Genomic DNA, 115,343 nt, shown 5'->3' with positions numbered 1-115,343 from the left:
GTGGGACTCGAAGGAAGATCAGGACACCTGTTTCTTCAAGGCGGTGGCCGTGGCGAAGCAGATCTTGGAAAACCAGATCGCCAGCGCCAACGCCGTGAACCGTGCGGATGAAAAGGTCCAGCAAGCCTACAAAAACTCCCGCGACGGCATCGTGATCCTGCCCTGCTACCTGCCGTGGAAGAACGGCCTGTACCGGACGGATGCCCTCTTCGTGGTCTACCCCAGCCAGCGGGGCGGCTGGAGCGCCCAGTGCGTGACCGACCACAAGACCAAAAAACCTAAGCTCCCCTTCCCCCAGTCGTGGGCGGGCCAGCCGCAGGAGGTCATCGAGCAGAAGAGCGGCATCGAGGGCATCAGCTTTTGCCATGCCAGCCGCTTCCTCATCACGGCCAAGGACAAGGAGACCGCCCTTGCGGCTTGCCGTCAGGTGCTGAAAAACAACGGGAGACTGTAAGATGAGCGGCGGAGCGGAACACGAAGAACGGGCCTACGTCTATATGGTGCGGTGCGCGGGCGGCCAGCTCTACACGGGCTGGACCAACGACCCCGGTGCCCGGCTCCACGCCCACAAGACCGGCAAAGGGGCCAAGGCGACGCGGGCCATGGGGGCCAAGCGGTTCGCCTACTTGGAGCGCTGTGCCGACAAATCCGACGCCCTGCGCCGCGAAGCGGCCCTGAAAAAGCTGCCCAAGGCGAAAAAAGAGGCCCTGTGCGGGGAATGGGAAGGGAAGAACCTGCCCCGGCTGTCGGTGGCGACCCGCGCGGATGCGGCAGACATCCTTGAAATTTACAACTGGTACGTGCTGAACCACACGGCGACCTTTCAGGTCACGCCCTCCACGCTGGAAGAGTACGAGGACTGGGTGGACAACACCCGGAAGGTGGCCCCGCTGCTGCTGGCGCGGGACGCCGAGGGCAAGCTGCTGGGCTACGCCTGTGCCCACCGGTGGCACCCGCGGGAAGCCTACGACTGGTCGGTGGAGAGCACCATCTACTGCGCCCCGGACGCCCGCGGCCTCGGTGTGGGCACCCTGCTCTACCGCGCCCTGCTGGAGGTGCTGGATGCCTGCGGCTACTGGAACGTCTACGCCCTTGTGGCCGACCCCAACCCCGCCAGCGAGCACATCCACCAGCGGCTGGGCTTCTCCTGCGTGGGGCGCACCCCCCACACGGCCTATAAGTGGGGCTGGCTGGGGCTTTCGACGTGGTGGCTGGCGCTGCGCTCCGGCAGCGAAAAGCCCGCCCCCATCCGGCTCGCATCCCCCGAAGAGACCGCCGCCATCCTGAAAAAATACGGCAGCATATAACGCAAGAGCCTCCCGGTTTTCACGCCGGGAGGCTCTTGCTTTTGTAAGGGGGACTCCCTCAGGCGCTCACGCGCCAGCTCCCTCAAGGAGGGAGCCATCGAAGAGGACTGGGGAAGTTATTTCAGCATCTGCTGGACCTTGAACCACGCCCGCGCCACTTCATACTTGGAAACGCTGCGGTCGGGGTCAAAGCGGGAGGCGTCGCTGTCGTCGGCGGGCTTCACAAGGCCGTTGTCGATGGCCCAGCGGGTCGCCTTCTGCAGCTCGGCGTCCTCGGTGGAAACGTCGCCGTACAGCGCCGGGAGCACCACGTCGGGCTTGCCCGCCGTCTCCCACAGCAGCTTCACCAGCTCGATGCGGTTGGCCGGCACCGGCACGCCGCCGGGCAGGGAGAGCTGCAAATAGCTGTCCACACCGAGGCTCACGCCCTGCCACACCAAGATGCCGGCCGCCGCGCCGCCCACGGCCACGGTGGCCATGGTGCCCAGCACCGACGGGCCATCGTCATCGTCCGGCAGCTCCGCCGGGCGGATGTCCAGCCGGATGGTGAAGCGCGTGTCTTCGGTGTACTTGCTCAAGTCGGGCATGGTAAAGGTCAGGGGTTCGACCTTATTGCTGAAGCCGCCGGAACTGCTGTCCGTCAGCGCCTTGATCAGCGCGGTGGGCAGGTCCCAATAGTTGAAGCTCATGCCCTCCTGCATCTCGCCCACGGTCAGGCACACTTCCTTGCCAGCCTCCACCACCGCGCTGGTCTTGCCGTTCACAAGCCCGCCGCCAGTCACGGTGAGGGTGTAGGCGGGGGTATCTTTCTGGAACACCGCCTCAGCGGTGGCGCTGGCGTTTTTCATTGTGATGGTGATCGTTGTGCATTCGGGGTCGTTCAGCGTGCCGCTCGTCAGCAAGCTTTCGTCGCTCAGCCTCCAGCCGAGGAAGGTTTCATCTTCTGCCGGTTCGTCGGCTTCCAGCGTGAATTCCGTACCCGCCGGGGCAGAGACAGAGGTGTTGCCACACATAGTGCCGCGGATGATGTCGAGCGTATACAGCGTGTCGTTCAGCACCACGGGGCCGTCGGGCATTTGGAAGCTGACAGTCTTTTTGTCATCCTCGCCGTTCGGGTAGCTGCTACCGCGGAACCTGCCGATGTTCCAGCCGTTGATGTTGGTAATGTCGGTGTCGGCTGTGACGGTGACAATGGTGCCCTCATAGGAGTAAAGGTTCCATTCGGTGCCGGTGGTCAAATTGTGAGAACTATCCAGCACACGCGGTTCGGTGTCATTCACTTTCCGAATGTGTCCATCGTGTACAGTCACTGGATGAGCTCCATCACTCAGGCCGTCTTTACCGTTGAATGCACCGCCGGTCACGGTGCCCGATGTGGAAAAATCTTCCGAGTCTATGGAGAACAAGCCCACGGCAAAAGTGCCGCCGCTGATGATGCCGCTATGATTTATGACGAGATTTTTGAAAACGCCGTCTTCGATGGTCGCACCGCTGTTTATAATACCGCACGTTACAGCCGCAAGCTCGCTGCTGATCTTGTTGTTGAGCGGGTCGCAATAACGGAAATTGTAAGAACTAGTGTCGTTCAACTCCAAGGAACCGGAGTTGTTGAAAACATATTTCCAGCCATCGCCGGTATAAGTATACATGCCGTCCCAATTATATGGGACGCCTTCGAGATTCGGACAACCATTGTCCAACATGATGAGATTCGTGCGGGTAGACTTGTTCAGCGTCAGCTCAGTTTCGCCAAGTTTTGTATAAGAGTAGATGAAGTCACCATTTATTGTAAAGAGGAGAGTGGTTTTGTCCCTGCTATCAGGATAGTAGTGGGGATCGATCACGCGGCAGTTGATATCCGTAAGGGGAACACTGGCTTTGATCTCCACCTGACTGTCTTTGATGGCATACAGTTTTTTGCTCCACTTTTGGGAAGAAAGGCCGTTCACGGCTTCAATCGAATCGGAACCGTTCAGGATGATGGTTTGGACATTATCGGTGGTTAAGCCGTCGGGAATCTCGTTGAACGCGCCGCCGGTGAGCTTGGCACCGGCGCCAACCACAAGCTTCACATCGGGGGCAAGCTGACCAAGGCCATCCTTGGAAAAGTCGTATTCGCCGCTTTCCAGCGTCAGCGTGCCGTTTTCATACTTCCATCCTTTGCCCTTGCAGCCGATGACATTCTTCGCAGAGTCATAGATCGGCGCGCGCCCGGTCGTATCAGGGAAGCCGTCTTTGGTGATTACAAGGTCAGTAATGTAGTGTTCGAGATTCAGCACAACATCTTCGCCCGCGTTGGGGGTAAACGTGTAGTAACCACTCACACCCGAAGGCTTCAAGTCGCCGTAATCGGTTCTGCCGTTGATGTATCGGATAATAGGGTTGTTATCAACCTTTACGGTGAGCGTCGGAGTTCCGGTAAAATAGTAGGTTTCCCAATCCGAAAAGGTATACGGGGCGTTCGGAAGGGTGGCGTCAAATGTACTATTTTTTACTTCGGTCAATTTGTGGTAGTCAGTAACACCTTCCGGCAAGCTCGTGCGGCGAAACAGACAGTTCGTCATGGTGCCGCCGCGATTTATGATGCCATCGGAAACGAGCAGAGAGTTTTCGACGGTGCCATAATTGAACATCGCATGAAACCGACCACCGGTGATGGTGGCACCGTTTTTCACAACTACCGTGCATTCAACGAGCGCTAAAACTTTACCATTCTTGGTGGTAGGCTTGGTGGTGAAAAAGTCATAGCTCCCGCTTTCCAGCGTCAGCGTGCCGTTTTCATACTCCCAGCCGTTGCCCTGATAAACACCCGGCGAAACCGGTGTTATTCCGGAAAGGTCGGGCCTTCCGTCGTTGTCCATTACAAGGTCGGGCGTTCCACCGATAAGCCCATTACTCGCATAAGCGGCGAAATCGATACCCCCCCCCGTATCTGCGAGGGCAGATACCGGCAAAAGGGAAAGCATCATGCTGAAGGCAAGAAGCAGGGCGAGAATGCGTTTTTTCATAGGGACCTCACTTTCCGTTTTGTAGCTGCATAGAGACGACGGTTTTCTTAAGCTGATTGTACCATAAAATGCGTCAAAAAGAAACAAAACCTGCGTGAATGGGGGTGTTTTGTGCGTGAACGGCGGTTCCGGGGCGCGAAGGGGCCGAAAAGGCCCGGAAAAAGCCTCCGCATATATGCAGTGCGATTGCATAAAAATTGTATAATTTACAAAATATTTGCATAAACATACAAATTGACAGAAACCGCACCGGAAACGGGCAGAAGGTTTGGCGGTTTTCGGCATTGACGGAAAAGCCGCACGGCGTATAATAAAAAGCGTGATAAGCAAGCGATGAATCGAGCGTGCCGGGAGGGATGCCCGGTGCAGAAAAACAAAAGTGTAATCATGAAAATAAAGGAGCGTTCATCATGAAAAAGGAAAACATCAAAAAAGTCGTTCTGGCCTACTCCGGTGGTCTGGATACCTCCATCATCATTCCTTGGCTGAAGGAAAACTACAACAACTGCGAAGTCGTCGCCGTTTCCGGCGATGTGGGTCAGGGCACCGAGCTGGACGGTCTGGAAGAGAAGGCCAAGAAGACCGGCGCTTCCAAGCTGTACATCCTCGACCTGAAGAAGGACTTCGTGGAGAACTACATCTTCCCCACCCTGAAGTTCGGTGCCAAGTATGAGGATTATCTGCTGGGCACCAGCTTCGCCCGCCCCTGCATCGCAAAGGCTCTGGCCGATATCGCCATCAAGGAAGGCGCAGACGCCATCTGCCACGGCTGCACCGGCAAGGGCAACGATCAGGTCCGTTTTGAGCTGACCCTGAAGGCCCTCTGCCCCGATATGGCCATCATCGCTCCGTGGCGTGAGTGGGACATCGAGAGCCGTGACGAGGAGATCGACTACGCCGAGGCCCACAACATCCCCCTGAAGATCAACCGTGAGACCAACTACTCCAAGGACAAGAACCTGTGGCACCTGAGCCACGAGGGTCTGGATCTGGAGAACCCCGCCAACGAGCCGCAGTACAACAAGCCCGGCTTCCTCGAACTGGGCGTGTCCCCGGAGCAGGCTCCCGACACCCCGACCTACCTCACCCTCCACTTTGAGCAGGGCATCCCCACCGCCGTGGACGGCAAGGAGATGGGCGCTGTGGAGCTGGTGGAGTACCTGAACAAGGTGGGCGGCGAGAACGGCATCGGTCTGCTGGACATCGTCGAGAACCGTCTGGTGGGCATGAAGAGCCGCGGCGTCTACGAGACCCCCGGCGGCGCCATCCTGTACAAGGCCATCAACGTGCTGGAGACCATCACCCTCGATAAGGAGAGCGCACACTTCAAGGCACAGCTGGCGCAGAAGTACGCCGATATCGTCTACAACGGCCAGTGGTTCACCCCGCTGCGGGAGGCGCTGGATGCCTTCGCCAACAGCCTTGAGAAGACTGTGACCGGCGATGTCAAGCTGAAGCTCTACAAGGGCAACATGATCAACGCCGGTGTGACCTCTCCGTTCACCCTGTACGATGAGCAGACTGCTTCCTTCGGCGTCGATAAGGACTACGACCAGTCCGATGCCACCGGCTTCATCAACCTGTTCGGCCTGTCCATCAAGGAGCGTGCAAAGCTCTCGAAGAGCTGGCCGAAGATCGAGGGCTAAGCGGTACACAAAGCCAACTTTCCCCGCTGCGTGTTTTCTACACTTTCACACAGCGGTTCTAAAACCGGCATGGTTGCCGGCGGCACCGCCGCAGGAGCGTTTTCCCCTGCGGCGGCTTTGCCGTTTTTAGGAAGAAACCTCTCCGTCAATGCTTCGCATTGCCACCTCCCCTAATAGGGGAGGCCTTGGCAACCGGGTGAAGCTTGATGGATACGCCAGAGGCTCCCCTACTAGGGGAGCTGGCGGGCGCAAGCCCGACTGAGAGGTTGTACGAAGGATAGCTTTATAATAGAGATAAAAAGGACATAACTATGGCAGAACAACTCTGGAAAGGCCGTTTTTCGAAGGCGGTCGATTCGCGCGTCAACGACTTCAACTCTTCCATCCGCTTTGACCAGCGGATGATCGCGCAGGATATGCGCGGCAGCGGCGTCCATGCCGCCATGCTGGCAAAGCAGGGTATCATCTCCGAGAAGGACTGCGAGGACATCCTCAACGGTCTGGCTTCCATCGCGGATGATCTGGCTTCCGGCAAGCTGGAGATCGACCCCAACGCCGAGGACGTCCACACCTTTGTGGAGCAGACCCTGACCGCCCGCATCGGCGACGCGGGCAAGCGGCTGCACACCGGCCGCAGCCGGAACGATCAGGTGGCGCTGGATATCCGCCTGACCCTGCGGGACTACAGCAAGATGCTGCAGGGCCGCATCGTCGAGCTGGTGCAGGTCATCTGCAAGAAGGCGGCGGAGAACACCACCGCCGTCATGCCCGGCTACACCCATTTGCAGCGGGCCCAGCCCATCACCTTCGGCCACGCGCTGATGGCCTACGCATGGATGCTCCTGCGGGACTTGCAGCGCTTTGAGGACGCCACCGCCCGGATGGACGCCCAGTGCCCGCTGGGTTCCGGCGCGCTGGCCGGCACCACCTACCCGCTGGACCGTCAGTTCACCGCCGAGAAGCTGGGCTTCGCGGCTCCCTGCGCCAACAGTCTGGACGGCGTGTCCGACCGCGATTTCTGCATCGAGCTGGCCGCTGCCATCTCCACCTGCATGATGCACCTGTCCCGCCTGTCCGAGGAGATCATCCTCTGGTGCAGCTGGGAGTTCAAGTTCATTGAGCTGGACGATGCCTTCACCACCGGCTCCTCCATCATGCCCCAGAAGAAGAACCCGGATGTCACCGAGCTGATCCGCGGCAAGACCGGCCGCGTCTACGGCGACCTGAACACCCTGCTGGTCATGATGAAGGGCATCCCCCTCGCCTACAACAAGGATATGCAGGAGGACAAGGAAGCCATCTTCGATGCCGTGGATACCCTCGACCTCTGCCTGAAGACGGTGACCCCCATGCTGGACACCATGAAGACCCTGCCCGCCAACATGCGCCGCGCCGCCGCCAAGGGCTTCATCAACGCCACCGACTGCGCCGACTACCTGACCAAGAAGGGAATGCCCTTCCGCGACGCTTACAAGCTGACCGGCTGCATGGTCTCCGACTGCATCGCCAAGGACAAGACCCTCGAAGAGCTGACCCTCGACGAGTTCAAGGGCTACAGCAGCCTGTTCCAGCAGGATATTTACGACGCCATCGACCTGATCAAGTGCTGCGAGGGCCGCACCAGCTACGGCGGCCCCAGCGAAGCCAGCGTGAAACACCAGATCGAACTGGCCGCCGCACAGTTGGACGCATGGGAGGCGAACAACGCATGAGCGTGAAAGTTTTTATTGACGGCTCTTCCGGCACCACCGGTCTGCGCATCGCCGACCGTCTGGCCGCCCGGCCGGAGATGGAGCTGCTGAGCATCTCTGCCGAGGGCCGCAAGGACGTGAACGAGCGGGCGAAGGTCATCAACTCCGCCGATCTCGCCTTCCTCTGTCTGCCCGACGCGGCCTCGAAAGAGGTCATGCCCCTGCTCCGCCCGGATGTCAAGGTGCTGGATACCTCCACGGCCTTCCGCACCGACCCGGCATGGGATTACGGCTTCCCGGAGCTGAAGGGCCAGAAAGAGAAGATCAAAAATTCCTATCGCGTGGCCGTGCCCGGCTGCTACGCCAGCGGCTTCATCAGCATTGCCCGGCCTCTGGTGGAGCTGGGGCTGGCCCCGGCGGACTATCCCTTCAGCTGCACCGGCATCTCCGGCTACTCCGGCGGCGGCAAGAAGATGATCGCCGAATATGAGAGCGCCGACCGCCCGGCCCATAGCAAGATCGACGCCCCCAAGAGCTACGGCCTGACTTTGGCCCACAAGCACCTGCCGGAGATGCAGAAAATCAGCGGCTTGGCCCACACGCCCGCCTTTGTGCCGGTGGTCTGCGATTACTATTCCGGGATGCAGGTGCTGGTGCCGCTGGATCTGAAGCTGGCGGGCACCACCGCCGAGGCTGTGGCCGAGGGCATCGCGGATTATTATAAGGACGGCGCAACGGTCTCCGTCCACGCGCTGAATGAGCCGCTGCCTGAAAACGGCCTGTACTCCAACGCCCTCTCCGGCTCCGACCGGATGGAGCTGTACCTGACCGTAAACGCGGCGGGCGACCAGATGATGCTGATCTCCCTGTTCGACAATTTGGGCAAGGGCTCGTCCGGTGCAGCGGTGCAGTGCATGAATCTGATGCTGGGGCTGCCGGAAACGGAAGGATTGGAGTAAAGGACTCGCCCTCTCAGTCAATGCCTGACGGCATTGCCAGCTCCCCCAAAGTGGGAGCTTTACAAGGAAGAGGATTTTGATGCTAGGGGGTAAACCTATGTCTTACAAGGAAGTAGCGGGCGGCATCTGCGCGCCCAAGGGTTTCGCGGCGGCGGGCGTCCATTGCGGCATCCGCGCCAACCACAATGAAAAATACGATCTGGCGCTGATCAAGGCGGACGTCCGCTGCGCAGCGGCCGGTGTGTATACCACAAATAAAGTCTGCGGCGCACCCATCAAGGTGGACCGCGCCCACCTGACCGACGGCTATGCACAGGCCATCCTCGTGAACAGCGGCAACGCCAACACCTGCGCCGCCAACGGCGTGGCGCTGGCCGAAGAGTGCTGCGAGCTGGTCGGCAAGGCGCTGAACATTCCGGCAGAGGATGTTCTGCCCGCTTCCACCGGCGTCATCGGGCAGCCCATGGTCATTGACCCCTTTGCCCGCGGCATCCCTGCCGCCGCCGAAAAGCTGGCCGCCACCGCGCAGGGCAGCACCGACGCGGCAACAGCCATCATGACCACCGACACCCACAAAAAGGAATACGCCATCCAGTTTGAGCTGGGCGGCAAGACCTGCACCGTGGGTGCCATCGGCAAGGGCAGCGGCATGATCGCCCCCAACATGGCCACCATGCTGGCCTTCTACACCACCGATGCCGCCGTCTCCCCCGCTCTGCTGGAAAAGGCGCTCAAGACAGTGGTCCCCGGCACCTACAACCAGATGAGCGTCGATCTGGATACGTCCACCAACGATACGCTGATCCTCATGGCGTCGGGTCTGGCGGGCAACCCGGAGATCGTGGAAGAAAATGCGGACTATGACGCCTTCGTGGCGGCCCTGACCGCCATTGCGGAGCACATGTGCGCCGAACACGCCGGTGACGGCGAGGGCGCGACCCACCTCATCACCTGCGAAGTGACCCATGCGCCCGACCTGAAGACGGCGCGGGCGGTCTCCCGCAGCGTGGTCTGCTCCAACCTGTTCAAGGCGGCGGTCTTTGGCCGGGACGCCAACTGGGGCCGCATCCTCTGCGCCATCGGCTACACCCCCGGCGATTTCTCCATCGATAAGGTCTGCGTCTGGCTGTCCAGCCCGGCGGGCGAGGTGTATGTCTGCGAGAATGCCGCCTACCACCCCTACAGCGAGGAGGAAGCGGCCAAGGTTCTGGCGGAGCACGATGTCCTCGTCAAGGTGGATATGGGCACCGGCGATGCCAGCGCAAAGGCGTGGGGCTGTGATCTGACCTACGATTACGTCAAGATCAACGGCGACTACCGCACCTGAGAAACGTGTATAGAGCGGGAAGAGGAAACATATGAAAAACGAAGAAATGGCCCTCCTGTTTTCGGAGGCGACCCCTTACATCCAGAAATACCACGGCAAGACCATGGTCATCAAATACGGCGGCAACGCCATGATCAACGAGACGCTGAAGAATGCCGTCATGAACGACCTCGTCACCCTGACGCTGCTGGGCGTGCGGGTGGTGCTGGTCCACGGCGGCGGCCCGGCCATCAACGAAATGCTGAAGAAGGTCGGCGTGGAGAGCCATTTTGCAAACGGTCTGCGGGTGACGGACGACGCCACCATGGAGATCGTCCAGCAGGTGCTGGCCGGTAAGGTGAACAAGGACCTTGTGGCCAAGCTCCGGGGCCGCGGCGTGGGCCTGTGCGGCATGGACGGCCAGATGCTCCGCTGCACCGAGCTGGACCCCCAGCTGGGCCATGTGGGCGAGATCATCCATGTGGACCCCACCCTGATCCAGAACCTGTTGAATGGCGGCTACATCCCGGTCATCGCGACGGTGGGCATGGACGACCTCGGTCAGGCATACAACGTCAACGCCGATACCGCTGCCGCCCAGATCGCCATTGCGCTCAAGGCGGAAAAGCTCGTTTCCATGACCGACATCGCGGGTCTGCTGCGGGATAAGGACGACGAGTCCACCCTCATCCCCGAAGTGGAAGTCTCCGAGATCGAGGGCTACAAGTCCGCGGGCATCATCGCGGGCGGCATGATCCCCAAGATCGGCGGCATGGCCGACGCCATCTATCAAGGCGTCCACGAGGCCGTCATCATCGATGGCCGCGTTCCCCACTCCATCCTGCTGGAGCTGTTCTCCGACCGCGGCTCCGGCACCCGTTTCTACCGGAGAAGTCATCAGGAGTAAGACTTGCTGAAAGTACAGAAGAACTGTATAATAAGAGAAAAAGCTCCCCCTTTGGGTGAGCTGGCGAGCGAAGCGAGACGGAGAGGGCGAGGACGCTCCGAAGGAGGAACAATCTATGGATTCCGAAAAAGTCATCAAGCGGGACAGCGAATACGTCCTGCACACCTATAACCGCAATCCCATCGTGCTGGAAAAGGGCCACGGCCTGTACGCCGAGGGCCCGGAGGGCCAGAAGTATCTGGATCTCACCAGCGGCATCGGCGTCAACAGCCTTGGCTACTGTGATGTGGACTGGGCCGAGGCCGTGGCCGAACAGGCCCACAAGCTCCAGCATACGTCGAACCTCTACTACACCGCCCCCTGCGGCAAGCTGGCCAAAAAGCTGTGCAAGCGCACCGGCATGAGCAAGGTCTTCTTCGGCAACTCCGGCGCCGAGGCCAACGAGGGCGCCATCAAGGCGGCCCGCAAGTACAGCTTCGACCACTACGGCAAGGGCCGCGATACCGTCATCACGCTGGTGAACAGCTTCCACGGCCGCACCATCGCCACCCTGACCGCCACCGGTCAGGAGGTGTTCCACAACTACTTCGGCCCCTTCAACGAGGGCTTCCTCTACGCCCCGGCGGGCGACTTGGAGGCGCTGACCGAGCTGGTGGACCGCCATACCTGCGCGGTGATGCTGGAGCTGGTGCAGGGCGAGGGCGGCGTTGTGGCGCTGGACCCGGAGTATGTTCAGGCGGTCCGGAAGCTCTGCGATGAAAAGGATCTCGTCCTCATCGTGGATGAAGTCCAGACCGGCGTTGGCCGCACCGGCACCTTCCTGTGCTGCGAGCACTACAACCTCAAGCCCGATGTGGTGACGCTGGCCAAGGGCCTTGGCGGCGGTCTGCCCATCGGCGCGGTCCTGATGAACGCGAAAGTGGCCGATGGCATGGGTGCGGGCACCCACGGCTCCACCTTCGGCGGCAACCCGGTGGTCTGCGCCGGTGCCAATGTCGTGGTGGACCGGATGGACCAAAGCTTCCTTGCCAACGTGAACGAGCGCGCAGTCCAGCTGCGTACCGGTCTGGCCAAGCTCCCCATGGTCAAGAGCATCTCCGGCATCGGCCTGATGGTGGGCATCGAGTTCTTCGGCAACGTCAAGGCCGCGGATGTCCTTGCGGCGTGCCGCGAAAAGGGCCTGCTGGTGCTGACGGCCAAGACACGTCTGCGTCTGCTGCCGCCCCTGACCCTGACGGCCCACGACGTGGAAATGGCCCTGACTATCCTGAACGAGGTGCTGTCCGAAATGGCTCAGAAATCGCCGGAGGAACAGGCATGAAACATCTGCTGAAAATGGGCGACCTCACCCCCGAAGAGCTGACCCACATCCTCGATGTGGCGGACAAGCTCAAGGCAGACCAGAAAGCCGGGGGCACCGCTCCCCTGCTGAAGGGCAAGAGCGTGGCGCTGATGTTCTCCAAAAACTCCACCCGCACCCGCACCAGCTTTGAGGTGGGTGTGTATCAGTTGGGCGGCCTTGGAAATTACATGAACGCCGCCACCGAATTGCAGTCCGGCCGGGGCGAGCCCCTCAAGGACACTGCCCGCGTGCTGGGCCGCTATTACGACTGCGTGGTGTGGCGCACCTACCGCCAGAGCGACCTCGAAGAGTTCGCCGAGCTGGCGGGCGTGCCGGTCATCAACGGCCTGACCGATTACGCCCACCCTTGTCAGGTGCTGGCCGACCTGATGACCATCCGGGAGCGCCGCGGTGCGCTGGAAGGCCAGACCCTCTGCTTCATCGGGGATGGCTGCAGCATGGCCAACAGCCTCATCGTGGGCTGTCTGCTGGCGGGCATGAAGGTCCGCTGCGTCTGCCCGCAGGGCTACCGCCCCGCCGCCGATGTGCTGATGTTCGCCCACAAGTACGGCGCAAAGTTCCAGCTCCTGACCGACCCCGCCGAGGGCGTCAAGGACGCCGACGTTGTGGTGACGGCGGCATGGAACACCGCCCCCGGCACCCCGGAGAGCGAGCGCCGTCTGCGGGATTTCGCGGGATTTCAGGTCACGAGTCCGCTCATGAGCAAGGCAAGATCCGACGCCCTGCTGCTCCACTGTCTGCCCGCCCACCGCGGCGAGGAGATCTCCACTGCCGTCTTTGAGGAGCACGCCGACGAGATCTTCACCGAAGCGGAAAACCGCCTCCACGTCCAGAAGGCTGTTCTGGCAGTGCTGCTGGCGAACCAATAACAAAGAAAACTGCCGCATCGGGGAAAATGCTCGGATGCGGCAGTTTTTTGTTGTGTTGGGATCACACGCCCGAATAGGCGGAGAAGCCGCCGTCCACGGGGAGGCAGATGCCGGTGATGAACCCGGCGGCGTCGTTGTTCAGCAGGAAGAGCAGCGCGCCTACGAGGTCACGCTTGCTGTCGCCGAAGCGGCCCATGGGGGTGGCGGCAAGGATCTTGCCGGTGCGGGCGGTGGGGGTGCCGTCCTCGTTGTAGAGGAGCTTTGCATTCTGGTCGCTGGCGAAGAAGCCCGGCGCAATGGCGTTGACCCGAATGCCCACCTTGCTGAAGTGGACGGCCAGCCACTGCGTGAAGTTGGTCACGGCGGCCTTGGAGCCGGAGTAGGCCGGGATCTTGGTCAGGGGCAGGTAGGCGTTCATGCTGGAGATGTTCAGGATGTTGCAGCCCTCGCGGCCGACCATCTGGCGGGCAAAGGCTTGGGTCGGCAGCAGGGTGCCGATGAAGTTCAGGTTGAACACCATCTCCACGCCGCTCTCGTCGAGGTCGAAGAAAGTCACGGTGTCGGTGTCGAGGTCGCCCATCTCGAAATATTCCTTGTCGGTATTGGCGCGGGAATTGTTGCCGCCCGCACCGTTCACGAGGATGTCGCAGGGGCCGAGGTCAGCCAGCACGTCTTCGGCCACCTGTAAGCAGTTGGCCTTGTTCATGACGTTGCAGGTGTAGCCCTTGGCCACGCCGCCCTCGGCTTCGATCTCATCGGCCAGCGCCTTGAGCTTGTCCATATTGCGGCCCAGAAGAGCAACTTTCGCCCCTGCGCGGGCCAAGGCCTTGGCGAAGATGGAGCAGAGGGTGCCGCTGGCACCGGTGACAACGGCGACTTTGCCGGAGAGGTCGGTGTTCAGAACGTTCTTTTCCATGGTGTACCTCCGTTCAATCAGACTTTGCCCGCACCCTTGTCCAAGATCTTATTGAACCGTGTGAAGAAGGTGAAGGCGGTAACGGTTGCAGCAAGGATGTCGCTGACCGGCTCGGCGAGGAAGACGCCGAAAACGGGTTCAGAAACCAGATGCGGCAAAATGAAGATGAGGGGGATCAGCAGGATGATCTTGCGCAGACAGGCCAGCAGCAAGCTGACTTTGGCCTGCCCCAGCGCCATGAAGCTCTGTTGGCACGCGATCTGAATACCCATGGCGAAGATGCCAGCCATATAGATGCGCATGGCCCACGTGGTGTATTCGATGAGGGCGGCGTCCGAAGTGAAGATGCCCGCCACCGCGCCGGGAACCAGCATCATCAGCAGCCAGAACAGGGTCGTGTAGCCGAAGCAGAGGGTCAACTGGAAGCGGAAGGCCTCCTTGACGCGGCTCTTTTTGCCCGCGCCGAAGTTGAAGCTCATCACCGGCTGGCCGCCTTGGCAGATGCCCTGAAGGGGCAGAGTCGCCAGCTGGGAAGCGCTGGTGATGACCGTCATAGCGCCCACGGCCACGTCGCCGCCGTACCGGGCGAGGCTGGAGCTGAAGCTGATGGAGAGCAGACTCTCGGTGGAGAGCATGACGAAAGAGGATATGCCCAGCGCTACGACGGGCAGGATGGTCTTCTTTTCCGGCTTCAGGTACTCTTTTTTCAGCTTGAGAGTGGTCTTGGGGCCGGTGAGGAAGCGCAGGATCCAGATGGCACCCACGGCCTGACTGAGCACGGTGGCGATGGCTGCGCCCTGCACGCCCAGACCGAACGCGAAGATCAGGATGGGGTCCAGAATGATGTTGATGACTGCACCGATGACGGTGGTGAGCATACTGATCTTGGCGAAGCCCTGCGTTGTGATGAAGGGGTTCATGCCCATCACGATGAGGACGCAGACCGAGCCGAGGATGTAGATGCGGCTGTAGGCCAGCGCGTAAGGCAGGGTGGTATCGCTGGCACCGAACAGGCGCAGCAGGGTGGGTGCGCTGGCGTAGAACACGACCGTCAGGAGCACCGCGAAGATCATCAGCATGGTGAAGCTGTTGCTGATGATCTTTTCCGCCTGCTCCTTATCGCCTTGGCCCATGGCAATGGCGGTGCGGGGGGCACCGCCCGCACCGATGAGCATGGCAAAGGCGTTCAGCAGCATCAGGATGGGGGTGAACAGGCCCACGCCCGTCAGCGCCGCCGCACCGATGCCGGAGATGTGGCCGATGTAGATGCGGTCCACGATGTTGTACAGCAGATTGACCACCTGCGCTACGACCGCCGGGATCATCAGCTGGAGCAGCAGCTTCTTGACGTCGCCGGTGCCCATATCTTGCTTTTTCTGTGTCTGAGGCATTTGATTCTCCTTGTGAAAATCGATAATCAACACCCCGGAAGGGGTGCTGATTATCGATAAAAGCTTAGTAATTCAAACCGAAGTTCATCTCATAGTAGTTGCCGGCGGCGTCGCGGTAGGCGTAAGCCTTGCCGTTCTCGTCCTTCATGCTGTCGGGCATGTAGGCATCCTTGGCGTAGCCGGGCACGTCGTTGGGGCTGACGCAGACGCCGTCCGCGTTGACAGCCAGAACCTCATCGCCCTTGGGCAGGGTCAGCGGCAGTTTGCCGACCGGGGCAAAGCGGCCGAAGATGACATCCAGCGTAGCGGAAGGATAGGTGTCGAAGCCGACGGTCAGCGCGTCGGAGACCTTCTCGATGCTGCCGACTTCCCAAGCCAGCGGGCAGTTGATGTTGGAGACGACCTTGCCGCCGTGCGCGTGGACCGCCTCGGCGATGCCGGGGATGCGGTTGGCCCCCACCAGCGTGGTCTCCTTGTGGGTCTCGGCGGTGGGCTTGCCGCTCTCGTCCACGTTGCAGACGGTCTTGTCCTCGCAGATGTCCAGCTCCAGATAGCCGGGGGTAGCGTTGAAGTACGCACCGGACTGGGGGCTGACCATCAGCAGGGCGATCTCGGCTGCGGCGGGGTCATCCACCAGAACCACATCGCCCAGCATCTCCCGCAGGGCCTTGGTGGCAGCCCCGCTGGCTTCGGCGCTCTTGCCGAAGGCCTCGGCGTAGACCTTGCAGCCCTTCTTCAGGGGCAGGGTGCCGTCATTCTTCAACAGGACGACGCTCTCGCGGTGGACGCGGGCAGCCTCTTCCCAGTCGGCCTTGGTGGCTACGACCTCGGCGGCCTTCTTGGGGTCGGCGTAGGGGTCCTCGAACATGCCCTGACGGAACAACTCGGTCAGGGTGCGGCTGACGGCGCGGTTCAGGCTCTCGTCGGTCAGGACGAGGTCCTCCTTCTTGAAGCCGGCGGGCACCTCGTGGGTGTCGTAGTAGCCATTGGTGGCGCGGGCGTAGCTCTCCTCGCCCAGCTCGTTGTCCAGCAGACCGGAGATCAGGTCCACGCCGCTCTGGGTGACGGCGTAGCCGATGCGCTCCGGCTCGTCCAGCATATCGACGCCCCAGCACATGTTGTGGACGATGCCGGTGTCGGAGTTGATGTAGCCCTTGAAGCCCATCTGGCTGCGGAGCATCCCGTCGATGAACACCTTATTGTAAGCAAAGCCGTAGGGGTTCAGCGCAATGGGGTTGCCGTTGAAGTCCTCCTGCGGGGCGCTCTTCTCGGCGCAGGGCTTGGAGTAGTAGGGCATGATGGACTCGGCGTTGTGGCGGATGGCCGCACGGAAAGCCGGGATGTGATACTTCTGCAGGGAGCCGGGGGTGGCGTAGATGTTCCACTGACCAGCGGCATAGTGGGGATCAAAGCCGTTCTCACGGGCACCGCCGCCGGGGAAGTGCTTCACGGTGACGGATACGCCCTCCGGGGTGACACCGTTGCTGCCGCCCTGAATGCCGGGGATCAGGTGGTCGAAGATCTCCTCGATCAGCTCCGGGTCCTCGCCGAAGGTGCCGAAGGTGCGCTGCCAACGGGGGTCGGTGACGCAGTCGGCCATGTACATATAGCCCTTCTTCAGGCCGCATGCGTTCCACTCGCGGCGGATGGTATCGGCGAACTTGTCGATGATGTCGATGCGGGCGGTACCCTTGACGGCGGCTGCGATGCCCAGAGTGCCGGGATAGGTGGCGAACACGCCGGTGGCGTCGTTCATGCCGAAGACGACCTCGCCGTTCTCGTTGCGGCTGTTGGACATGACCTGCATGGGCACGAAGTGCTCACAGGTCTCGGTCAGGTACTGCAGCTGGTTGAGGTAATCGGCCAGATCTTCGGGCGAGGGGCTCTCGCGGAGGATGACGTGGCGGTTGAAGCACTTCTTGACCATGTCGGTGGTGCTGGGCAGAGCCTGATGGCCGAAGATGCTGTCGGAGACATCCACCGGGGCCTCATCCAGCAAGCCGGTCTCGTCGCCCACAGGCTTGTGGCCGTTGGCGGCGAGACGAGGGGAGGGATACTTGGGGCCCATCCGCCAGTCGGAGGTGAAGAGCTGGCCGATCTTCTCGCTGGTGGTCAGGGTCTTGACGTAAGCCTGTGCGCGCTCTTCGGGGGAAAGGCGCCAGTCGTTGACGGCGCTGACGGTGCCGGTGCCGTCGATATCCTTGAAGTACAGGCCGTCCTGCGAAAGGACCTTGCGCTCCACTGTGCCGATGGTGGGGCCGTTTGCATTGACGTAGCGCTGAACGCGCCCGGAAGCTTTTACTGCCATTTGTGTTTCTCCTTTTTCATTTTTACAGGGATGCAGAGATGCGTTTTTATGATACCTATATTATAATGACGCGGCTCCAAACGGAGTAGAAATATTTTTGGATAAATCCGCAATTTCCCCACATTCTTTTCAGGACGTTTCGCGCACATGGGCAATGTGCAATACTAGTATATCACTTGATTGTGCAACCTACCCAATAGCTTTTTTGAAAGTTGTGAAAATCTTCTCAAAATAGTAAAATCGTCCTGATTCACCTCAAAATTTTACTAACAGAATTTTCGAGATGTGTTCATAATAATGACATAAAGTCCCGCAGCCCGCACAGTGGCAGGTGCGGTTTTCTAAACGGGGCAAAACGGAGAACGCCTATTCACGAATTAAGGAGAGAAAACGAAATGGCAAAAACGAGAACTCTGCCGGACAAGTTCTATGACAAGAACTATGAGACCAACGGCATCCACCGCGTTCCGCTGTGGCGTATCGGCTGCTTTGCGCTGAACAACACGGCCACCAACCTGTACCTGTTCCTGATGAACTACGCCACCTACTACCTGATGGGCTGGGTCGGCGTTGGCATGATGGTCGCTTCTTCCCTGACCATGGCCATGCGTATCTGGGATGGCGTTACCGACCCGTTCGTGGGCTTCATGGTCGATAAGACCAACGGCAAGTTCGGCAAGAACCGCCCGTTCATGGTCATCGGCAACATCCTTCTGGCCGTGACCAGCTTCGTCGCCTTCCATGTCACCCACAACCTGCCGCAGGCTGTCCGCTTCCCCTTCTATGTGGTCGTGTTGATGGTTTACTACCTCGGCTACACCTGCCAGTGTGTCGTTACCAAGTCGGCTCAGTCCTGCCTGACCAACGACCCCAAGCAGCGTCCTCTGTTCGCCTCCTTCGACGGTGTGTATAACACCCTCCTGTTTGCCGGTCTGGCTGTTATCACCGCCAACATCGCAAACAGCTTTAAGGATGTCGGCGGCTATGCTTCCACCCAGTTCTTCCACACCTTCTGGATGTTGGTCGCCATCGTTTCCGGCATCTTCACCCTGCTGGCTGTCATCGCCATTACCCCGAAGGACCGTCCTGAGTTCTTCGGCACCGGCAAGCCCATCAAGGTCGGCCTGAAGGATTACTGGGATACCCTGAAGAACAACCGCGCCATTCAGATGCTGGTCCTGTCCGCTTCTACCGATAAGCTGGGCTCTACCGCAAGAACCAGCGCCGTTCAGGTCGCTCTGTTCGCCTGCATCGCCGGTTCTACCCTGCTGCAGGGCAACGTCACCGCTCTGACCACCATCCCCACCTGCGTCCTGACCTTCCTGTGCATCTCCGCTCTGGCTACCAAGTTTGGCCAGCGCAAGGGCATGATCATCGGCTCTGTCGGCGCTCTGATCGGCAACGGCGCTCTGATCGCTCTGTGGCTGCTGGGCGACCCCACCACCATGACCTCCAACCCGGAGACCGGTGCTCTGAACTGGGGCTACTTCCTGATCCTCTATCTGGTGCTGACCGTTCTCACCGGCGGCTTCCAGAACCTCGCTGGCAACATCGTTATCCCCATGACCGCTGACTGCGCTGACTACGAAGTTTATCGTTCCGGCAAGTACGTCCCCGGCCTGATGGGCACCCTGTTCAGCTTCGTGGACAAGCTGGTCTCTTCCTTCGCTCCCATGATCGCCGGTGCCATGTTCACCGCTTGCGGCTTCGCTGACCACAACCCCGTCATGGGCGACCCCGTCACCATGAAGCTCCGCATCGGCACTGCACTGTGCGCTTACGGCGTCATCATGATCGGTCTGGTCTGCAACCTGATCGCGATGCACTTCTACCCCCTGACCAAGGAAAAGATGGCCGAGATTCAGGACGAAGTCGTGAAGATCAAGATGAAGGCTATGGCTGAGAACGCCTGATCCCAAGCTGCATTCTAACCCTTAACACTGCGGAAAACATTCTCATCAGAAACCAATAAGGAGGACCGCTCACCGGGCTGACTGCGCGGTGGGCGGCTTTCCTGATTTTATGAAAGAGACAGAGGTACAAAACAATGGCAAAGACCCAATGGCAGAAAGACCCCAACCACGGCTTCATCTGGAACTGCATCGATCATCTGGCCACATGGTATGATGGCCGCGAAAAGCACGCCGTCAACCGCAAGACCTACCTCCGCCTCTGCATTCTGGGAATTTTTGGCGCACACCAGTTCTACGCGAAGCGGCCCATTCTGGGGGTGCTCTATCTGGCGACCTGCTGGAGCGGTTTTTCCATCGCAATGACCCTCGTGGATGCGATCATCGCCGTCCCCATGAAGCCGGACGAGAACGGCCTCATCCTGCTGTGAGCCACCCCCATTGAGCGGTTTCGCAAAACCGGAAAGGTACATCTTATGAGCAACTTCCTGCAAACGCTGTTCAATACGAACCACGACCAGCCCAGCTTTCTGGTGTTCGTCGTTCTGGCGTTCATCGCCATCGTGGTGCCCAATCTCTCAAAGTATCTGTATGAGTCCCGCCGGGCCCGCAATGCGCCCCATACGACCAGCAGTGCGGCTTCCTCCGGCCCGAAAAAGAAAAAGAAGAAAAAGCGCTGAGAATCTGGTTTCAGAACAATGCCCCGGCGGGCACTGCATTTGCAGCATCCGCCGGGGCATTGTTCTGCTTTTGAGGGGGAATTACTTCTTGACCTTGATGAGCTGTGCGTTCAGGCTCTCGATGAAGCCCTCCGGCATACCGGAGATCATGTTGCTCATGGCTTCGGGGGTCATCTTCTTCATCATGTCCCACATGCCGACGCCGGGCTTGATGTCGAAGTTGGTGGCCAGCTTGACGGCCTTTGCAGCCAGAGCCAGAGCCTCTTCGTTCTTAGCAAGGTCTTCCATGGTGTCCTTCACGCTGTAATAGCCTTCCGGGAACTCCATGGGCGCGGTCAGATCCATGCTGCCGATCTGCTTGAACCAGTTGGCGACGCCTTCCTGACGCTCGTTGAACTCCGGCAGGGTGTAGTAGCCGGGCTCCTCAGCAACCTTCTCCAGCGTGATGGAATCCTTCACATCGCCGGCAACGGCCACGATGGTGTTGAAACCGTCGTTCAGAGCAACGTTGAACTTGAAGACGCGGTGTGCGGTCTGCTGGCCGACTTCCTTGCCGTTGACGTACAGAACGACGGTGTCCTGATTGGAGTAGACCTTGATCTCGGTGGTCTCGCCTGCGCGCTGAGCGTGGCGGCGGCCAGCGATGTGGACCATCGGGGTCTGGGTCCAGTAAGCCTGATAGACAAAATAGCTGTCCTTCTTGGTCTTGCGGTCCATGGTGATGAGGCCCTTGTTGTTGCGGCCGCTCACGCCGCCCTCGTTACGGGCAGCGCAGCCGAAGTCGAACATGTTCCAGACGTGGGAAGCCCAGACCCAAGGACGATCCTCGAAGACCTGTGCCATGTGCTCGTGGTACAGAGCCTGATACTCCTCGGTGTAGTCCTTGCACTGGGGGGTGTTGCTGTGCCAGTTGATGATGCCCTCGCAGCCATACTCAGAGATGCCGATGCAGATGTCGGGGTGCTCTGCGTGGAACTGATCCAGCCACGGGCCGTTCTGCTCCATCTTGCCGCCGTACCAGCCGAAGTAGTGGTTGTAGCTCTCCAGATCGGTGATGTGGTGCATGGGGCCGTTGACGGGGGTGGTGGAAACGTGAGCGATGGTGGTCAGGCGGGTCGGGTCAAGCTCCTTGCAGAGCTTCTCCAGATCGTGATGAGTGTCCACCAGCTCCTGAGAGATGCCGCCGATGAGGATCTCGTTGGAGATGCCCCAGAACATGATGGAGGGGTGGTTGTAGTTCTGGATGATGAGTTCCTTCATCTCCTCCATGACATGCTTGTGAGCGCCCTCGCCCTTCTTGAAGACGCTGATGAAGGGGATCTCAGCCCAAACGGCGAAACCGATCTCATCGCAAGCATCGTAAAAGTCCTGACTGTGCTGGTAGTGTGCCAGACGGATGGTGTTGGCGCCCAGTTCCTTGATGAGCATGGCGTCATCATAGTGCTCCTCGGCGGTCAGAGCGTTGCCCTCGAACACGCGGTCCTGATGGCGGGAAACACCGCGCAGCGGGGTGGGCACGCCGTTGATGGAGAAGCCCTCGTCGGGAGTGACCTTGAAGGAACGGACGCCGACGTTGGCGGCGATCTCGTCCACTTCCTCGTTGTTGCGCTGCAGGGTGGCGACAACGGTGTACAGGTTGGGCTCGTCCATGCTCCACAGCTGGGCATCGGGAACGTAGATGGTGACCTCAGTGTCGGCAGAGCCGCGGACAGCAGAAGCGACCTCGCGGCCGAAGCAGTCCTCGATGCTGTACATGACGGTCAGGTCGTCAGCGGGGTTGGTGACGAAGCTCTTGATGGTGAAGTTTGCGCCGCCGTCCTCGGTGGGAACAGGGGTGACCATCATGCCGGGGCCGCCGTAGTAGTCCAGATCAAAGTGTGCGTCGGGCACGCTGATCAGGTTGACACCGCGGTACAGGCCGCCGTAGAAGGTAAAGTCGGCGGAAGAGGGGTACATGGACGGGGTGTCCTCGTTGGAGACCTCGATGGTCAGCTCGTTCTCACCCTCGTGGCACAGGTCAGTGACGTCCGCACGGAAGATGGAGAAGCCGCCCTCGTGGGTGGTAGCGACCTGACCGTTGACCTTCACGGTGGAGTTCAGGGCAGCAGCCAGAACTTCCATGTAGGTGCGGCCGCCCTCGCGGGGCTGCTTGGGTGCGGTGAAGGTGCGGGTGTAAACGCCGGTGGTGCGCAGGTAGCTGCCATTGCCGTCGTTGCCATCCACAGCGTTCCAAGTGTGGGGCAGGTTGACCTGCTCGGTGGCGTGGTCGCCCTTGGGGAAGGACAGGGTCCAGTTTTCGTTCAAAGAAATGATCTCTCTCATTGATACGACTCCTTCTCAGATTTTCAGTGTGTGGGTCCGCAGCGCAGACCTCGTTGTAAAACTAGTATATCACAGTGAACCCGGCAGACGTTTGTACAAAATCGCTTTAAAATAGTAATATTTTGCGAAAATTTCAATGACCGGCGGAAATTTGTGTGGGAAATCTGCCGCAACCGGTTGACCAATTCCTATAATGCGGGCGTGTTGGTGCTGCGTGCGCCCCCCTCTTCTGCAATGAAAACCAGTTGACGGAAGGCGGGATTTTTGGTATAATAACAAAGCTGTAGGATTATCAGTGTGAATGTTTGCACTGCGCTCCACAGCATGATTTGAATATGGAGATGTATCGAAGCGGTCGTAACGAGAACGACTCGAAATCTAACTGGCTTTTTGGAAGTGGGTTTCCGGTTTTGCTAGGTTTCATGCGGGTTTTCCGACTTCGAGAGTGAACGATTTTCGGTCGTTCTCTCCTGAAATTCTCTCCAAAGTTTTCCCGGAATGCACGGAGCATTCTAAAATTTAATATCTGGAGCATTACTCAAGTGGTCGTAAGAGGTCGCACTCGAAATGCGATAGGCCGGGAGACCGGTGCCAGGGTTCGACTCCCTGATGCTCCGCCAAATCGAATGGACAGATGAATTTTATTCGTCTGTCCATTCTTTTTTGCCGGAACATCGCCCGTCCACCCTGTCTTTGGGGCGTATGGCATTATGCTGACGCATTGCCATAGCCCAGCCCCTCCAGCATCGCCTGTGCAGACGAGAGTTTGGAAGCGTAATCGAGGTGGGCGTAGATGTTGGCGGTGGTGGAGAAGTCGCTGTGACCCAGCCATTCCTGAATCTGCTTCATGGGAACGCCGTTTGCCAGAAGAAGGCTGGCGCAGCTGTGGCGCAGATCGTGGAAGCGGATAGGACGCAGACCGTTTTTCTCCAACAGCTTCGGGAACTGCTCGGAAACGTAGTTGGGGCGGATGATGTTCCCGATCTCGTCCACACACAGATAGCCCAGATACTCCCGATTGTAGCTTTTACCGCACAGGCGGCGGTAGGTGTCCTGCTGACCTTTCAGCATCAGCAGACGGTCACGGATGTGGGGCACAAGTGGCAGCGTCCGAAGGCTGGACTTCGTTTTTGCACGGTCAGCCTGCACCAGAACCTTTTTGCCGTCGATGGATGCCTGCGTGACGATGTGCTTGACCTCCAGCGTGTTGGCTTCAAAGTCGATGGCATCCCATTTCAGACCCAGCACCTCGCTGCGGCGCAGACCGTAGAAGGATGCCAGCAGAACCGGGATCTCCAGCTTGGTGCCCTCTGCGACCTCCGTCAAAGCATGAATCTCTTCGGCGCTGTAATAGCTGCCTTTGAACGCATTCTTCTTCGGACGCTCGACCTTATCTGCCGGGTTGGTGGGGATCAGGTCGATCTTCACCGCATACTTCAACGCCTTGTGGATGTTTGCATGATAATGGATTACCGAATTTGCCTTGACCCGTTCAAGCTGCTTGTTGTAGAAATCCTGCAAGTCGGTGGCTTTCAGGTCTACCAGTTTGATGCCGCGCTTTCGGAAATAGGGAACGATCACACGCTCCACCATTCCCTGATAGCTTGCATAGGTCGTGATTTGGACAGTGTTTTTCGTGACTTCCAGCCATTTCAGCATGAAGTCCGAAAAGAGAATGTCATCGTCTAAGCGAATCTCCGCAGGTGCGGTGGAAACCATGAAGTTCCGCCGACGTTCCAGCAAAAGAGCCTCGGCTTTCTTCTTGTTCCTCTTGACGGACAGACCGGTGGCTTCCCACTTGGTCTTTCGCTTTCCGTTTGCGTCCTTGTAACTCAGAACGATGTAGTAGAAGTCGTTTTTTTCTTGCAGATGCCCTGCTACCATAGTGTTTCCTCCTGTCTTTGCATCCACTTGAATATGTAACTTCTGCCGCTGACACCATCAGTGTACCCAACGGCAGGAGAGAATGCAAGGATGTCACGCCCGAACCATGTTGCCGGGTGCGAATCCGATGAGATAGGTCAAAAGATGTGCCTTGGGGATGCGGTAGGAGCGTCCGACCTTCAAATGCTGGACGCTCCCTTTTTTCAGAAGTGCATACCCGGTTTTTGTGCTGACGCTCAAAATTTCGCACATCTGGTCGATGTTCAGCACATCCGGGTAATCCCGGAGCATCACACGGTACGCATCACGGGGATTCAGATTTTCCTCACCCAAACAGATTCCCCCTTTCTGGGTTCATATTCTCCCGATCCAATGCCAGACTGCATTTCAGGGCTTTTTCAATTTGCGCCATCCTCATCGTCCGGGCAGAGCCGGAGCAGGAGGTCCACCTCCAAAGACTGATAAAAATAATCCTCAAGCTGCTCCCGGATGCCCCCGGAATAGATAGGGTCAGGATCGTTCCACTCAGTTTTATTCTTATCAGTCTTATTTGCTTGCGGTTTTGGCTGCTCCAGAATTGCGTTTTCGGCAGCACCAGAATTGCTGTTTGGGCAATTCTGTACTTGCGCTTTTGGCAAGCCGGAGGAAAAGTCCTTGACGTAGATCAGGCTGGGTCTGCCCAGACCACGGCGTTTGCGCTCGATGAGGTCGATGTCCTCCAGTTCCCGGAATAGCTTGACCGCCTTGTGTTCGGCGCAGCAAAGGGATTCCTGCACTTCCCGGACGGTGTAGATGATATACACCCGCCCTTGCTCGTCCAGCCAGCCATTCTTTACGGACAGGCTCATGCGGTCCAGCAGGATGCCGTACAGAGTCCGGGCATCCGTGGAAAGCTGCCGGAAGCGGCTGTCTTGGAACAGTGCTTTCGGGATGCGGAAGTAGGAGAACAACTCGCCCGACTGACCATAAAAGTAGTCCAGCGTCATTTGGTGTGACCTCGGATTTTCAACCGTATGGGTGTATTCATGTGGAAAACTATCACTCCTTTCCTGTCAGATGTAAAATACAACGTCCGTTGAAAAGGGTACTAAGCAAACAGGACTGCCTCACATACATTGCGCTGTGGAGCAGTCCTGTTCGTTTAATATGTAATTGTCATTGCACCTTCATGGCAGTCCTGTGCATAGGTGCGGAGCAGATCAAGGTGCCTTTGGGATTTTCGGACGATAGCCGTTGCACGGTCGCCGGACATAAACTCAACGACTGCAAGCCGTGGAATCGTCAGCGTGCCACGAATTTTGAAACCAACAAGGATCTTCTGATTGCACCATCGCTGGATGCTTTGTGCAGAGTAGCCTGTCAGTTCCGAAACTACCGGGGTGGTCAGCAGATCATCATATCCAACCGTGAGTTTTTCCCATAGGGTGTACAGCCCTGTTTTTTCCGGTTCTGTAAAATTGAAGCGGATGATCTCTGCGGCAGGCTTGTCCGGGTGCCGCTTGGAGCAGCCGCTCTTTCCGATATAAAAGCCCGTTGGCACTTTATACTTTTCGGGGTTATCTTCACGGTCACACAAGTAGGTGATCACATCGTGGGTCGCAATATGGTATTTGCGTGTTTTCTTTCCTGTATTGATACACGGAACGAGGCCGGAATCCAGAAGGTACTTGGCATGTTGCTTGTTGATGCGGGCAACGCGATAGAACTGGTCTTTCGTCATTCCATTGGGATATTCTTCGAGTATTTTATAGCACTCTAACAGAGTCCTCATGTTCATCCATCCTTTGCTGCTTTGATTTTGTCAGCGTCAGAAGCAACATATTGTATGGATGGATTCTGGCTCCCGGAATCTCTCTCGCCCGTTCTCTCCAAAGGGCGTAGAATCTCTCCCAATTCTCTCCAAAAGGCAGATTTTTCTGCGTTTTGGAATGTGGGTTCAAATCCGCATGGAGCCTAATGATTTTGGATTTTGATGAAATTTTGAGCGTAAATTCGATGGTTCGTATCTTCTGGCAAAGTCGGCTAATTACCTCTATCTTCCACCAAGTACCGTGAAGCAGGAAAAACTCGAAATCGTTTTGTCCTTAATCGGGCACGTGGGTTCGAATCCCACCATCTCCGCCAGAAGTCGCAGATTCAAACGAATCTGCGACTTTTTCTTTTGCATCAAGCAGAGAAAGACCGCTTTTGCCTCATCACAGTATGCTTTATGCATGAACGATAAATCCATAATTATTTGGGGAGTTTGGATTCTCCCAAAAGGTTCGCAATGACCCCAGCAGACCCCTGTTTGCTTTTGTAATCGAGATGTGCGTAGATGTCAGCGGTGGTAGAAAAGGTACTGTGCCCCAGCCATTCCTGAACCTGCTTCATAGATACGCCGTTCATCACCATCAGGCTGGCGCAGCTGTGGCGCAGATCGTGGAAACGGATGTGCTTCAGCCCGTACTTGGTCAGCAACCAGTCGAAGTGCTCCGTCACGAAGTTCGGGCGGATCAGCTTGCCTTCCTGATCGGTGCAGACGAAATCCAGATACTCAGTGCTGTAGCTCTTCTTGAACAGCTTGCGGTAAAGCTGCTGCTTTTCCTTCTGCTTCAGAAGTTCTTCTTCCACAGCCGGGATCAGCGGCAGGGTGCGGCAGCTGGTCTTGTTCTTCATCACATCGCTGACCACAGGAACGTACTTGCCGTTCACCAACTGTTCCGTCACCTTGTGATTGATGGTGATGGACTTGCGCTCAAAGTCGATAGACGACCACTTCAACCCCAGCACCTCGCTGCGGCGCAGACCGTAGTAGGCCGTGATGAGGATGCACAGATGCAGGGGGTCATCCTGCGATACTTCAAGCAGCTGCTGGACTTCATCCTTGGAGTAGAAGTTGGGACGGAAGCTGTTCTTCTTCGGGCGGTCAACTTTCAGCATCGGGTTGGTTTCCAGATAATCCTTGCGGACGGCATCCTTGAACGCTTTGCCGAAGATGGCGTGGTAGTGAATGACCGTGTTGGTGGTGTAGCCCTCCAGCAAGATCTTCTCCTGAAACTCATCCAGCACCTGCGGTGTGACCTCGCACAGCTTCAAGCCCAGCGGTTCAAAATACTGCGTGATACGCCCGGTGATCATCCGATTGTAGCTGATAAAGGTTGCAGGCTGAATGGATGCCTTATGGACTTGCACCCACTCGTTGAGATAGTCCAGAAACAGCATCTCCGACTTGTTGACGGGTTGGAGGGGCAGCGGCAGGGGCTTGGCGGTTTTAGCATCTACTTTTTCGTAGGCTCCGCCCCGCCCTGTGGGCAGCTCCCCAGTCTCATCATAGTGGAGCAATACTTCCCGGAGCATGGATTCCGCCTTGCGCTTGTTGCCCCGGACGGTCAGACCTGTGGAGATCCACTTGATCTTCCGCTTGCCGTTGGCATCATAAAGATTGATCACGAAATAGAAACGTCCATTTTTCTCTTGGACAGACCCTGTAGTTTTCATCATAAACCTCCTTTGGGTCAACAGGCGTGCTGTCCGTTGCTGCACCCACAGCATACCACATCCAGCGGCGGATTTCCAGCCGGGAAGGTGCTCTGCCCGGTGAGCAGGAACTCGATCACACTCAGCTTCGGGATACGATAGGTGCGGCCGATTTTAAGCGCAAACAGGCGGCGGGAACGGATCAGTTCCCCAACTGTATGACGGTTCAGACCAAGCATCTCCGCAGCCTGCTGAAGGCTGACGGCATCGGGGTAGCCGGGAAACATCTGGGAATAGGCATTGTTAAACTTCATAGGCACTCCTTCAGCATAAGTAGTCTAAGGTCAAAAAGTGTGTTACCTGCGGTTATATCCTTTGCAGCAAAGCTGCGGTCAGGTGGCAATGTAAAGAGAGCTGGCAGTAGTTCCAACTCCCCCATCGCAGATAAGTTCAAACCCGTCTGCGTTAATAAGTTAAGGTCTCCCATATTGGTCCTCGACTTCCCTAGGAGTGGGGAATCGTCCGGCGGTGGGCTTGCACCGCACCATTGGCATTTCAGCCACCCCGTCTTCGTTATGACCGGGCTGCGAGTTACAGAAGTACCTTTTGTGAAGTACCAGACGATTGAACTATTCTGTTTTCAAAGAACGGAGTTATATAGAAAATCTTCAGAATTTAGGGCTTCCGAAAAATTATCCCTCTAATTGGTAGCCGACGAAAAAGTGCTTTTTGTTACCCGAAAAAGAAATTTGTTGAAAAGTTCTTGGAAAATATAGCCGAAGTAGCCTCTTGGTTAAAATAACGTCGGTCTACGGGGCGACCGATGGAGGGCGGAACTTGGCAACAATGGCAGTGCCTGAAGTTGAAAGTGGTCTTGAAAAAAGATGCCCTACACTTGGTAGGCGTCGAGAACGCCTGTTTCATAGCATCGAAGGGGAAATTGTAATTGAATTGTAATTCTTGAAGCCGAATCTCCACTTTTGAAAAAGTCCTCTCACTTGGTAGCCGACGAAAAAGGGCAAAAGACAACCATGTTTTTGAGAATTAACAAAAAGGTCACAAACGACCGGCCTTCAAAGAGGAGGTTCTATTATTAACAGAAAAAATGGCCAGAAATGGGGGGTGCTGACGCTGATTTTTTTGCCTTCATTGAAAATTGAAAAACCTCCCTCACTTGGTAGGCATCGAGAAAGGCTCGTTGACAACCTTTATTTTGAAAATTAACAGAAAGTTAACAAAGCAAGATGCGCTGAACAAGAAACAACCGCCGCTCACTCCGGGAAAGAGTGAGTGGCGGTTGCAATATCAAATTTTTGATTCAGAAAATCAGATGCTCGCTAAAATATCTGTCAGTGTGGCGACAAATGCTTCATCCTGCTCCTTCGTCCGCTTTGGGCTCCTCTTGGGGTGCTTTCCGGCACGGAGGAGCTTTTTGTTTTCACAACGCCGTAGCATGAGAGCGTCTATATTATCAGCGGTGTATTCCAGACCATTCTGGTTCAGCACTCGTGCGCACTTGGCAAGACACATACTCGCCAGCCCGTAGTCCTGCGTCACAACCACATCTCCCGGTTTTACCCGGTTGACGAGAGCAAAATCCACGCTGTCCGCTCCTTTGTCGAACACCAGTGTCTGCGCACCTTCACGCTCGATTTGATGAGAGGTGTCACACAGGATGGTAACTGGAACACTGAACCGTTTTGCAACCTGCAAAGTCAGATTGACCACCGGACAGCCATCTGCATCAATTAAAATTGTCATGCGTGTTCCTCCATCGTCCACCGAAAGGCTTTCGCGGTACGCAAATCGGCGTCTTTGAAATGCCCGCCGCTGTTCCATTCAAAGGTGCAGTCTGCACCGCGCGCTATAAGCTGACTGTGCAGAGTGCGGATATTATCCCCCACCACAGCCATGACAGCGTTTTTCGTGTGTTCTTCCTTGTCGCCAAGGCTCAGATAAATGTGCTGCGTTTGTATCGGGCGCTGCTGTTCAAACTCCATCCAGTCCGGAAACCACACCGAGGGCGAGGCGGCGGCGACACCGTAGAACAGATTTGTCTGGGTGGAGGCCCACAAAGCAAACAGCCCTGCCAGCGAGTAGCCGCCCAGAATGATTTTGACGTTTTCCGGGAGATTGAACTGTTGTTTCAGCGTTGGCACGACCTGTTCTGTCAGAAAGCGCAGCGTGTCCGCCGCATTGCCGCCAAAACTTTCTTTGCCCCATACCGCAGGAGCTTCCCATGGGGAAAGTTCATCGTTCCAGCTTTCCACCGGGATAGCCGCAAACAAAAAATTCCAGCTGCTCTGCGCAATCACTGTCACTTCATGGTCCATGCTTTGCAGCTCGTGTTCGCCGGTCATTTGGAGCAGCAGGTATTTCGCATGGGCTTCGGCGTAAATCCGGCAAGGTCTGTTCCCGATTTGCATGGTTTGTACGGTCACTGCGGCGTCCTCCCTAAAAAACTTTGATAAGCCCAGTATAGCAACTGAAAAATCATTTTGCAATTCAAAAGGCGTTCGCATTCGTAGCAAGCAGTGTCTTCGTATATACAAAGACCATTTTGCGTTGCAAAATGCTTGTTGGGAAATCCCAAACCCTTGAACTGCATCCGACGGATGCAGGCTACGCGTTTTTGCAAAACGCTTTTGCGACTTGCAATTTTGTTCATCAAACTTGTATTTCTTTGCCGGAACCGTTGCGCTTTGCCGCCCAACTTGTTATTATTAAACGTGAAAGAACTTTCACAGAGAAACGGAGAAAACACCATGCCTACTTTGGAATGGATCGGAAAAAGCAAAGTTGTCAATCATCATCAGGAAGTGCCGTTCCGTGTGTTGGAGCGTCAGTATAGCTTTGACGAAATGGGCAAGCACACCGAGGACAACGGCAGTGATAACATGATTATCCACGGCGATAATCTGGAAGCCCTGAAAGCTCTGCTGCCGCAGTATGAGGGCCGGGTGAAGTGCATCTACATCGATCCTCCTTACAACACTGGCGAAGAAAAGTGGTGCTATAACGATAATGTCAACGATCCTCGCATTCAGAGATGGCTACAAGAAACACTCAAAGGCCAGCCGGTTGGCAAAGAAGGCGAAGATTTGACACGCCATGACAAGTGGCTCTGTATGATGTATCCTCGGCTGATGCTTCTGCAAAAGCTTCTGGCAGATGACGGTGCGATTTTCATTAGTATTAGTGATATTGAATTTGCGAATCTTCGATTGATTTGCAACGAGATTTTTGGCGCATCAAATTTTATAGCAACATTTATTTGGCGAAAAGTTGATAGCCCAAACGATAACAAAGTTCCTATTACGCCAGATCATGAGTACATCCTTCTCTATGGAAAGAATCCAAGCTTAAAAAAGTTCAAGCAACTGGAAGCACCTGGAATTGTTAATGCTTATGGGTTTGTAGATGAGCAAGGGCGACGGTACAGGGATCGTTTGGTAAAGAAAAATGGTAGAAATAGTTTGCGCACAGATAGACCAACTATGTACTTTCCGATAATCGCACCAGATGGTTCCGAGGTCTATCCTATTCATGATAATGGCGAAGAAGCTCGATGGGCGATGGGAAAGGATGGAATTGCCAAACATATTGCCGCAGGAACACTAGTCTGGAAACGTAGAAATCGAATGGGAAAAGAGGTTTGGGAGCCTTACTCGCGCGAGTATGCACCCCAAAATCCATCACGCCCTTACCCGACGATTTGGAATGACCTTGCAACCATGCGACAAGCAAAAGCTTTTTTGAAATCCATTTTTGGAGTGACAGACATATTTAGCACACCTAAGCCGCATGAGCTGATAGAACGTATCCTCCAAATGATTTCTGACCCGGATGTTATCGTATTAGATTCGTTTGCAGGTTCTGGAACAACTGCCCATGCAGTATTGAACATGAATAAAATGGATGGGGGTCATCGCAAATTTATTCTAGTTGAAATGGAAAATTATGCAGATACCATTACGGCAGAGAGGGTAAAACATATAATAACGGGTTATAAAACAGATAGTGAAGCTGTCTTATATGACAAAGAAATTACCACAAAAAACCTTGCGGAGGGTGCAACACTACTAGAAGAAGCGAAAGCTGTTGCTAAAGAAGCAAAGTCGGCGTATTCGACGGTAAAAGCCCCCCAAATTATTGATGGACACCTTAAAGTAACGGCAATCAATAAAGCAAGTGATAAAGTAGATGGCACTGGTGGCAATTTCAGTTACTACGAACTGGGCGAGCGGCTGCTTCTGCCGGATGGCAACCTGAATGAAAGCATCGGCACAGACAAAATCCGTGACTACATCTGGTATACGGAAACGAAGAAACCTGCGGTGAATCAACAGAACGAAAGCCCATATTTTCTCGGTGAGAACAACCACACCGCTTACTATTTCTACTATGAGCCAGACCAGATATGCGTGTTGGACTATGCTTTTTTGTCTACCATCCAGGAAAAAGCGGAAAACTATCTGATTTATGCTGACCGCTGTGCATTGAGTGAGAGTGACTTGCTGCGGTTTGGTATTACGTTTAAGAAAATTCCGCGCGACATTGCGCGGGTGTAAGGAGAAAAAAGATTATGGACTTCACATACTGGCTTCCAGATGAAAATGGAAACAAAACAGAAAATAAAGCGGCATCGAATTCGGTTATCATCATTGGTGCGAACGGGTCAGGAAAGAGCAAGCTTGGTGCATGGATTGAGCAACAGAACATGAGCAATATCCATCGCATTGGCGCTCAACGAAATCTTAATTTCAAAGAAAACATTCCGCTTAAAAGTTATTCTCAGGCCGAGGATTTTGTGCTTTTTGGCACAGACGATGCAAGTGGAAAGCACGATAGAAATAAAGGATATCGATGGGGATGGGGAAATTTTACTACGCAACTTTTAAATGATTTTGATGATGTTCTCGCAGCGATTATTGCACTCAAAAATAATGATAATGATAAATTTGCACAGGAATGTAAAGCTGCAACAAATAAGGAATCTTATCCAGAACCGCCATTAACAGCAATTGATAAATTGATCTTAATTTGGAATGAAATTTTTCCGCAAAGAAATCTAAAGGTTGTAGACTCAAAGTTTATTGCATACTTTGACAAAGAGGGGAAAACTGTTGAATATAGTTCTACTCAAATGAGTGATGGCGAAAGAGCCGTACTTTATCTAGCTGCACAGGTGCTTTGTGTCCCACAGAATAAAACACTGATTATTGATGAGCCAGAAGTGCATCTTAATCGGTCTATTATGAATCGACTCTGGAATGCATTAGAAAGATATCGACAGGATTGCTTGTTTATTTATATCACGCATGATACGCAATTTGCTGCCGCACATGGAAATGCAGATAAAATCTGGATCAAAGAATTTAATGGGGAGCATTGGAAACTTCAAAAATTGGAGAGTAATGACCTTCCAGAGGAATTACTTTTTGATATTTTAGGAAGTCGAAAGAATGTATTATTTGTCGAGGGTGAGAAAAATAGTTATGATACCCAATTGTACACTATTTTATACCCCAATTATTATGTGATTGCTTGTGGGAGCTGTACACGTGTTATTGCAAGGACAAAGGCATTCCGCAATTGCCCTTCGTTACACCACTGCGAAGTATATGGGCTTATTGATAGAGACTATCGATCCGATTATGAGATTCAAAAATATAAAAAGGAAAATATTTATACTCTTGAAGTGGCCGAAGTTGAAAATCTATTTTTAGTGGAAGAATTAATTCGACTGATGGCGGAGCGGTTTGCAATGGATCCTGATAGGTGTTTTGATGAAATCAGTAAATCCATCCATGCACGCTTTTCTAGTCAAAAAGAGCGGCAGATTTGTCAAAGCACAGTTGCGCATTTGAAATATCAATTAGCATCGATTGAGTTGTCGTCAAAAAATAATGATGAACTTAAACATAGCTTAGACACTGCGTTAGAATCGATTGACTACGATAGAGTAAGAGATGAGGAAAAGACAAGGTTTCAAAGTGTACTGGATGATGGTGATTACGCAAAGATATTGAGAGTGTTTAATGAAAAAGGGCTGATAATCTCAATTGGACATTTCCTAAAAATTGAAAACAAAGAATACTGTAATAAAGTACTGGTTTTGTTGAATGGAGCGTTACGCAGGGAGATTTCAGATGCGCTTTCAAATTATCTGCCACCTGAGATTCCACGATAAGAGAGTAGCCGTGATAAGAGAGTAGCCGTATTATGGAATTGAAAAAATATCAGAAAGCCGTCATTCGGGATTTGGAACGCTATCTGGAAATCCTGATGCAGACAAAGAACATCGAAACGGCCTATACTCGGCTCTGGCAGGAGAAAGATGTAAAAGTCGGATTTGGCGGAATGCCCAAGTATCAGAATCTTCTGCCTGGTGTGCCAAATGTCTGCCTGAAAGTTCCTACGGGCGGCGGCAAAACATTTTTGGCTGCAAATGCCATCGAGCCGATTTTCTCCGCACTGGGTGTGGTAAAACGCCGTGCAGTGGTTTGGCTGGTTCCGTCAGATGCTATCCTGACCCAAACCTTGGCTGCATTGCGTGACCCTGCACATCCTTACCGCCAGAAAATTGATGTTGCCTTTGGCAGCCGTGTAGAAGTGTATACCAAAGAACAGCTTTTGATGGGGCAGCACTTCAATATCTCTACGGTCAACGAGCAGCTTTCCATCATGGTGCTGTCTTACGATTCGTTCCGTGGCAAGAAGGAGCGGCTCAAGGCCAAGCAGGAGAACAGCAGCCTTGTTGCGCTGGCAAATGCACTGGGCGAACCTGATATGCCGCTGGAAGATACCGACCCGACCGCCTTGATGCAGGTCATTAATCAGCTGCATCCGCTGGTCATTGTGGACGAAAGCCACCATGCGCGCAGTAACCCGAGCAAGCAGATGCTGCAAAACTTCAATCCCTGCTTTGTGCTGGATCTGACGGCAACGCCCACTAAGGAAAGCAACATCATCTCCATTGTGGATGCGATTCACTTGAAACGCGAGAACATGGTCAAGTTGCCTGTCATTGTGATGAACCGCAACAGCCAGCAGGATGTGCTGCATGATGCCATCGAGATGCAGCGGACACTGGAAATTCACGCAAAAGATGCCTACGAAAAGGGTGGCAGCTACATTCGCCCCATCGTGCTGTTTCAGGCGCAACCCAAGAGCACAGAAAATGCAACGACTTTTGAAAAACTGCGCCAACGCCTGATTACTGCCAACATTCCAGCAGAGCAAATTGCCATCAAGACGGCGGAAATCAACGAGTTGAAAAATGTGGACTTGCTGTCGGAAAAGTGTTCGATTCGCTTTATCATTACAGTCAATGCCTTGAAAGAGGGTTGGGACTGCCCCTTTGCGTATATCCTTGCTTCGCTGGCGAACCGCACCAGTCAGGTGGATGTGGAGCAAATCGTGGGGCGTATTCTGCGCCTGCCCTATACCCGGAAACATTCTTCTCCGATCCTGAATACTTCGTATGTTCTGACCTCGTCTGCGGACTTCAAGCGTACGCTGGACGGCATCGTCAAGGGCTTGAATAACGCAGGCTTCACGGACCACGATTACCGTGTGCAGGAAGAAGCTGCCCCGGTCGAGCCGCTGCCCAAAGTGGAGCAGACCATCTTCCCGGCACAGCCGACAAACGAAGCAATGCCTGCGGCATCGGCGGAAGAAGAGTTTTTGGATTTTGACCCGACACTGTTGGGCAACACTTTGGCAAAGGCAAGTGTTTCTCCCTCGGTGCAGAATATTTTTGACCGCTCTGAAAAGGAACAGAACGATTTTGATGTTGCTATGCAGCAGCACCAGAATGACCCGTTGAGCGATTTGCCGCTGGAGGTGCAGGACAAAGTGGATGTTTCCCATGTAAATCCAGAATTTCTGGAAGATGTGCGCACCCTTAAATTGCCGAAATTCTACTTAAAAACGTTGCCAAGCCTTTTAGATCCGGAAGGGAAAACGGAGCTGGATAAAGCCCAGCTGCTTTTGGATTTTTCTCTGAAAGGAAAACCCAGCGCAATCGACTTCGGCCATCTGGACGACGATTTGGCGCAGGTCGATTTGGAAGACCGCGATACCACGACACCGCGTATCTCCAAGCTGAAAGATGATTATCAGCAGTACATGAACAGGCAGTTTCCACTGCTTCCGGGCGAGGATAAACTGCGTATCTGCAAGGATATTATCCACAAGAGCCTTTGCAAGATGAACGCGGTGGATGATAATGAACTGCGGCGTTATGTCGATGGTATCGTGGATAATATGAACCGCGAAGAGCTGGACGCGCTGGAACGGATGCCTGTTAACTTTGCAGCAAAAATTCGTGCATACGTCATGCAGCTTCAAGAGGAAACTGCACGAGAAAACTTCTACAAGTGGCTGGAAACGGAGAAAATCGTATGTGAACCCCGCTTTCAGTTGACGGAGTATATCACCCTCCCGGATAGCACTTCTTCAATGAGCAAGAGCCTGTACCAGACCGAGGGCAAGATGGATGGTCTGGAATATAAAATGGCTCTGGCAATGACCAACATGGACAATATCCGCTGGTGGCATCGCAACCCGGAGCGTAACAAGTTTTCGTTCTGTTTGAACGGATTCCGCAACCATTACCCGGATTTTATCGTTCGCACGACCAGCGGAAAGATTATTCTGATTGAAACCAAAGGCGACCAGCTGGAAAATGCAGAGTCCAGAGAAAAAATTCGTCTGGGTCGTGCATGGCAGGATGCCGCTGGCAAGCAGGCATACCGCTATTATATGGTGTTCCAGAACAAAGACTTGCAGATGGAGGGTGCATATCGCTTTGATGAGTTTTTGACGCTGTTGAGGGCGTTGTGATAAAAAACGATTTTATAGCGTCACAAGCTTTAAGATTGAAAATATAGGTATACAAGAACAGTTTTTTGAGATTATCATAGTAAAAGTAATGCTAAATTGGTTTTTGACGATATAATGGCATTGGCGGAAAGAGTGTATATTATTCTTTTGCCCAACTTTTAGAGAAATCTTAAATGTTCACTTTTTGAAATTATTGCAAAGGATATTTTTGAAAATGAGAATAATTGACCTGTTCTCTGGAGTTGGAGGACTAACATTTGGATTTTATTATAGAAAATACAAAGACCATTTTGTCAGGAATCGAAAAAATCAATTCGTTTTTGCAAATGAATACAATCCGTTTGCAGCTAAAGCATACTCTGAAAATTATCCTGATATTCCTATGAAAAACTGCGATATAAAGTCCTTGAAAGAAAGTGACATAAGAAAATGGATTGGATCGGAACCAGTTGATTTGATAATTGGTGGACCACCATGCCAGTCTTTTAGTACCGTTGGACAACGAAATTACGACGAAAAAGCACAACTGTATACGGAATATTTGAGAGTGTTAAAAATTGCTCGTCCAAAAATGTTCTTGTTTGAAAATGTCCGAGGCATTTTATCGATGAGAGAAATATTCTATAAAAGAGATGCAGCTGGAAATATCTTGTATGAATTAAAAGATGTTGAGGGCAGAGAGTCGTTAACGCCGCGAAAAAAGCCTGTTATAGATCATTATGGTAAATCTGTTATGGAGATTTTAAATGATCAGTTTTCAAATCTTGGAAATGGTTTGGGCTATAACATTTGGACGGAACGATTGAATGCTATGGACTATGGAGTTCCTGAAAATAGAGAAAGGGTCTTCATTGTAGGCATCCGAAACGACTTGAATTTAAAATGGAACTGTCCTCCAAAAGAAAAGTCTGCGCACCTTACTATAAAGGATGCAATATCCGATCTTCCAGAAGTTTTAGAAGGACAAAGCATAAGTTCTTATCAGCAGCTACCACAGAATAAGTATCAAGAACTCATGCGACATGGGTCAAATGAACTAACGCAACACTTCTGTGGGTGTTATAGTGAAAAAATCAGAGCTGTTATACAACATGTGAAGCAGGGCGAAGGAAAAAATGAATTTAATGCATTGGTTGATTCTGGTAAAATCGATAAATCTTATAGGCTAACATCTGGCTATGCGAATACTTATGGACGTTTAATAGCGGATCAACCATCACCTACGATAACCAACAATTTGACAACTGTTTCTAGTTTGAGATGTATTCATTATAGCCAAAATCGTGCATTAACTCCACGCGAAGGAGCGAGAATACAATCATTCCCAGATTGGTACAAGTTTGAGGGATTCAAATCGGATGTTTGTACACAAATCGGGAATGCTGTTCCTCCATTGCTGGCTTTACGACTAGCATCACAATTTGAGAAAACTCTGAAATGAGGTAAAATCAATGGACAATACCAATGATAAAATCTTTTTCAATTTCTCGTACTTTGCACTTAAACTGTTAGGCAAGGGATTATACTCAAATCCATGGACAGCAATAGCGGAGCTTGTTGCTAATGGACTTGATGCTAAGGCAACCTGTGTACGAATTTTTATCGACATGAGTGACAAGAAAAACTCTGAGATAGAAATTTTCGATAATGGTACAGGAATGACATATTCAGATCTTGCAGAAAAATATGTTTTAATTGGAAAAAACAAACGAGAAGACCTTTCGCTAGATGAAGTTTCAAAGAACAAAGTTATGGGGCGAAAGGGAATCGGAAAACTCGCAGCTTTATATTTATCTAGTAAATATTATCTTATATCAAAATCTGCCGGACAAGAATCCGCATGGTATTTTGATATGAGCAACGAGCGCGAGTCTGAGATACCATCGTTAAATAGAGTTAATCTTTCTCAAGTTGAAGTTTTGTCAGCAGAATACTGGGATAAGCTTACTTCTGGAACGATGATAAAGCTTAAAAATGTTGACCTGACAAACATTGGAATTCAGTCAATTGAAGGGCTAAAGGCTAGACTTTCGGATTATTATGTTCTGGATTCTATATCCGGAAAAATCGAATTAGCTGTTAGGTATCAAAAAAATACGCCAATTGGATTTCAAGAAGTAGCAAAAAATATTGCATTTCGGAATTTCTATGCTCTTTTTGACAACAGCGAATCGAATATAAAAAGTCGAATAGCCGAAAGCGTTTATTTTCCATCTGCGGATGACACTGTTCGAAGAAAACCAAGACATACTGTTATTATTGATGAATCAGCCTATAACACCAGTGGAACACGACATTTTGTTAAAGAGGATGGTTCTCTTTCGGAAAAAGAAATTCCGTATAGCTTGACCGGATGGATTGGAATTCATGCCAGCATAAAAAAAGATGATGCACAAGTTAATGATCCATTATTTTTGAAAAATAAGGCATATAAATCCACACAATTAAGACTTTATGTGAGAAAAAAACTTGCTGTCGAAGATTTTATGCCGTATTTGAAAAACACACAGGCATTTTCGAATTATATAGAAGGCGAAATCAATTTTGATGTACTAGACGATAATTCTTTGGGAGATATTGCGACATCTAATCGACAGGGGTTTGCTGAAGATGATGAACGTGTTGCCTTGTTAATTAGTTTGGTAAAGCCGATTGTTTCCACTTTGATTGTGCAGCGTGTGAAAGTTGGACAGGAGATTCGTGAAGAAGAAGATAAAATAAAAAAAGAGCATGAGGCTGCGCTTAAAGCAGCCGAAGCGGCACGCCAAGAGTTAGAGATAAAGAATCGTGTCACCGAAAAAAAATTGGAAGTCGCTTCTGATAATATTCAAAAATATAAAGCCCAAAGCTATACTATTTTTAGCGCGATTACGGAAGACCAAAAAACATTCTCGGCAAAAACTCACTTGGTAAAGACGAACGCCCTAACGATAAGGAACAGTGTAACAACTTTGGCTAGAAAAATAGGAATTGAAAATTATAGAGAACTCGGCGCAATCTCGGTTGCCACAGATAAAATTTTAAGTTCATTGAAATATAGCGCAATTGCTAAATTTAATATTGAAGATGCTTCAATTAAGGAGGACTTGTTTGCTTTTTGTCGGGAATACTTAATGAATGTTCTCCAACAGCAGTATTTCAATATTCACATTTCTGTTGAAACTTCCGGCCAGCATATAATTAAATTTCAACCGCAAAACATTTCTCTTGTTTTGGACAATTTTTTGTCTAATTCACAAAAAAGCCATGCCAGAAACTTTAATTTATCGATGGAAGATATTTCGGGGAAAGCCTATATTGAATTATGGGATGATGGTGATGGCTTTGGAGCAGTAGATTTAAATGAAATATTTGATTTCGGGTTCAGCAACACAGGTGGAACAGGAATCGGCTTATACAATATTAAGACGGTTATCAAAAAAATGAAGGGAACCATTTGTGCGGAGAATGCAACACCCTCTGGAGCAAAGTTCATTATTGAAATGCCATAAAAGAAAGCGTGCAGAATATGGATATGACGTATAAAATTCTGTGGATTGATGATGCAGAAGACTATGTTGACTCAACAAAAGAACTTGTAGTTCAAGCTATTCAAAACCGTTTTATGGATGCAGACATTGAAAGCTATAGCGACTATGATGAGTTCAAAAGTGAAAAGCTAGAAAATTTTGATGCAACATCCTTTGATTTTTATGATTTGATTCTTATGGACTTTGCACTATCTGGTACAACTGGTGATGCTGTGATACGCGAACTTCGCAGCAAGGAAATCTATACAGATATTGTTTTTTATTCAAGCGACAAGGAAAACATGGAAAGTTCTCTAAAAAATTCTGATCAATTGAATGGTGTTTTCTTGGCCGATCGTGCAAATCTTCTGGAAATTATAGGCCGTGTTGTTCAAAAAAATCTAAAAAGAGAGTATCGTATATCAAATATAAGAGGGCTTATAATGGATAGCACCTCGGAATTTGACTATATTTGCCAATCGACAACAATAGCGTTATTTGAAAAGTTAAGTTCAGAACAACAGGATGTGATTGTCCGAAAAGCAAAGGAGTATGTTGAAAGTGCTGCATCTAAATCTGGACAAAATTTTGAGGGATTAAACAAAAAAGTAGGAAAATCATTTATAAAAAACGCGATTCAATCCGTTGAGTATGTGATGGATAATAAGGATCGTTATGCTCTTATGGGGTTGATTGTGAAATTTTTTGATGACGGACCGATTGCTCAAGAAGATTTCTCACAAAAATATAGTGATGAGTTGATTAAACCTCGAAATAAATTAGCACATGCTAAACTGGTGTACGGAAAATGCCATCAAAAATTACATCCCATAAAAAATCGAAGCATACCATCTTGTGATGGGAAATGTGACAGCTGTTCAAATGAATATGATATGGAAAAATGTGAATCTTTAAGGGCGGCGATTTATAACTATTATAAAGTGTTCCAAAATATTGAAAAGAAAACGAATGAACTTGTTCCTCTCGAATGATTTATGATGTATGGTTGTCACAATTTTATATACATAATGAAGCGGAGATAATTATATAATCACAAAGAACTTTCCGAGTGAAAAGAAGTCTCTGGTTGAAAATAATAGATACTGTACCTCATAAAAAGCCCACAGGCCAGATATAAAATCCGGTCTGTGGGCTTTACTATATTTTCAAGTGATGTGGTTCAAACCTTGGAGTTCAAATACTCTACCAGTTCCCAAATCGTTGTCAACGGATTGCTCTGCCGTGAAATCGGTTCGAGACCCTGCTTCTGAACTTGGTCAGCACGAGCTTTCGCTCTCTGAATCGCAGTTGCCTGCAAAGGCTTCAAAACGTCAAAGTAATCCTTGTTTTTCTCATAATCAGGAAGTCTGCCCGGCTGTTTCAGTAATCGAATCAATGCTTGGCAATCTTCAACCTCTGCCTGTTGATTTACAAAGTGCAGTAGGAACCACAACTCGAAAGATGGGTTAGAATAGGCCAAATGATAGCCTTCCTTTTGAGCGGACTGTTTGGCACGCAGAAGAACTTCGTTGGAGTTATCATCACGGTCAAATACGCACCAGATGGAGTCACCATCTTCCGGGTAGTATGGATTATTGCCCATCGTTGCTTTGGCCTTTTGCACAAGCCTGTCGGCAGACTTATACTGAGAAGAAATCGGGATAATATCAATATTGCACCCTCGGCTGCGGAAACGTTTGAAATAGCGGATCTCGGTTTCACTGCCCTCACAGATGAGATACACCACCGGGTTGCGCTTTCTGGTGTGAGCAGACTTGCGGCTGATCTCTTTTATTCTGCCCATGCTGCATCCCCTCCAATGAACGGAATCGCACCATAGCGGCCTTGCAGATACCCTTTGGAGATATTCTCACCTTTCCGGGGAGAAAACTCGGTCAGGGCGTAAATATCGGTCTGCATGGTCTTTTCGTTCTTCTCTGCAAACCAAATCTGATCGCGCCGCAGCAACGTCAGGTCGAGAAGTCCGGTATCGTGTGTTGTGAAGATGAGTTGTGCATGGTTTGTATTGATAGCGGCATCCTGCACCATTCCGATCAGATGCCTTGTCAGCAGCGGGTGCATACTGGATTCTATCTCGTCTACTACCAAAACAGAGCCGGATTCCAAAGCCGCAAGCCACATACCGATGCGAGAGAAGAAACGCTGTGTCCCAACGGATTCCTGACCCAACGGGAGCCAGAAACCCTTAGAAGTGCCATCTTCGGCATCGAGAGTGTGCAGTGCGGAAATGATAGGCTCTTCCTTAGAGCCTGTAATGCGGATGTCCTTGATACCGAGGTCTGCATACAGCATTTCATGCAGGATACGGCTCTTTTCAGAGCCGCCCTGCCGGATGGCAGACAATGTAGCATCCAGCCGCATTTCGGTTCCCATAAAGCCTGTCAGTTTTTCAAAGAACCACAGATATGCCTTTTCAGTCTGGGGGCAGTTCCACTCGTTCGAGCTGGACAGATAAAGGCGATTTTCAGCAGTTCGTCCAGCAAGCGTGAACTGCTCTTGAATATTCTCGCGGAACTGATAGCCATTGTTTTCTCTTGAAAAAATCAAGGCTTCTCGGCCATTCGGCCAGTGATAGAGATATTCGGTCAGGACTTTGGACTTGTCAAACGAGAACCCATAGGCATATTTGATGCCGCCATAAAAATAGATGGCTTCAAAGCTGGTCGGCTGTGTGGGCTGGTCAGTGAAAGCAAACGGCTCCTGCGGAAGGGACTCGCCCTTCAGCAGCTTGGCATATCGGCCACAGACCATTTCCCGCATGAGCAGGAGAGCATGGAGAACATTGCTCTTCCCGGCTGCATTTGCGCCGTACAGTGCCAGTACAGGTACAAGCTGTTTCTTCTCGTCCGGCGAAATCAGGCAGTCGGACAGACTTTTATCTGTGGATGCCTTCATGCTGATGATGGCGGTATCCCTGATGGAACGGTGGTTCGTGACAGAAAATTGAAGCAGCATCGCAAAACCTCCCAAGTGTTTTCTGGGTTCAGTATACTCCATTCTTGGCAGAAAATCAAATTTTAATATTGATATTTGCGGAAAATATTCAAAATCAAGACATAAAATCGCGTCTAGGCGTTTTTGATGCTGAAACAGAAACATGAAAAACAGTTGAAATCACTCTGCATACACGATTTCCCTCACCACTACCTCCTCCGCCTGCGCTTTCAGCCCGTTCATATGGGCCGCCCAGAGAAGCTGTGAGTGTTCTTTGCCCGGCGCGGGTACTTGTCTAACAGAGTGGTCATCGTGCGTTCCAGCCACGCGCAGGCCGTTTTCTGGACATCCTGCAAATGCGGCCAGAGCGTACCGTTCAGCAGCATTTGGTTGTACAGCACGGGGCGCTGGTTTTTGAGGTAGGCCAGCCGCATCCGGGCGTACTTGCCCAGAGGTTCGCGGCTGTCGGTCTGCGGCAGGGTGAGCAGGGGCAGCTGATACTCCCCAACCTGTGCGTAATGGATCTCGGTGCGGACGGCGTTCGTGTTCTTCATGGAAATTCTCCTTTGTATTTTCAACGTGTTTTGCGGTCTTTGTGGAAAACGGCGTTCACTCCTTCCGGCTCTGTGCGGTCAGCCAGTTGCCCTGCGCCTGATAGTAGTGCTCCATCGTGGTGGGGGCGTTCAGGATGGTGGTGCGCAGATAGGCCATGATGTTCTTGATGGGCTGGGTGGTGTTGGACATCACATCGAAGATGTACTCAATGTGCTGGCTGGTCAGCTTGTCCAGCCGCAGCCGGATGGCTTTGGTGGTCTGCGGCTGCTTGCCGACGTACTGGGTCTGCCGAGGACAGCAGTACATCTCCACAATGTTGTCCAGCAGTTCCTCCAGCTTGTCGGGGTCGTACCTCTGGGCAAGGGTGTCGATCTCCAAACGTTCCCGGAACTCCTCCCGTACCTGTGCTTCCATCTGGTCAAAATCTGCGGATTCGCCTGTCGGCCCTGATAGATTAGTACTTTGTCTTTTAGTATTTTGTTTATTAGTATTTTGTTGCGTTGCCTTTTCCAAATTGGGCTCAGCCAAATTTGGAAAATCCAAAAATGGTGAAGAACAAGGTTTCATGCGGCTTTTCGGGCTTTTGGTTGCGGACGGGTCCGACGGCCCGCCTTCCTTGCCGGGAACGGCAGGAGCGTCCTCAACAGGCGATTCATAAACCTGATAATCGTAGTCGATGATCTGCCCTTTGGCATTGCGGACTTTCTGACGGCGGACGTAGCCGTGTTCTTCCAGTTCCAGAACAGCGGTGCGTACACTGTCCAGACCATCCTTGCAACCAACGGTCAGCCCTTTCAGGCTGTAATCCCAATCGTCCGGCAGGGAGAGCATATAGGACAGCAGTCCCTTGGCCTTCAGGGACAGCCTCTTATCCTGCAGGTGGTGGTTGCTCATAACGGTGTAGTTGACGTTTTTATTGACGCGGAATGTTGACATGGCGGCTTCCCTTTCAGCCCAATGCGGGCAAGAGAAAACGCAGCATCTCCCGGCTTTCGGGAAACGCTGCGTTCAGACAGGGAAGCCTGCTGTGAGCTGGCACAGCAACGGCAGCACTGCATATTTCTAACGGACATCTAACACAACTACACCTGAAATGCAGCCGCTGACGGCCCGTGTGAAAAAGGCTTTTTCTAACGTCATTTCGCAAAAAGCGGCTGATTTTTTCCTGCAAATTGCGGTGTGACGTGCCTTTTTTGAGGTTACAAAAATGCCCTCAGCTGCCAATGACGGCCGCGCGGGACCAGCTTCATCCAACAATTTCAAAGACTCGAAATCGTTTTGTCCTTAATCGGGCACGTGGGTTCGAATCCCACCATCTCCGCCAACAAAAGGCACCGGCTCAGGCTGGTGCCTTTTTTGCGGCAAGATGGTGCGGATGAGAACAGGGCAGCCATCCGCATCAATCAAAATGGTCATGTGTGTTCCTCCATCACCCACCGAAAGGCTTTCGCCGTGCGCAGGTCGGCGTCTTTGAAATGCCCGCCGCTGTTCCATTCAAGGGTGCAGTCTGCGCCACGCTCTGCAAGCCGACTGTGCAGGGCACGGATGTTATCGCCCACCGCAGCCATGACGGCGTTTTTCGTGTGTTCTTCCTTGTCGCCAAGGCTCAGATAAACGCGCTGTGCCTGTATCGGGTGCTGCTGTTCAAACTCCTTCCAACCCGGAAACCAAACAGAGGGCGAGGCGGCGGCGACACCGTAGAACAGATCAGTCTGGGTGGATGCCCACAACGCAAACAATCCCGCCAGCGAATAGCCGCCCAGAATGATTTTGACGTTTTTCGGGAGAGGATACTGCTGCTTCAGCGTGGGAATGACCTGTTCCGTCAGAAAGCTTAGCGTGTCCGCAGCCTTGCCGCCGAACCCTTGCTTTCCCCACACAGCAGGGGCTTCCCACGGAGAAAGTGCATCGTTCCAGCTTTCCACTGGAATGGCCGCAAACAGAAAGCGGTGCGCACTCTGTGCAATAGCGGTAACCTCGCTTTCCATGCTTTGCAGCTCGTGTTCGCCTGTCATTTGGAGCAGTAGGTATTCTGCATGGGGTTCGCCGTAAATACGGCAAGGTTTGTTTTCGATTTGCATTATCTGTGCAGTCACTGCGGCATCCTCCCGAAAAAATTTTGATAAGCCCAGTATAGCAGATTTGGGGAAGGAGATGCAAAAAAGTTACAATTTTCTCATGAAAAAAGGCGTTTTCCCATTGACAGCCTTGTTATAATAGGAATATAAGGATTTTTGAGCCAGCACTCTGCGGCTCGGATTGCTTGACGGCCCCTTGCGGGGGCTTTGGAAAAAGAAAGAGGCAACAGCATTATGACCAAAATTGATATTTTCTCCGGCTTCCTTGGTGCCGGTAAGACGACCCTCATCAAAAAGCTCATCAAAGAGTCCTTTGCGGGCCAGAAGGTCGTTCTGATCGAGAACGAGTTCGGCGAGATCGGCATCGACGGCGGCTTTTTGAAGGAGTCCGGCATCCAGATCAACGAGCTGAATGCGGGCTGTATCTGCTGCTCGCTGGTGGGCGACTTCCGCGCTGCCCTGCAGCAGGTGGTGGAGCAGTACCACCCGGATCGCATCGTGATCGAGCCGTCGGGCGTCGGCAAGCTGAGCGACGTGACCCGCGCCGTCGAGGGTGTGGCGGAGCATCTGGATGTTCAGCTGAACAGCTTCGTTACCGTGGCCGACGTGAACAAGGTCAAGATGTATATGAAGAACTTCGGTGAGTTCTACGATGACCAGATCAGCCACGCAAGCTGCATCATCCTCAGCCGCACCCAGACCGCCAGCGAGGAGAAGATCGCTGCCGCTGTCGCCATGCTGCGCGAGAAGAACCCCACTGCGACCATCGTCACGACCGCATGGGATGCCCTGACCGGTGAGCAGATCCTGAACGCCATGTCCACCAAGGACGACTTCAAGGCAGAGCTGATCGCCATGGCTGCCAAGGCCAACGAGGAGCACGCCCACGAGGACGAGGAAGAAGAACACGAGCATCATCACCATCACTACGATGAGAACGGCGTGTGCAGCTGCGGCCACCATCACCACGACGATGATGACGACGGGGATGATGACGAGGACGAACACGAGCATCACCATCATCACGACCACGAGGATGAGGATGACCACTGCTGCTGCCACCACCATCACGATCACGACGACGATGATGAGCATGAGCATCACCACCACGACCATGATGACGATGACGAGCACGAGCATCATCATGATGAGGACGGCCACTGCTGCTGCGGCCATCACCACCATCATCACCACGACGGCCACGACGCCGACGAGGTCTTCACGAGCTGGGGCGTCGAGACCGCCAAGAAGATCGCCAAGGCGGATATCGAGCACGCCCTCACGGAGCTGGATTCCGGCAAGTACGGCATGATCCTGCGTTCCAAGGGCATCGTGGACGGCGGCGCCGACGGCTGGCTGGAGTTCGACTATGTGCCCGGCGAGTGGGAGGTCCGCTCCCGCGGTGCCGATGTGGGCGGCAAGCTGGTCGTCATCGGCTCCAAGCTGGACGAAAAGGCCATTGCGGGCCTGTTCGGCTGCTGATCCCGGAAAGAGGAGAAAAATCACTATGGCAAATGAGATCCCCGTTTACCTGTTTGTCGGCTTCCTCGAAAGCGGCAAGACCAAGTTCATTCAGGAAACGTTTGAAGACCCCAACTTCGACTCCGGCGACAAGACTCTGCTGCTGGTCTGCGAAGAGGGCGAAGAAGAGTATAACCAGAAGAAGTTCGCCTTCCCCGGCGTGACCCTCTACAACTTGGAGGACAAGGCCGAGCTGAACCCCCAGAACCTTGCCAAGCTGGCCAAGGAGGCCGACGCGGGCCGCGTGGTCATCGAGTACAACGGCATGTGGCTGCTGCAGGATCTGGCGAACAACCTGCCCGAAAACTGGATCGTCTACCAGTGCATCGCCACGGCGGACGGCACCACGGCCCTGACCTACGCCCGCGACAACTCGATGCGCTCCCTGCTGCTGGACAAGATCGCCCGCAGCGAGCTGATCGTCTTCAACCGCGCCGAGGCCGTCAACAACGACGCCGCCCGGCAGGAGCTGCACAAGCTGGTGCGTCAGGCATCCCGCAAGTGCGATATCGCCTATGAGTTCGCCGACGGCAGCGTAGCCTACGACGACATCCCCGACCCGCTCCCCTTCGACCTGAACAAGCCTGTGGTGGAGATCGGCGATGACGATTTCGGCATCTGGTATATGGATTGTCAGGACGAGCCCCAGAAGTACGCGGGCAAGACCGTCAAGTTCCTCGCGCAGGTCTGCCAGACCAACCGCGCGGGCAAGAACAGCTTCGTGCCCGGCCGCTTCGCCATGACCTGCTGCGTGCAGGACATCCAGTTCGTCGGTTTCCCCTGCTCCTACGACGGCTACAAGGCGCTGGAGCAGCGTGCATGGGTCACCGTGACCGCCAAGGTCAATTACAAGTTCCACAACATCTACCGCGGCAAGGGCCCGGTGCTGACCGCCATCTCGGTGGAACCCGCCGAAAAGCCGCTGAACGATGTCGTAACATTCTCTTGACCACCACACATCTAAGGAGGATCTCACCATGAAAACGTTGTTTCGTGTTCTGGGCGCGGCTGCTGCCGTCGCCGTCACCAGCGTCGCCATCGTGGCACTGGACAAGGTGCTGAACGATAAGGGCTCGCTCCACGTGGAAGAGGTGGAGTTCCCCGAAGACGCGGAAAAGGACCCCGAAGAGGCCGCCAAGACCGCCGAGGCCTACGCCGAGGGCGAGGCGAAAGCGGAGCACACCCCCACGGAGCCGGGTGCCGCATGGCCCCCTGCCTTTGCAAAGGAGAATGGGCAGCCCTCGGAGCCCGAAGCCCCGGAAGCTGCACCTGCCGTGGAAGCAGCCAAGGCCGAGAAGGCTGAGGCCACCGCAGAGCCGGAAGCGGCCGAAGAGAAGCCCGCAGCCGGCGAAGTGTCCGTGAACCCTGTGGAGGCCAGCCCCGTCGTTGCCCCTAAGGACGAGAACGGCAAGTTCGACGTGACCAAGATCGCCGAGGCTTCCGATTTCACCGGTGTGGAAGAGGAATCCGGCTGCAAGAGCTGAGAAAAGATCGAAAAAGGAGCGCACCATCGCTTGATGATGCGCTCCTTTTCTTATGCGCCGTGGGCGATCTGTTTCAGCCGCTCCTTATCCAGCACCTCCACCCCGCCGCGGTAGAGGCGGACGAGGCCCTCCCCGGCGAAATACTTCAGCAGACGGCTGACGACCTCGCGGGCGGAACCCATATAGCGGGCGATCTGGTCGTGGGTCATGTGGAGGTCGGCCCCGCCGGTCTTGGCCAGCTCGTCCGTCAGGAAGATGGCCAGCCGCCGGTCGGCGCTCATGAAGAGGATCTGCTGCATCGTCCACATGGTGTCGGAAAAGCGTTCGGCGGTCATCTGGTAGGCGTAGCAGCGGACGTAGACATTCTGCTGCATCAGCTGGCGGAAGACGCCCGCGCCGATGCAGTAGGCCTCGGTGTCCTCCTCGGCGTCGATGTAAAGGTCAAAGTTGACCGAGTCCATGACGCAGGAGGCTGACAAAATGCAGACTTCACCCTGAAACAGGCGGTAGAGCGTGATATCGCGGCCGTCCTCGGAGAGCAGGTAGGCCCGCAGCTGGCCCGACCGCAGCAACAGGATGCCCACGCAGTTTTCGACCGGGCTGTGGACCCGCTCCCCTTTCCGGTATTTCACGGGCCGCGTGAAGCGGCAGAGCTGCTCCTGCTCGGCGGGGGTGAGCTGGCCCCAGAACGGGAATGCGCACGCAAGGCAGTTCCGGTTGACGGCAGATGGTTGCACTTCCGACATGATGTTATCCTTTCCGCAGGGCCTTGGCGGCTTCCGTGCCGGCCAGCGCCCCTTCATAAACGGCCTTGGCCACTTGGAGCAGCCCGCCGGTGCAGTCCCCGGCGGCGTAAAGGCCGGGCAGGGTGGTCTGCATATGTTCGTCCACGAGGATGCGGTTTCCGTCCACCTCGGCCCCCAGCTTGCGGGCCAGCGCGGTGCTGCCCGCAACGCCCAGCACCACGAAAACGCCGGAAAGCGCCACGGTTTTGCCACCGCTCAGTTCTACGCCGCTGACCCGCTCTTCGCCGAGGATGGCGTTCACCTTTTCGGGGCAGACCGTCACCTCCGGCGGGAAGGAGGCCGTCAGCGGGGAGCCGTTGGTCAGCAGGGTGACGCTCTTTACCACGGGCAGCAGAGCCTGTACCTCGTGCAGGGCGTACTCGCCGCTGCCCAGCACGGCCACATCTCTGCCACGGTAGAAGAAAGCGTCGCAGGTGGCGCAGTAGCTCACGCCATGGCCTTCCAGCCCCGCAAGGCCGGGGATGTGCGGGGCGGCGCGGGAGGCTCCGGTGGCGAGGATGACGGCGTCGGCGGGGAAATCCCCCGCCAGCGTCTCTACGGTGAGCTTATCCATGTAGGTCAGGCCCACGGCTTCGGTGGTCACGAACTGCACCCCCAGCGCTTTTGCCCCTTCGATGCCCCGGCGCTCCAGTTCGGCCCCGGAGATGGGTTCGGCAAAGCCGTAGTAATTCTGGATGAGCTCGGCACGGTCCAGCGCACCGGGCCCCTTGGTGAGAACGGTGGTCTCGACCCCTGCGCGGGCGGCGTACAGCGCCGCCGACACCCCCGCCGGGCCGGAACCGATGATAACGATGTTCGGCATGGATAGCTCCCCCTTTTTTCTCTAGTATACACCTTTTCCCGCAAAAATCTGTGACCAAGTTCCAAAACGGCCCACTTTTCATCCGGGGCGGAGTGTGTTATACTGAGTTGATTTGAATTGGATCGTGGAGGTATCGAAATTTATGACCAAGCAGCGTCTGCTTTTTATCACCACCGGCGGCACCATCGCCAGCGTGCGCACCGCACAGGGGCTCAAGCCCGTCCTGACCAGCGAGGAACTGCTGGCCCATCTGCCGGAGCTCAACGAGCTGTGCTGCCCCGAAACGCTGGCGCTGTGCAGCATCGACAGCACCGACCTCGGCCCGGAGCACTGGCTGATGATGGCGAAGGCCGTGCAGGAAAATTACGCCCTCTACGATGGCTTCATCATCTGCCACGGCACCGATACGCTGGCCTACTCGGCGGCGGCGCTGTCCTACCTCATCCAGAACGCGGACAAGCCCATCATCCTGACCGGTGCCCAGCAGCCCATCTCCAACGAGATCACCGACGCCAAAAAGAACCTGCGCGACAGCGTCATCTGCGCCCTCGACCAAGGCAGCCGGGGTGTGATGGTGGTGTTCGGCGGCCATGTCATCGCGGGCACCCGCGCTAAGAAGAACAAGACCATCAGCTACGATGCCTTTGCGTCGGTCAACTTCCCGGAGCTGGCGCTGGTGCAGGGCGACCGGCTGGTGCGCTATGTCCCCTCGCCGTGGCCCACCGGCCCGGTGGAGTTTGGCCGCGCCCTGAACCCGAAGGTCTTCCTGCTCAAGCTGACGCCCGGCCTCGGCCCGGAACTCATCCCGGCCATCTTTGAACAATACGACTGCGTTATTGTGGAAAGCTTTGGCGTCGGCGGCATCCCCCAGCGGCTGATGGACGCCTTTGCCGAGGGTCTGGGCGACTACGACAAGACCCACAAAATTCTGATCTTGACCACCCAAGTCACCTACGAGGGCAGCGACGTGGGCATTTACGAGGTCGGCAAACGGGTCAAGAACCGCTTCCGCTTCCTCGAAGCCCACGATATGACCATTGAAGCCGTCGTCACCAAGGTGATGTGGCTGCTGGCCCAGAACTGCGACAGCTTCGACCAGCTTCAGCAGCGGTTCTATCGGCAGATCAACTTTGATACATTTTATCACTAAATAATACGATTTTTCCACGAAATCTTCCTCATGGAAGGTTCGGGGGCTGTGCTATTCTGGATTCAGAAAAAATGAAAAGGAGAATCACTATGGCACAATTCGTGAAGCTGGACCCCGAAGCCCTGCGTGAGCTGCACGTTGGCAATGAGCGGCTGGTATCTTACAACGTCGAGATGGCGGAAGTCACTGGCGGCACCTTCTGGAAAGCCTACACCCCGGAACAAATCGCAGGCACGGAGCCCTTTGAAATGAAGGGCGGCCTCAACGCCGATATCTTCGCCGAGGGCGGGCTGATGCAGTATTATGACCCCATCGACCTCTACGATGAGAAGCTGCGGACGCTGGCCAAAGAGATCGGCCCCTCGTGGGTCCGGGTCTCCGGCAGCTGGGCCACCAAGACCTACTACGATTTCGACGGTCATACCGGCGGCAAGGTGCCGGAGGGCTACGGCGCTGTCCTGAACCGCCAGCAGTGGGTGGGAGTGCTGGACTTCTGCAAGGCGATGGGCGCAAAGCTGCTGATCAGCGTGGCAGACTGTGAGGGTCTGCACCACGCGGACGAGCCGTGGAACCCCAGTCAGGCCCAGCAGATCTTTGCCCTGAGCAAAGAGTACGGCAAGCCCATTGACGCGGTGGAGTTCGTCAACGAGCCCAACCTGCTGGAAATGTCCGGCTGCCCCAAGGGCTACACCCCGGAGCTGTATGCTAAAAATCAGGATATCTTTGCCCGCTGGCTGCGGGAAAATTACCCCGACTGCCTTTTCGTGGGTACCAGCACTTCGGAGGGCACCTCCAACAGCGACCCCGCTTACGAGTCGGCCGGGGACAGCAACAGCTTTTTGAAGAATGTGCCGCTGGAAGTTCTGCTGAAGGGGATGCAGGAAAAGCTGGACGTGTACAGCTACCATTATTACAACGGCGTAGCCGAGCGGCTGAGAGCCGTGATGCCCAACTCCTACTGGCTGCCGGACCGGGCCACCAGCGAGGATTATCTGAACGTTGCCCGAAGCATGATCCAGTACCACACCGAGAAGCGGGACATCTACTGCCCCGGCGGGGAGATCTGGGTCACGGAATCCGGCGATGCAGGGGGCGGCGGCACCACATGGGCTTCCACCTATCTGGATGTTTTCCGTACCCTCAACGAGCTGGGGGCATTCTGCACCGTGACCAAGGGCATCATCTTCCACAATACGCTGGCATCCAGCGATTATGGCTTCCTGAGCCACGGCAGCTTCGACCCCCGCCCCAATTACTTCGCTGTGCTGCTGTGGCACCGCCTGATGGGCACCACGGTCTACGACGCAAACGAACCCATCCGGGAGGGTGCCCACGTCTATGCTCATTCCCGCGCCGACGGCAAGCCCGGCAAGGCCTACCTCGTCATCAACAACAGCCGGACCTACACCACCACCGTTGCCCTGCCCAAGGACGCCGAGGTGTATCAGCTCTCCGCCGAGACCCTCCGTGCCGAGACCATGCTCTGCAACGGCAAGGCTCTGGTGCTGGGCGAGGGCAACGCTCTGCCGGAGATGGCTCCCGTGGCGGCCAAGGCTGGGGAACTGACCCTGCCCGCAGCCACCTGCACCTTCATCGTGCTGTAATCATAACATAAAAAGGGGCTGTTGCAACTCCTTCCGTCATCGCTGATGCGATGCCACCTCCCTCAATGAGGGAGGCTTTCACAGCTCACCGTTACGCCAAGGCTCCCTCCGAGAGGGAGCTGGCACGGCGAAGCCGTGACGGAGGGAGTTCGTTGCAACAGCCCCTCTTTGCGTATCAGAACACCAGCTGCACCAGCAGCACATAGCAGACCGTGCCCCCCGCAATGGAGACGAGGGTCTGGTGCTTCCACTTGTGGAGCGCGATGGTCGCCGCAATGGCGATGGCCTCCGGGATGCCATGGCTCCCCGCGAAGGGGGTCACGCCCTTCAGGCAATAGACGATGAGCATCCCGAAGATGGCGGCGGGCAGGACGCGGCCCAGATACCGCACTACCTCCGGCGGCTGCTGGTCCTTGGACGAGAAGATCAGAAAGGGCAGAAAGCGGGTGAGCATGGTCGCCGCCGTGCACATCGCCATGGTGATGCCCATTTGCAGTGTAGTCATGAGTGCACCTCCGTTTTGCCGTGGGCGGTTTCAGCCTTCTCAATGGGCTTGCGCAGCGCCAGCAGAAGCACCAAAATGCACGCCATAGCGGGCAGAAGGAAGCTGCCGGAGCCGAACACCACAAGGCAGACCAGCGGCACCAGAATGCCGATGAGGGCGCTGATGTGCTGCTTTTCCTTCTCCCACTGGTTCAGGAAGATGACGACGAACATGGCTGTCATCACAAAATCCACACCCTCGGTGCTGAAGGGCAGGACCGAGCCCACCACCGCGCCGAGACCCGCGCTGGCGACCCAGTAGATCTGGTCCAGCAGGGTGATGAAGAACATGAACCAGCCCCGGTCCACCCCTTCCGGCGGTTCGGCGGAGCAGGTGATGGAGAAGGTCTCGTCGCTCATGGCGTAGATCATATAAAAGCTGCGCAGCCCGTAGCCCTTGTACCGCTCCAGCATGGCAAGGCCGTAGAACAGATGCCGCGCTTGGATCATCAAGGCCATCAGGAAGGCCGACAGCGGCGAAAAAGCCCCCAGCAAAAGGCTTGCCAGCACGAACTCCAGCGAGCCGCCGTAGACGACGGTGCCCATCAGCATGGGCATCCAGACCGGCAGCCCCAGCGACTGCACGTAAATGCCGTACCCTATGCCCAGCACGAGATACCCGGCAAACACCGGCACCGTCTGGGGGGCGGCTGCTTTCAGCGCCCGGAGCACGGTGCCGGTGGGCTGCGATGCGATCTCGGAATCTTTCATATACACTAACCCCCTAGTTTAGTAGTAGTATAGCAGAATCTGCGGACATTGCAAGATTTTCCCGGAAAAAGATTCTTTGCCGCAAAAACGCCCTAGGACAGCCGCCGAAGCGGGAAAGTCCTAGGGCGTTTGAATGGTTACGGGGTCATCGCTCATTCTTGCGGGCGAGGTCCTTGGTGTAGAGGGCGCGGGTGGCGTTGAGGACGGCCAGCACCATGACGCCGACATCGGCGAAGATGGCGGTCCACATGCTTGCCAGACCCAGTGCGCCGAGGACGAGGCACGCGAACTTGATGGCCAGCGCAAAGACGATGTTCTCGTACACGATGCGGAGGGTGCGGCGGGCGATGCTCATGGCGAGGGCGATCTTGGCCGGGTCGTCGTCCATCAGGACGATGTCGGCGGCCTCGATGGCGGCGTCCGAGCCGAGGGCACCCATTGCGATGCCGATGTCGGCACGGGACAGAACGGGTGCATCGTTGATGCCGTCGCCCACGAAGGCGAGGTTTTCCTTCGGACCCTTGGCGGCGAGGAGCTTTTCGATCTGGTCCACCTTGTCGCCGGGCAGCAGACCGGCGTGGTACTCGTCCAGACCGAGGTCGGCAGCAACGGCCTTGGCCACCGGCTCGGCGTCGCCAGTCAGCATGACCGTCTTGCGGACGCCCGCCGCCTTCAGGCCCTTGATGGCCTGTGCGCTGTGTGGCTTGACCACGTCGGCGATGAGGAGGTAACCGGCGTACTTGCCCTCAATGGCAACATGGACGATGGTGCCCGGCTCGGTGACTTCGGGGGCGGAGAGGTTCAGCTTTGCCATCAGGCGGGCGTTGCCGGCAGCGACGGTCTTGCCGTCCACCTTCGCGGTCACGCCGTGGCCGCCCAGCTCCTGCACATCGGTGACGCGGTTGGCGTCGATCTCCTTGCCGTAAGCGTTCTTGATGCTCAGGGAGATGGGGTGCTTGGACCAGCTCTCGGCCAGTGCGGCGGCTTCCACCAGCTCGGCTTCGGTCACGCCGTTTTCGGGGTGGACGCCCACTACTTTGAAGGTGCCCTGCGTCAGGGTGCCGGTCTTATCAAAGACCACGACACCGGTGCGGGCCAGCTCTTCCAGATAGGTGGAACCCTTGACGAGGATGCCGCAGGCGGAAGCGCCGCCGATGCCGCCGAAGAAGCTCAGCGGGATGGAGATGACCAGCGCGCAGGGGCAGGAGATGACGAGGAAGGTCAAGGCGCGGTAGATCCAGTCGCCGAAGCGGGCGGGCTGGCCCATCAGCAGCAGGACCACCGGCGGGAGGAAGGCCAGCGCCAGTGCGCTGTAGCAGACAGCGGGGGTGTAGACGCGGGCAAAGCGGGTGATGAAGTTCTCGGCACGAGCCTTTTTCATGCTGGAGTTTTCCACGAGGTCGAGGATCTTGGAGACGGTGGATTCGCCGAACTCCTTGGTGGTGCGGACCTTCAGCAGACCGGTCATGTTGACGCAGCCGCTGATGACCTCATCGCCGCTCTGGACGTCGCGGGGAAGGCTCTCGCCGGTGAGGGCGGCGGTGTTCAGGGCCGAGGTGCCCTCCACGATGACACCGTCGATGGGGACGCGCTCACCGGGCTGGACCACGATCACGGTGCCGACTTCCACATCATCGGGGTCCACCTGCTCCAGCTTGCCGTCCTCGTCCTCGATGTTGGCGTAGTCGGGGCGGATGTCCATCAGGCTGGAAATGCTCTGGCGGCTCTTGCCCACGGCGACGCTCTGGAACAGCTCGCCGATCTGGTAGAAGAGGATAACGGCGCAGCCCTCAACGTAATCGCCCAGCGCGAAGGCGCCCACGGTGGCTACGGCCATCAGGAAGCACTCGTCAAAGGGCTGGCGGTTTTTGATGCCGAGAAGTGCCTTGCGCAGGACGTCCCAGCCGACTACGAGGTAGGGGATCAGGTAGAGCACCAGCTCCACCGGCGTGGGGAAAGCGGGCAGGAGCCGCAGGATCACGATCAGGACGACCGATGCGATGATCTGATACAGCACCTTTTTCTGTTTTTTGGTCATAGGGATCCTCCTTTTGTCGGGTAGGGGTGGGAGCGGTTTCAACAGGTTTTCCCCGGAAAAGAACTTTTTCCACGTTTTCCCCCGTGTTTTCCACGAGATTTTCCCGGAGAAATCTGACTTTTTCCCGTTTGTTTTTGAGATTTTCCGCAAAACGTGTTGAAAACCCGGTGGAAACTGTTGAAAACCGCACTTTCTTTCCACAAGAGAAATGCTCTGGGATGGAAACGGCTCCCCCGCAGGGGAGCCGTTTCCATCCGGTTTTTAGTTTCAGATATCAAAGATCTCGCAGTCGTCCTCGACCTTCTTGCAGGCGGCCAGAACGTTGACCATGGTATCGTGGGGGTCCGCACCCTCAGCGAACTCGACCTTCATCTTCTGGGTCATAAAGCTGACGGTAGCGCTTGCCACACCGGCAACGGTGTTGGCGGCATCTTCCATCTTCTGCGCGCAGTTTGCGCAATCGACTTCGATCTTGTAGTTCTTCTTCATAAGTAATACCTGCCTTTCAACGATTCCTCAATATGTTCCATCCCCAAGGAGAGGATGCTGCGCACATGGTCATCGTCCAGTGCGTAGTAAACGGTTTTTCCGTCCCGGCGGAACCGCACGAGCTTGGTATCCTTGAGGACCCGGAGCTGGTGGCTCACCGCGGACTGGCTCAACTGCACCGCGTTCGCGATGTCCTGCACACAGAGTTCATTGTCGTGCAGGGCATACAGGATCTTGATGCGGGTGGAGTCGCCGAACACCCGGAACAGGTCGGCCAGCTCGTACAGCACCTCGTCGTCCGGCAGTGCGACCGCTTGCGGCTGCGCTGCGGGCAGGGCATCTTTTGCTTCGGCCATCTCGGCATCTCCCTTCGCTGTGGATTCATATGAATGTCTGTTCATGTGTTCATAGTATCACGCAGAACAGCCCCTGTCAAGGGCTTTTGCAAAGATTTTTGCCCCAAAATCAAAAATCTTGAATTTTACCGCAATACGCAAGAAAACTGCATTTTTAATCTGCAAATGGGGTGCGTTTTTGGAAACAAAAACGCCGCGTCTCAAAGCGGGGAGAGATTTGGAACACGCGTGTTCCAAATCTGGATATATCACTTCCGGCGGGCGGCCGCCACCCACGGCAGATACATCAGCGCCAGCGCCGCCGCAATGGCGGGCAGGAAGCCGAGAATATAGTATTTTTCACCCAGCAGGTTGGTGAAAGCCGTGGTGATGACGTTGCCGTAGGGGTTATTAAGGAAGTAGAAGTTCGTGCACAGGGGTTTGTTCAGAAAGTAGATGGGCAGGGCGGAGCCGAAGAGAAAGGCCAGCACCTGCGGCACCCGGCGGACGCTGGGGCGGTAGCCGCCCACGACGAGGAGGACCGGGTAGAGTACCAGCAGAGCGTGGATGGAGATGGAGTGCAGATTGATGAGCGTCCACCACGAGGGCACATCGAGCCAGCTTGGGCAGAGCAGCGCCAGCGCCGCGCCGGGGATGCAGAGGGCATACAGCTCCTCTTTGCACCAATTCTGGTCGAAGAGGGTGTTGTAAAGGCAGACAAAGACGTTGATGCTGCACAGATGGAGCGGCAGATAGCTCCAGTTCCATTGGCCGGTCAAGGCCATGCCCAGCAGCAGAGCAGCTTCGTCCAGTAAAAGCAGACCTGTGACACCGACCAAGATCTTCCGGCGCAGCTTCGCCCCGCTGCGCTTGTACCAGAGCGCGACCCCTACGATAAAGAGCAGCGAAAGGGCCAGCTCAATTCGATGGATCTTGCCGTAAAGAGGATAGCATTGGTAGCCTTCGCCGTATTCCAGCGCGGTGATATCATAGGATTTCCAGAAGTCGCTCATAGAGGACACCGCCTTTCGGCCCTATCATAGCGCGTTTTGGGCAAAAGCGGAAGAGGAAAATTGCAGAAATCCCTCCAAAACAGGTGCATCGGCGCGGAAAGTGTGGTATCCTATCAAGGTAGTAAAAAATGTTTGCCGATGCGGCGATTGAAGAAAGGAAGTATTTTTATGTTGACTGTTGGCATCAAGGGCGAGCAGAGCCAGCTCGTGACGAACGAAAACACTGCAAAGACCATGGGCAGCGGCACGCTGGACGTCTTCGCGACGCCCGCGCTGGTGGCGCTGGCCGAGAAGACCTGCTGGATGAGCGTGGCGGGTGAGCTGGACGAGGGCTGCGGTTCCGTGGGCACCAAGCTGGAGCTGGAGCACACCGCCCCCACCCCCGTAGGCATGACCGTGACCTGCGAGAGCGAGCTGACCGCCGTGGAAGGCCGCAAGCTGGTGTTTAAGGTATCCCTGCATGACGAAAAAGGCCCCGTGGGCGGCGGCGTGCACGAGCGCTTCATCGTGAACGACGCGAAGTTCGCGGCGAAGGCTCAGGCGAAGAAGGGCTGAGCCGCATCGGCGGCTGGTCGTCCTCCATAATCTGCTCCTCCGCTTTCTGCTGGGCTTCCAGCAGGATGCGGGCGGCCTGTTCGCTGGCGCGGAACAGCTCAAAGTACAGCGCTTTATAATCCGGCGCGTCGGCCACCCCCTTTGTGTTTCTTGGGGATAGTCTGCCCCGCGCCGGGGAAAAAAATCAGAAGAGGAATCGTTTTATGAAAAAAGTGAATCTATCGTGGGCCGGCGTGGTGCTGGTGTTCGGGCTGCTGCTGTGGTGCACGGCGGCAACGCCCGGCACCATCACGGACCCGGCGAACTACACTTGCGCGGTGTACAGCACGGCGCTGAGTCTGCTGCCGCCGGTGGTGGCCATTGTGCTGGCGCTGAACACCAAGGAGGTCTACACCTCGCTGCTGGTGGGCATCGCCACGGGTGCGCTGCTCTACGCCAACGGCAACTTGGAGCTGGCGCTGAACACCCTGTTCTTTAATGAAGAGGGCGGTATGGTGGCGAAGCTGGCCGACTCCAGCAACGTGGGCATCCTCGTCTTCCTCGTGATGCTGGGCATCCTCGTGGCCCTGATGAACAAGGCGGGCGGCAGCGCGGCCTTCGGGCGGTGGGCGTCCACCCACATCCACACCCGCGCCGGGGCGCAGCTGGCCACCTTCGTGCTGGGCGTGGTCATCTTCGTGGACGACTACTTCAACTGCCTGACCGTCGGCTCGGTCATGCGCCCGGTCACCGACCGGCAGAAGGTCTCCCGCGCCAAGCTGGCCTACCTCATCGACGCCACGGCGGCCCCGGTCTGCATCATCGCGCCGGTGTCCAGTTGGGCGGCGGCGGTCACCTCCTCGGTGCCGGAAGGCTCCGGGATCAACGGCTTTACGATGTTTCTGCGCACCATCCCGTACAATTATTACGCTCTGCTGACGTTGGTGATGATCTTCTTCCTCGTGCTCACGGGCGCCGACTACGGCCCCATGAAGCTCAATGAAGACAACGCCCTGAACGGCGACCTCTTCACCACCGACGACCGCCCCTACGGCGACGATGTGGACGACGGCACCGACACCCGCGGCCATGTCATCGACCTGATCCTGCCGGTGGTGGTGCTGATCGCGGCCTGTATCTTCGGCCTGATCTACACCGGCGGCTTCTTCTCCGGCGTGGACTTCATCACCGCCTTCTCGGACTGCAACGCCTCGGCGGGCCTCGTGATGGGCAGCAGCATTGCCCTGCTGTTCACCTTCGTCTTCTACCGCGTGCGCGAGGTGATGACCTTCCAAGATTTCGCGGCCTGCATCCCGGAGGGCTTCAAGGCCATGGTCAGCCCCATGCTGATCCTCACGCTGGCATGGACCCTTTCCGGCATGACCAACCTGCTGGGCGCAAAATACTACGTCGCGAACCTGCTGAACGGCTCGGCGGCGGCCCTGCAGTACCTGCTGCCCGCCATCATCTTCCTCGTGGCGGTCTTCCTCGCCTTTGCCACCGGCACTTCGTGGGGCACCTTCTCCATCCTGATCCCCATCGTCTGCCACGCCTTCCCGCAGGGCGAGATGCTGGTCATCTCCATCGCGGCGTGCCTGTCCGGCGCGGTCTGCGGCGACCACTGCTCCCCCATCTCCGATACCTCCATCATGGCCTCGGCGGGCGCCCATTGCAGCCATGTGAACCATGTGTCCACCCAGCTGCCCTATGCCATCACCGTGGCCGCCATCTCGGCGGTCTGCTACGTCGTCACCGGCCTGAGCCAGATCGTCCTCGGCGCCAGCGCCAGCCTTTTCACCTCGCTGATCCTGCTGGCTGTGGCCATTGCGCTGGAGCTGATCGCCCTCAGCGTCATCCGCGCCAAGTTTGCGGCCCGCAAGCGCTGACCCCGGAAAATCCGCGATAAAAAGAAAAGATTAAAATATACAAGGCTGAGAATGCACGCCTCCTCTATCGAAATGCGTCAAAATGTGTTATATTGATAGCAGAATGATAAAATTTCGGAAAACGAGGAGGTACTTTTATGAAAAAGCGCATTCTCAGCCTTGTTCTTGCGCTGAGCATGATGATCTCGCTGTTCCCCGTCAGCGCCCTTGCGCAGACCCCCGGCGGAGGGACTGCGGAGATGGCGGAGGAGAATGGGGAGACGGAAGAAACTGCCGGAACCATTACAATTGACAGCAGCGGTGAGCCGGTGATATCTGGACTCCATACGGATAGTGAGGGGTATTGGGTAGGAAACGGCTGGAAGTATATGGATGGGGCTGGTAGTGGACTTGGCACACTGACCTTAATGAGTGGTACATGGAATCTTGCCAAACAGAACGCGGTAAAATGCTATGTTGCGATTGATGAGAAGGCAACGGTAGCCGGTGGTACATTCGAAAATACGGTCTGGAATCAGGCAGGCGGTAAAATTTCAGGCGGAACCTTTAAGGAAACTGTTTCGAATAAAGGCACCATTACCGGTGGCATTTTTGTCGGTGTTAATTCGGAAAGCACGAGTGTAATCAATTATGACACTGGAAAAATCACTGGCGGTGTGTTTGAGAATAATGTGACGAATGGCGATTCCGGCGATGAAGGAATATCTGCAAGCATTACGGGTGGCTTGTTTAAGGCAAAAGTCCAAAACAAGGCCGCTAGTGCAGCGATCACCGGTGGTGTGTTTGTAACAAAACCTACCGGTAGTGGAACAATTGCGAAGGGTTATACACTGACGACCAGAGGTACATCGTCGAAGTTTGTTTATGCCGCCAATGGAAAAGAAATTGACTTGGGCCAGTCTGTGTATGTGATACCCAATAACACGGATACGCTCAAAGTAGCGTGCGATGGCGTTTCCAACTGGGATGTTGCGGATGGCAGTGACACCTATGCGCTTACAAATTGGGATGGCGTAATGCTGAAGTCGGATGGAAGCTTTACCCTGAACCCAGACAAAATCAGCGGGACAACGTTGACGTTTACGGTATCCACAACGCCTGTGACACTTGACCCGGAACTGGTTCTTGCGGATGGTGTGCCGGATACCAGTGAGGAACACGCAAAGCAGAAGACCGCTGATGGCAAGACCATTTACTATGGCAACGGCTGGACGTATGACGGCGAGACGCTGACGCTGAACCCGACGGAAGAAAAAACTTTTGACCTGAGCTGTAATGGCAGTTATCTCAAGTGTGAGTTGGAGGTTGGAGAGAAAGCAACAGTTAAAGGATGGATATTCCTTTCTCGACCGGTCGAAAACCATGGCGTGATTGATGGGCCGAAATTTCATACAGAGGGCAACGGCTATTCCGGGTATCCGACCTTGACGAACTATGGTACGGTAAGGAACTGTTATGTTGACTATGGCTATGTGACGAACAACGGTACGATGGAAAACGTGTCGTTTGTTTGCTGCAAGCGACTGACCAATAATGCTGGTGCAACGATTAAAAATGCAATCATTCGCACGGATGACAGGAACGGTAAAATGTCGTATAGCAACAGCGGCAAGATTGACGAGGCTGTATTTGATTTTTCGCCAAGCGGAGAACAAAAAGTTCATGTGCTGAAAGCAAGCAGTGGCGAAACAGTTGGTGCGACACTGAGCGGAATCAAAGCTGTCGTGTTCGGTACAGAAGTGTATATTGTCGGCGAACCGGAAGTCAAAGTGAAAATTTCTGGTAGCAACAAGGAAACGATTACCGATGTCAACGGTAAGACGACTTATGGCGGTTTGACGGTAGGCAAAGACAGCGAGGGTTTCCAGAAGTTCATAGTGCAGGAGAAGGACAAGGAACTTGTGCTGAACCAAATCGGTGCCCCTGATCCGAGTGAGGTAAAGCATACGCTGACGCTGAACGATGCCGTGATCGTAAAAGATGACGGTTCGACGGCGACGACTGGTAAGTATAAAGAAGGCGTAACCGTTAAGATCAAACCGCAGATCAACGATTCGAAAAAAGTATTTAGTAGATGGTCTATTGATCCGAATGGATTTGAAGCAATTGTGCCTAATGATGATACAGAGGGTACTTATACTCTGACCATGCCGGGGTATAATCTGAGCGTTCGAGCAGAATCTACTTATAGAAGCTATCCGTTGACGGTAGTTGGCGGTACATTCGAAAACACTTTCGGTAACAGGGTTGAATGGAGCGCTCATGTCACGGTAAAGGCCAATGTTCCGTATGGTAAGTATTTTGCGGGCTGGGAGGCAAAAGAAACCGGTACGGACACAGCAGTAACGCTCCGTGATTGGTCTGGCAAAGTCATTGACCTGATGGACGAGAAACTCACGATTCTGCGCTTCCCGATGCCGGATAAGGCGGTTACCCTGACCGCAGTTTATAAGGACTGCGAGAAGAAGCTTGTCATGAAGGCTGATGGAACGCCCGACCTGACCCATGTGTATAAGGAGAATGGGCGGCGTTATGTGGGTGACGGCTGGTGGTACTTCAGTGTAGAAGACGGAAGTGAAGTAAATGCTCTGTACTTGAGCCCTGACGAACTGACGGAGTATGATTTCGCTCATACAGACCCCATTGGCAAAACGGGGACCCTAGAGGCAGTAAACTGTATCATTGTCGAATACAATACGAATGCTACGATCGTTGGCGGTACGTTTGCGGAAGAAGTGGACAACAGAGGCACCATTCAGAATGGCACTTTCAAGGGCAAAGTATACAACGGCGATACGCCGTACAGCGGTAAGATTGAAAATGGCACGTTCGTGGGCGAGGTGATAAACTCAAATAATAGCACCATCACAGGCGGCATTTTCGCTGGCGGTGTAAAACGCGGCGAAACGGATGTGATAAGCGGCGGTATTTTCAATGAAGGAACGGCGCTGAAAGGAATCAACGGCGCTCACAAGATCGTGCTGGAGGGAGCACAGATCCTGTCGATCAATGGTGTATCGCGTGCGAATGGCTGGAGCAATGTTTATGCCTTTGCCGAGACGGAGCTGACGGTCGAAGCAAGTCAGTCCATCTACAATGTGAATGGTGAAACGACAGGCGCAACGGGGCTGAAAACATCGACGATCAAGTTTACCATGTCGGACGAAGACGTCGTGCTGAACAAGGGCGTAACGCCTGACCCGAATCCCACCCCGAACCCCGACGACCAGCCCAAGACCTACACCGTTACCGTCAAGGGCGGCAAGATCAACAACGAGACTGAGGTAAAGGCCGAGAAGGGCACCAAACTGACGGTGGATGTGGACGAGTCGGAAGTGCCGGAGGGCATGACCTTTGACGTGTGGAGCATCCGCTTCCCGGAGGATGTCAAGGACACGCTGACGGGTGACCCCAGCGTGATGCTGCACGACCCCCACATGAGCTTTACGATGCCGGAAGCGGACATCACCATTGAGGCGCAGTACCGTTCCTCCGAGCTGCCGGGCGAGGACGATGGGCCCTCGACGCTGGGCACCATGGCCACCGTGGCCGTGGGCGGCGCAGCGGCTGGCATCTTGGTGTGGCAGGGCGTGAGCCTTGGCGTGGACAGCTACTTGCAGCTGAACCTGCCGAAGGGTGTGGCGGTGCCCACCAACCGGCGTGAGCTGGTGAAGCTGCTGTGGGAGACGGCGGGCAAGCCCGAAGCGGCTCTGCCGAGCCTGTACAGCGATGTGCCCGCAGAGGAGATCGAGCTGCAGAAGGCGACCCGCTGGGCCATCGACAACGGCCTTGTGAAGCCCGCCGATGACAGCGACGCTTCCCGCTTTGACCCCGACCGTTACGTTACCAAGTATGACGTGTTCGGCGCGTGGCTCAAGCTCAAGAAGCTGATGAAGTAACTTCCCCAGTCCTCTCCGAGGCCAGCCCCCTCTGGGAGCTGGCGCGAAGAAGTCCCCCATAAACGGCAAGGCCGCACAGCGCAAAAAACTGTGCGGCCTTTTTGCGCGGCGGGCACTTTTTCGCTTGCGTTCGGGCAAAAATATGATATACTAAAAGAAATTGAGGGAATCGAAGGGAGCCGCACCATGCTGGAAAAAGCATTCAATGACGTCTATACTAAATTTAAGCTGCACTTCTACCAGAACGTGTTTCAGCGCTTCGCCACCCGCGAGGCCACGCTGACCACGGTAGAGTCCTTCTGCATGGAGGGAATCATGGCGATGGGCGAGCCGACTATCGCGGAGTTCTCCCGCATGATGCAGATCTCCACCCCGAACGCGGCGTATAAGATCGGCAGTCTGGTTCGGAAGGGCTATGTGGAGAAGATCCAGTCCACCAAGGATCGGCGCGAATACCACCTCCGCCCGACCAAGAAGTATATCGAATATTACAACATCAGCTACTCTTACCTGCACACTGTGGTGGAGCGCGTGCGGGACCGCTTCCCCGCCGAGGATGTGGACAAGCTGGAGCAGATGCTGACGGTCATCAGCGACGAGCTGATGCCGGAGCTGGATATGGAGCAGAAAACGGACGATTGAGCCCGCCGAAAGCCCCGCCGGATGGCGGGGCTTTTTCTCTTGTTTCTCCATAATTAAAATGCCCGCCGGGACGAACCCGGCGGGCATTTTGGCGTTCTGGAAGGACCTGATTTCACCCCATTTTCACGGAAATGCTCCTGCTTTTTCACAGCTTTCCCGCGAAGTTTCCATAGTTGCGGTGTAGAATGAGCACACTTAAATCGCGTTGCATTTTTGAGGGAGGCTTGGTTATGAAGACCTGTTTGACAGAGAGCACGAAAATTTCCCGGCGAAGCTTTTTGCAGGCGCTTGGCGCGCTGACCCTTTCGGGCAGTCTGGCGGCGTGCGGCGGCACGGGAAAGGCAAAATCGGACTGCCTTGCGGCGGGGAGCCTCGCCTACACGCCGGATGAAGTGGTGACGGTGGAATTCTCGGACGGCGGCATCACGGTCAGCCCGGAGGACGCGGCGGGCCTTGCCGTGGAGGGGACCGCTCTCTCGGTGAGCGGCGCGGGCGTCTATGCCCTGTCCGGCCGCTGTGCGGACGGCTCGGTGAAGGTGGAAGCCCAGACGGAGGACGTCGTGCTGCTGCTGGACGGCCTGACCCTGACCAGCGCCGACACCGCCCCCATCCTCTGCGGCGAATCCACCGGGGTGATCATCGCGGTGGTGGATGGGACGGAAAACACCCTGACCGACAGCGAGGCCAACGACCCGGACAATGCCGCCGACAACGAGAACGCCGAAAAGGCAGTGGTCAAGTGCAAGGACGGCTCGCAGGTCGTCCTCTGCGGCGGCGGTGCGCTGACCGTGAACGCACGGGGCAAGAACGGCATCAAATCCGGCACCGCGGTGGATGACCGGGACGCCAGCCTGACCATCCGGGAGCTGACGCTGAACATCGAGGCGCTGGTGAACGATGCCATCAACGCGGAGCAACGGCTCAAGGTGGAAAGCGGAAAGCTGACCATCGCGGCGGGGGAAGATGCCATCCACTGCGACATGGAACTGAACATCGGTGCGGAGGGCACCACCGGCCCCGCCATCACCGTTTCCACCTGCTGCGAGGGCTTGGAGGGGGCCGTCCTGAACATATACTCCGGCAATATGGACATCACCTCCACCGACGACTGCCTGAACGCCGCCAACTCCGACCTTGGCGACTATGCCTTCGAGATAAACATCTCCGGCGGCACCATCAAAGCCTATTCCTCCGAGGGCGACGGCTTTGACTCCAACGGCACCCTGACCATCACGGGCGGCGACATCTCGGTCTGGACCGCCAACGCCGACGACAATCAGCCGCTGGATGCCGATGGGCGCATCACGATTTCGGGCGGCACGGTGCTGGCCGCAGGCGGCAGCGCGGGCATGGGCTTTTCCATCAGCGCGTCTCAGCCCTACGTTATCTTCGGCGGCGGGCGGGACAGCAGCCTTTCCCTCGCCGGGGGCGCGGCGTTCTCCATTGCGGACGAAAGCGGCAAGAGCGTGCTGGACAGCACCGCCCTCTGCGACGCGGCCTTCCTCTTCTACTCCAGCCCAGCCCTGACGGCGGAGGGACGCTACAGCGTCCAGTCCACCGTCACCGCCACGGCCAAGACCGGTGAAGCGGATACCCAGTTCGGCGGCAATGGAGGCCCCGGCGGCAGCGGCGGGCAGAGACCGGACGGCATGACGCCGCCGGACGGGGCACCTTCGGACGGGCAGATGCCGCAGGGCCAGCCGCCCCAGAGTGACGGCACCACCCCGCCGGAACTGCCGGCCGCCAGCAGCAACTGAGAAAAACCGCGCAGCAATTGCAATCCGCGCGCCGGAATGATACAATAAGAAGCGGCAAATCACCGCCGCCGGACGTTTTTCCGGCAGATGTAAGAAAGAAGGCTTTTTATTATGAGCATGAACACGGTTCCTGAGCGTCTGGCTGCCCTGCGGGCCGCCATGGACGCCAACGGCGTTGACCTTTATCTCATTCCGGTGGGCGACCCGCATTCCAGCGAGTACCTGCCCGACCACTACACCTCCTTGACCTATTTCTCCGGCTTCCATGGCGAGAACTCCAACTTCGTCGTTACGAAGGACAAGAGCGCCATCTGGGCCGACGGCCGCTATTTCGTGCAGGCGGAAAAGGAGATCGCGGGCACCGAGATCGAGCTGGAGCGGATGGGTGAACCGGGTGTGCCCACCGTGGAGCAGTACTGCGCCGATGCTCTGCCCGAAGGCGGGGTGCTGGGCCTGTGCGGTCTGACCGCTTCCTGCCATCTGGTGCGCAGCGTCCAGAAGGCGCTGGACGCCAAGCACGGCACCATCAAGACCCTGAATCTGGAAGATGAGCTCTGGACCGAGGGCCGCCCCGCCCTGCCGGAGACTCCCGCTTGGATCCTGAGCAAGGAGTACGCAGGGTTCTCCCCCGCCGAGAAGCTGGGCCAGCTCCGCGCAAAGCTCAAGGAGCTGGGCCGCACCGCACAGCTGGTGGGCAAGCTGGACAATCTGGCATGGCTGCTGAACCTGCGCGCCATGGACATCCAGTGCACCCCGTATGCCATGGCCTACTGCTACGTCACGGAGGATCGCGCTGTCCTCTTTATCAACACCAAGCGTCTGGGCGCAGAGGCTGCGGCTGAGCTGAAGGAGAACGGCGTCGAGATCGCCGAATACGACGATGTGCTGGGCTTCCTCGCCGCCGAGACCGAGCCGCAGACCGTGCTGGCCGACCCGGCTTCCGTCAACTACGCCGTCTACGAGACCTTGAGCAACAATGCGGCCCTGACCGTCAAGGATGAGGCCGATCCCCTGCTGCCGATGAAGGGCGTCAAGAACGAGACGGAGCTGGCCCATAACCGCGAGACCCATCTGCGGGATGCCGTGGCCATGGTGCGGTTCCAGAAAGAGCTGGAAGAGCGCCTTGCCGCCGGTGAAGAGCTGACGGAGCTGACCGTGGACGAGATCCTCCACAAGTACCGCTCCGCACAGGACAAGTTCATCGTGGAGAGCTTCGGCACCATTGCAGCCTACGGCGGCAATGCGGCCATGATGCACTACCACGCCACCGAAGCCGACCACGCCAAGCTGGAAAAGAAGGGCTTTTTGCTGGTGGACAGCGGTGCTACCTACATGGACGGCACCACCGACATCACCCGCACCTACCCGCTGGGCGAGCTGACCGAGGACGAAAAGCTGTTTTATACTTGGACTTTGCAGTGCCACATCGACATCGCAAAGGCCGTCTGGCTGAACTACTGCGATGGTCATATGCTGGACACCATCGCCCGCGAGCCGCTGTGGCAGCACCTCATCAACTACCGTTGCGGCACCGGCCACAGTGTCAGCTTTGTGGGCAATGTCCATGAGGGCCCCCACGCGCTGAACGGCCGCAACACCACCGTCTTCCAGCCGGGCATGGTCGTCACCGACGAGCCGGGCGTTTACGAAAGCGGTGTGGTCGGTATCCGCATTGAGAACGAGCTGGAGTGCTACCACAAGGCCGACAACCAGTACGGCACCTTCCTCGCCTTCCGTCCGCTGACCTTCGTGCCCATCGCCACCTCGCCCGTGGTGCCCGGCGTGCTGAACAAGGACGAGATCGCATGGCTGAACGCCTACCATCGGGAGGTCTTCACTAAGCTCGCCCCCCGCCTGACCGAGGAAGAGCGCGATTGGCTGGCCAAGAAGTGCGCAGCCATTGGGGACTGATTGAACTTCTAACAAAAATGAGGCTGTTGCAAAGAACTCCCTCAGTCACGGCTTTGCCGTGCCAGCTCCCTCTCGGAGGGAGCCTTGGCGTAACGGCAAGCTGTGAAAGCCTCCCTCTTAGAGAAAGACTCCCTCCGGCCGGAGGGAGATGTCGCGTAAGCGACAAAGGGAGGACAGGTGGCATCGCGTCAGCGATGACGGAAGGAGTTGTGCAACAGCCTCTTTTTCTATTTGTTATTTCTCCGATTGATGTTCTTTCCAGTAAGCCTTTGCTTCGTCGATGGCCTTTTTGAAGGGGCCGGAGGGGTAGGTGCTCTCGGCGATGTCCACAAGGAACTTGTAGAGCTGGGGCCGCACCTCCTCGTATATCCCAAGGCGGGTGTAGAGGTCTTTGTAATAGCGGAACACTTGTAATTTGTTCTGCACGATGGTGGCTGCGTTGATCTGGGTGTGGCAGATGCTCTGGGGGTTCTGGACGTAGTAATAGCCGGGTTTGTCGATGGCGACGAACCGCTCGGCATACTGGATGTACCGCAGGTTGAACACGAGGTCCTCGGCCCAGCGCATCTCGCTGACGAACTGGATGTCGTTGCCGGTCAGGATATCGCGGCGGTAGAGCTTGTTCCAAAGCACGCTGTAAAAATAGGAGGCGGGCTTGTCCATCAGGCGGAGGGCGAAGGTATCCTTGTCGTAGACCCCGGCGGGCAGGAAGCCATACTCCCGCACTTCCGGCGGGCGGGCAACGCTCATGACGCCCAGCTCGTCTTGGATCTTATCCAGCACCTGTTCCGGCTTGGAGGCTCCTGCCGGGATGACCATCTTGTAGGGGGCGATGACGAAATCGGCTTCGTTCTCCTCGGCAGCGGCCACAAGGCGCTCGGTGAAGTCCGGGTCAAGGTAATCGTCGCTGTCCACAAACTCTACGTATTTGCCGGAAGCAAGCTTCAGGCCGAGGTTGCGGGTGTCCGATACGCCGGAATTGGCCTTGTCCACCAGCAGGATGCGGGGATCCTTTTGGCGGAACTCCTCGCAGACGGGAAGGCTCTGATCCTTGGAACCGTCGTTCAGGATGATGATCTCGATGTTCCGGTAGGTCTGGGCACAGATGCTCCCCACGCACCGGGCCAGATGGCTCTGGGCATTGTAAACGGGCAGAATGATGCTGACGAGAGGCTGATTCATAGAGGAGTCTCCTTTCATCGTTTTTGTTGTAACTATACTCCCCCGCGGCGCAAAATGCAAGCGCCGGGGGCCGCTCGCCGAAGGAGGGCTTGGAAAATGATCTTTCATATTGCGATTTGCAGCCCGGACCCGGTGCTACGGGGGCGGGTGCAGCGGCACTGCCTTGAATATTATGCCCGCCGCGCCGATGCGTGCATCGTGGAGCAGTTGGAAAGCGCTGCCGACTTGCTGCGTCAGGAAGCCGGCGGCACCCGGTACGAGCTGTATCTCATCGAGCTGACGGCTTCCGGCCCGGCGGAGGGCTTACAGGCGGCGGCCCAGCTGCGCCAGCACGGGGTGCGCGCTCCGCTGGCCTTCTTCGCCCGCACCCCGGCCTACGCTTACGAGGCGTTCCGGGTGGACGCGATGCAGTATCTGCAAATTTCCTTCCGGCCCGAACAGCTCACCGCCCTGCTTGACCGCGCCACCGAGCCGGAGTATGGCCCGGTCATCCCGGTCACGACGGCGGCGGGGCTGCGGGCCCTGCCCTTCGCGGACATCGAATATCTGGAGTGCACCCACCACATCGTCCACTTCCACCTTGCCAGCGGCGAGGACGTGGCCTCCCTTTCGCTGCGGGTGCCCTTTTCCGAGGTGGCAAAGCCTCTGCTGGCCGACGAACGCTTTTTGCAGCCCCACCGTTCCTATGTGGTGAACCTCGCCGCCGCGTCCCAGCTCTCCGCCGGTGAACTGTGGATGCGCAGCGGCGCCCGCGTGCCCATCCCCCGCAGCCGTGAGGCCGCCGTAAGGGCCGCGTTCCGGAAGTTTCTGGAACGGTAAAGGGAAAAATTGGTTGTAATTCGTCGAAACCCATGATAAAATAAAAAAGATTGACCGCCCAAGTCTTCCAAACTCACGGTCAATCTTTTTGATTAGCGGGCAAGGGAGCTGACCATTGCGGGGCAGCACCTTTTCTGTTTTCGTTATACCTATTTTGGACGCATTGTCAAGGGTTTTGAAATGCCCTCCTCGAAGGTGCAATCTAAACTTACGCGGAGTCTCGCCTCTGCCGGGCTTGCCCGCTCCGTCATCGCTTCGCGATGCCACCTCTCCCAAAGTGAGAGGCCTTGGCAGTCCGCAAAGTTCCCGATTTAGAATCTTTACGCCCTGCTGCCGCAAGGGGAGCCGTCAGGCGCTGTGCTCAGACTTCACGCCTTTGCCAATGGCTCTCCCTTTGGGAGAGCTGGCGCGAAGCGCCTGAGAGGGCAAGCCCGGCAGAGGGAACCTTGTACCTTTGTTTAGCACGGCGTACCATAAGGCGAAGGCAAGGACACGGATGGTAGCGCAGGGCTTTATAATTTCAGCTCCCCCCACTCCTGCAGGAACTGGTTGCTGACTTGGCGGAGGGCGGGCTCGTCGGCGGCGCTGGCGGCGTCGGCGATGCCGATGACGTAGAAGCCCGCGTCGTGGGCGGTGCGGGCGGCGTAAACGGAATCCTCGCAGACGGCGCAGGTACGGGGGTTGGTGCCGCCAAGGCGGTGGAGCGCCTCGAAGAAGACGTCCGGGCGGCTCTTGTGGAGCGGGCCCTGCGCCTCGACGTAGAACTCAAAATGATCGTCCAGCCCCAGCCGGGTGAGCACGGCCTTGCACTGGTCGCTCCATGTGTTTGAGCAGATGCACATCCGGGCTCCTTCGGCCTTGAGCCGGGCCAGCAGCTCCCGCACGCCGGGCTTGAGCTCTACGCTCTCGTACAGCTCCGCAATAACCGACCGCATCACGCTGAAGTAATCCTCCGGCTTTAGGGGCAGCGCATACTCCCGGATGAGGTACTGCGCGCCGTCGGCCATCCCCATGCTCAGCAGGGTGGTGCGCAGGTCGGCCTTCGGTTCGCGGCCATACCGGCGCAGCAGCGCCAGCGGGGCGTTCTCCCACACGGCGGTCATGCTGTCGGTCAGGGTGCCGTCCATATCAAAGATCCATTGCTTGCAGTTCATATTGCCATCCTCACAGTCAGATTTTACTAAATTATACCACGCTTTTTGTTCCAAAAACAGAGAGAAATTTTCCCGAAAATATGTTATACTTTGTGCAGATTTGATTCGGAGCACAAAGGAGGCGGTTGGGATGGCGCAGAACGAGACCCCCAAAAAGGCGCTGGTGCTGGCCGGCGGCGGAGCCCGCGGCAGCTATCAGGTTGGCGTCTGGCGGGCATTGACAGAACTGGGCTGGCACCCGCAGATCATCACCGGCACCAGCGTCGGCAGCCTGAACGGCGCAATGTTCGCGCTGGACCTGTACGAGACGGCGCGGGATATGTGGACGAGCATCCGCAGTCAGGACGTGATGGAGCTGCCGGAAGAAACGAATCTGACGGAGCTGCATCAGTTCCTGCGGGACATCGTGCGGGAGGGCGGCATGGACGTCACCCCGCTGGAAGAGATCGTGGAGCGGGTGTTGGACGAAGACGCCCTCCGCGCGTCGCCCATCCGGTTCGGCCTCGTCACCGTGGAAAAGCGGGGCCTGAAACCCCGCGAGCTGCCGCTGGAAGAGATCCCGCAAGGGAAAGTGAAGGACTACCTGCTGGCCTCGGCGGCCTGTTTTCCCGCGCTGCGGGCCAAGCAGATCGATGGGGTGCAGTTCCTCGACGGCGGCTACCGGGACAACATGCCCACCGCGCTGGCACAAAAAATGGGCGCGGAGGAGCTGGTCTGTGTGGATTTGGAGGGAGTGGGCATCACCCTGCCCAACCGCACCGGTCTGCCCACCACCATGGTGCGCAGCTACTGGGAGCTGGGCGATATCCTCCACTTTGACCCCGACACCGCCAAGCGAAACATCGAGCTGGGCTATTACGACACCCTTCGGGCCTTCGGGCGGCTGCGAGGCTGTGCCTACGCCATCGCGAAGAGCGGCGCTTCCGACGCGGACGCAGCTGCGTTCCGGAAACGTTTCGACGCGGTGCAGAAGGCCGTCAAGGCGAAGTACCCGGTCACTCTGACGGCAGACCTCGCCCTCCGGCTGGCCAACATGAAAGATGCCGAGACCGCCCCGCTGGAAGCTGCCGCCGAGGACGTGGGGGTGGACCCCGCCCATTACTACACGGTGGAGCAGCTCGGCAGAGCCTTTCTGGAACAATGCGACCGCAGCCGCATCGAGAGTTTTGCGCCCCTGTTTGACGGCAGCGGCAATGCGGCACAGGCCGCGTGGGCGGCGCTGCTGCCCAATACATTCTTACAGGCGCTGGTCTACCGCACCCTGACCGCGCCGGTGGAGGAGGGAGTGGAACCATGAAAGTCTATCAGGGACATTCCGCTTCTCCCGGCCTCGTGCTGGGGCAGGTAAGCCGGGTGGAGCGCCGGACGGAGATCTTCCGCCCCGGCCCTTTCAGCCCGGAGCGGGAGCAGCGGCTGCTGGACAACGCCGTGAAAACGGCCCAGACCGAACTGGACTCCATGGCGGAGCGCAGCGGCCCTACCGAACAGGCCATCTTTCTGTTCCAGAGCATGATGCTGGAGGACGAGGGCTTCATGAATGAGGTCCGCTTCCAGATCAAGGCGGGCATCGGTGCCGCCGAAGCCATGGACCGCGTGGGCCACCGCTATGCCGACCAGCTGGCCCACATGGAGGACAACGCCTATATGCAGCTGCGCAGCGTGGATATCCTCGACGCGGCCAGCCGGGTGGTGAATATCCTTGCCAACCGGCCCCGCGTCTGGCTGGCGCTGGATCATCCGGTGATCCTCGCGGCGGAGATGCTGATGCCCAGCGACCTGTTCAGCGTCCCGGCGGGGATGATCTTGGGCATCATCACGTCCGAGGGCAACAAGCAGAGCCACGCCGCCATCATCGCGCGGGCCATGCACATCCCCTGCATCGTGCAGGTGGGCAGCGATTTTCTGGACGACTGCGACGGCCGCATCGTCGTCCTCGACGCCGACAACGGCGAGTGCATCCTTGACCCGGATGCCGTCACCCGCCAACAGGCCATGGCCCACATCTGCGAAAAACAATGGGAAAACGAGGAAATGAACCGCATCTGTGCCCTGCCGAACCGCACCAAGGACGGCGAGGCCTTTGAGTTGCTGGCCAACTGCTTCGGGCAGGAGGACATCGAAACGGCCCTCCAAACCGGTGCCAGCGGCGTGGGTCTGCTGCGCAGCGGCTACATGATGCTGCCGGGCCGCCCGGTGGACGAGCAGGAGCAGTATGTGTTCTATCACTCCTGCCTTGCTGCGGCAAAGGGCGGCGTCGTCACGGTCCGCACCTTCGACTTTGGCGCAGACCGCACCATGGCCGATGCGCATCAAGGGCCGGAATCCTCCAAGCTGGGGCTGCGCGGCATCCGCAGCAGTCTGCGCCGCCCCCACCAGTTCGAGACCCAGATCTGTGCGCTGCTCCGCGCGGCGGCGGACGGCCCGCTGCGGATCATGTTCCCGATGGTGACCAACCTTGAAGATTGGGACGAAGCCATGAAGCGGGTGGAGCACTGCCGCCAGCAATTGCGGGAGCGGGGCGAGCGGTTCAACGAGAAGACCCCCTTCGGCGTCATGTTCAGCGTGCCCTCAGCCTGCCTGACGGCGGAAGAATTCGTAGCTCGCGGGTGCGATTTCTTCGTCATCGAGACCAACGACCTGACCCAGTACACCCACGCCGTTGACCGGGACCTCTCCATTGCGGAGCGCTACTACCGCCCCGCCAGCCATGCGATGAAAAAGCTCATCGCCATGGTCATGGAAGCCGCCGACGCGGGGCAGATCCCCGTGACCATCTGCGGCATGGCCGTCGGCAACCCGGCCAATACGATCCAGTACCTGAAACTCGGCCTCCGCAGCTTCTCCATGAGCCCCCAGAGCCTCATCGGCGTGAAGCGCGCACTGCTGGAAGCAGACAGCCGGGATTGACAGAAAGAATAAACTGTAGCACTATGTACTACTGAAGCATAAAAAAGGGGCTGCTGCACATCGTTTTAGCCGAACGTGCAGCAGCCCCTTTTTGTTTGAAAGAGTGTTATTCCAGATTCCCCGTCAGGGTCATGACGGCGGAGAGGACGGCCAGCGGGGCCGTCTCACAGCGGAGAATGCGGGGGCCGAGGCCGACGGTCTTGGCACCGGCTTTGGCGGCCATCTCGGCCTCCTCGGCGGCAAAACCGCCCTCTGCGCCGGTGATAACGGCGATCTTCCGCTTCTGGCCGTCGGCGGGCTGGAGGTCTGCCAGCAGCTCCCGGAGGGGAGCACCGCCGCACTCGTAGCAGAAGAGCACGAGGTCGTACCCTTCCAGACTGCGGCAGAGCGCGCCGAAGTTGGGCAGCGGGAGGGCCACATCCGGCAAAACGCCCCGGCCGCACTGCTTGGCGGCTTCAAAGGCGATGCGGTTGTAGCGCTCGTTTTTCTGCTCCTCTTTCTTGGGGGCTGCCACGCAGTAGCGGCTGAAGAAGGGAACAAAATGGGCGCAGCCCAGCTCGACGCCGTGGCGGATGACCTGCTCCAGCTTGTCCTGCTTGGGATAGCCCACAAAAAGGGTGACTTCTACGCTGGGTTCGGCGGCGCTGGGGTAGCCCGGCTCCACGCTGAACTCCACCGTCTCCGGGCCGAAGCCGGTGATGGTGGCGGTGTACTCCACGGCGTTGCCGTCGCAGAGGATGACGGTATCGCCCAGCTTGCCCCGCATCACGCGGGCGAGATGATGGGCGTCGGCACCCCGCAGCGTTGCGGTGCCGTCGGCGATCTCGGTAGTAAAATAACGGTGCGGCATTTTCTAATCCTTTTCAACTGAAGCTCCCCCTCCGGGGGAGCTGGCCTTACTTGCTTTTTTTGCAGACAATGCACTCCCAGCCGCGCTTTTCCTTAACTTCCTGTACAGTAAGCCCAGCTTTTTCCAGCCCGGCGATGACCTCATCCTTCCGGCTGTCGATGATGCCGCTGGCGATGAAGACGGCATCCTCGGCCATCAGGCCGGGTACGGCGGGGGCCAGCGACAGGATGGCGTTGGCAACGATGTTGGCGGTGATGATGTCGTAGGTGCCGCTGGCCTTGTCGGACAAATCGCCCACAAGGACGGTGAGCTTGTCGGCTGTGCCGTTCAGGGCGGCGTTCTCCCCAGCGGTGCGGACGGCCACGGGGTCGATGTCCACGCCCTCGGCGGAGGCAGCGCCCAGCTTGAGCGCTGCGATGGCAAGGATGCCGGAGCCGGTGCCGATGTCCAGCACCCGTTCGCCGCCCTTGACCCGCTCGTCCAGCGCCTCCAAGCAGAGGCTGGTGGTCTCGTGGCCGCCGGTGCCAAAGGCGAGGCCGGGGTCGAGGATGAGCTTGACGCGGTCGGTGTCGTACTCCTGCCAAGAGGGCACCACGGCAAGGCGCTGGCCGATCTCCATCGGGTGATAATACTTGCGCCAGCCGTTCTGCCAGTCCTCCTGTTCCACGCCTTCGGTCTCGACGGTGTAGGCGATGCCCGCCGCCTCCATCCGGGCCGCGATGAGGGCCAGCGTCTCCACGGGGGAAGCGCCCGGCTCCAGATACAGGTGGATGATGACCTGATCGCGGGGCTTGTCCAGCAGTTCCTGCTCGATGAGGTCCACATGCGCGATCTCGGCCACCTGCTGTTCGATGTCGCTGTAGTCTTCGATATAGATGCCGCCTTCGGCAATCATGGTGGCGACGGCTTCGGCGTTGTCAGCGTCGGCCTTGGCCACGGTCAGGCGGATATCAGTCCATTCCATTGATAAAACCTCCTTCGGGATGTTGTACACGGTTCGGGAATACCTATATAGTAACATAGACGCCGCCACGGCGCAAGAAGTGCGCGGCAGAGGCGGCAGAACATAGAAAATTCACAAATAAGAAAATTCTTTTCAGAGAAAAAACTTGTATCCCATCAAAAACCCCAAAAACTTTTGACTAAAAAATGCAAAATCAAGGATTTTTGTATCAATTGTGGAAAAAAGGGCGGAAACCCCCTTTCCTTTTTTCTTAACATGTGTTAAGATATTGTTACGCAATTATGGACGGTCTGCAACCAGAGGCCGCCATAACAACAACATTCTTTAAGGAGGAATGTGTCTTATGATGAAGTATCTCCAGAAACTGGGCAAGGCACTGATGCTTCCCGTCGCGGTCCTGCCGATCTGCGGCATCCTGATGGGTCTTGGCTATGCCTTTGCTCCGGGCGTTATGGGTGTGCCCGGTGCAGCAACTTCCGGCGCAGCTTATACCGTTGGCTTCCTGCTGGTCAAGGCAGGCGGCGCTCTGATCGACAACATGGCATGGCTGTTTGCAATTGGTGCAGCAGTCGGTCTGGCGGATGACCACGACGGTACCGCTGGTCTGGCTGGCCTCGTCAGCTTCCTGATGATGCAGCAGCTGCTGAACCCCGCCGTCGTCGGTGCAGTCCGCACCCTCGAAGAGGGCACTGCTACCTACATCGCTTTCCAGAAGGTCGCTGGCAACTCGTTCATCGGCATTCTGGCCGCTGTGGTGGGCGCGACCTGCTACAACAAGTTCAAGAACACCCAGATGCCTGACTGGCTGGCATTCTTCTCCGGCAAGCGCTTCGTCGCAATTGCCACCGGCCTGATCTCCATCGCGGTCTCCGTTGTCCTGCTGTTCGTCTGGCCTCTGATCTTCGGTGCACTGGTCGCTTTGGGCGAGGCCATCGCAAACATGGACGGCATCGGCGCTGGTATCTACGCGTTCCTGAACCGTCTGCTGATCCCCACCGGCCTGCATCACGCTCTGAACAACGTGTTCTGGTTCGACACCATCGGTCTGGGCGACCTGTCCCACTTCTGGGCTGGCGAGACCTCTGCGGATGTGGGCTGGAGCCTCGGCATGTACATGTCCGGCTTCTTCCCCTGCATGATGTTCGGTATCGCCGGTGCTGCGCTGGCCATGGTCCGCACCGCTAAGAACAAGAAGGCTGCCATCGGTCTGGTTCTGTCCGCTGCCATCTGCGCTTTCGTCTGCGGCGTCACCGAGCCGTTCGAGTTCGGCTTCATGTTCCTGTGCTTCCCGCTGTACGTTGTCTACTCTGCTCTGTACGGCATCTTCACCGTCATCACCTACTACTCCGGCTTCCGTGCTGGCTTCTGCTTCTCTGCCGGTGCCACCGACCTCGTGTTCTCCGCTTCCCTGCCCGCAGCTGCTAAGACTTGGATGATCATTCCTCTGGGCATCGCTGCTTTCCTCGTGTTCTACTTCGTGTTCTACTTCGCCATCACCAAGTTCGACCTGAAGACCCCCGGCCGTGAGGACGAGGACGCCGAAGAGGCCGAGAAGAAGGTGACGCTGGCCAACAACAACTACACCGAAGTTGCTTCTGGTGTGCTGAAGGCCATCGGCGGCAAGGCAAACGTCTCCAGCGTGGACTACTGCGCTACCCGTCTGCGCTTCACCATCAAGGACTACACGCAGGTCGATGAAAAGGCTGTCAAGGCTGCTGGCGCTGCCGGCGTCATCCGCCCCGACAAGAACACCTGTCAGGTCATCATCGGCACCAAGGTTCAGTTCGTGTACGATGAGCTGAAGAAGATGCTGTAAGTGCATTTCTGAATTGTAACCTGCGGAAGTCTGGTTGATTCCGCATCTGTTCCCATGGGCCGCTGAGGGCGGGCGTTTACGCCCATCCCCGGCGGCCCTCTTTTTTGTTCACATAAAAGCGTTTTCTGGAAACCGAAAGCGTGTTATACTAGGGTCAATGAAAAAAATCAGGAGGTTCCGATTATGAAGATCATTCGTGCAAAGGATTATAAGGATATGTCCCGCAAGGCTGCCAACATCATCTCCGCGCAGGTCATTATGAAGCCGAACTGCGTGCTGGGTCTGGCGACCGGCGGCACCCCGGTGGGCGCGTATGCACAGCTGGTGGAGTGGTACAACAAGGGCGACATCGACTTCTCCGAAGTCACCACCGTCAACCTCGACGAGTACCGCGGTCTGCCCAAGGAGCACCCGGAAAGCTACTGGAGCTTCATGCACAAGAACCTGTTCGACCATGTGAACATCCGCCCCGAAGCGATCCACCTGCCCGACGGCACCAACCCCGACGCGGCAGACGCCTGCGCCAAGTACAACGAGATCATCCACAGCGTCGGCGGCATCGATCTGCAGCTGCTGGGCCTTGGCCCCAACGGCCACATCGGCTTCAACGAGCCGGGCGAAGCCTTTGAGCTGGAGACCCACTGCGTTGACCTGACCACCGCCACCATCGAGGCCAACAAGCGCTTCTTTGACGGCAACGAGGACCTTGTGCCCAAACAGGCCTACACCATGGGCATCAAGACCATCATGCAGGCCCGCAAGGTGCTGGTGGTGGCCAACGGTCTGGCCAAGGCCAAGGCCGTCAAGGCCGTTGTGTCCGGCCCCGTCACCCCGGAGTGTCCGGGTTCCATTCTCCAGATGCACCCCGACTGCATTCTGGTCGCCGATGAAGAGGCACTGAGCCTGTTGTAATGAAACTCCTTCCGGCGCTGTCGCGCCACCTCCCTCCCGGAGGGAGGCTTCACAGCTGCCCGCTGCGTCAAGGCTCCCTCACCGAGGGAGCTGGCACGGCAAAGCCGTGACTGAGGGAGTTGTTTCTTAGAGGAACGAGCATATGATCATCAAGAACGCAAAAATCTATACCCCCCGCCACACCTTTGAGGAGGGGAACCTCTTCATCCGCGATGGCCGCATCGTGCCGTTCGCCCAGCCCGAAGAGGGCGAGGAAGTCGTGGACGCGGCCGGGGCCTATGCCCTGCCGGGTCTGGTGGATATCCACTTCCACGGGGCTATGGGCAAGGACTTCTGCGACGGCAGCGAAGAAGCCATCCAGACCCTCGCTGACTTCGAGGCCAGCAAAGGCGTGCTGGCCATCTGCCCCGCGACCATGACCTTCTCGGAAGAGATCCTGAACAACGTCATGGATGCCGCCGCCGCCCACAAAAACGGCAAGGGCGCGGACCTTGTGGGCATCAACATGGAAGGCCCCTTCATCAGCCCGAAGAAGGTGGGCGCCCAGAACCCGGAGTACCTCCACCCCGCCGATGTGGGGATGTTCCGCCGCTTGCAGGAGCGGTCGGGCGGCCTGATCAAGCTGGTGGATGTTGCCCCGGAGGAGCCGGGCGCGCTGGACTTCATCAAGGAGTGCCACGAGGAAGTGCGCATCTCCATCGCCCACACCTGCACCAGCTACGATACCGCCCTCGCGGCCTTTGACGCCGGTGCCACCCACATGACCCACCTGTACAACGCCATGCCCGGCATCACCCACCGGGAGCCCGGCCCCATCATTGCGGCGCTGGAGCGGGGCGCGGAAGTGGAGCTTATCACCGATCACGTCCACATCCACCCGGCCATGGTCCGCTTCACCTTCAACACCTTCGGCGATGACCACGTGATCCTGATCGCCGACAGCATGATGGCCTGCGGTCTGCCTGACGGCCAGTACAGCTTGGGCGGACAGGCGGTCACCGTCTGCGGCCCCCGTGCCACCCTGACCGAACAGCCCGGCACCATCGCCGGAAGCGCCACCTGCCTGTACGACTGCATGAAGCGTGCCGTGCTGGAAATGGGCGTCCCGCTGGAAAGCGCTGTCCGCGCCGCCAGCGAAAACCCCGCCAAGAGCATTGGCATCGACAACGACTATGGCAGCCTGAGCGCCGGACGGTACGGCAACGTGATTCTGGCGGACGAAGCGCTCAACGTCAAGGCTGTCATCCAGAAAGGAATCCGCATCCTATGAACCCCGTGACCCTGACATGGCGGCTGCTGACCGCTGACGAACTGACCCGCGTGTACCTCCACGAGATGTGCCGGGATTTTCCCCAGAGCGAGCGGAAGCCGCTGAGTATGATCCTGACGAGCGAAGCCGCCGGGACTGCCCACACATGGGGCGTTTTTGACGGCGAGGCGCTGGCGGCGTATCTGTTGATGGTGCGGCCTGTGGGCTGTGCCATGAGTCAGTTGGACTATTTCGCCGTTCTCCCCCAATACCGGGCGGCAGGGCTCGGCGCGGCCCTGCTGGCCGAGCTGCCCAGCCACGAAAACGGCGCGTCCGCCATCCTCATTGAGGCTGAGTGTCCCGAAAAGGCTGAGGACGAAGCCATGGCCGTCCGCCGCTTGGGCTTCTACGCCCGCTGCGGCGCACAGGACGTCGGCTGGACCGAACACCTCTTCGACGCATGGTTCCGGGTGCTGGTGCTGCCCTGCGGCTCCCGCACTCCGGACGCCGAAACCACCGTGCAGGGCCTCGTGGACTGCTACCGCCGCACCATGGGAGAACCCCAGTGGAGAAAGTACGTCACCTTCTACCGCCCCGATGGGTCTACGGCGCAGTTCTGACCCCGAAATCCTAAATCCCCCGCCGCCCGCCTGTACGCTGTGTACAGACGGGCGGTTTTTGCTGAAAAAAAGAGGCTTGACAGAACGAAAGAATATGGGTATTCTTGACAGAGAGATCATTTGCGGAGTGCCCGCTGGGGCACAGATCAACAGGAGGAAAAAAACAATGGAAATGATGACTCGGCGTTCGTTCTTGAAGATCACCGGCGCGATGGCGCTGGCTGTGGGTGCAGCGGGTGCACTGAGCGGCTGCGATGCGGTCGATAATGCGCTCGGCTCGTTCTTCCAGCAGTACGGTGACCAGAAGGGCCATGCGGCAGACAGCGCAGGCTCTTTTATGTATGCCCTGAGCAATCAGTACCAGCCGTGGTCGTATGGGGAAGAGCTGGTGCTGCTGGCTGTCGAATTCCAAGTCAAGAATCTGACCAATGAGACGGTCACCTTCAAGGCAAGCGACATCACCAGCGCAACGATCGACGGCCACAAGGCAAAGGTCGTTCTGGACCCGAAAAAGGCAGCAAATGTGAGCGGTTTGGGCAAGTACACCCCGCTGTTCGATGCAAACGGCACCAAGACCTATGGGCCGGGCAAGGATCTGAATAAGGCAGAGGCGGGTTATATCTGTTTCCAGCCCGAGGGCGAAGCCCATGTCAACAAAAACTGGAGCAGCTTGGAGTTCACCTTCAACCTGAAAGGCAATACTTCCACCTTTGTGATGAACCGGAATGCAGACGGAAGCGTTACCTCTGCCCGGAAATAATAGAACCAAAACCTAGGAGAGCGATTTTATGGAACTGAAATTTTCCCGCCGTGTATTTCTGAAGAGTGCTGCGGCCGCGGCGCTGGCTGTTTCGGCGGCGGGGCTGACGGCTTGTGGCAGTGGGGATCTGGTTGCAAATGCAAAGGGGTTGAATGATACTGCCGAACTGAGAGAGATCAAAATGACGGTTCGTTCGCTGTCCTATGGGTATGCTTCGGACGGTACGTTCTATTTGGTTCCGGAAGTGCTTATCAATAATGGCAGCGCTGCGGGCATTCCCATCGACCCGGCCAATGGCAGCTTCAAGCTGCGGGTGAATGGCTCGAAAGATCTGACGATGGATTCGGGGACGATGGCGTTCCTGAAGAAAAACAAGAGCTGGAATGCGATGGAAAAGCGCACGCTGAATCGCGGCCAGTATGAGAAGGGTCATCTGTGCGGAACGGGCAAGGATATCTCGTTTGATTATGTGCAGATCTTGTTCTTCCCGAATCCGCAGGATAACAAAACTTATCTGAGCTGCAAGGTCTATCGGAAAGAAGCCAATACCATTATTATCACCCAGTAAAAACAAAAAATATCGACGCCGGAGTTGTGCGGTTTGCACAGCTCCGGCGTTTTTTCTTTGCCGATCTGCACAAAGATTTTACTTCGATTTTGCTCCATCATGGTCGCAGCCGGAATGGCGGGGCGCTATAATCAAGGCGTTCCAAGGGAAAACACAAAAAAGAAAATCGAGACCGGGCAAAAGCTCCGGTGTTATTTTGGAGGAAAACATCATGAAAAAGATCACGCGTCGTTCGTTCCTTGCCGTTTGTGGTGCAGCCGCTGCTGCCGCTGCCCTGACCGCCTGCGGCGGTTCCGCTTCTTCCGCCGCTGCCTCTTCCGTGGCATCCACCGCTTCTTCTGCGGCGGCTTCCACGGCTTCTGGCAGCCTGTCCGGCAATGTGGCCACCGGCGGTTCCACTTCCATGAAGAACGTCATCGCTGCCCTGACCGAAGGCTTTGCAGAAGTGGAGCCGGGCGTCACCGTCAGCTATGACCCCACCGGTTCCGGCGCCGGCATCACCGGTGCCACCGATAAGACGCTGGACATTGGCCTGTCCTCCCGTGGCCTGAAGGACGAGGAGAAGAACGATGTGGACGGCACCGTTATCGCACTGGACGGCATCGCCATCATCGTGAACAAGGCCAGCAAGGTCGAGGACCTGACCGTGGACAAGCTCAAGCAGATGTTCACCGGCGAGATCACCAACTGGGCCGATGTGGGCGGCGACGACGGCGAGATCGTTCTGATCGGCCGTGAGGCCGGTTCCGGCACCCGCGACGGCTTCGAGAGCATCGTGGACGTGAAGGATTCCTGCAAGTATGCGCAGGAGCTGACCGCCACCGGCGCCGTCATCAGCGCGGTGGAGGCCAACCCCCTCGCCATCGGCTACGCTTCCCTCTCCGCCGTGGGCGACACCGTGAAGATGGTCACTGTCGGCGGCGTGGAGTGCAGCGAAGAGACCGTCAAGGACGGCAGCTATGAGGTCCAGCGCCCCTTCGTCTTCGTCACCAACAAGTCCGTCACCCTGTCCGAACAGGCACAGGCCTTCTTCGACTTTGCCACCAGCACCGACGCCGCCGACCTCATCCGTACTGCCGGTGCCGTCCCTGTGAATGAGTGATGACCTGAATCTATGAAACAGAACAAATCGTTTCTGAAAAAGATCGAGCTGCCCCGCACCCCCGCCGAATGGCTGGAGGCCGTGATGAACTTCCTGTTCTTCCTGTGCGGAATGCTGGCGGTGGGCTGCGTGATCCTCATTTCGGTGTACATGATCGCATCGGGCATGCCCGCCATCCGCAAGATCGGCCTGTTCCGCTTCCTGTTCGGCACCGAGTGGGCCTCCACCGCCGCCGACCCGAAGTACGGCATCCTGCCCTTCATCCTCTCCAGCGTGTACGGCACGCTGGGGGCCACCCTCATCGGTGTGCCGGTGGGACTGTTGACGGCGGTCTTTCTCTCAAAGGCAGCCGGGCCCCGCGTGCGCACCGTGGTGGTCACCGCCATTGAGCTGCTGAGCGGCATCCCCAGCGTCGTGTTCGGCCTGCTGGGTATGCAGGTGCTGGTGCCCGCCGTGGCCAAGGCCTTCGGCAAGGCGTCGGGTGCGTGCCTGTTGAGCGCCATCGTCGTGCTGGCCATCATGATCCTGCCCAGCATCGTCTCCGTGTCGGTAACGGCCCTGAACGCCGTGCCGCCGGAGTATGAGCAGGGCAGCCTCGCGCTGGGGGCCACCGATACCGAAACGTGGTTCAAGATCAGCGTCCCCGCCGCGAAAAGCGGCATCGCTGCCGGTATCGTGCTGGGCATCGGCCGCGCCATCGGCGAGGCCATGGCCGTCATGATGGTGGCGGGCAACAGCCCCAATATGCCGGACAGCCTGTTCCGCAGCGTCACCTTCCTGACCACGGCCATTGCCAAGGAAATGAGCTACGCCAGCGGCTTGCAGAAACAGGCGCTGTTCAGCATCGCGCTGGTCCTGTTCGTCTTCATCATGGGCATCAATGTGGTGCTGAACGTGATCCTGAAGGGAGGCGACCGCGATGCACGCTGATCTCTCCCCGGCCCGCCGGGCATGGAACCGCTTCTTCACCGCCGCCGTCTGGGCCGCCGCCATCCTCGTGATGGTGCTGGTGGCGGGCATTATCGGGATGGTTCTGGTGCGGGGCATCCCCCACATCAGCTGGAAGTTCCTGACCACCACCGCCAGCGTGCTGAAGGGCACCGACGGCATCCTGCCCGCCATCCTGAACACCCTGTACGTCATCCTGCTCACCCTGCTGATCGTGCTGCCGCTGGGGGTGGGGGCGGCGGTCTACCTGACCGAATACGCCTCCAACCGCCGCCTGATCGCGGTGATCGAGTTCACCAACGAGACGCTGGCGGGCATCCCCAGCATCATTTACGGCTTGGTGGGTATGCTGGTCTTCGCGCAGACGCTGGGCTTCCAGACCTGTCTGCTCTCCGGCAGCCTGACACTGGTCATCATGAACCTGCCCACCATCATCCGCACCACGCAGGAATCGCTGAAAACGGTGCCGCAGGGCTACCGCGAAGGCGCACTGGGGCTGGGCGCGGGCAAATGGCACATCATCCGCACCATCGTGCTGCCCTGCAGCATCGACGGCATCGTGACCGGCTGCATCTTGGCTGTGGGCCGTATCGTGGGCGAGAGCGCCGCGCTGCTCTTCACCGCCGGTGCTGCCGAGGTCATCGCCAAGAGTGTGGCCAAAGCCTACACCTCCAACGGCGCGACCCTCTCTGTCCTGCTCTATCTGCGGGCCTTTGAGGACGGCGATTTCGACTCCGCGTGGGCCATCGGTGCCGTGCTGCTGGTGCTGGTGCTGGCCATCAACCTTGCCGCCCGGCTGGCGAAGAATAAGCTGAAACAAAAACAATAAGAGGATTATTATGGAGAATGCTCCGATCATCACCGCCCAAAACTTAAACCTATGGTACGGCGATTTCAAAGCTCTGAAAAATATTTCGATGGATGTCGGCGAGCGGGAGATCACCGCGCTGATCGGCCCGTCCGGCTGCGGCAAGTCCACCTTCCTCAAGACGCTGAACCGGATGAACGACCTCGTGCCCGGCGTGCGGATCGAGGGTGACGTGCGGCTGCGCGGGCAGGACATCTTTGCCCGCGAGATGCAGCCCACCGAGCTGCGCCGCCGCGTGGGCATGGTGTTCCAGAAGGCCAACCCCTTCCCCATGAGCATCTACGACAATATCACCTACGGCCCCAAGCTCCACGGCGTGCGGAACAAAGCCGAGCTGGACGAGCTGGTGGAGCGCTCGCTGAGGGGCGCGGCGCTCTGGAACGAGGTGAAGGATCGCCTGAAAAAGAGTGCGCTGGGCCTTTCCGGTGGCCAGCAGCAGCGGCTGTGCATCGCCCGTGCGCTGGCGGTCCAGCCCGAAGTGCTGTTGATGGACGAACCCACCAGCGCCCTTGACCCCGGCTCTACCATGAAGGTGGAAGAGTTGATGAGCGAGCTGAAAGAGAACTACACCGTCGTCATTGTCACCCACAATATGCAGCAAGCGGCCCGCATCAGCGACAAAACGGCCTTCTTCCTGCTGGGTGAGCTGGTGGAGGCGGGCCCCACGGCGCAGATCTTCAGCACGCCGCAGGACAAACGCACAGAGGATTATATTTCCGGCCGGTTCGGCTGAGAGGGAGGTTTTCACATGACCATTCGCGCACAATATGATGCAGACCTCGCCGCACTGAAAACGGCCGTGGCCGAGATGGGCGGGTGCGCCGCCGACGCCGTGGAGGCCGCACTGGAAGCGCTCTGCACCGCCGACGCCGACGCGGCCGCGGCGGTCGTCAAGGGAGACGGCCGCATCAACAGTATGCAGCGGGACATCGAGCACCGCTGCATGACCCTGCTGCTCCGCCAGCAGCCCGTGGCGGGCGACCTGCGCCGCATCTCGACGGCGATGAAGACCGTCACCGACATCGAGCGCATCGGCGACCATGCCGCCGACATCGCCGAGATCATCCCCCACCTTGCGGCCTCCCGCAAGGCGGGCGACCCTGCCGTAAGCGACGCCATTCGGATGGGCCAGAAGGCCCACAAAATGCTCCTTGACGCCCTCGACGCCCTGACCGGCGAGGACGAGCCCGCCGCCCAGAAGGTGATCGCCGCCGACGATGAAGTGGACTACGACTTCAACGCCATCAAGCGCACCCTCGCCGCCGAGATCGCCGCCGACCCCGCCAAGGTGGATGCCGCCCTTGACCTGCTCATGGTCATCAAGTATCTGGAGCGGATCGGCGACCACGCCGTGAACCTCGCCGAGTGGGTCGAGTTCCTCCGCACCGGCCGCTACCAAAACGAAGCCATGTTCTGAGTTTCCCCGGAAAGTTCGTGTTTTCCTCACTTTTTCCGGAAAAGCTGTCCTCCCAGCCGAGGGCAGCTTTTTGTTTTGCGGCGTTGTACCGCCCCAATTGTGAAATTTCATTTTGCTCGAAAATTTAAGTTTCCCCTGCAATGTTTCGGGGCACTGGACCGTATTATAGTCAGAAAGGCTGAATACGGAGGATCGGAGTCTTATGAAACAGATGCAGAATTTTCCGCTGGAATCCCGCGGCGAAACGGTCAGCCGGGAAGCGCTGGTCCAAGCGGCTTTACAGGAGATCACCCAGAACTATCGCGAAGCAAGCCTCTCCAATGTGGCGCGTACTTACGGCGTTTCGCTGGCCTATGTCAGCGAGTGCGTCCGCGCCCAGACCGGCAAGACCTATAAGGAGCTGCTCCAGAAGCACCGGATGGAGACGGCGGCGCGGCTGCTGCGCCGCAGTGATTTGAATATCCAGCAGATCATCACGCAGGTAGGGTACGAAAATACGAGCTATTTTTACCGCCTGTTCCATGAGCGCTACGGCCAGAGCCCCCGCGAGTACCGCAATACCCGCGCGAGCCGCACCCGCGCGTGAAGCTGACGCTTGCGGCCCTTTCCGCTTTCGGGCGGAGAGGGCCGTTTTTGTGTGCGGCAAAAACTGGAATTTCGGTGCGGATTGTGATAAAATGAGACCAATAGACTGGATGTGTCGGTTTTCGCGCATCCAAAGAGAGGGTGGATGAACATGTTTCGTGGAGCAAGACGCTCTGATCTGGACGCTATCATGCAAATTTATGCCCGCGCCCGGCAAACCATGGCCGACAGCGGCAACCCGACCCAATGGGGCCGGAACTTCCCCCCGCAGGAGCTGATCGAGGAGGACATCGACACCAACCGCCTGTTCGTGTATCTGCACAACGGCGTGCTGGAGGGTGCGTTCGCCTTCATCCTTGGCCCAGACCCGACCTATGCCAAAATCGAGGACGGCCAGTGGCTGAACGACACCCTGCCTTACGGCACCATTCACCGCTTGGCCTCGGCGGGCAAGCGCCCCGGTGTGGCATCGGACATCATTAACTGGTGCTTGGAGCACTGCGAGAGTCTGCGGGCCGACACCCACGCTGATAACAAGATCATGCAGCACATTCTGGAGAAGAACGGCTTCACGAAGTGCGGCATCATCCATGTGGCCGACGGTACGCCCCGCATCGCTTACCAGCGCCTTTCGCGGGAAGGAGCGGCACGATGAGCAAATGGAACAAGGAGCTGGATGATGCCGTTGCCGCCCTGCGGCCGGAGATGATCGCAGCATTGCAGCGGCTGATCCGCAAGCCCAGCGTGGAGGCTTCTCCCCTGCCCGGCAAACCCTTTGGCGCGGACGTGGACGCCTGTTTCACCGAGGCGCTGACCCTCTGCCATGAACTCGGCTTTGAGACCACCGACCTTGACCGCTACATCGGCTGGTGCGAGATCGGCTCCGGCGACGAGATGGTGGCGGTGCTGGGCCATCTGGACGTGGTGCCCGAAGGTGAGGGCTGGCATCACCCGCCCTACGGCGCGGAGATCGTGGGCAGCAAACTTTTTGGCCGCGGCGCCATCGACGACAAGGGCCCGGTGGTGGCCAGCCTCTTTGCGCTGAAGGCCATCCGGGATCTCGGCATCCCGCTGGACCGCCGGGTGCGCCTCCTCTTCGGCCTGAACGAGGAGACGAACGACCGCGACGTCTTCTATTACCGCGAGCACGGCGGGGAGCTGCCGGTGCTGGGCTTCACGCCCGACGGCGAGTACCCGCTGATCAACGGAGAAAAGGGCATCCTGAACGAGTGGTATGGCATCTCGCTCCGGCAGGACGGCAAGCTGCAGATCAAGTCGGTGCGCGGCGGCGTGGCGGGCAATGTGGTGCCCGCCCATGCGGAGGCGGAGCTGACCGGCCCGGCGTGCATTTCCCTGCCCGAAGCTGAGGGCATCACCGTCACCCGGACGGAGGACGGCTGGAAGGTGGAGGCCGAGGGCATTTCGGCCCACGGCAGCCATCCGGAACAGGGCAAAAACGCCATCGGGCTGCTGATGCTCTACCTGAACCGGCTCCCGCTGACGGGCAGCACCCGGCGGGTGGTGAGCTTCCTTGCCGAAAAGTTCGGCTTGGATCCCTACGGCGCACGGCTGTTGGGGAAGCGGCTGGAAGATGACCTCTCCGGCCCTATGAGCTGCAACCTCGGCCTGATCGAGGGCGACAGCGGCAGCATCCGGGTCAAGCTGAACTACCGCTATCCCGTCACCAAGACCGTGGAGGACTGCCAGCCCGCCGTGAAGGCCGCATTTGAGAATGCGGGCTGGAAGCTGGAACAGTCCGTCCACAAGGAAAAGCTCTACTACCCGGAGACGGCCCCGCTGGTGAAGGCTCTGCTGGAGACCTACCGCACGGCCACCGCAGACCACGCCCCGCCCAAGTGCATCGGCGGCGGTACGTATGCGAAAGTGCTGCCCAACACGGTGGCCTTCGGCCCCCTGTTCGAGGGCGACCCCGTGACGGAGCACCAGCCGGATGAGTTCATCGATCTGGATCGTCTGGTGCAGAACGCCCAGATCATCGCACAGGCAATGGTCAAGCTGGCCAATCTGCCGTTGGAATAAGAGGAGGCTGCGAACTATGAAGATCACGCAGGTGCGGCTGGGCCGCATTTCCACCCCGCTGCGGGTGCCGTTCAAGACGGCGCTGCGCACGGTGAACAGCGTCGAAGATGTCATCGTGGAGCTCCACACCGATACTGGTGCTGTGGGCTACGGCGAAGCACCTCCTACCGGCGTCATCACCGGCGACACCGCCGGGGCCATCATCGGGGCCATCCAAGACCACATCGCCCCGGCGATTCTGGGCCGCGACCTCGACGAGTTCGAGGACCTGACCGCCGCCGTGCAGAAGGCCCTCGTCCACAACACCAGCGCCAAGGCGGCGGTGGATATGGCCCTGTGGGACCTGCTGGGCCAGAAGTACAACGCCCCCGTCTACCGGATGCTGGGCGGGGCCCGGAAGAACATCGTCACCGACGTCACCATCAGTGTGAACCCGCCGGAGGAGATGGCGCGGGATGCCCGCACTGCCATCGCCCGCGGCTACGACTGCCTGAAGGTCAAGGTCGGCATCGACCCGGAGCTGGATGTGGCCCGGCTGGCCGCCGTCCGCGAGGCTGTGGGAAAGGATGTCTGCATCCGCATCGACGCCAATCAGGCGTGGAACGCGAAACAGGCCGTCCGTATCCTGAACCAGATGCAGGATACGGGGCTGGACATCGAGTTCGTGGAACAGCCCGTCCCCGCCGCCGACCTTGAAGGGATGCAGTACGTCACCCGCCACGCCGACGTCCCCGTTCTGGCGGACGAGAGCGTGTTCAGCCCGGCGGATGCCCTCAAGATCATGCAGACCGGCGCGGCCGACCTCGTGAACATCAAGCTGATGAAGTGCGGCGGCATCACCAACGCCCTGCGCATCGCGGCGGCGGCGGAGGTCTACGGCGTCGAGTGCATGATCGGCTGCATGCTGGAAGCGAAGGTCTCGGTCAACGCCGCCGTGGAACTGGCGTGCGCCAAGAAGATCATCACCAAGATCGACCTCGACGGCCCGGTGCTGTGCAGCGAGGACCACATCCTCGGCGGTGCCGTTTTCAACGAAAAGAACATCACCGTCTCCGATGCCCCCGGTATGGGCATTGAGGGATTCGTGCCCGGTAAAGTGAACTATCTGGCCTGATTGAAAATCGGCCCTGCCCGAAAATCGGAAAAGCGTCTGCGCCGTATGGCGCACCGCCCGATTTTCGGACAGGGCCTTTTTTCTTGACATACTACAGCGATTTTTTGGAATCTGTGCTTTGTATGCGGACAGTGAAAAATCCTCGTGCTTCCCCATTGTTAGATGAAAAGCCAGAAAAATCGGCTAAAGTCTTTGACTTTTTGAAGAATAAGGGCTATAATCTACATGTTCCGTGTAGAGGGATAGGAAAATGTGTGCGCAATGGGCGTACAACTTAGGTAGAGGAGTGTTTTGATATGAAAACGCTGAAGGCAATCGTGGCAAAGTACAATGCCACCAGCCTGATCCTGCGGATCTTGGTGGGCCTCATCGTCGGCGCAGTGCTGGCGGTTCTGGTCCCCGGTGCGGGCTGGCTGGAAGAATTCGGCAACCTGTTCGTGGGTGCCCTGAAAGGCATTGCGCCGGTTCTGGTCTTCGTCATCGTGGCCAGCGCATTGGCGCAGGGCACCTCCAAGCTGGACCGCCGGTTCGGCACGGTCATCTGGCTGTATATGCTCACCACCTTCTTGGCGGCAGCCATTGCGGTCATTACGAGCTTTCTGTTCCCCCAGACCATCGTTCTGGCAGAGGCTGCGGAGTCGGAAGTGGTGCCGCAGGGCCTCGGTGAGGTGCTGAACACCCTGCTGACCAACTTTGTGGCCAACCCCGTGAGCGCGCTGCTCAATGGCAACTACATCGGCATCCTGTTCTGGGCGTGCCTGTTCGGTCTGGCTATGAAGAAGTACGGTGCGGAGAGCACCAAGGTCTTCCTTGCCAACACGGCGGACGCGGTGTCCCAGATCGTACGCTGGATCATCAATCTGGCGCCTTTCGGCATCATGGGTCTGGTCTATACCAATGTGGTCAGCAACGGCCTGTCCATCTTCACCCAGTACGGCAGACTGCTGGCACTGCTTGTCGGTACCATGCTGTTCATGGCGCTGATCGTCTCCCCGCTGATCATCTTCATCTATCTGCACTGCAACCCCTATCCGCTGGTGTTCCGCTGCCTGAAGGAGTCCGGCCTGACCGCCTTCTTCACCCGCAGTTCGGCGGCGAATATCCCTGTGAATATGACCCTGTGCGAAAAGCTGGGGCTGGATAAGGATATGTACTCCGTCTCCATCCCGCTGGGCGCGACCATCAATATGGACGGCGCGGCCATCACCATCACCATCATGACGCTGGCCGCAGCCAACACGCTGGGCTTGCAGGTCTCCCTGCCCGCCGCCATCCTGCTGTCGGTCATGTCGGCGCTGGGCGCATGCGGTGCTTCCGGTGTGGCGGGCGGCTCCCTGCTGCTGATCCCCATGGCCTGTTCCCTGTTCGGTATCTCCAATGATATCGCAATGCAGGTCGTTGGCGTCGGCTTCATCATCGGCGTGGTGCAGGACTCTGTGGAAACGGCCCTGAACTCCGCCGGCGACGTGGAGTTCGCTGCCACCGCCGAGTATCACCAGTGGCTCAAGGAGGGCAAGTCCCTGCCGGAGTTCTTGGGTGGTAAAAAGTAAACCGAAGATTGAACCATTGGGGCTCCCGCAAAAGGCGATTTTGCGGGAGCCCTTTTTGCGAAAAAGACCGGACAGGAAGGCGATTTATCCTCAGAATAATGGAATGACCATGTACTTGTTCATGTATACAAGAACTTTGCTGACGAGGAAAAACCTTTTGTGCGAGCTGAACAATCGACGCGAGAACGTCAAAAATATAACGCTGAATTCACGAAATATTCATAATCTATTTGCTTCTTCTTCATAAATGAATGGCATAATATGGCCATCCCAAGAGGGAAGGAGATAAAAATTATGAAGATTCTGAAGAACATCGCGAAGATCATCGGTGAGGTTTGCTCTGTCAACGCTGGTATCGATTTCTACGCTGGCTAATGAAAAAATCCTAGTTCCTGTGGGAAAGTGGAACGGATTTTTCTGAGCAAATAAAAAGCAAATCGCTTTGATGATAGAAAAAAGGAGCCGCTGCAAGCGAAAACTTGCGGCGGCCCCTTTTTTGTTTCGGGGAAAACGGCTCAGTCCATGAACTTTGCCTTCTGCAAAGCAGTCAGGATGAGCGGGATGAGGATGAGCTGGGCGATGATGCCGGGCACAGCGGTGAGCAGCGCACCGGACAGGAAGGCCGAGAAGGGGAAGGCCGAGCCGGACAGGCCCGCCAGCACGAACCGCACTGCGCCCCAGACAAGGCGGCCCGCCACCATGGCGGTGGCGAGGGCGGCATACATCATGGGCAGAGTGTGCCGGACTTTTTTGTACATCCAGCCGCTGACGGCGCCGTAGGTGGCCAGCTCAAAGGCCATGGAGATGGCGATGGGGTACAGGGGGGGCATCCCGAACAGCACCGAGCGGAGCAGCGGCGCGATAAAGCCGAGGGCAAGGCCCCACGGCCCGCCCAGCACAAAGCCCGCCAGCAGCATCGGGAAGTGCATGGGGCAGAGCATGTTGCCGATCTGGGGCACATGGCCGGTGATCATGGGTAGGACAAAGGCCAGCGCCAGAAACAGCGCGGCCAGCACGATGTTCCGTGCGGGAGAGTTGGGTTTGGTCTTCATCAATGGTTCCTCCTTCTGGTGACAGAACACAACAAAAAAGAGGCCCGCCCTTGGCATGGTACGCCAAAGGCAGACCCCTTCATGGTGTCTGTTTCAAAAAAGCGATGGAAAAAATGGGCTTCAGCCCCTCAGCCCGGCTTCCTGCCGGAATTGTGAAAATTATAGCAGATGGTAAGGGGGATGTCAAGGGGAAGGAACGGGCCGCAATTTCCACAAAAACCGGCGAATTTGAAAGCGGTTTTGCCAAGTGATGTACATTTTCACGAAAGAACCTTGACGTTTTTGCACAGAATAGATAATATAGAATTGAAAAATAGCGCATCGAGGCGTAACGGCCTCCCTGCGCACACACTCCGATGCAAACGCTGAGGTTCATACGGGAGGACCATCATGACAAATGCAGAAAAACTCACCCTAGCAAAGCACGCCTGTCACATCCGCATGGGCGTGATCGAGGGCACTCACAGCGCCAAGTGCGGCCATCCGGGCGGCAGTCTGGATATCGCGGAAGTGCTGTCCTACCTCTATTTCGTGGAGATGAACGTCGATCCGAAGGCTCCGAAGGCTCCGGATCGGGACCGTCTGGTGCTCTCCAAGGGCCACGCAGCCCCCGGCCTGTACGCAGCACTGGCTGAGCGCGGCTTCTTCCCGGTGGAGGACCTCAAGACCCTGCGCAAGATCGGCAGCTATCTGCAGGGCCACCCCAACATGAACAGCGTGCCGGGTGTGGATATGTCCACCGGCAGTCTGGGTCAGGGCATCAGCGCCGCCGCCGGTATGGCGCTGGGCGCCAAGCACGCGGGCAAGGGCCTGAGCGTTTACGCCATCGTCGGCGACGGCGAGGTGGAAGAGGGCGAGTGCTGGGAGGCTTTCATGTTCGCCGCCCACTACGGCCTGTCGAACCTCTGCGTCTTCCTTGACCGCAACCACCTGCAGATCGACGGCACCACCGAGACGGTCATGAACAGCGCACCGCTGGAGGAAAAACTGAAGGCGTTCAACTTCAACGTCATCACCATCAACGGCCACGACTACGACCAGATCGAAGCCGCCATCAAGGCCTTCCACGCAGAGACCGAAAAGCCCACCTGCATCGTGATGGATACCCTCAAGGGCAAGGGCGTTTCCTTTATGGAGAACGCCGTTGACTGGCACGGCAAGGGTCCCAATGACGAGGAATATGAGATCGCCATGAAGGAACTGAACGCAGCCTACGCCGCGCTGGAAGAGGAGGACAAGTAAGATGGCAGATGTGAAGAAGATCGCAACCCGTGACAGCTACGGCAACACGCTGAAGGAACTGGCCGCCGAGGGTCACGACGACATCGTGGTGCTGGATGCAGACCTTGCAGCCGCCACCAAGACCGGCATGTTCCGCAAGGCTTACCCGGACCGCCACTTTGACTGCGGTATTGCCGAGGGCAACATGATGGGCGTGGCCGCCGGCCTGTCCACCATGGGCTTTACCCCCTTCGTTTCCAGCTTTGCCATGTTTGCTGCGGGCCGTGCCTTTGAGCAGATCCGCAACTCCATCGCCTACCCCCACCTGAACGTCAAGATCGGTGCGACCCACGGCGGCATCTCCGTCGGCGAGGACGGCGCTTCCCACCAGTGCTGCGAGGACTTCGCGCTGATGCGCAGTCTGCCCGGCATGACCGTCATCTGCCCCGCCGATGACGTGGAGGCCCGCGCTGCGGTCCGCGCCGCTTACGCGATGCAGGGCCCGGTCTATCTGCGGTTTGGCCGTCTGGCGGTTCCCGTTTTCCACGACGAAGCCAACTACCACTTTGAGATCGGCAAGGGCGAGCAGCTCACCGAGGGCGATGATATCGCCATCATCGCCACCGGCCTGATGGTCAACGAAGCCCGTCTGGCCGCCGAACAGCTGGCCGCCGAGGGCATCCACGCCCGCGTCATCAACATCCACACCATCAAGCCCTTGGACGAGGAGATCATCCTCAAGGCTGCCAAGGAATGCGGCAAGGTCATCACCGCCGAGGAGCACAGCGTCATCGGCGGTCTGGGCGAGGCCGTCTGCGCCCTGCTCAGCGAGAAGCAGCTCACCCCCGTCCGCCGCATCGGCGTGCAGGACAAGTTCGGCTGCTCCGGCCCCGCGTGGGATCTGCTGAAGCTGTACGGTCTCGATGCAGCCACCATCTGCAAGACCGTCCACGAGATGCTGTAATTTCTGAATACGAAAAAGAGGCTGTTGCACAACTCCTTCCGTCATCGCTGACGCGATGACACCTCCCTCTGAGAGGGAGGCTTTCACAGCTTACCGTTACGCCAAGGCTCCCTCCGAGAGGGAGCTGGCACGGCGAAGCCGTGACTGAGGGAGTTCTGTGCAGCAGCCTCTTTTTTTGTCAGGTCCGGGTGAAGGGCTCCATGCCGTGCTCCTCCGGCGCGTAATATTCCATCAGAGCCAAGTAGTTCTCGCCCTCGTGGCAGTAGGCGGCGCGGAGGACGCTGTCCAGCTCGCCCCGCATGGAGACGAGCTTCACGATGTACTGGGCCACTACCTTAACGATGTCGGTCTCGATGTCGTAGCACAGGCCGACTGCCAGCACCGGGATGATGATCTGCTGGGCCATCAGCGGCACGTTCTGGCCGAACCGCTCCAAAATGGGGCGGCTCATCTTGGACGCCGCGAAGACGCAGGTGGTGATCCGCCAGAAGTCAAACTGGTGCATATTGGACAGGCTCTCCAGCCGGGTGATGATCTCCTCGTCCGAGAGGATCTTCCCGGCCAGCACCTCGTCCTCGGTGCGGATAAAGGCGCACTGCACCATGTCCATCAGGGCGGCTTCGTATTTCTCGTGGAAGTTCTCCTTGGTGCCGCAGAACTTCTCCACCGCCGCGATGACGGCGCTGGTGTCCTCGGCGGTGGCAAGCTCGCTGATCTGGAGCGGCACCGGCCCGTAGGACGCGCCCAGCGCGTCAAGGCCGGCCAGCTCGTCCTTGTTTTTGGAAGCGGGCAGGAAGCGGTCGTTGCCGTTGCGGTAATAGCCCCAGTCGGCGGGGAGGACGCGGGGCACGAGATCGCCGCTGGAGATCAGGTTGAAGATGTTGCTCTCGGCCCACGTCGTGCGCAGGGAGCCGTCAGCAGCGTGGTTGTTGTCGAAGTCCTGCTGCAAGTCGGGCTGGTCGGCGGCGGTCAGCGCAGCCGGGGTGGCGAAGGTGTAGACAAAACAGTTCTCCTTCTGGAGCAGCGGCAGGGTACGGAGCGCTTTGGCGGCGGTCATGTTGGCCACAATGGCACCGCGGCTGTACCCGCCGACCCAGAGTTTGACTTCGCCCGGCTCCCCCTCCGCCTCGATCTTGGCGAGGTAGGCTTTCAGGGAGGCGTACACCGCCGCCACGGGGGTGGTGAAGCCGTAGTGGGCGTTGGTGGCACCGGTGTGCAGGTTGCTGGTCCACTCGCCGCCGTAGCCGCCGCCCCGCAGCATCAGCGCCACGAGGGTGCGCTTCTGGCCGTTGTAGTCGAAGCTCTTGCGGGCCAGCGAGTAGCCGACGAAATCCCCCGCCTTGCCGGTGTCGATGTCGTAGTTGTAGTAGACCGCATCCCCAAAGCCCAGCAGTTCGTAGGAGGCGGCAAGATTCAGCTCCCGGCCCGCCTCGCCGTTGACCCAGTAGCGGTAGGCGCTGACGGCGGAGTTGAAGGCCGCCATGACCATACCCAGCGTCACCAAGGCGAGTTTGTGGTCATACTCGGTGGCGGGGTGGTCGAAGAAGCTCTCCGAATAATAGAAATCGTGGCTGACGTCCGTATTGCTCAGGATGCTGAGGAACGGCAGGGTGTAGTTCCCGTCCGGAACGGCGCGGCCCACCGGCTGCGCCGCTGCGCGGACACTCAACTGTGGCCAGAGCGCCCCGCACGCCGCCGAAAGCCCCAGTGCTTTGCAAAAATCCCGTCGTTTCATGGTCGTTCCCTCCTTATTGCACCCTTAGTATACCGTATCTCCGGGTGGGATACAATCCGCAAAAAGAAAAAAGCCGATGTTGTAAACACCGGCTCAGTATGTTATGATAAAGTTCAGTCGAGGTTCTGACAATACTCGACAATGTGGTGGAACATCTGCTCCACAGCCGGTGCCATCGCGGTGGGGCGCTGGACAGCCAAGCCGACCACGCGGTCTTCCTCCGGCTGGATGGGGTAGATCTTGACGGCGGCAGTGCACTTGCGCAGCAGCATCCGGGGCATGATGGAGATGCCGAGGCCGGCCTCCACCATGGCGATGTTGGACTGGTCGTCGATGACGTGGCAGCGGCGCTCGGTGGCGATGGAGTATTTCTTGAGGAACTGGCGCATCTCGGCGTCGGTGGCGTCCCACTGGACGACAAAGTTCTGGCCGTTCATCAGCTCCGGCGTCATCACGCCGCGGGGCGGTTCGGGCCAGTCCATCGGGGTGATGCAGAGCAGAGGCTCGCGGAACAGCTCGGTCAGGGTGAATTCATCCCGGCAGTTGTTGGACAGGAATGCCATATCCACCTGCCCAGTGCGCAGCCACTCCTTCACGTCGTCGTAAGTACCCTGATAGACCTCGATCTCGATCTGGGGGAACTGGGCGGAAAAGCCCTTGAGGATATCCGGCAGCAACCCGGCACAGACGGAGTTGAACACGCCCAGCTTGACCTTGCCCTTCTCCAGACCGTTCAGCCGCGCGATGCTCTGCTGCAGCGCCTCGTCGCTGTTCAGGACGGCACGGATGGACGGGTAGATGGATGAGCCGTAGCTGGTCATGGTGACGCCGTTTTTGCCGCGGTTGAATAAGGTGAAGCCGAGTTCTGCCTCCATCACCGCAATGGCGTGGCTGATGGCGGACGGGGTCAGGTGCAGCTGCTGGGCGGCCTTATTGAAACTGCCCTGCCGCGCAACTGCGTCAAAAATTTCATAGGAAAACAGCGTCATATCCCATGCCTCCTTCCGTTTTCTCGTTCGGAGACGCTTCATTCTCTGTGAATCTTTTTCATCTTTCGTTTGAGATAGTTCAATTATCTTCTTGATTTTACTATTCTGCGTCCGTTCTGTCAAGCATTTTCGGCCTGATTTCGGGGCAGTAGGAGGGATTTTGAATGGAAACACTTCCAGTACAGAAACGACAGGGCCTGAGCGGGACCACGCTCAAGCTCATTGCCTGCATCACCATGCTCATCGACCATATCGGGGCTTCCTGCCTTGAAGCAGGGCTTCTGGTGCCGCTGATCGCGTCCGGTACGTTTTCGACTGACCCCGCTGCGGCATCGCTGCTCCAGCTGGACCGTGTTCTGCGCTACATCGGGCGGCTGGCTTTCCCCATCTTCTGCTTCCTGCTGGTGGAGGGCTTCCTCCACACCCACGATGTGAAGCGTTATGTGGAGCGGCTGTTCCTGTTTGGACTACTCAGCGAGGTCCCCTTTGACATGGCCTTCTTCCGGACGCCCTTCCACTGGGGCAACCAGAATGTCTATTGGACGCTGGCGCTGGGCGTGCTGGCCATGGCGCTGATGCAGAAGTTTCAGGACGCCGAGGGGAACATTGCATGGAAGGGCCGCCTTGCTGCGCTGGGCTGCGTCGTCCTTGCCCAGCTTCTGCAAACGGACTACGGAGCCATCGGCGTGGCGCTCATCGTGGCGCTCTACCTGACCCGGAACAACCGGAAGTACCAGTGCATCATCGGTGCGGTGATGATGCTGTTCGAGCTGACCGCCCCGCTGGCCTTTGTGCTCATCTGGTTCTATAACGGCCAGCGGGGCCGCTGCCCCCAGTGGGTCAAGTGGGCGTTTTATGGGTTCTACCCCGTCCATCTGAGCATTCTGGCGGTGGTGACGAATTGGGTGCTATAAATGGAAAAAGCCCGGTGATTTCAAAGAATCATCGAGCTTTTTCTTGGCGGAGTAGGAGGGATTTGAACCCTCGCGCCGTTGTTTAGACGACCTACGCCCTTAGCAGGGGCGCCTCTTCGGCCTCTTGAGTACTACTCCAGAGCAAAGTGTGTTACACTTATTCAAAAAAATGGCGGAGAGAGTGGGATTCGAACCCACGGTGCGTTGCCGCACGGCAGTTTTCAAGACTGCTTCCTTAAACCACTCGGACATCTCTCCTCGTGGGCACTCGCACACGCCGTACCGAATGCCTATTTAATTTACCAGATTTCCGGCGTGCTGTCAACCCTAAATTGAAAATTTCTCCATGGGACGAGGGGCTTTTTGTGAGGCGACAACTTTTTTTCGAAGAAAAACGAAAATTTCTCTTTACTTGCACATCCTTTTGTTGTATAATAAAAACACCAAGAAACCAACCCAACGGACGAAAGCAGAGGAGTGTTGAACGATGTCGTTTCCGGAACTGTTACGGCAATGCCGCAAGCAAAAGCATATGAGTCAGGCGGAACTTGCATCCCTTTTGGGCGTTACCCAGCAGGCAGTGGGCAAGTGGGAGAGCGGAAAAAGCTCGCCGGACCCCACCACAGTGGCGAAGCTGGCCGAGATCCTTGACACCACTGCAGATTATCTGCTGGGCCTGTTCGACCCGGCCGACGAGGGCCAGACCGAAGAGCGCTTCTTCGGCAGCTATGTGTACAGCCTGATCCCCGTTATCGGCACGGTGAAGGCCGGCTACGGCGCATTGGCCTTTGAAGAGGATTACGGCAGGGAGTATGCCCGCGTCAAGGATCCGTCCAACTACTTTTACCTCGTGGTGCGCGGCGACAGCATGGAGCCCCGCATCCACGACGGCGATCTGGCGCTGGTGCACAAGCAGGATACGCTGGAAAACGGCGATCTGGGCGTGCTGATCTACGGCGACGAGGGGGAGGGCACCCTCAAGCGGTATTTGCAGCGGGGCAACTGCGTCGTGCTGCAGCCCTTCAACCCCACCTATAAGGAAATGGTCATCAAGGGTGAGGACCTGAACAATCTTCACATTGCGGGCCGTGTGGTCGAAACAAAGGCCAAGTGGTAAACGATCAGACTGCTGTATGACTCCCTCAGTCACGGCTTTGCCGTGCCAGCTCCCTCTCAGAGGGAGCCTTGGCGTAACGGCAAGCTGTGAAAGCCTCCCTCATTGAGGGAGGTGGCATCGCGTCAGCGATGACGGAAGGAGTTGTGCGGCAGTCTGATTTTTTTGAAACGGAGGTGCGGTATGGAACAGTCGCTGATGGAGAAGCTGACCATTTTAGCGGACAGTGCAAAATATGATGTGGCCTGTACGTCCAGCGGCGCTTCCCACACGGCGAAGGCGGGAAGTCTCGGCAGCTGCTACGCGCCGGGCTGCTGCCACGCCTTTACCGCCGATGGCCGCTGTGTCAGTCTGCTGAAGGTGCTGATGACCAACTGCTGCGCCTTTGATTGCAGCTACTGCGTCAACCGCAAGTCGAATGATGTCCCCCGCGCGACCTTTTCGCCGCGGGAGCTGGCCGAGCTGACCATCGAATTCTACCGCCGCAACTACATCGAGGGGCTGTTTTTGTCCAGTGCGGTGCTGGTAACCCCGGACTACACCACCGAGCGGATGCTCAAGACCCTGCGGCTGCTGCGGAATGAGTACCACTTCGGCGGGTACATCCACGCCAAGGCCATCCCCGGCACCAGCCCGGAGCTGCTGGAACAACTGGGCTTTCTGGCCGACCGGTTGAGCGTCAATGTCGAGCTGCCCAGCGAGAACAGCCTGAAGCTGCTGGCCCCGGACAAGGGGCGGCACTCCATTTTCCGCCCCATGAAGCAGATCGCGGCGGAGGGGGCCGCCAACCGGGAGGAGCTGACCCTCTACCGCAAAGCGCCCAAGTTTGCCCCCGCCGGGCAGAGCACCCAGATGATCGTGGGAGCCTCGCCGGAGACGGATTACCATATCCTGAAGCTGACCGAGGGGATGTACCAGAAGTACAGCCTCAAGCGGGTGTTTTACTCTGCCTACATCCCCGTCACCGAGGATACCCGCCTCCCTGCGCTGGATACCAAGCCCCCGCTGCTGCGGGAGCACCGGCTTTATCAGGCGGACTGGCTGCTGCGGTTCTACCAGTTCAAGGCGGACGAGATTCTGGACGAGCATAACCAGAACTTCAACCCCTACCTTGACCCCAAGTGCAACTGGGCCGTGCAGCATTACGGGCTGTTCCCGGTGGATGTGAACAAGGCTCCCTTCGAGATGCTGCTGCGGGTGCCGGGCATCGGCCCCAAGAGCGCCCGGCGGATCTGGCACGCCCGCAAACAGGCGTCGCTGGGGCTGGACGAGCTGAAACGGATGGGCGTGGTGCTCAAGCGGGCCCAGTATTTCATCACCTGCCGGGGCTTTGCGGGGGCGCATCCGGGGCGCGGCAGCGCGGGCCGGGAGCGGATCACCAACGCCCTCATCGACCCGAACGTATTCAGCGGCGGGGTCGAGCAGTTGAGCATGTTCTCCCCGCCCGCTGTGGACAAGCTGGTGGCGCAGGGTGTGCCGCCCCGCACGGCACAGAAATTGGTGCGGGAGGAGGCAGTGCAATGTCTGGCGAAAGCACTGTGACCCCCGCCCGCAAGCTCCACGATGCCGATGTGGTCTACCTCTACGACGGCAGCTTCGAGGGCTTCCTTTGCTGCGTCTTCGAGAGCTTTGCCCAGCACGAGATCCCCTTCGCGGTCTGGACGCCGGAGCGGGAGACGGCCACCCTCTACCCGTTCAAAGACATTGCCACCGACCACGAAAAGGCCCGGCGTGTCTTTGCGAGCTTTGGCCGGAAGCTGGGGGCGGAGACGGAGTACCTTGTTACGCGGGACTTCCTCTCCGGCCGGGAGGACAAGGAACTGCTCCTCATCCGGTTTCTGCATCTGGCCTTTGCGCTGGGGCCGGGCACCGTCAAGCGGGCGGGCCACCCGGACGTGGCCCCGCTCTACGAGATGAAAAAGAGCCTCGACTGGGAGGTGGACAAGTTTCAGGGCTTTGTCCGCTTTGAGGAACACGACGGGATGCTGGGGGCGGTCATCCACCCGAAAAACTACATCCTGCCGCTGCTGCGGGGGCATTTCTGCGGCCGCTTCCCGGAGGAGAACTTCATGATCTACGATGCAGTGCACCAAGCGGTGCTGCTGTATCAGGACCATAAGCCGCAGCTTCTGGAACTGGCTGAGCCGCTGGTGCTTCCCCCGCCCAGCGCGCGGGAACAGCAGTTCCAAACCCTCTGGAAGCAATTTTACAAGACGCTGGAGATCAAGGCCCGCCACAATGAGCGCGGCCGCATGACCCACTGCCCCAAACGCTTCTGGGCCGATATGACGGAGCTGCGGGAAGAATTGTAACGGGGCGGGATTTGTCAACAAAAGTTTACAGCAAGACGTAAAGGAAGGATAAAAATGAACCAGACAACGGAAAAGGAAAAACCGAAGAGGTGGAAACTCGTTTTGTTAGGCCTCCTCATGATTTTACTGGCCGGGATGACTGTGGCCAACATTCAAAGAGGGCTGACAAGCCAGATCTATCTGTATGGTGAAGAACACAGCCAGCAGCGCATCCTCGACGAAGAGCTTGAAATCTGGGGCGGTTATTACGCGCGGGGAATGCGGGACCTGTTTGTGGAGTTTCCCTACTTCGATGCGCAGTTTTTAAACCTTTGGATGAAAGCGGATGATGACGAGCTGCTGAACCTGCAATTTCAAGATTGGCAGGGAACGCAGGGCGGCACGGAGGTCATGAAAAACTTTCTGAAGCAGATCAAGGAACGGTATCCTGAAACGGTGTTCCATGGTACGGATGTCGGACATACATGGGAAAGCACCGGTGCGCGGTATCTGGCCTATCTGGAAGCCAATGGGCAGAACGATACGGCAGAGTATCAGCGTGTGCTGGAAAATATCGAACAAGGCAAAACCTACTATGCAACCAAACAAACCGATTCGGATGCCGCAGACGCTTACCGGGAAAACAAGATGGTTGAAAATTTTGAGCGCAGCTATCAGGAACTGGAAGCCGAACGCAGGGCCGACATCATGGGGATCTATGGCTCGGCACATATTGCGTCGTCGTATAGCCGACCCGATTATATGGCCGGGCAGCTCAGCGAAACCTACGGAGGCCGGGTGCATACGGAAGATTTGTCAATGCTGACAGAGCCGCTTGCGACGGAAACAATCACTGTGAACGGAAAACGCTATACGGCCTCTTACTTTGGGGAGGAGGATATCTCCAAGATATCGGGTTACAAGACCCGGAAGTTTTGGCGGCTGGAAAATGCGTATCAGGACTTCAAGGACTTGCCGACCACAGGAGAGGTCATGGGCTGTAACAATTATCCGATGGCCGTCGAAACGGGACAGGTTTTTATGGTAGAGCTGTTGAACCGGGCCGGTACGACCGAGACCCGGTATTACCGTGCCGACGGCAATCAGTTGGAGGGCCAGCCTGTCACGGAGTGGGTCGAGGTGGATTGAAGGATTCTTTTTGACGGGAACTTGTAAAAATCCGGCCCGAATTTACAAAAACGTTGCAACTATGCCGTTGCACAAGGCAAAAGGTATGGTATACTATAAGGGAACTCTGGCAGAACTTCTGCCGCAAACACCCCGGAACGGGGCATGATTTAAAGGAGCATTGGAACATTATGGTTCGCATTACTATGGAAGACGGCGGCATCATCGATATTGAGCTGAATGAGGAAGTTGCCCCCATCACCTGTGAGAATTTCAAGAAGCTGGTCGGTCAGGGCTTCTACAACGGCCTGACCTTCCACCGTGTCATCCCCGGCTTTATGATCCAAGGCGGCTGCCCGCTGGGCAACGGCACCGGCGGCCCCGGCTGGAACATCAAGGGTGAGTTTACCGCCAACGGCGTGAACAACCCGCTCAAGCACACCCGCGGTGTCATCAGCATGGCCCGCAGCATGAACCCCAACAGCGCGGGCAGCCAGTTCTTCATCATGCACCAAGACGCCCCCCATCTGGACGGCCAGTATGCCGCGTTCGGCAAGGTCGTCGCCGGTATGGACGTGGTGGACAAGATCGCTGCTGTCCCGACCGACTGGAACGATAAGCCCAAGACCCCGGTCAAGATGAAGACCGTCGAGATCATCGAGGGCTGAACCTGCTTTGCAAAAGAGCTTTCCGCCGCTGGGTGGAAAGCTCTTTTTTATCGTAAAAATTCGTGATTTTTCCGCAGGATTTTTTCGACTTTGCGGCGAGTGGTTGCATGGGACGCAAAAATATGTTAAGGTGAAGACGAACGATTTTTTGAGAAGGAGCGCACTTATGAAATACGATTTCACTTCGATCATTGACCGCCGCGGCAGGGACGCCATTGCGGTGGACGGCCTGAAGGGCGACGGCTTTTCTCCCGCTCCCCCGAAGGAAGGCTTCGATGCCATCCCCATGTGGGTGGCGGACATGAACTTCCCCACCGTGCCCACCATTCAGGAAGCCATCATTGAGCGCGCCAAGCACCCGGCCTTCGGCTATTTTCAGGCCCCGGCGGAGTACTTTGACAGCATCATCCGCTGGCACGAGACCCGCAACGGCGTCACCGGCCTGAAGCCGGAGCACATCGGCTACGAGAACGGTGTGCTGGGCGGCGTCATCAGCGCGCTGAACTGCGTCTGCTCCCGGGGCGACAAAGTGCTGATCCACAGCCCCACCTACATCGGCTTCACCAAGAGCCTGAAGAACAACGGCTACGAGGCCGTCCACTCCCCGCTGGTGAAGGATGAGAACGGCGTCTGGCGGATGGATTTCGCCGATATGGAAAAGCACCTGAAGGAAGAACACATCCATGCCGCCATCCTGTGCAACCCCCACAACCCCTGCGGCCGCGTCTGGGAGCGCTGGGAGCTGGAAAAGGCCATGGAACTGTACAAAAAGTACGATGTCTATGTGATCTCCGACGAGATCTGGTCCGACATCATCCTTTCCGGCCACAAGCACACCCCCACCCAGTCGGTGAGCGAGGATGCCCGGATGCGGACGGCGGCGTTCTATGCCCCCTCCAAGACCTTCAATCTGGCGGGCCTCGTGGGCAGCTACCACATCGTGTACAACGACTGGTGGCGGGACCGCATCCTGAAGGAGTCCAGCCTGAACCACTACAACATGATGAACGTGCTGTCTATGCACGCCCTCATCGGCGCATACAAGCCGGAAGGCTACGAGTGGACTGATGAACTGTGCGAGGTGCTGACCGGCAACATCGATTTCGCCTGTGACTACATCGCCAACCACTTCGAGGGCGTCAAGGTGGCAAAGCCGGAGGGCACCTACATGCTCTTCGTGGACTGCACCGACTGGTGCGCCGCCCACGGCAAGACCATCGAGGACGTCGAACAAGCTTGCTGGGACGTCGGTGTCGCCATTCAGGATGGCAGGATGTTCCACGGCCCCTGCCATCTGCGGATGAATCTGGCGTCGCCCCGCTCCCGCATCGAGGAAGCGTTCCGCCGGATGGATCGATACGTTTTCAACGCCTGACCGCATAAAAAACAGCTCGTCTCCGAAGGGGGACGGGCTGTTTTTGCTGTTAGGAAAGGTCTTCCCCGGTCAGGAGCAGGTAGTACAGAACTTCGACCAGCAGGGCCGACGAGAGGAGTGAGGGGGCCGGATCGGTATCCACGATGCGCTGGGCGCGGTTGGAGGCCAGCAGCAGGTGGTCGGCCTGTGCGGCCAGCGGGGAGCGGCGGTCGCAGGTGATGAGCAGGATCGCAGCCCCGTGCTCGCGGGCGGTGCGGGCCGTTTCCAGCAGCCGCTCGCTGCGGCTGTCGCAGGAGATGAGCAGCAGCGCATCCCGCTCGGTGAGGGTGGCGGCAAAGGCTTTGGCCTTTGCCGCCACGGCGCTGGTCATGCAGCGCTTGCCGAGGCCGCTCAGTTTGAGCGAAGCGTCCATGGCCACGGGCAGACTGTTGTCCGTGGCTTCGATCTCGATGATCTCCGCGCTGCGCAGCACGCTCATGGCCTTCCGCAATTGGCGCAGATTGAGTGCCTGAATGGTGGCGCGGATCTCTTCCTGCCGGTTGGACTGGACGGACTGCAGCGTCTGCCGCAGGGGGTCTGGGCTGGAGGAATGCAGGACCTCCACCTCCTGCTGCTCCATCACGTCCCGCGCAAGGGCGAGCTGGAACTTGCGGTAGTTCTCGAAGCCGAGCTTGTGGCACAGCCGGGTCACGGTGGCCTCCGACGACTGGCTGGCATGGGCAAGCTGGGCTGAGGTGACCACCGACGCCCACTTGACATCTTTGAGGATGCAGTCTGCAATGCGCCGCTCCGCACTGTAAAGCTGGATGCCCGAACATAGCAGCGTGACGACGCTTCCCGGAGAATCGCGCATAGAAAATAACCTCCCTCACGTTTCTGTAGCGATCTCATTTTTCCTTAGTGTAGCAGTTTTTTCGGGAAAAATCAATTATTTGCGCAAGGAAAACGGAACAAGACCGGGAAAACGCCGTGTTGTAAAAATCGTCGAAAACGGGCATGAAAAAAATCCCCGTGCCGGAGGGCACGGGGAAAGGTAGAATGTTCGATCAGCAGCCTTCTTTTTCGGCCAGCTTCCGGCCCATGAGCACGCCCATGACGGAAGCCATCATCAGGCCGCGGGTCCAGCCGGAAGAGTCGCCGAGGCAGTGCAGACCCTTGATGTTGGTGTCGAGGTTCTCGTCCATCTTGACCTTGTTGGAGTAGAACTTCAGCTCCGGGCTGTACAGCAGCGTCTCGTTGGCGGCAAAGCCGGGCACGACCATATCCAGCATCTTGATGAACTCGATGATGTTGGTCATGGCGCGGTAGGGCATGGCAGCGGTGATGTCACCAGCGACGGCATCCTTCAGGGTGGGCTTCACGTTGGACTGGGCCAGCTCCTTGGCCCAAGTGCGCTTGCCGTCCAGAATGTCGCCGTAGCGCTGGACCATGATGTGCCCCGCGCCCAGCATGTTGGTCAGCTCGCCGACCTTCTGGGCGTAGGCGATGGGCTGGTTGAAGGGCTCGGTGAAATTGTGGGAGACGAGGATGGCGAGGTTGGTGTTTTCGCTCTTCTTCTCCTTGAAGCTGTGGCCGTTGACCACGGCAAGGTCGTTGTCGTAGTTTTCCTGCGCCACGAAGCCGCCGGGGTTCTGGCAGAAGGTGCGGACCTTGTTCTTCCAAGGCTTCGGGTAGCCGATGAGCTTGGACTCGTACAGCACCTTGTTGACCTTCTCCATGACCTCATTGCGGCACTCGACCCGGACGCCGATGTCCACGGTGCCGGGTTTGTGGGCGATGTGGTGCTCCGCGCAGATCTTCTCCAGCCAGTCCGCGCCGCGGCGGCCGGTGCCGATGACGACGGTATCCGCGTAGACGGCGCGGGGTTCCTCGCTGCCATTGCGGAGATATACGCCCTTGCAGACCTCGTTTTCGAGGATGATGTTCTCACACTCGGTGGAGAAGAGCATCTCCACGCCGTTGTCGGCCAGATAGTTCTGGATGGCCAGATACAGCTGCTGGGCCTTCTCGGTGCCGAGGTGGCGGATGGGGCAGTCCACCAGCTTCAGGCCCGCGTGGATGGCGTTCTTGCGGATCTCCTTGATGTCCTCGCCGGTGTAGATGCCCTCCACATGGGGGTCGGCACCAAATTCGAGGTAGATCTTATCCGTGTAGTTGATGAGCTCCTGCGCGAACTCCTCGCCGATGAGGCTGGGCAGGTCGCCGCCGACCTCATAGGAGAGGCTCAGCTTGCCGTCCGAGAAAGCACCCGCACCGGAGAAGCCGGTGGTGATGGCGCAGGTGGGGCGGCAGTTGACGCAGTGGCCCAGCTCTGCCTTGGGGCAGTGGCGCTTTTCCACCGGCTTGCCCTTTTCCACCAGCAGGATCTTCTTCTTGCTGCCGTGGCGCAGCAGCTCCACAGCGGTAAAGATGCCGGCCGGGCCGGCACCGACGATGATCAGGTCGTAGTTGTTCATAATGTTTTCCTTTACTATTGATTTCAGTTACTCTCTTTTATCAGCGGCCTGAGAGGGCGAGCCCGTTAATCGTTTTCCTGCTCCACCTCCGCACTCTCGTCCACATGGTCGAGTTCCACGGCGGAAGCTTCTACGTCTGCGCGGGCAACATCCGGCGCAATGACGCCGTCGCCGTTCAGGTCCTCGCCCGTCACGGCCTCCAGCATGGACTGGGTCTCCGGGTGCAGCTTCAGGAACCGCTTCACCGCGATGACCGTGTACAGCGCACTCAGCAGGTTGAGCGAACCCTCCACGATCAGGATGACGCCGATGGCCATGACCAGCGTTTCCATGGTGCCGAAGGGGTCCACGATCATGATGACACCCAGCGCGATGCTGAGCACCGCCAGCAGCAAAAAGCCCTTCCAGCTCGGATACTCGCACCGGCGCAGCTCCAAGGCGTTCTGGATGCGGCCAAGGCTGTCAAAGATGACGAACAGGCCGAACACGATGGGCAGGATGCGCACCACGATGTCGCTGCGGATGATGAGGAACGCGCCCAGCCCCAGACACACAAGGCCGGAGATCAGGGTCAGTTGGCTTTGGAACACCCCGCGCTCCACCGCAAAATAGCGGATGAGCTGCACGGCCGCACAGGCCAGCACCACGCCGCCCAGCGCGTAGCAGACGATGTTGAGCGCTGTGCCGGGGACCAGCAGCAAGAAGATGCCCAGCCCCAGATACAGGATGCTCATCAGCACGAGGTTCCATTTTAACTTCTTTCCCATAAGGCTCACGTTCCTTTCGGTTTTGTTAGTTGTACAGGGGAGCGATGATCTTCTTGTTGAGCTGCGCGAAGAGGGCAAAGCTCATCACCACGCTGACCAGCTCTGCGATGACGAAGGACCACCACACCATGTTCACGTTGCCGGTCTGGCTCAACAGCCATGCGGCAGGGATCAGCACCACCAGCTGACGGCAGATGGAAACGATCAGGCTGAACATGCCGTTGCCCAGCGCCTGAAACGACGAGGACAGGATGATGCTCATGCCGGCCAGCAGGAAGTGGAGGCAGATGATGCGCAGCGCCGGGATGCCGATGGCCAGCATGGCGTCGCTGGCGGCGAAGAAGCCCAGCAGCTTATCCGGTGCGAACTGGAACAGCAGGAAGCCGATCAGCATGATGCCCTCGGCATAGCACATGGCCAGCTTGATGGTCTTCTTCACGCGGTCAGGTCTGCGGGCACCGTAGTTGTAGCTGATGATGGGGACCATGCCGTTGTTCATGCCGAAGATGGGCATAAAGACGAAGCTCTGCAGCTTGAAGTAGACGCCGAAGACGGCGACGGCCGTGGCCGAGAAGGCCATCAGGATCTTGTTCATCAGGAAGGTCATCACGCTGCCGACGCACTGCATCGCGATGCTGGGCAGACCAACGATGTAGATCCGCTTGATGGCATCGGCGCTGGGGCGGAAGCCGTGCCAGTCGAGCTGGATGTCGGGGTTCTTCTTCAGGTTGAAGAAGATGGCCGCGCCCGCGCCGCAGAACTGGCCGATGACGGTGGCCACGGCTGCGCCGGTGGTGCCGGAAAGGGCTTCACCGCAGCAGCCGAAGATGAAGATGGGGTCCAGCACGATGTTGACGATGGCACCGATGAGCTGGCTGCACATGCTCAGGTTGGTGCGGCCCGTTGCGGCCAGCAGCTTTTCGCTCATGGTCTGCATAAACAGGCCAAGGCTGAACACCGAGCAGACGGTCAGGTAGCGGATGCCCTGCTGGGCAATCTCCGCATCGTTGGTCTGTGCATAGAAGTAGGGCTTCATGCAGGTCAGGCCAATGACAAAAAATACCGCAAAGCTGCAAAAGGCGAGGAAGATGCCGTTTTCGGCGGTCTTGTTGGCGCGGTACTGGTCCTTTTCGCCGAGGCTCTTGGACAGCAGCGCGTTGACGCCGACACCGGTGCCGACGCCGACCGCGATCATGACGTTCTGCAAGGAAAAGGCCAGCGAAACGGCGGTCAGGGCGCTCTCGCTGACATGGGACACGAAGATGGAGTCCACGACGTTGTACAGCGCCTGTACCAGCATCGAGACCATCATCGGGACGCTCAGTTTGACGAGCAGGGGGTTGATGGACATGGTGCCCATGATGTTTTCCTGCGCAGCAGGGGAGGTTGTTTGCTTTGTTTCCACGATTACTCCTTATTGACGAATTTTCTCTATGCCTGAAACATGGGCAGGGTGCAAACGCACCCTACCCACGCAGCATCATTGTTTTTTGAGCGTTTCGGCTCAAATGGCTTGGCCGCTTACGTCTCGGCGGTTTCCATCGTCTTTTCCTTGGCAGCCACAGCGTCAAGGATCATCTTGACGCAGGTCTCGCGGCCAAGGGCAGCGTTGATGGCCAGATCGTAGTTGTGGGCATCGCCCCAGCGGTTCTGGGTGTAGTAGTTGTAGTAGGCAGCGCGGTTGCGGTCGGTCTTCTCGATCTCTTCCTTGATGCCCTTCTCATCGTGTGCCTTGACCAGCGGATCGGTCTTGGCCAGCTCACGGCGCCACTCCACCGGCGCGTAGATGAAGACGCGCAGCACATCCTTGCGCTCCCGCAACACGTAGTCACCGCAGCGGCCCAGAATGACGCAGGGGCCTTCCTCGGCCAGCTGCTTGATGATGCGGCTCTGCAGGATGAACACCTGATCGCCCAGCGGCAGCTCGTTGCCCATGGTGTACAGGCTGTACAGCAGACTGTGGGTATGGCGCTTCTCGCTGGCTGCAACCGCCTCCTCGGACAGACCGGAGTGCTTGGCTGCCATAGTGATCAGCTCCTTGTCGTAGAGCTTGATGCCCAGAGCATTCGCAACATCCTCTGCGATGTAGTTGCCGCCGGTGCAGTACTCACGGCCAATGGTGATGATCGTCTTTGCCATAATGCGTTCCTCCTATTGTTTGGTGTATCTTCCAAAAAGCGCTTGGCGGAGCGGGTTCTTACGGACCCGGCTGCACGGTGCTTTGGTGATCCTGTGGGAGTGCGGGCGGAGCCGCCGGTTTCGGGGGCGCGGGGAGGCGGACTTCCGCCACCCGCATCCGGCCGGTCTGATCCACAGCGTAAACGCTGCAGCGGCCTCCTGCAGCCAGTTGGTCCGCCGGGAAGAGGATGCAGCCCTCCGGCGTACGCTCCATCCGGCGGAAGGTGCGGTGGGCGGTGGTGGCGTGGGCCACACCGTCGTGCAGGGTGTAGGCCACCCAGCCGGAAAAATCCTCCGGCAGGGGGTCGGGCTGGCCCCGCTGCTCGAACGAGTAGCTGCCGTCCTCTTTGCGGGCGAGGTCGCACCGCACCCGGTTTGGCAGGTCGGCGGCGATATCCCGCGGCTTGCGCCGCAGAGCGATGGCCCGGCCCGTGAAGTAGCGCAGGAAATCGGCCAGCGCCATGGTGCAGTTCACGGAGCCGTCGCTGTCTGCAGTGGGGTCATTCAGTAAGACGAAATCGGCCATCACGGCATCGTCGTGGCCGAAGCCCCGCAGCCCCATCCAGATGCCTACGGGGTCGCGCTGGCCCCGCACCCGGCGCTCGACCCGGACGGCGACGGAACAGTCGTCGTGGATCTGGGCACGGAGGTCTTCAAGGTCCATCCACGCCTGCCAGCAGGGGAAGCCGCAGCAGCCCGCCGCCGCGGCCGCAAAGGCGGCGTTGCCGGTGCTGCTGGTGGCGTTGTCCTCCATGGCGTAGGCCACTTCTTCGGGCAGGATGTCCTCGCCCCAGCGGTTCATCAGAGCCGCCATGACAAGGGGCAGGTCCATCTCCCGGCCGAAGCTGGGGTCGTGGGCGGAGAGGCAGTATTCCGGCAGATAGAGCCGCCGGTTCAGCGGATGGCCGCTGTGCTTTTCCCACGTCAGAGGACGGACCGCTGCGGCCAGCAGCCGGACGGCGGGGGTGGCTTTATCATCGTTGGTGGAAAGGTTGACTTGGAGCTGGATGCCGGTGCCGCCGCCCGGCGTGGCGACCGTGACCGTGTCTCCCATCAGGAAGATCATGCCGTCGTCGCTCTGGGCGTTGATGCTGCGGCGGGGGTAATCCGGGGCCCATTTGCCAAAGCTCATCCAGCCGGTCCAACTGTTCCCGGCGTAGACCCGGCAGCGCACCTCCACCATGGTGTTGTGTGGGGCGCTGGCGTTCCAACTGACGTTCAGGTTGCAGAAGGGCGGCATCGCGAACTCCGGGGTGGTGTAGCTGCCGTAGGGCAGATACCGCCCGGCGGAGCTGTCCAGCACCAGCGCACCGCTCTCCAGCGCCACATTGTCCAGCGCGCCGCGGGAGAAGGTCTCGGTGCCCTGCAACACGAGGTTATTTCGTTGTTCCATCGCACGTTTCTCCTTTGCGGCCAGCGTTCGGCGTAAAAATCAGAAAATCAGGCTTCGGGGGTGCTGTCGTCGTCCGGACCCTCGCCGTACTCCTCTTTGAGGGCCGCGTCCAGCTCGGCGTCCCGCAGCTTCTGGATGTTCTCCTCAATGTGGAACACCCGGTCGATGTCGCCGTAGACGATCTGGCAGCAAACCTCGGTCTGGAACCAGAAGCCGAAGATCAGCATCAGAAAGATGCCCAGCGGCATACACAGGATCACGACGCCCCAGAACAAGATGGCCACGATGGAAGACGCCAGTGCGTGCGGCAGGAAGGCGATCATGCAGTTCAGGCTGTTTTTCAGCGTCAGGGTGAAGGGCTGATCCAGCAGGACGACCTGCGGCCACATGTACGAGAACAGCATGTGCAGCAGCACCAGATTCAGCACGGTGGCCACCCACATGGGCAGCCCGACGTTGGTGCCATGGTACAGCATGCTGAAGCAGAAGTAGACGAGGAAAATTTGAATGGTGACGACGGTGCAGTAGACGATGCCGGGCAGGATGGCGGACTTGAAGTTCCGCTTGAAGGCCTTGCGGTAGGTCGTCCACCAGTAACCGGCTTCGTCGCGCAAAGCGCGGAGCACGGTGTCGTACATGCCGGCCAGTGCGGGCCCGGCCAAGATGCCGCCCACCATGGCGCTGAGCACCATGACCGTGAGGTTGTTCATCAGAAAGCCCACATACACCAGACAGATCACCGGCAGAAAGCCGAGGCAGGTGAGCAGGTTTGCGAGGAACATGCCGGACATATCGCGGCCCACCAGCTCGAAGAAGCGGCCCACGCCCGTTTTGCGGGGCGCGTCCTTTTCGACGCCCGGCCCGGCCTTGCGGAAGTCATTTGCAGAAGGAAAAAGACCCATATTGTTACGAACCCTTTCTTGTTTGGTCCCGGCCGGCAGCACCGAGGCGGAAGAAATGCCTATTGTGCTACCTTTCTGCTTATAAATATACCCGGATTTTGTGAATTTTGCAAGCCATCCGGCCCCTCATTTGTAAAAAAAATGTGTTCACTCCCATTTTTGTGGAAAGTGTGGTACAATGACAATGGCTTTTTAGGCCAGAAGGAGGAAAAGTATCGTGAGCATTCTTCGCACGATTGCGTTATTTGCGTACCTGTTCGGGTACATGATCGTACATTACGGTGTGCTCCGCCGGGCCGAGCGTGCACTCGCCGCCGGGGACATGGACACCGTGGAGCAGATCGTTCGCAAGCACATCCCCCATTGGAGTCAGGGCATCCTGAACGTGACCGGCGCACAACTGGTCGTGGAGGGAAAAGAGAATATCCCGCAGGGGGTCCCCTGCGTCTTCGTCGGCAACCACCGCAGCTATTTTGACATCCCGCTGCTTCTGGTGGCGCTGGATGCGCCCCACGGCATCCTTGCGAAGGAGGAGCTGGAAAAGATCCCCCTGCTCAACCGCTGGATGAAGCTGCTGGGCTGCGTCTTTGTCAAGCGGGACGACATCCGCGCCTCCGTCAAGGCGCTGAACGATGCCACCGCCATCGTGGAAAGCGGCAGGAGCTTCGTCATTTTCCCGGAGGGCACCCGCTACAAGGGCGAAGAGGGCGGCGCCGGGGAGTTCAAGGCCGGTGCCTTCCGCATTGCCATCAAGACCGGAGCCCCGGTGGTGCCGGTGGCCATCTCCGGTGCCCGCGGCCTGTTCGAGGGCCACGGCAACCGCGCCACCCCCGGCTCCATCTACATCCGCATCCTGCCGCCCATTCAGACCGTGGGCATGAGCAAGGCCGAGCAGAAGCAGCTGCCCGAAGCCGTCCGCCAGACCATTCTGGCTGAGTTGTAAGAGGAAGCTATGGCAAGTTACCGTTATGAGCGCGATATTACCCCCGGCGATCTTGCTCCCCGCCGCGAAAAGCAGTACACCCGCCGCGAGCGCTGGGCGAACTGGTGGGACTATAATCTGAAGTGGGTTCTTATCATCGGCATCGCCGTGGCGTTCGTGGCCTACAATTTCATCGGGCAGTATTTCTTTACCACCAAGGCCGACTATAATGTGGCTGTGGTGGCCCCCTACTACCTGCCGGAGGACACCGTGAACGCCCTGCAGACCCGGCTCGCCCCGTTGGGCGAAGACCTGAACGGCGACGGCAAGGTGGTCGTGACTCTGAACGTTTACACGCTGGATTATTCGGACGAGGATACCCAGACCGAGAGCGCGGCCTACCTGACCATGGCGGGCACCACGAAGCTTGCCGCCGATGTGCAGGGGGGCTTGAGCTCGGTCTTCCTGCTTTATGACCCGGCGGGTTTTGAGGAGAGCACCGGCACCCTGCGCTACCTCGACGGCGGTCTGCCGGGATCCGGCAGCGACGGCGACTGGTGGAACATGGTCTACAAATGGACCGACTGCCCCGTGCTGACGGGGCTGGATCTCGGCGGCTATCAGGCTGACACCACCCATGCACAGGGCGGTGACAGTCAGGAGTACATGGCGCAGTTCTATGTGGGGATGCGCGGGGCGTGGAATTCCGGCACCGCCGATAACCTCAAGGGCGGCGAGGAACTGTGGCAGAAGCTGACCGCCGGGGCCGTCTCGACGGCAAGCGCGGAGGAATGAGCCATGCGATTCCGTTTGGTTGAACGCAAGGCGGGGGCACCCCGGCGGCTGCCGGC

102 protein-coding genes, 3 tRNA genes and 1 pseudogene (2 of these 106 cut by a window edge) are annotated in these 115,343 nt (G+C 57.4%); 62 read left to right on the top strand and 44 right to left on the bottom strand.

Annotation, left to right across the window (positions count from 1 at the left end; all coding sequences use genetic code 11):
* Together C4N23_RS03385 and C4N23_RS03380 are read left to right on the top strand one after the other, a co-directional pair.
* Positions 1-454: the 3' portion of an MYG1 family protein gene (locus C4N23_RS03385; protein WP_055188950.1), read on the top strand. 374 nt of this gene lie to the left of the window's left edge; the window shows 454 of its 828 coding nt (coding positions 375-828); its start codon lies off the left edge, out of view; it ends in the stop codon at positions 452-454.
* A 1-nt stretch (position 455) separates the two neighbouring features.
* On the top strand, positions 456-1,307 hold the full coding sequence (locus tag C4N23_RS03380) for a GNAT family N-acetyltransferase (protein WP_112144050.1): 852 nt from the start codon (positions 456-458) through the stop codon (positions 1,305-1,307).
* Positions 1,308-1,423: 116 nt separating this feature from the next.
* Here C4N23_RS03380 and C4N23_RS03375 read toward each other — a convergent pair whose 3' ends face one another.
* Positions 1,424-4,315 carry an InlB B-repeat-containing protein gene (locus C4N23_RS03375; protein WP_146746464.1) on the bottom strand — a complete coding sequence of 964 codons (2,892 nt, stop codon included), beginning with the start codon at positions 4,313-4,315 and terminating at the stop codon, positions 1,424-1,426.
* Between the two features lie 410 nt (positions 4,316-4,725).
* Between C4N23_RS03375 and C4N23_RS03370 the strand changes: the two genes are divergently transcribed.
* The 7 genes from C4N23_RS03370 to argF all read left to right on the top strand — a co-directional run bounded on the left by C4N23_RS03370 (position 4,726) and on the right by argF (position 13,056).
* Positions 4,726-5,961: an argininosuccinate synthase gene (locus C4N23_RS03370; protein WP_055188946.1), complete on the top strand. Its 1,236-nt coding sequence runs from the start codon at positions 4,726-4,728 to the stop codon at positions 5,959-5,961.
* 311 nt (positions 5,962-6,272) lie between these two features.
* On the top strand, positions 6,273-7,673 hold the full coding sequence (gene argH, locus C4N23_RS03365; RefSeq protein WP_097839483.1) for an argininosuccinate lyase: 1,401 nt from the start codon (positions 6,273-6,275) through the stop codon (positions 7,671-7,673).
* Positions 7,670-8,611 (top strand): N-acetyl-gamma-glutamyl-phosphate reductase, encoded by a 942-nt coding sequence (gene argC / locus C4N23_RS03360; protein ID WP_112144045.1) that lies wholly within the window; start codon positions 7,670-7,672, stop codon positions 8,609-8,611. Before argH ends, argC begins: the two co-directional genes overlap by 4 nt.
* A 97-nt stretch (positions 8,612-8,708) precedes the next feature.
* Positions 8,709-9,938 (top strand): bifunctional glutamate N-acetyltransferase/amino-acid acetyltransferase ArgJ, encoded by a 1,230-nt coding sequence (gene argJ, locus C4N23_RS03355; RefSeq protein ID WP_055188940.1) that lies wholly within the window; start codon positions 8,709-8,711, stop codon positions 9,936-9,938.
* A gap of 31 nt (positions 9,939-9,969) precedes the next feature.
* Positions 9,970-10,824, top strand: a complete 855-nt coding sequence (gene argB / locus C4N23_RS03350) for an acetylglutamate kinase (protein WP_055188938.1) — start codon at positions 9,970-9,972, stop codon at positions 10,822-10,824.
* Positions 10,825-10,939: 115 nt separating this feature from the next.
* Positions 10,940-12,145: an aspartate aminotransferase family protein gene (locus C4N23_RS03345; RefSeq protein ID WP_112144042.1), complete on the top strand. Its 1,206-nt coding sequence runs from the start codon at positions 10,940-10,942 to the stop codon at positions 12,143-12,145.
* A complete protein-coding gene (gene argF, locus C4N23_RS03340; protein WP_112144040.1) occupies positions 12,142-13,056 on the top strand; it encodes an ornithine carbamoyltransferase in 915 nt (304 codons plus the stop codon). Before C4N23_RS03345 ends, argF begins: the two co-directional genes overlap by 4 nt.
* A gap of 61 nt (positions 13,057-13,117) precedes the next feature.
* Here the strand turns inward: argF and C4N23_RS03335 are convergent, their stop codons facing one another.
* The 3 genes from C4N23_RS03335 to C4N23_RS03325 all read right to left on the bottom strand — a co-directional run bounded on the left by C4N23_RS03335 (position 13,118) and on the right by C4N23_RS03325 (position 17,671).
* Positions 13,118-13,972 carry an SDR family oxidoreductase gene (locus C4N23_RS03335; RefSeq protein ID WP_055188932.1) on the bottom strand — a complete coding sequence of 285 codons (855 nt, stop codon included), beginning with the start codon at positions 13,970-13,972 and terminating at the stop codon, positions 13,118-13,120.
* A gap of 17 nt (positions 13,973-13,989) precedes the next feature.
* Positions 13,990-15,363: an MATE family efflux transporter gene (locus tag C4N23_RS03330; protein WP_112144038.1), complete on the bottom strand. Its 1,374-nt coding sequence runs from the start codon at positions 15,361-15,363 to the stop codon at positions 13,990-13,992.
* Positions 15,364-15,427: 64 nt separating this feature from the next.
* Positions 15,428-17,671: a glycoside hydrolase family 3 N-terminal domain-containing protein gene (locus C4N23_RS03325; protein WP_112144036.1), complete on the bottom strand. Its 2,244-nt coding sequence runs from the start codon at positions 17,669-17,671 to the stop codon at positions 15,428-15,430.
* Between the two features lie 395 nt (positions 17,672-18,066).
* On the opposite strand from C4N23_RS03325, the gene C4N23_RS03320 reads away from it, so the two are divergent.
* From C4N23_RS03320 to C4N23_RS03310, 3 genes are all read left to right on the top strand, one after another.
* Complete coding sequence (locus C4N23_RS03320) at positions 18,067-19,584, top strand: MFS transporter (RefSeq protein ID WP_112144034.1); 1,518 nt, start codon at positions 18,067-18,069, stop codon at positions 19,582-19,584.
* A 134-nt stretch (positions 19,585-19,718) separates the two neighbouring features.
* Positions 19,719-20,012: a TM2 domain-containing protein gene (locus tag C4N23_RS03315; protein ID WP_055188924.1), complete on the top strand. Its 294-nt coding sequence runs from the start codon at positions 19,719-19,721 to the stop codon at positions 20,010-20,012.
* A gap of 45 nt (positions 20,013-20,057) precedes the next feature.
* Complete coding sequence (locus tag C4N23_RS03310; protein ID WP_097839473.1) at positions 20,058-20,261, top strand: hypothetical protein; 204 nt, start codon at positions 20,058-20,060, stop codon at positions 20,259-20,261.
* An 81-nt stretch (positions 20,262-20,342) separates the two neighbouring features.
* Here the strand turns inward: C4N23_RS03310 and C4N23_RS03305 are convergent, their stop codons facing one another.
* On the bottom strand, positions 20,343-22,583 hold the full coding sequence (locus C4N23_RS03305; protein WP_112144032.1) for a glycoside hydrolase family 2 protein: 2,241 nt from the start codon (positions 22,581-22,583) through the stop codon (positions 20,343-20,345).
* A gap of 528 nt (positions 22,584-23,111) precedes the next feature.
* Between C4N23_RS03305 and C4N23_RS03300 the strand changes: the two genes are divergently transcribed.
* Positions 23,112-23,203: transfer RNA gene (locus C4N23_RS03300), tRNA-Ser, on the top strand.
* Between the two features lie 88 nt (positions 23,204-23,291).
* Here the strand turns inward: C4N23_RS03300 and C4N23_RS03295 are convergent.
* The 8 genes and pseudogenes from C4N23_RS03295 to C4N23_RS03255 all read right to left on the bottom strand — a co-directional run bounded on the left by C4N23_RS03295 (position 23,292) and on the right by C4N23_RS03255 (position 30,367).
* Positions 23,292-24,467 (bottom strand): tyrosine-type recombinase/integrase, encoded by a 1,176-nt coding sequence (locus C4N23_RS03295; protein WP_112144029.1) that lies wholly within the window; start codon positions 24,465-24,467, stop codon positions 23,292-23,294.
* Positions 24,468-24,560: 93 nt separating this feature from the next.
* The gene (locus C4N23_RS03290; RefSeq protein WP_317851003.1) at positions 24,561-24,800 is read right to left on the bottom strand and encodes a helix-turn-helix domain-containing protein; all 240 of its coding nucleotides are present in this window, start codon (positions 24,798-24,800) and stop codon (positions 24,561-24,563) included.
* Positions 24,801-24,877: 77 nt separating this feature from the next.
* Positions 24,878-25,453 (bottom strand): annotated as a pseudogene (locus C4N23_RS03285) (replication initiator protein A); the annotation flags it as partial.
* A gap of 155 nt (positions 25,454-25,608) precedes the next feature.
* Complete coding sequence (locus C4N23_RS03280; RefSeq protein WP_242983710.1) at positions 25,609-26,187, bottom strand: helix-turn-helix domain-containing protein; 579 nt, start codon at positions 26,185-26,187, stop codon at positions 25,609-25,611.
* 512 nt (positions 26,188-26,699) lie between these two features.
* Positions 26,700-27,899 (bottom strand): tyrosine-type recombinase/integrase, encoded by a 1,200-nt coding sequence (locus tag C4N23_RS03270; RefSeq protein ID WP_242983709.1) that lies wholly within the window; start codon positions 27,897-27,899, stop codon positions 26,700-26,702.
* Between the two features lie 65 nt (positions 27,900-27,964).
* Positions 27,965-28,240 (bottom strand): helix-turn-helix domain-containing protein, encoded by a 276-nt coding sequence (locus C4N23_RS03265; RefSeq protein ID WP_097773038.1) that lies wholly within the window; start codon positions 28,238-28,240, stop codon positions 27,965-27,967.
* A gap of 1,012 nt (positions 28,241-29,252) precedes the next feature.
* Positions 29,253-29,687, bottom strand: a complete 435-nt coding sequence (locus C4N23_RS03260; RefSeq protein ID WP_112144016.1) for a YaiI/YqxD family protein — start codon at positions 29,685-29,687, stop codon at positions 29,253-29,255.
* Positions 29,684-30,367 (bottom strand): alpha/beta hydrolase, encoded by a 684-nt coding sequence (locus C4N23_RS03255; protein ID WP_342587739.1) that lies wholly within the window; start codon positions 30,365-30,367, stop codon positions 29,684-29,686. The genes C4N23_RS03260 and C4N23_RS03255 overlap by 4 nt, the downstream gene beginning before the upstream one ends.
* 324 nt (positions 30,368-30,691) lie before the next feature.
* Here C4N23_RS03255 and C4N23_RS14165 point away from each other — a divergent pair, with 324 nt between their 5' ends.
* The 6 genes from C4N23_RS14165 (at position 30,692) to C4N23_RS03220 (ending at position 41,277) form a co-directional block, all read left to right on the top strand.
* On the top strand, positions 30,692-32,497 hold the full coding sequence (locus tag C4N23_RS14165) for a site-specific DNA-methyltransferase (protein ID WP_242983708.1): 1,806 nt from the start codon (positions 30,692-30,694) through the stop codon (positions 32,495-32,497).
* 14 nt (positions 32,498-32,511) lie between these two features.
* Positions 32,512-34,119: a DUF4435 domain-containing protein gene (locus C4N23_RS03240; protein ID WP_112144014.1), complete on the top strand. Its 1,608-nt coding sequence runs from the start codon at positions 32,512-32,514 to the stop codon at positions 34,117-34,119.
* Between the two features lie 32 nt (positions 34,120-34,151).
* Positions 34,152-36,776, top strand: coding sequence for a DEAD/DEAH box helicase (locus C4N23_RS03235; RefSeq protein ID WP_112144011.1), 2,625 nt, complete (start codon positions 34,152-34,154; stop codon positions 36,774-36,776).
* Positions 36,777-36,990: 214 nt separating this feature from the next.
* Positions 36,991-38,217: a DNA cytosine methyltransferase gene (locus tag C4N23_RS03230; RefSeq protein ID WP_112144009.1), complete on the top strand. Its 1,227-nt coding sequence runs from the start codon at positions 36,991-36,993 to the stop codon at positions 38,215-38,217.
* 10 nt (positions 38,218-38,227) lie between these two features.
* Entirely contained in the window at positions 38,228-40,267 is a 2,040-nt protein-coding gene (locus tag C4N23_RS03225) for an ATP-binding protein (protein ID WP_112144007.1), read from the top strand.
* A gap of 17 nt (positions 40,268-40,284) precedes the next feature.
* Complete coding sequence (locus tag C4N23_RS03220) at positions 40,285-41,277, top strand: DNA-binding transcriptional response regulator (RefSeq protein WP_112144005.1); 993 nt, start codon at positions 40,285-40,287, stop codon at positions 41,275-41,277.
* A 188-nt stretch (positions 41,278-41,465) separates the two neighbouring features.
* Here the strand turns inward: C4N23_RS03220 and C4N23_RS03215 are convergent, their stop codons facing one another.
* The 6 genes from C4N23_RS03215 to C4N23_RS03190 all read right to left on the bottom strand — a co-directional run bounded on the left by C4N23_RS03215 (position 41,466) and on the right by C4N23_RS03190 (position 45,876).
* Positions 41,466-42,089 carry an RloB family protein gene (locus C4N23_RS03215; RefSeq protein WP_112144003.1) on the bottom strand — a complete coding sequence of 208 codons (624 nt, stop codon included), beginning with the start codon at positions 42,087-42,089 and terminating at the stop codon, positions 41,466-41,468.
* Entirely contained in the window at positions 42,077-43,303 is a 1,227-nt protein-coding gene (locus C4N23_RS03210; RefSeq protein ID WP_242983707.1) for an AAA family ATPase, read from the bottom strand. The genes C4N23_RS03215 and C4N23_RS03210 overlap by 13 nt, the downstream gene beginning before the upstream one ends.
* Before the next feature lie 176 nt (positions 43,304-43,479).
* Positions 43,480-43,794, bottom strand: coding sequence for a TnpV protein (locus tag C4N23_RS03205; protein ID WP_242983706.1), 315 nt, complete (start codon positions 43,792-43,794; stop codon positions 43,480-43,482).
* A gap of 55 nt (positions 43,795-43,849) precedes the next feature.
* Positions 43,850-44,731 (bottom strand): DUF6017 domain-containing protein, encoded by an 882-nt coding sequence (locus tag C4N23_RS13780; RefSeq protein ID WP_146746463.1) that lies wholly within the window; start codon positions 44,729-44,731, stop codon positions 43,850-43,852.
* 348 nt (positions 44,732-45,079) lie between these two features.
* On the bottom strand, positions 45,080-45,211 hold the full coding sequence (locus tag C4N23_RS14295; RefSeq protein WP_280953103.1) for a hypothetical protein: 132 nt from the start codon (positions 45,209-45,211) through the stop codon (positions 45,080-45,082).
* The gene (locus C4N23_RS03190; RefSeq protein WP_112144108.1) at positions 45,208-45,876 is read right to left on the bottom strand and encodes an alpha/beta hydrolase; all 669 of its coding nucleotides are present in this window, start codon (positions 45,874-45,876) and stop codon (positions 45,208-45,210) included. The genes C4N23_RS14295 and C4N23_RS03190 overlap by 4 nt, the downstream gene beginning before the upstream one ends.
* A 231-nt stretch (positions 45,877-46,107) precedes the next feature.
* Between C4N23_RS03190 and C4N23_RS03185 the strand changes: the two genes are divergently transcribed.
* Genes C4N23_RS03185 through C4N23_RS03175 form a run of 3 tightly spaced genes read left to right on the top strand, consistent with a single transcriptional unit; the run spans position 46,108 to position 48,878 of the window.
* Positions 46,108-47,355, top strand: coding sequence for a CobW family GTP-binding protein (locus tag C4N23_RS03185; protein WP_112143995.1), 1,248 nt, complete (start codon positions 46,108-46,110; stop codon positions 47,353-47,355).
* Between the two features lie 25 nt (positions 47,356-47,380).
* A complete protein-coding gene (locus C4N23_RS03180; RefSeq protein ID WP_112143993.1) occupies positions 47,381-48,343 on the top strand; it encodes a TIGR03943 family putative permease subunit in 963 nt (320 codons plus the stop codon).
* A gap of 28 nt (positions 48,344-48,371) precedes the next feature.
* A complete protein-coding gene (locus C4N23_RS03175) occupies positions 48,372-48,878 on the top strand; it encodes a hypothetical protein (RefSeq protein WP_112143991.1) in 507 nt (168 codons plus the stop codon).
* Positions 48,879-48,928: 50 nt separating this feature from the next.
* Here C4N23_RS03175 and C4N23_RS03170 read toward each other — a convergent pair whose 3' ends face one another.
* Together C4N23_RS03170 and C4N23_RS03165 are read right to left on the bottom strand one after the other, a co-directional pair.
* Positions 48,929-49,624 (bottom strand): Crp/Fnr family transcriptional regulator, encoded by a 696-nt coding sequence (locus C4N23_RS03170; protein WP_055188884.1) that lies wholly within the window; start codon positions 49,622-49,624, stop codon positions 48,929-48,931.
* A gap of 4 nt (positions 49,625-49,628) precedes the next feature.
* Positions 49,629-50,486, bottom strand: a complete 858-nt coding sequence (locus tag C4N23_RS03165; protein ID WP_112143989.1) for an NAD(P)/FAD-dependent oxidoreductase — start codon at positions 50,484-50,486, stop codon at positions 49,629-49,631.
* Between the two features lie 142 nt (positions 50,487-50,628).
* On the opposite strand from C4N23_RS03165, the gene C4N23_RS03160 reads away from it, so the two are divergent.
* Together C4N23_RS03160 and C4N23_RS03155 are read left to right on the top strand one after the other, a co-directional pair.
* Positions 50,629-51,636 (top strand): asparaginase, encoded by a 1,008-nt coding sequence (locus C4N23_RS03160; RefSeq protein ID WP_112143986.1) that lies wholly within the window; start codon positions 50,629-50,631, stop codon positions 51,634-51,636.
* An 89-nt stretch (positions 51,637-51,725) separates the two neighbouring features.
* Positions 51,726-53,240: a beta-glucuronidase gene (locus C4N23_RS03155; RefSeq protein WP_112143984.1), complete on the top strand. Its 1,515-nt coding sequence runs from the start codon at positions 51,726-51,728 to the stop codon at positions 53,238-53,240.
* 175 nt (positions 53,241-53,415) lie between these two features.
* Here the strand turns inward: C4N23_RS03155 and C4N23_RS03150 are convergent, their stop codons facing one another.
* The 6 genes from C4N23_RS03150 to C4N23_RS03125 form a co-directional block, all read right to left on the bottom strand.
* Positions 53,416-53,745, bottom strand: a complete 330-nt coding sequence (locus tag C4N23_RS03150) for a branched-chain amino acid transporter permease (RefSeq protein WP_112143982.1) — start codon at positions 53,743-53,745, stop codon at positions 53,416-53,418.
* Positions 53,742-54,494, bottom strand: coding sequence for an AzlC family ABC transporter permease (locus tag C4N23_RS03145; RefSeq protein ID WP_112143979.1), 753 nt, complete (start codon positions 54,492-54,494; stop codon positions 53,742-53,744). Before C4N23_RS03145 ends, C4N23_RS03150 begins: the two co-directional genes overlap by 4 nt.
* 145 nt (positions 54,495-54,639) lie before the next feature.
* Positions 54,640-56,532, bottom strand: a complete 1,893-nt coding sequence (locus tag C4N23_RS03140) for a heavy metal translocating P-type ATPase (RefSeq protein ID WP_112143976.1) — start codon at positions 56,530-56,532, stop codon at positions 54,640-54,642.
* Positions 56,533-56,799: 267 nt separating this feature from the next.
* Positions 56,800-57,021 carry a cation transporter gene (locus C4N23_RS03135; RefSeq protein WP_055188870.1) on the bottom strand — a complete coding sequence of 74 codons (222 nt, stop codon included), beginning with the start codon at positions 57,019-57,021 and terminating at the stop codon, positions 56,800-56,802.
* A complete protein-coding gene (locus tag C4N23_RS03130; RefSeq protein ID WP_055188868.1) occupies positions 57,018-57,377 on the bottom strand; it encodes an ArsR/SmtB family transcription factor in 360 nt (119 codons plus the stop codon). The genes C4N23_RS03135 and C4N23_RS03130 overlap by 4 nt, the downstream gene beginning before the upstream one ends.
* A gap of 248 nt (positions 57,378-57,625) precedes the next feature.
* Positions 57,626-58,369, bottom strand: coding sequence for a YwaF family protein (locus C4N23_RS03125; RefSeq protein ID WP_097840354.1), 744 nt, complete (start codon positions 58,367-58,369; stop codon positions 57,626-57,628).
* Positions 58,370-58,537: 168 nt separating this feature from the next.
* On the opposite strand from C4N23_RS03125, the gene C4N23_RS03120 reads away from it, so the two are divergent.
* A complete protein-coding gene (locus C4N23_RS03120; protein ID WP_112143974.1) occupies positions 58,538-58,924 on the top strand; it encodes a thioesterase family protein in 387 nt (128 codons plus the stop codon).
* Here the strand turns inward: C4N23_RS03120 and C4N23_RS03115 are convergent.
* Entirely contained in the window at positions 58,872-59,060 is a 189-nt protein-coding gene (locus C4N23_RS03115) for a hypothetical protein (RefSeq protein WP_097840352.1), read from the bottom strand. The two genes, C4N23_RS03120 and C4N23_RS03115, sit on opposite strands and share 53 nt — an antisense overlap.
* A gap of 67 nt (positions 59,061-59,127) precedes the next feature.
* Here C4N23_RS03115 and C4N23_RS03110 point away from each other — a divergent pair, with 67 nt between their 5' ends.
* From C4N23_RS03110 to C4N23_RS03090, 5 genes are all read left to right on the top strand, one after another.
* Positions 59,128-60,789 (top strand): Na+/H+ antiporter NhaC family protein, encoded by a 1,662-nt coding sequence (locus C4N23_RS03110; RefSeq protein WP_097840351.1) that lies wholly within the window; start codon positions 59,128-59,130, stop codon positions 60,787-60,789.
* Positions 60,790-60,926: 137 nt separating this feature from the next.
* Positions 60,927-64,688, top strand: a complete 3,762-nt coding sequence (locus C4N23_RS03105; protein ID WP_112143972.1) for an InlB B-repeat-containing protein — start codon at positions 60,927-60,929, stop codon at positions 64,686-64,688.
* A gap of 186 nt (positions 64,689-64,874) precedes the next feature.
* Positions 64,875-65,330 (top strand): MarR family winged helix-turn-helix transcriptional regulator, encoded by a 456-nt coding sequence (locus C4N23_RS03100; RefSeq protein ID WP_112143969.1) that lies wholly within the window; start codon positions 64,875-64,877, stop codon positions 65,328-65,330.
* 230 nt (positions 65,331-65,560) lie between these two features.
* Positions 65,561-67,087 (top strand): carbohydrate-binding domain-containing protein, encoded by a 1,527-nt coding sequence (locus tag C4N23_RS03095; RefSeq protein ID WP_181567063.1) that lies wholly within the window; start codon positions 65,561-65,563, stop codon positions 67,085-67,087.
* A 111-nt stretch (positions 67,088-67,198) separates the two neighbouring features.
* Complete coding sequence (locus C4N23_RS03090; protein WP_112143964.1) at positions 67,199-68,998, top strand: aminopeptidase P family N-terminal domain-containing protein; 1,800 nt, start codon at positions 67,199-67,201, stop codon at positions 68,996-68,998.
* Positions 68,999-69,232: 234 nt separating this feature from the next.
* Here C4N23_RS03090 and C4N23_RS03085 read toward each other — a convergent pair whose 3' ends face one another.
* Positions 69,233-70,180 carry a glycosyltransferase gene (locus C4N23_RS03085; RefSeq protein WP_112143962.1) on the bottom strand — a complete coding sequence of 316 codons (948 nt, stop codon included), beginning with the start codon at positions 70,178-70,180 and terminating at the stop codon, positions 69,233-69,235.
* A 96-nt stretch (positions 70,181-70,276) separates the two neighbouring features.
* Between C4N23_RS03085 and C4N23_RS03080 the strand changes: the two genes are divergently transcribed.
* On the top strand, positions 70,277-70,999 hold the full coding sequence (locus C4N23_RS03080; RefSeq protein WP_055188771.1) for a LytR/AlgR family response regulator transcription factor: 723 nt from the start codon (positions 70,277-70,279) through the stop codon (positions 70,997-70,999).
* 512 nt (positions 71,000-71,511) lie between these two features.
* Here the strand turns inward: C4N23_RS03080 and C4N23_RS03075 are convergent.
* On the bottom strand, positions 71,512-72,153 hold the full coding sequence (locus C4N23_RS03075) for an HAD family hydrolase (protein ID WP_112143960.1): 642 nt from the start codon (positions 72,151-72,153) through the stop codon (positions 71,512-71,514).
* Positions 72,154-72,283: 130 nt separating this feature from the next.
* On the opposite strand from C4N23_RS03075, the gene C4N23_RS03070 reads away from it, so the two are divergent.
* Entirely contained in the window at positions 72,284-73,450 is a 1,167-nt protein-coding gene (locus C4N23_RS03070; protein WP_112143957.1) for a patatin-like phospholipase family protein, read from the top strand.
* On the top strand, positions 73,447-75,060 hold the full coding sequence (locus tag C4N23_RS03065; protein ID WP_112143955.1) for a phosphoenolpyruvate--protein phosphotransferase: 1,614 nt from the start codon (positions 73,447-73,449) through the stop codon (positions 75,058-75,060). Before C4N23_RS03070 ends, C4N23_RS03065 begins: the two co-directional genes overlap by 4 nt.
* A 106-nt stretch (positions 75,061-75,166) precedes the next feature.
* On the opposite strand, the gene C4N23_RS03060 is transcribed toward C4N23_RS03065, so the two are convergent.
* Together C4N23_RS03060 and prmA are read right to left on the bottom strand one after the other, a co-directional pair.
* The gene (locus C4N23_RS03060; RefSeq protein WP_112143953.1) at positions 75,167-75,910 is read right to left on the bottom strand and encodes an RsmE family RNA methyltransferase; all 744 of its coding nucleotides are present in this window, start codon (positions 75,908-75,910) and stop codon (positions 75,167-75,169) included.
* 46 nt (positions 75,911-75,956) lie between these two features.
* Complete coding sequence (gene prmA / locus C4N23_RS03055) at positions 75,957-76,874, bottom strand: 50S ribosomal protein L11 methyltransferase (RefSeq protein ID WP_112143951.1); 918 nt, start codon at positions 76,872-76,874, stop codon at positions 75,957-75,959.
* Between the two features lie 343 nt (positions 76,875-77,217).
* Between prmA and C4N23_RS03050 the strand changes: the two genes are divergently transcribed.
* From C4N23_RS03050 to sstT, 16 genes are all read left to right on the top strand, one after another.
* Entirely contained in the window at positions 77,218-78,690 is a 1,473-nt protein-coding gene (locus tag C4N23_RS03050) for a PTS transporter subunit EIIC (protein ID WP_112143948.1), read from the top strand.
* A 183-nt stretch (positions 78,691-78,873) separates the two neighbouring features.
* Entirely contained in the window at positions 78,874-79,602 is a 729-nt protein-coding gene (gene nagB, locus C4N23_RS03045; protein WP_112143944.1) for a glucosamine-6-phosphate deaminase, read from the top strand.
* A gap of 142 nt (positions 79,603-79,744) precedes the next feature.
* The gene (nagA, locus tag C4N23_RS03040; RefSeq protein WP_112143942.1) at positions 79,745-80,872 is read left to right on the top strand and encodes an N-acetylglucosamine-6-phosphate deacetylase; all 1,128 of its coding nucleotides are present in this window, start codon (positions 79,745-79,747) and stop codon (positions 80,870-80,872) included.
* Positions 80,869-81,471 (top strand): N-acetyltransferase, encoded by a 603-nt coding sequence (locus C4N23_RS03035; protein ID WP_112143940.1) that lies wholly within the window; start codon positions 80,869-80,871, stop codon positions 81,469-81,471. Before nagA ends, C4N23_RS03035 begins: the two co-directional genes overlap by 4 nt.
* 166 nt (positions 81,472-81,637) lie before the next feature.
* Entirely contained in the window at positions 81,638-82,231 is a 594-nt protein-coding gene (locus tag C4N23_RS03030; RefSeq protein WP_112143938.1) for a hypothetical protein, read from the top strand.
* 28 nt (positions 82,232-82,259) lie between these two features.
* Positions 82,260-82,799: a hypothetical protein gene (locus C4N23_RS03025; RefSeq protein WP_112143936.1), complete on the top strand. Its 540-nt coding sequence runs from the start codon at positions 82,260-82,262 to the stop codon at positions 82,797-82,799.
* A 211-nt stretch (positions 82,800-83,010) separates the two neighbouring features.
* The gene (locus C4N23_RS03020) at positions 83,011-83,901 is read left to right on the top strand and encodes a phosphate ABC transporter substrate-binding protein (RefSeq protein ID WP_112143935.1); all 891 of its coding nucleotides are present in this window, start codon (positions 83,011-83,013) and stop codon (positions 83,899-83,901) included.
* Positions 83,902-83,913: 12 nt separating this feature from the next.
* The gene (gene pstC / locus C4N23_RS03015) at positions 83,914-84,831 is read left to right on the top strand and encodes a phosphate ABC transporter permease subunit PstC (RefSeq protein WP_112143932.1); all 918 of its coding nucleotides are present in this window, start codon (positions 83,914-83,916) and stop codon (positions 84,829-84,831) included.
* Positions 84,821-85,678, top strand: coding sequence for a phosphate ABC transporter permease PstA (gene pstA / locus C4N23_RS03010; protein WP_055188746.1), 858 nt, complete (start codon positions 84,821-84,823; stop codon positions 85,676-85,678). Before pstC ends, pstA begins: the two co-directional genes overlap by 11 nt.
* A 10-nt stretch (positions 85,679-85,688) precedes the next feature.
* A complete protein-coding gene (gene pstB, locus C4N23_RS03005; RefSeq protein ID WP_112143930.1) occupies positions 85,689-86,450 on the top strand; it encodes a phosphate ABC transporter ATP-binding protein PstB in 762 nt (253 codons plus the stop codon).
* A gap of 15 nt (positions 86,451-86,465) precedes the next feature.
* Positions 86,466-87,134 (top strand): phosphate signaling complex protein PhoU, encoded by a 669-nt coding sequence (phoU, locus tag C4N23_RS03000; protein WP_112143928.1) that lies wholly within the window; start codon positions 86,466-86,468, stop codon positions 87,132-87,134.
* A 202-nt stretch (positions 87,135-87,336) separates the two neighbouring features.
* The gene (locus C4N23_RS02995; RefSeq protein WP_055188742.1) at positions 87,337-87,720 is read left to right on the top strand and encodes a helix-turn-helix transcriptional regulator; all 384 of its coding nucleotides are present in this window, start codon (positions 87,337-87,339) and stop codon (positions 87,718-87,720) included.
* A gap of 144 nt (positions 87,721-87,864) precedes the next feature.
* Complete coding sequence (locus C4N23_RS02990) at positions 87,865-88,374, top strand: GNAT family protein (RefSeq protein ID WP_342587738.1); 510 nt, start codon at positions 87,865-87,867, stop codon at positions 88,372-88,374.
* Positions 88,371-89,759: a Sapep family Mn(2+)-dependent dipeptidase gene (locus tag C4N23_RS02985; RefSeq protein ID WP_112143926.1), complete on the top strand. Its 1,389-nt coding sequence runs from the start codon at positions 88,371-88,373 to the stop codon at positions 89,757-89,759. The genes C4N23_RS02990 and C4N23_RS02985 overlap by 4 nt, the downstream gene beginning before the upstream one ends.
* 16 nt (positions 89,760-89,775) lie before the next feature.
* Positions 89,776-90,873, top strand: a complete 1,098-nt coding sequence (locus tag C4N23_RS02980; protein ID WP_112143924.1) for a dipeptide epimerase — start codon at positions 89,776-89,778, stop codon at positions 90,871-90,873.
* 305 nt (positions 90,874-91,178) lie between these two features.
* Positions 91,179-92,423, top strand: coding sequence for a serine/threonine transporter SstT (gene sstT, locus C4N23_RS02975; protein WP_207657355.1), 1,245 nt, complete (start codon positions 91,179-91,181; stop codon positions 92,421-92,423).
* Positions 92,424-92,938: 515 nt separating this feature from the next.
* Here the strand turns inward: sstT and C4N23_RS02970 are convergent.
* Positions 92,939-93,475 carry an ECF transporter S component gene (locus C4N23_RS02970; protein WP_112143920.1) on the bottom strand — a complete coding sequence of 179 codons (537 nt, stop codon included), beginning with the start codon at positions 93,473-93,475 and terminating at the stop codon, positions 92,939-92,941.
* 50 nt (positions 93,476-93,525) lie between these two features.
* Here C4N23_RS02970 and C4N23_RS02965 point away from each other — a divergent pair, with 50 nt between their 5' ends.
* The 3 genes from C4N23_RS02965 to C4N23_RS02955 all read left to right on the top strand — a co-directional run bounded on the left by C4N23_RS02965 (position 93,526) and on the right by C4N23_RS02955 (position 95,660).
* Positions 93,526-93,726 (top strand): hypothetical protein, encoded by a 201-nt coding sequence (locus C4N23_RS02965; protein ID WP_112143918.1) that lies wholly within the window; start codon positions 93,526-93,528, stop codon positions 93,724-93,726.
* Positions 93,727-93,865: 139 nt separating this feature from the next.
* A complete protein-coding gene (locus C4N23_RS02960) occupies positions 93,866-94,717 on the top strand; it encodes a transketolase (RefSeq protein WP_112143916.1) in 852 nt (283 codons plus the stop codon).
* 1 nt (position 94,718) lies between these two features.
* Positions 94,719-95,660: a transketolase family protein gene (locus C4N23_RS02955; RefSeq protein WP_112143914.1), complete on the top strand. Its 942-nt coding sequence runs from the start codon at positions 94,719-94,721 to the stop codon at positions 95,658-95,660.
* A 178-nt stretch (positions 95,661-95,838) separates the two neighbouring features.
* On the opposite strand, the gene C4N23_RS02950 is transcribed toward C4N23_RS02955, so the two are convergent.
* Both C4N23_RS02950 and C4N23_RS02945 read right to left on the bottom strand, forming a co-directional pair.
* Positions 95,839-97,395 (bottom strand): lipase family protein, encoded by a 1,557-nt coding sequence (locus C4N23_RS02950; RefSeq protein ID WP_112143912.1) that lies wholly within the window; start codon positions 97,393-97,395, stop codon positions 95,839-95,841.
* 113 nt (positions 97,396-97,508) lie between these two features.
* The gene (locus tag C4N23_RS02945) at positions 97,509-98,384 is read right to left on the bottom strand and encodes a LysR family transcriptional regulator (RefSeq protein WP_097840324.1); all 876 of its coding nucleotides are present in this window, start codon (positions 98,382-98,384) and stop codon (positions 97,509-97,511) included.
* A gap of 164 nt (positions 98,385-98,548) precedes the next feature.
* On the opposite strand from C4N23_RS02945, the gene C4N23_RS02940 reads away from it, so the two are divergent.
* The gene (locus C4N23_RS02940) at positions 98,549-99,298 is read left to right on the top strand and encodes a TraX family protein (protein WP_112143910.1); all 750 of its coding nucleotides are present in this window, start codon (positions 98,549-98,551) and stop codon (positions 99,296-99,298) included.
* 44 nt (positions 99,299-99,342) lie between these two features.
* Here the strand turns inward: C4N23_RS02940 and C4N23_RS02935 are convergent.
* Both C4N23_RS02935 and C4N23_RS02930 read right to left on the bottom strand, forming a co-directional pair.
* Positions 99,343-99,436: transfer RNA gene (locus C4N23_RS02935), tRNA-Ser, on the bottom strand.
* Between the two features lie 32 nt (positions 99,437-99,468).
* Positions 99,469-99,556, bottom strand: a tRNA-Ser gene (locus tag C4N23_RS02930).
* Positions 99,557-99,785: 229 nt separating this feature from the next.
* Between C4N23_RS02930 and C4N23_RS02925 the strand changes: the two genes are divergently transcribed.
* From C4N23_RS02925 to C4N23_RS02900, 6 genes are all read left to right on the top strand, one after another.
* The gene (locus C4N23_RS02925) at positions 99,786-100,415 is read left to right on the top strand and encodes a LexA family protein (protein ID WP_055188720.1); all 630 of its coding nucleotides are present in this window, start codon (positions 99,786-99,788) and stop codon (positions 100,413-100,415) included.
* Positions 100,416-100,595: 180 nt separating this feature from the next.
* Positions 100,596-101,954 carry a putative DNA modification/repair radical SAM protein gene (locus tag C4N23_RS02920; RefSeq protein WP_112143908.1) on the top strand — a complete coding sequence of 453 codons (1,359 nt, stop codon included), beginning with the start codon at positions 100,596-100,598 and terminating at the stop codon, positions 101,952-101,954.
* Positions 101,933-102,724: a TIGR03915 family putative DNA repair protein gene (locus C4N23_RS02915; protein ID WP_112143905.1), complete on the top strand. Its 792-nt coding sequence runs from the start codon at positions 101,933-101,935 to the stop codon at positions 102,722-102,724. The genes C4N23_RS02920 and C4N23_RS02915 overlap by 22 nt, the downstream gene beginning before the upstream one ends.
* A 54-nt stretch (positions 102,725-102,778) precedes the next feature.
* Positions 102,779-103,852 (top strand): hypothetical protein, encoded by a 1,074-nt coding sequence (locus C4N23_RS02910; RefSeq protein WP_112143903.1) that lies wholly within the window; start codon positions 102,779-102,781, stop codon positions 103,850-103,852.
* A 170-nt stretch (positions 103,853-104,022) separates the two neighbouring features.
* Positions 104,023-104,499, top strand: a complete 477-nt coding sequence (locus tag C4N23_RS02905) for a peptidylprolyl isomerase (RefSeq protein WP_055188712.1) — start codon at positions 104,023-104,025, stop codon at positions 104,497-104,499.
* A gap of 166 nt (positions 104,500-104,665) precedes the next feature.
* Positions 104,666-105,874: a MalY/PatB family protein gene (locus C4N23_RS02900; protein ID WP_112143901.1), complete on the top strand. Its 1,209-nt coding sequence runs from the start codon at positions 104,666-104,668 to the stop codon at positions 105,872-105,874.
* Positions 105,875-105,923: 49 nt separating this feature from the next.
* Here the strand turns inward: C4N23_RS02900 and C4N23_RS02895 are convergent, their stop codons facing one another.
* The 7 genes from C4N23_RS02895 to C4N23_RS02865 all read right to left on the bottom strand — a co-directional run bounded on the left by C4N23_RS02895 (position 105,924) and on the right by C4N23_RS02865 (position 113,570).
* Positions 105,924-106,727, bottom strand: a complete 804-nt coding sequence (locus C4N23_RS02895) for a MurR/RpiR family transcriptional regulator (protein ID WP_112143899.1) — start codon at positions 106,725-106,727, stop codon at positions 105,924-105,926.
* 193 nt (positions 106,728-106,920) lie between these two features.
* Entirely contained in the window at positions 106,921-108,330 is a 1,410-nt protein-coding gene (locus C4N23_RS02890) for an NAD(P)/FAD-dependent oxidoreductase (protein WP_097840318.1), read from the bottom strand.
* A 65-nt stretch (positions 108,331-108,395) separates the two neighbouring features.
* Complete coding sequence (locus C4N23_RS02885) at positions 108,396-109,097, bottom strand: HdeD family acid-resistance protein (RefSeq protein ID WP_097840317.1); 702 nt, start codon at positions 109,095-109,097, stop codon at positions 108,396-108,398.
* A gap of 25 nt (positions 109,098-109,122) precedes the next feature.
* On the bottom strand, positions 109,123-110,457 hold the full coding sequence (locus tag C4N23_RS02880; protein ID WP_425349574.1) for an MATE family efflux transporter: 1,335 nt from the start codon (positions 110,455-110,457) through the stop codon (positions 109,123-109,125).
* A gap of 161 nt (positions 110,458-110,618) precedes the next feature.
* Positions 110,619-111,236, bottom strand: a complete 618-nt coding sequence (locus C4N23_RS02875) for a cytidylate kinase-like family protein (RefSeq protein ID WP_055188700.1) — start codon at positions 111,234-111,236, stop codon at positions 110,619-110,621.
* 58 nt (positions 111,237-111,294) lie between these two features.
* Entirely contained in the window at positions 111,295-112,668 is a 1,374-nt protein-coding gene (locus C4N23_RS02870) for a hypothetical protein (RefSeq protein ID WP_112143895.1), read from the bottom strand.
* Between the two features lie 47 nt (positions 112,669-112,715).
* Positions 112,716-113,570 (bottom strand): DUF624 domain-containing protein, encoded by an 855-nt coding sequence (locus C4N23_RS02865; protein ID WP_112143893.1) that lies wholly within the window; start codon positions 113,568-113,570, stop codon positions 112,716-112,718.
* A 217-nt stretch (positions 113,571-113,787) separates the two neighbouring features.
* Between C4N23_RS02865 and C4N23_RS02860 the strand changes: the two genes are divergently transcribed.
* The 3 genes in view from C4N23_RS02860 to C4N23_RS13945 are tightly spaced (at most 9 nt apart) and all read left to right on the top strand, a layout consistent with a single transcriptional unit that may run on beyond the window.
* Positions 113,788-114,513 (top strand): lysophospholipid acyltransferase family protein, encoded by a 726-nt coding sequence (locus C4N23_RS02860; RefSeq protein ID WP_055188695.1) that lies wholly within the window; start codon positions 113,788-113,790, stop codon positions 114,511-114,513.
* A gap of 9 nt (positions 114,514-114,522) precedes the next feature.
* A complete protein-coding gene (locus tag C4N23_RS02855; protein WP_112143891.1) occupies positions 114,523-115,287 on the top strand; it encodes a hypothetical protein in 765 nt (254 codons plus the stop codon).
* Positions 115,288-115,290: 3 nt separating this feature from the next.
* Positions 115,291-115,343 carry the 5' portion of a hypothetical protein gene (locus C4N23_RS13945; protein ID WP_181567062.1) on the top strand. Its footprint extends 112 nt past the window's final position, so the window shows 53 of its 165 coding nt (coding positions 1-53); the start codon lies at positions 115,291-115,293; the stop codon falls past the right edge of the window.

It is taken from the genome of Faecalibacterium hattorii (assembly GCF_003287455.1).
GTDB lineage: Bacteria > Bacillota > Clostridia > Oscillospirales > Ruminococcaceae > Faecalibacterium > Faecalibacterium hattorii.
The sequence above is the reverse complement of the archived record's forward strand: the minus strand, read 5'-3'. Positions and strand labels throughout refer to the sequence as shown.

Bases quoted from the DNA above. Each gene is read 5' to 3' on its own strand.
- C4N23_RS02950 (WP_112143912.1), bottom strand. From the start codon at position 97,395: ATGAAACGACGGGATTTTTGCAAAGCACTGGGGCTTTCGGCGGCGTGC.
- C4N23_RS02855 (WP_112143891.1), top strand. From the start codon at position 114,523: ATGGCAAGTTACCGTTATGAGCGCGATATTACCCCCGGCGATCTTGCT.
- C4N23_RS03330 (WP_112144038.1), bottom strand. From the start codon at position 15,363: ATGCCTCAGACACAGAAAAAGCAAGATATGGGCACCGGCGACGTCAAG.
- C4N23_RS03085 (WP_112143962.1), bottom strand. From the start codon at position 70,180: ATGAATCAGCCTCTCGTCAGCATCATTCTGCCCGTTTACAATGCCCAG.
- C4N23_RS03160 (WP_112143986.1), top strand. From the start codon at position 50,629: ATGACCAAGCAGCGTCTGCTTTTTATCACCACCGGCGGCACCATCGCC.
- C4N23_RS03375 (WP_146746464.1), bottom strand. From the start codon at position 4,315: ATGAAAAAACGCATTCTCGCCCTGCTTCTTGCCTTCAGCATGATGCTT.
- C4N23_RS03335 (WP_055188932.1), bottom strand. From the start codon at position 13,972: ATGGAAAAGAACGTTCTGAACACCGACCTCTCCGGCAAAGTCGCCGTT.
- C4N23_RS03075 (WP_112143960.1), bottom strand. From the start codon at position 72,153: ATGAACTGCAAGCAATGGATCTTTGATATGGACGGCACCCTGACCGAC.
- C4N23_RS03205 (WP_242983706.1), bottom strand. From the start codon at position 43,794: ATGAAGAACACGAACGCCGTCCGCACCGAGATCCATTACGCACAGGTT.
- C4N23_RS03210 (WP_242983707.1), bottom strand. From the start codon at position 43,303: ATGGAGTATACTGAACCCAGAAAACACTTGGGAGGTTTTGCGATGCTG.
- C4N23_RS03080 (WP_055188771.1), top strand. From the start codon at position 70,277: ATGATCTTTCATATTGCGATTTGCAGCCCGGACCCGGTGCTACGGGGG.
- C4N23_RS03170 (WP_055188884.1), bottom strand. From the start codon at position 49,624: ATGTCGGAAGTGCAACCATCTGCCGTCAACCGGAACTGCCTTGCGTGC.
- C4N23_RS03180 (WP_112143993.1), top strand. From the start codon at position 47,381: ATGGCAAATGAGATCCCCGTTTACCTGTTTGTCGGCTTCCTCGAAAGC.
- C4N23_RS03230 (WP_112144009.1), top strand. From the start codon at position 36,991: ATGAGAATAATTGACCTGTTCTCTGGAGTTGGAGGACTAACATTTGGA.
- C4N23_RS02955 (WP_112143914.1), top strand. From the start codon at position 94,719: ATGGCAGATGTGAAGAAGATCGCAACCCGTGACAGCTACGGCAACACG.
- argC (WP_112144045.1), top strand. From the start codon at position 7,670: ATGAGCGTGAAAGTTTTTATTGACGGCTCTTCCGGCACCACCGGTCTG.
- C4N23_RS02915 (WP_112143905.1), top strand. From the start codon at position 101,933: ATGTCTGGCGAAAGCACTGTGACCCCCGCCCGCAAGCTCCACGATGCC.
- C4N23_RS03070 (WP_112143957.1), top strand. From the start codon at position 72,284: ATGGCGCAGAACGAGACCCCCAAAAAGGCGCTGGTGCTGGCCGGCGGC.
- nagB (WP_112143944.1), top strand. From the start codon at position 78,874: ATGAAGATCATTCGTGCAAAGGATTATAAGGATATGTCCCGCAAGGCT.
- pstC (WP_112143932.1), top strand. From the start codon at position 83,914: ATGAAACAGAACAAATCGTTTCTGAAAAAGATCGAGCTGCCCCGCACC.
- C4N23_RS02960 (WP_112143916.1), top strand. From the start codon at position 93,866: ATGACAAATGCAGAAAAACTCACCCTAGCAAAGCACGCCTGTCACATC.
- C4N23_RS03060 (WP_112143953.1), bottom strand. From the start codon at position 75,910: ATGCCGCACCGTTATTTTACTACCGAGATCGCCGACGGCACCGCAACG.
- C4N23_RS03110 (WP_097840351.1), top strand. From the start codon at position 59,128: ATGAAAAAAGTGAATCTATCGTGGGCCGGCGTGGTGCTGGTGTTCGGG.
- C4N23_RS03220 (WP_112144005.1), top strand. From the start codon at position 40,285: ATGGATATGACGTATAAAATTCTGTGGATTGATGATGCAGAAGACTAT.
- C4N23_RS02980 (WP_112143924.1), top strand. From the start codon at position 89,776: ATGAAGATCACGCAGGTGCGGCTGGGCCGCATTTCCACCCCGCTGCGG.
- C4N23_RS03295 (WP_112144029.1), bottom strand. From the start codon at position 24,467: ATGGTAGCAGGGCATCTGCAAGAAAAAAACGACTTCTACTACATCGTT.
- C4N23_RS02940 (WP_112143910.1), top strand. From the start codon at position 98,549: ATGGAAACACTTCCAGTACAGAAACGACAGGGCCTGAGCGGGACCACG.
- argJ (WP_055188940.1), top strand. From the start codon at position 8,709: ATGTCTTACAAGGAAGTAGCGGGCGGCATCTGCGCGCCCAAGGGTTTC.
- C4N23_RS03370 (WP_055188946.1), top strand. From the start codon at position 4,726: ATGAAAAAGGAAAACATCAAAAAAGTCGTTCTGGCCTACTCCGGTGGT.
- C4N23_RS02880 (WP_425349574.1), bottom strand. From the start codon at position 110,457: ATGGGCACCATGTCCATCAACCCCCTGCTCGTCAAACTGAGCGTCCCG.
- C4N23_RS02890 (WP_097840318.1), bottom strand. From the start codon at position 108,330: ATGAACAACTACGACCTGATCATCGTCGGTGCCGGCCCGGCCGGCATC.
- C4N23_RS03050 (WP_112143948.1), top strand. From the start codon at position 77,218: ATGATGAAGTATCTCCAGAAACTGGGCAAGGCACTGATGCTTCCCGTC.
- C4N23_RS02870 (WP_112143895.1), bottom strand. From the start codon at position 112,668: ATGGAACAACGAAATAACCTCGTGTTGCAGGGCACCGAGACCTTCTCC.
- C4N23_RS03235 (WP_112144011.1), top strand. From the start codon at position 34,152: ATGGAATTGAAAAAATATCAGAAAGCCGTCATTCGGGATTTGGAACGC.
- C4N23_RS02875 (WP_055188700.1), bottom strand. From the start codon at position 111,236: ATGGCAAAGACGATCATCACCATTGGCCGTGAGTACTGCACCGGCGGC.
- C4N23_RS02885 (WP_097840317.1), bottom strand. From the start codon at position 109,097: ATGGGAAAGAAGTTAAAATGGAACCTCGTGCTGATGAGCATCCTGTAT.
- C4N23_RS03120 (WP_112143974.1), top strand. From the start codon at position 58,538: ATGTTGACTGTTGGCATCAAGGGCGAGCAGAGCCAGCTCGTGACGAAC.
- C4N23_RS03095 (WP_181567063.1), top strand. From the start codon at position 65,561: ATGAAGACCTGTTTGACAGAGAGCACGAAAATTTCCCGGCGAAGCTTT.
- C4N23_RS03125 (WP_097840354.1), bottom strand. From the start codon at position 58,369: ATGAGCGACTTCTGGAAATCCTATGATATCACCGCGCTGGAATACGGC.
- phoU (WP_112143928.1), top strand. From the start codon at position 86,466: ATGACCATTCGCGCACAATATGATGCAGACCTCGCCGCACTGAAAACG.
- C4N23_RS03185 (WP_112143995.1), top strand. From the start codon at position 46,108: ATGACCAAAATTGATATTTTCTCCGGCTTCCTTGGTGCCGGTAAGACG.
- C4N23_RS03380 (WP_112144050.1), top strand. From the start codon at position 456: ATGAGCGGCGGAGCGGAACACGAAGAACGGGCCTACGTCTATATGGTG.
- C4N23_RS03145 (WP_112143979.1), bottom strand. From the start codon at position 54,494: ATGAAAGATTCCGAGATCGCATCGCAGCCCACCGGCACCGTGCTCCGG.
- C4N23_RS02995 (WP_055188742.1), top strand. From the start codon at position 87,337: ATGAAACAGATGCAGAATTTTCCGCTGGAATCCCGCGGCGAAACGGTC.
- C4N23_RS02985 (WP_112143926.1), top strand. From the start codon at position 88,371: ATGAGCAAATGGAACAAGGAGCTGGATGATGCCGTTGCCGCCCTGCGG.
- C4N23_RS03065 (WP_112143955.1), top strand. From the start codon at position 73,447: ATGAAAGTCTATCAGGGACATTCCGCTTCTCCCGGCCTCGTGCTGGGG.
- C4N23_RS03090 (WP_112143964.1), top strand. From the start codon at position 67,199: ATGAGCATGAACACGGTTCCTGAGCGTCTGGCTGCCCTGCGGGCCGCC.
- C4N23_RS03225 (WP_112144007.1), top strand. From the start codon at position 38,228: ATGGACAATACCAATGATAAAATCTTTTTCAATTTCTCGTACTTTGCA.
- C4N23_RS03130 (WP_055188868.1), bottom strand. From the start codon at position 57,377: ATGGCCGAAGCAAAAGATGCCCTGCCCGCAGCGCAGCCGCAAGCGGTC.
- C4N23_RS02895 (WP_112143899.1), bottom strand. From the start codon at position 106,727: ATGCGCGATTCTCCGGGAAGCGTCGTCACGCTGCTATGTTCGGGCATC.
- C4N23_RS03020 (WP_112143935.1), top strand. From the start codon at position 83,011: ATGAAAAAGATCACGCGTCGTTCGTTCCTTGCCGTTTGTGGTGCAGCC.
- C4N23_RS03310 (WP_097839473.1), top strand. From the start codon at position 20,058: ATGAGCAACTTCCTGCAAACGCTGTTCAATACGAACCACGACCAGCCC.
- argF (WP_112144040.1), top strand. From the start codon at position 12,142: ATGAAACATCTGCTGAAAATGGGCGACCTCACCCCCGAAGAGCTGACC.
- pstB (WP_112143930.1), top strand. From the start codon at position 85,689: ATGGAGAATGCTCCGATCATCACCGCCCAAAACTTAAACCTATGGTAC.
- C4N23_RS02865 (WP_112143893.1), bottom strand. From the start codon at position 113,570: ATGGGTCTTTTTCCTTCTGCAAATGACTTCCGCAAGGCCGGGCCGGGC.
- C4N23_RS02970 (WP_112143920.1), bottom strand. From the start codon at position 93,475: ATGAAGACCAAACCCAACTCTCCCGCACGGAACATCGTGCTGGCCGCG.
- C4N23_RS03320 (WP_112144034.1), top strand. From the start codon at position 18,067: ATGGCAAAAACGAGAACTCTGCCGGACAAGTTCTATGACAAGAACTAT.
- C4N23_RS02920 (WP_112143908.1), top strand. From the start codon at position 100,596: ATGGAACAGTCGCTGATGGAGAAGCTGACCATTTTAGCGGACAGTGCA.
- C4N23_RS03305 (WP_112144032.1), bottom strand. From the start codon at position 22,583: ATGAGAGAGATCATTTCTTTGAACGAAAACTGGACCCTGTCCTTCCCC.
- C4N23_RS02900 (WP_112143901.1), top strand. From the start codon at position 104,666: ATGAAATACGATTTCACTTCGATCATTGACCGCCGCGGCAGGGACGCC.
- C4N23_RS14165 (WP_242983708.1), top strand. From the start codon at position 30,692: ATGCCTACTTTGGAATGGATCGGAAAAAGCAAAGTTGTCAATCATCAT.
- C4N23_RS03240 (WP_112144014.1), top strand. From the start codon at position 32,512: ATGGACTTCACATACTGGCTTCCAGATGAAAATGGAAACAAAACAGAA.
- C4N23_RS03260 (WP_112144016.1), bottom strand. From the start codon at position 29,687: ATGACAATTTTAATTGATGCAGATGGCTGTCCGGTGGTCAATCTGACT.
- argB (WP_055188938.1), top strand. From the start codon at position 9,970: ATGAAAAACGAAGAAATGGCCCTCCTGTTTTCGGAGGCGACCCCTTAC.
- C4N23_RS03190 (WP_112144108.1), bottom strand. From the start codon at position 45,876: ATGCAAATCGAAAACAAACCTTGCCGTATTTACGGCGAACCCCATGCA.
- C4N23_RS03155 (WP_112143984.1), top strand. From the start codon at position 51,726: ATGGCACAATTCGTGAAGCTGGACCCCGAAGCCCTGCGTGAGCTGCAC.
- argH (WP_097839483.1), top strand. From the start codon at position 6,273: ATGGCAGAACAACTCTGGAAAGGCCGTTTTTCGAAGGCGGTCGATTCG.
- prmA (WP_112143951.1), bottom strand. From the start codon at position 76,874: ATGGAATGGACTGATATCCGCCTGACCGTGGCCAAGGCCGACGCTGAC.
- pstA (WP_055188746.1), top strand. From the start codon at position 84,821: ATGCACGCTGATCTCTCCCCGGCCCGCCGGGCATGGAACCGCTTCTTC.
- C4N23_RS03345 (WP_112144042.1), top strand. From the start codon at position 10,940: ATGGATTCCGAAAAAGTCATCAAGCGGGACAGCGAATACGTCCTGCAC.
- C4N23_RS02910 (WP_112143903.1), top strand. From the start codon at position 102,779: ATGAACCAGACAACGGAAAAGGAAAAACCGAAGAGGTGGAAACTCGTT.
- C4N23_RS03105 (WP_112143972.1), top strand. From the start codon at position 60,927: ATGAAAAAGCGCATTCTCAGCCTTGTTCTTGCGCTGAGCATGATGATC.
- C4N23_RS03025 (WP_112143936.1), top strand. From the start codon at position 82,260: ATGGAACTGAAATTTTCCCGCCGTGTATTTCTGAAGAGTGCTGCGGCC.
- C4N23_RS02990 (WP_342587738.1), top strand. From the start codon at position 87,865: ATGAACATGTTTCGTGGAGCAAGACGCTCTGATCTGGACGCTATCATG.
- nagA (WP_112143942.1), top strand. From the start codon at position 79,745: ATGATCATCAAGAACGCAAAAATCTATACCCCCCGCCACACCTTTGAG.
- C4N23_RS03315 (WP_055188924.1), top strand. From the start codon at position 19,719: ATGGCAAAGACCCAATGGCAGAAAGACCCCAACCACGGCTTCATCTGG.
- C4N23_RS03035 (WP_112143940.1), top strand. From the start codon at position 80,869: ATGAACCCCGTGACCCTGACATGGCGGCTGCTGACCGCTGACGAACTG.
- C4N23_RS02945 (WP_097840324.1), bottom strand. From the start codon at position 98,384: ATGACGCTGTTTTCCTATGAAATTTTTGACGCAGTTGCGCGGCAGGGC.
- C4N23_RS13780 (WP_146746463.1), bottom strand. From the start codon at position 44,731: ATGTCAACATTCCGCGTCAATAAAAACGTCAACTACACCGTTATGAGC.
- C4N23_RS03175 (WP_112143991.1), top strand. From the start codon at position 48,372: ATGAAAACGTTGTTTCGTGTTCTGGGCGCGGCTGCTGCCGTCGCCGTC.
- C4N23_RS03215 (WP_112144003.1), bottom strand. From the start codon at position 42,089: ATGGGCAGAATAAAAGAGATCAGCCGCAAGTCTGCTCACACCAGAAAG.
- C4N23_RS14295 (WP_280953103.1), bottom strand. From the start codon at position 45,211: ATGACCATTTTGATTGATGCGGATGGCTGCCCTGTTCTCATCCGCACC.
- C4N23_RS03135 (WP_055188870.1), bottom strand. From the start codon at position 57,021: ATGAAGAAGAACTACAAGATCGAAGTCGATTGCGCAAACTGCGCGCAG.
- C4N23_RS02905 (WP_055188712.1), top strand. From the start codon at position 104,023: ATGGTTCGCATTACTATGGAAGACGGCGGCATCATCGATATTGAGCTG.
- C4N23_RS03325 (WP_112144036.1), bottom strand. From the start codon at position 17,671: ATGGCAGTAAAAGCTTCCGGGCGCGTTCAGCGCTACGTCAATGCAAAC.
- C4N23_RS03140 (WP_112143976.1), bottom strand. From the start codon at position 56,532: ATGACCAAAAAACAGAAAAAGGTGCTGTATCAGATCATCGCATCGGTC.
- C4N23_RS03150 (WP_112143982.1), bottom strand. From the start codon at position 53,745: ATGACTACACTGCAAATGGGCATCACCATGGCGATGTGCACGGCGGCG.
- C4N23_RS03280 (WP_242983710.1), bottom strand. From the start codon at position 26,187: ATGACGAAAGACCAGTTCTATCGCGTTGCCCGCATCAACAAGCAACAT.
- C4N23_RS03030 (WP_112143938.1), top strand. From the start codon at position 81,638: ATGGAAATGATGACTCGGCGTTCGTTCTTGAAGATCACCGGCGCGATG.
- C4N23_RS03265 (WP_097773038.1), bottom strand. From the start codon at position 28,240: ATGAAGTTTAACAATGCCTATTCCCAGATGTTTCCCGGCTACCCCGAT.
- C4N23_RS03100 (WP_112143969.1), top strand. From the start codon at position 64,875: ATGCTGGAAAAAGCATTCAATGACGTCTATACTAAATTTAAGCTGCAC.
- C4N23_RS02925 (WP_055188720.1), top strand. From the start codon at position 99,786: ATGTCGTTTCCGGAACTGTTACGGCAATGCCGCAAGCAAAAGCATATG.
- C4N23_RS03165 (WP_112143989.1), bottom strand. From the start codon at position 50,486: ATGCCGAACATCGTTATCATCGGTTCCGGCCCGGCGGGGGTGTCGGCG.